The 113,706-nt window shown below is 67.8% G+C and carries 101 protein-coding genes, 1 tRNA gene and 1 pseudogene (2 of these 103 running past the window's edge); 38 read left to right on the top strand and 65 right to left on the bottom strand.

Features of this window, described 5'->3' with window-relative positions; genetic code table 11:
- From AC099J_RS18865 to AC099J_RS18775, 19 genes and pseudogenes are all read right to left on the bottom strand, one after another.
- On the bottom strand, positions 1–41 hold the start of the coding sequence (locus AC099J_RS18865) for a long-chain-fatty-acid--CoA ligase (protein ID WP_479616818.1). It extends 1,609 nt beyond the left edge of the window; only the first 41 of its 1,650 coding nucleotides appear in the window; its start codon is at positions 39–41; the stop codon falls past the left edge of the window.
- Positions 38–1,195, bottom strand: coding sequence for an acyl-CoA dehydrogenase family protein (locus AC099J_RS18860; RefSeq protein WP_479616817.1), 1,158 nt, complete (start codon positions 1,193–1,195; stop codon positions 38–40). The genes AC099J_RS18865 and AC099J_RS18860 overlap by 4 nt, the downstream gene beginning before the upstream one ends.
- 295 nt (positions 1,196–1,490) lie before the next feature.
- On the bottom strand, positions 1,491–1,910 hold the full coding sequence (locus AC099J_RS18855) for a MaoC family dehydratase (protein WP_479616816.1): 420 nt from the start codon (positions 1,908–1,910) through the stop codon (positions 1,491–1,493).
- An 11-nt stretch (positions 1,911–1,921) separates the two neighbouring features.
- Complete coding sequence (locus tag AC099J_RS18850) at positions 1,922–2,365, bottom strand: MaoC family dehydratase N-terminal domain-containing protein (protein WP_479616815.1); 444 nt, start codon at positions 2,363–2,365, stop codon at positions 1,922–1,924.
- Between the two features lie 15 nt (positions 2,366–2,380).
- A complete protein-coding gene (locus tag AC099J_RS18845; protein ID WP_479616814.1) occupies positions 2,381–3,565 on the bottom strand; it encodes a lipid-transfer protein in 1,185 nt (394 codons plus the stop codon).
- 271 nt (positions 3,566–3,836) lie between these two features.
- Positions 3,837–4,208 carry a response regulator gene (locus AC099J_RS18840; protein WP_479616813.1) on the bottom strand — a complete coding sequence of 124 codons (372 nt, stop codon included), beginning with the start codon at positions 4,206–4,208 and terminating at the stop codon, positions 3,837–3,839.
- 29 nt (positions 4,209–4,237) lie between these two features.
- Entirely contained in the window at positions 4,238–4,834 is a 597-nt protein-coding gene (locus tag AC099J_RS18835) for an outer membrane beta-barrel protein (RefSeq protein ID WP_479616812.1), read from the bottom strand.
- A 327-nt stretch (positions 4,835–5,161) separates the two neighbouring features.
- Positions 5,162–5,530 (bottom strand): annotated as a pseudogene (locus AC099J_RS18830) (Fur family transcriptional regulator); the annotation flags it as partial.
- A 23-nt stretch (positions 5,531–5,553) separates the two neighbouring features.
- Complete coding sequence (locus AC099J_RS18825; protein WP_479616811.1) at positions 5,554–6,111, bottom strand: DUF3299 domain-containing protein; 558 nt, start codon at positions 6,109–6,111, stop codon at positions 5,554–5,556.
- A gap of 14 nt (positions 6,112–6,125) precedes the next feature.
- Positions 6,126–7,385: an ABC transporter permease gene (locus AC099J_RS18820; protein WP_479616810.1), complete on the bottom strand. Its 1,260-nt coding sequence runs from the start codon at positions 7,383–7,385 to the stop codon at positions 6,126–6,128.
- Positions 7,382–8,134, bottom strand: a complete 753-nt coding sequence (locus AC099J_RS18815; protein WP_479616809.1) for an ABC transporter ATP-binding protein — start codon at positions 8,132–8,134, stop codon at positions 7,382–7,384. The genes AC099J_RS18820 and AC099J_RS18815 overlap by 4 nt, the downstream gene beginning before the upstream one ends.
- A 1-nt stretch (position 8,135) precedes the next feature.
- Positions 8,136–8,729 carry a ZrgA family zinc uptake protein gene (locus AC099J_RS18810; protein ID WP_479616808.1) on the bottom strand — a complete coding sequence of 198 codons (594 nt, stop codon included), beginning with the start codon at positions 8,727–8,729 and terminating at the stop codon, positions 8,136–8,138.
- A 60-nt stretch (positions 8,730–8,789) separates the two neighbouring features.
- Positions 8,790–9,836 carry a ZIP family metal transporter gene (locus tag AC099J_RS18805; protein ID WP_479616807.1) on the bottom strand — a complete coding sequence of 349 codons (1,047 nt, stop codon included), beginning with the start codon at positions 9,834–9,836 and terminating at the stop codon, positions 8,790–8,792.
- 182 nt (positions 9,837–10,018) lie between these two features.
- Positions 10,019–13,120 carry an HD domain-containing phosphohydrolase gene (locus AC099J_RS18800; RefSeq protein WP_479616806.1) on the bottom strand — a complete coding sequence of 1,034 codons (3,102 nt, stop codon included), beginning with the start codon at positions 13,118–13,120 and terminating at the stop codon, positions 10,019–10,021.
- A gap of 272 nt (positions 13,121–13,392) precedes the next feature.
- On the bottom strand, positions 13,393–14,022 hold the full coding sequence (locus tag AC099J_RS18795; RefSeq protein ID WP_479616805.1) for a glutathione S-transferase family protein: 630 nt from the start codon (positions 14,020–14,022) through the stop codon (positions 13,393–13,395).
- A 13-nt stretch (positions 14,023–14,035) separates the two neighbouring features.
- Positions 14,036–14,908, bottom strand: coding sequence for a glutathione-dependent disulfide-bond oxidoreductase (gene yghU / locus AC099J_RS18790; protein ID WP_479616804.1), 873 nt, complete (start codon positions 14,906–14,908; stop codon positions 14,036–14,038).
- 211 nt (positions 14,909–15,119) lie between these two features.
- Positions 15,120–15,482 carry an AtuA-related protein gene (locus tag AC099J_RS18785; protein WP_479616803.1) on the bottom strand — a complete coding sequence of 121 codons (363 nt, stop codon included), beginning with the start codon at positions 15,480–15,482 and terminating at the stop codon, positions 15,120–15,122.
- Between the two features lie 3 nt (positions 15,483–15,485).
- Positions 15,486–16,841: an acyclic terpene utilization AtuA family protein gene (locus AC099J_RS18780; RefSeq protein WP_479616802.1), complete on the bottom strand. Its 1,356-nt coding sequence runs from the start codon at positions 16,839–16,841 to the stop codon at positions 15,486–15,488.
- Positions 16,838–17,719, bottom strand: a complete 882-nt coding sequence (locus AC099J_RS18775) for an alpha/beta fold hydrolase (protein WP_479616801.1) — start codon at positions 17,717–17,719, stop codon at positions 16,838–16,840. Before AC099J_RS18775 ends, AC099J_RS18780 begins: the two co-directional genes overlap by 4 nt.
- A 73-nt stretch (positions 17,720–17,792) precedes the next feature.
- Here AC099J_RS18775 and AC099J_RS18770 point away from each other — a divergent pair, with 73 nt between their 5' ends.
- Positions 17,793–18,719 carry a LysR family transcriptional regulator gene (locus tag AC099J_RS18770; protein ID WP_479616800.1) on the top strand — a complete coding sequence of 309 codons (927 nt, stop codon included), beginning with the start codon at positions 17,793–17,795 and terminating at the stop codon, positions 18,717–18,719.
- Between the two features lie 30 nt (positions 18,720–18,749).
- On the opposite strand, the gene AC099J_RS18765 is transcribed toward AC099J_RS18770, so the two are convergent.
- The 5 genes from AC099J_RS18765 to AC099J_RS18745 all read right to left on the bottom strand — a co-directional run bounded on the left by AC099J_RS18765 (position 18,750) and on the right by AC099J_RS18745 (position 23,819).
- Positions 18,750–20,909, bottom strand: a complete 2,160-nt coding sequence (locus tag AC099J_RS18765) for a xanthine dehydrogenase family protein molybdopterin-binding subunit (protein ID WP_479616799.1) — start codon at positions 20,907–20,909, stop codon at positions 18,750–18,752.
- Positions 20,906–21,382, bottom strand: a complete 477-nt coding sequence (locus AC099J_RS18760; RefSeq protein ID WP_479616798.1) for a (2Fe-2S)-binding protein — start codon at positions 21,380–21,382, stop codon at positions 20,906–20,908. Before AC099J_RS18760 ends, AC099J_RS18765 begins: the two co-directional genes overlap by 4 nt.
- A 66-nt stretch (positions 21,383–21,448) precedes the next feature.
- Positions 21,449–22,462, bottom strand: coding sequence for a Bug family tripartite tricarboxylate transporter substrate binding protein (locus tag AC099J_RS18755; RefSeq protein WP_479616797.1), 1,014 nt, complete (start codon positions 22,460–22,462; stop codon positions 21,449–21,451).
- A gap of 525 nt (positions 22,463–22,987) precedes the next feature.
- The gene (locus tag AC099J_RS18750; RefSeq protein ID WP_479616796.1) at positions 22,988–23,299 is read right to left on the bottom strand and encodes a type II toxin-antitoxin system RelE/ParE family toxin; all 312 of its coding nucleotides are present in this window, start codon (positions 23,297–23,299) and stop codon (positions 22,988–22,990) included.
- A 10-nt stretch (positions 23,300–23,309) separates the two neighbouring features.
- The gene (locus AC099J_RS18745) at positions 23,310–23,819 is read right to left on the bottom strand and encodes a YlcI/YnfO family protein (protein WP_479616848.1); all 510 of its coding nucleotides are present in this window, start codon (positions 23,817–23,819) and stop codon (positions 23,310–23,312) included.
- Between AC099J_RS18745 and AC099J_RS18740 the strand changes: the two genes are divergently transcribed.
- On the top strand, positions 23,818–24,033 hold the full coding sequence (locus tag AC099J_RS18740; protein ID WP_479616795.1) for a hypothetical protein: 216 nt from the start codon (positions 23,818–23,820) through the stop codon (positions 24,031–24,033). The genes AC099J_RS18745 and AC099J_RS18740 overlap by 2 nt on opposite strands.
- Positions 24,026–24,736, top strand: coding sequence for a hypothetical protein (locus AC099J_RS18735; RefSeq protein ID WP_479616794.1), 711 nt, complete (start codon positions 24,026–24,028; stop codon positions 24,734–24,736). Before AC099J_RS18740 ends, AC099J_RS18735 begins: the two co-directional genes overlap by 8 nt.
- 151 nt (positions 24,737–24,887) lie before the next feature.
- Here AC099J_RS18735 and urtE (AC099J_RS18730) read toward each other — a convergent pair whose 3' ends face one another.
- From urtE (AC099J_RS18730) to urtA (AC099J_RS18670), 13 genes are all read right to left on the bottom strand, one after another.
- Positions 24,888–25,580 (bottom strand): urea ABC transporter ATP-binding subunit UrtE, encoded by a 693-nt coding sequence (gene urtE / locus AC099J_RS18730; RefSeq protein WP_479616847.1) that lies wholly within the window; start codon positions 25,578–25,580, stop codon positions 24,888–24,890.
- A gap of 17 nt (positions 25,581–25,597) precedes the next feature.
- Positions 25,598–26,473, bottom strand: a complete 876-nt coding sequence (urtD, locus tag AC099J_RS18725; RefSeq protein WP_479616793.1) for an urea ABC transporter ATP-binding protein UrtD — start codon at positions 26,471–26,473, stop codon at positions 25,598–25,600.
- Positions 26,470–27,615, bottom strand: coding sequence for an urea ABC transporter permease subunit UrtC (gene urtC, locus AC099J_RS18720; RefSeq protein WP_479616846.1), 1,146 nt, complete (start codon positions 27,613–27,615; stop codon positions 26,470–26,472). Before urtC (AC099J_RS18720) ends, urtD (AC099J_RS18725) begins: the two co-directional genes overlap by 4 nt.
- Positions 27,616–27,683: 68 nt before the next feature.
- Positions 27,684–29,228: an urea ABC transporter permease subunit UrtB gene (gene urtB, locus AC099J_RS18715; protein WP_479616792.1), complete on the bottom strand. Its 1,545-nt coding sequence runs from the start codon at positions 29,226–29,228 to the stop codon at positions 27,684–27,686.
- 165 nt (positions 29,229–29,393) lie between these two features.
- Positions 29,394–30,662, bottom strand: coding sequence for an urea ABC transporter substrate-binding protein (gene urtA, locus AC099J_RS18710; protein ID WP_479616791.1), 1,269 nt, complete (start codon positions 30,660–30,662; stop codon positions 29,394–29,396).
- A 152-nt stretch (positions 30,663–30,814) separates the two neighbouring features.
- Positions 30,815–31,159: an FmdB family zinc ribbon protein gene (locus tag AC099J_RS18705; RefSeq protein WP_479616790.1), complete on the bottom strand. Its 345-nt coding sequence runs from the start codon at positions 31,157–31,159 to the stop codon at positions 30,815–30,817.
- A gap of 94 nt (positions 31,160–31,253) precedes the next feature.
- Positions 31,254–31,577 (bottom strand): hypothetical protein, encoded by a 324-nt coding sequence (locus AC099J_RS18700; protein ID WP_479616789.1) that lies wholly within the window; start codon positions 31,575–31,577, stop codon positions 31,254–31,256.
- A 958-nt stretch (positions 31,578–32,535) separates the two neighbouring features.
- Positions 32,536–33,765 carry a formamidase gene (gene fmdA / locus AC099J_RS18695; protein ID WP_479616788.1) on the bottom strand — a complete coding sequence of 410 codons (1,230 nt, stop codon included), beginning with the start codon at positions 33,763–33,765 and terminating at the stop codon, positions 32,536–32,538.
- Between the two features lie 25 nt (positions 33,766–33,790).
- A complete protein-coding gene (gene urtE, locus AC099J_RS18690) occupies positions 33,791–34,480 on the bottom strand; it encodes an urea ABC transporter ATP-binding subunit UrtE (protein ID WP_479616845.1) in 690 nt (229 codons plus the stop codon).
- A gap of 33 nt (positions 34,481–34,513) precedes the next feature.
- Positions 34,514–35,257 (bottom strand): urea ABC transporter ATP-binding protein UrtD, encoded by a 744-nt coding sequence (urtD, locus tag AC099J_RS18685; protein WP_479616787.1) that lies wholly within the window; start codon positions 35,255–35,257, stop codon positions 34,514–34,516.
- 18 nt (positions 35,258–35,275) lie between these two features.
- On the bottom strand, positions 35,276–36,496 hold the full coding sequence (gene urtC, locus AC099J_RS18680) for an urea ABC transporter permease subunit UrtC (RefSeq protein ID WP_479616786.1): 1,221 nt from the start codon (positions 36,494–36,496) through the stop codon (positions 35,276–35,278).
- 156 nt (positions 36,497–36,652) lie between these two features.
- Positions 36,653–37,567 (bottom strand): urea ABC transporter permease subunit UrtB, encoded by a 915-nt coding sequence (gene urtB, locus AC099J_RS18675; protein WP_479616785.1) that lies wholly within the window; start codon positions 37,565–37,567, stop codon positions 36,653–36,655.
- Between the two features lie 67 nt (positions 37,568–37,634).
- A complete protein-coding gene (urtA, locus tag AC099J_RS18670; RefSeq protein WP_479616784.1) occupies positions 37,635–38,888 on the bottom strand; it encodes an urea ABC transporter substrate-binding protein in 1,254 nt (417 codons plus the stop codon).
- 169 nt (positions 38,889–39,057) lie between these two features.
- On the opposite strand from urtA (AC099J_RS18670), the gene AC099J_RS18665 reads away from it, so the two are divergent.
- The 13 genes from AC099J_RS18665 (at position 39,058) to AC099J_RS18605 (ending at position 58,475) form a co-directional block, all read left to right on the top strand.
- Complete coding sequence (locus AC099J_RS18665; protein WP_479616783.1) at positions 39,058–40,095, top strand: aliphatic amidase; 1,038 nt, start codon at positions 39,058–39,060, stop codon at positions 40,093–40,095.
- 85 nt (positions 40,096–40,180) lie between these two features.
- The gene (locus AC099J_RS18660) at positions 40,181–41,032 is read left to right on the top strand and encodes an AAA family ATPase (RefSeq protein ID WP_479616782.1); all 852 of its coding nucleotides are present in this window, start codon (positions 40,181–40,183) and stop codon (positions 41,030–41,032) included.
- Positions 41,029–42,564: a nitric oxide reductase activation protein NorD gene (locus AC099J_RS18655; RefSeq protein ID WP_479616781.1), complete on the top strand. Its 1,536-nt coding sequence runs from the start codon at positions 41,029–41,031 to the stop codon at positions 42,562–42,564. The genes AC099J_RS18660 and AC099J_RS18655 overlap by 4 nt, the downstream gene beginning before the upstream one ends.
- 175 nt (positions 42,565–42,739) lie before the next feature.
- A complete protein-coding gene (locus AC099J_RS18650; protein ID WP_479616780.1) occupies positions 42,740–43,531 on the top strand; it encodes a TerC family protein in 792 nt (263 codons plus the stop codon).
- A gap of 35 nt (positions 43,532–43,566) precedes the next feature.
- Positions 43,567–43,794, top strand: a complete 228-nt coding sequence (locus AC099J_RS18645) for a hypothetical protein (protein ID WP_479616779.1) — start codon at positions 43,567–43,569, stop codon at positions 43,792–43,794.
- 12 nt (positions 43,795–43,806) lie between these two features.
- Entirely contained in the window at positions 43,807–47,199 is a 3,393-nt protein-coding gene (locus tag AC099J_RS18640) for a hybrid sensor histidine kinase/response regulator (RefSeq protein ID WP_479616778.1), read from the top strand.
- Positions 47,181–48,107 carry a response regulator gene (locus AC099J_RS18635; protein WP_479616777.1) on the top strand — a complete coding sequence of 309 codons (927 nt, stop codon included), beginning with the start codon at positions 47,181–47,183 and terminating at the stop codon, positions 48,105–48,107. The genes AC099J_RS18640 and AC099J_RS18635 overlap by 19 nt, the downstream gene beginning before the upstream one ends.
- 47 nt (positions 48,108–48,154) lie before the next feature.
- The gene (locus AC099J_RS18630; RefSeq protein ID WP_479616776.1) at positions 48,155–48,577 is read left to right on the top strand and encodes a hypothetical protein; all 423 of its coding nucleotides are present in this window, start codon (positions 48,155–48,157) and stop codon (positions 48,575–48,577) included.
- Positions 48,578–48,752: 175 nt separating this feature from the next.
- Entirely contained in the window at positions 48,753–49,250 is a 498-nt protein-coding gene (locus AC099J_RS18625) for a DUF6152 family protein (RefSeq protein ID WP_479616775.1), read from the top strand.
- Between the two features lie 74 nt (positions 49,251–49,324).
- On the top strand, positions 49,325–51,001 hold the full coding sequence (locus AC099J_RS18620; RefSeq protein WP_479616774.1) for a FecR family protein: 1,677 nt from the start codon (positions 49,325–49,327) through the stop codon (positions 50,999–51,001).
- Positions 50,998–53,877 (top strand): EAL domain-containing protein, encoded by a 2,880-nt coding sequence (locus tag AC099J_RS18615; RefSeq protein ID WP_479616773.1) that lies wholly within the window; start codon positions 50,998–51,000, stop codon positions 53,875–53,877. The genes AC099J_RS18620 and AC099J_RS18615 overlap by 4 nt, the downstream gene beginning before the upstream one ends.
- 195 nt (positions 53,878–54,072) lie before the next feature.
- Positions 54,073–57,441 carry an MHYT domain-containing protein gene (locus AC099J_RS18610; protein ID WP_479616772.1) on the top strand — a complete coding sequence of 1,123 codons (3,369 nt, stop codon included), beginning with the start codon at positions 54,073–54,075 and terminating at the stop codon, positions 57,439–57,441.
- On the top strand, positions 57,438–58,475 hold the full coding sequence (locus tag AC099J_RS18605; RefSeq protein WP_479616771.1) for an HD domain-containing phosphohydrolase: 1,038 nt from the start codon (positions 57,438–57,440) through the stop codon (positions 58,473–58,475). The genes AC099J_RS18610 and AC099J_RS18605 overlap by 4 nt, the downstream gene beginning before the upstream one ends.
- Here AC099J_RS18605 and AC099J_RS18600 read toward each other — a convergent pair.
- Together AC099J_RS18600 and AC099J_RS18595 are read right to left on the bottom strand one after the other, a co-directional pair.
- Entirely contained in the window at positions 58,444–59,886 is a 1,443-nt protein-coding gene (locus tag AC099J_RS18600) for a histidine kinase dimerization/phospho-acceptor domain-containing protein (protein ID WP_479616770.1), read from the bottom strand. The two genes, AC099J_RS18605 and AC099J_RS18600, sit on opposite strands and share 32 nt — an antisense overlap.
- A gap of 35 nt (positions 59,887–59,921) precedes the next feature.
- On the bottom strand, positions 59,922–60,596 hold the full coding sequence (locus AC099J_RS18595) for a response regulator transcription factor (RefSeq protein WP_479616769.1): 675 nt from the start codon (positions 60,594–60,596) through the stop codon (positions 59,922–59,924).
- A 145-nt stretch (positions 60,597–60,741) separates the two neighbouring features.
- Here AC099J_RS18595 and AC099J_RS18590 point away from each other — a divergent pair, with 145 nt between their 5' ends.
- Together AC099J_RS18590 and AC099J_RS18585 are read left to right on the top strand one after the other, a co-directional pair.
- A complete protein-coding gene (locus AC099J_RS18590; protein ID WP_479616768.1) occupies positions 60,742–61,530 on the top strand; it encodes a phosphatase PAP2 family protein in 789 nt (262 codons plus the stop codon).
- Entirely contained in the window at positions 61,527–63,215 is a 1,689-nt protein-coding gene (locus AC099J_RS18585) for a phosphoethanolamine transferase (protein WP_479616767.1), read from the top strand. Before AC099J_RS18590 ends, AC099J_RS18585 begins: the two co-directional genes overlap by 4 nt.
- A gap of 126 nt (positions 63,216–63,341) precedes the next feature.
- Here the strand turns inward: AC099J_RS18585 and AC099J_RS18580 are convergent, their stop codons facing one another.
- Positions 63,342–64,349, bottom strand: coding sequence for a response regulator (locus AC099J_RS18580; RefSeq protein WP_479616766.1), 1,008 nt, complete (start codon positions 64,347–64,349; stop codon positions 63,342–63,344).
- Positions 64,330–67,836 carry a hybrid sensor histidine kinase/response regulator gene (locus tag AC099J_RS18575; protein ID WP_479616765.1) on the bottom strand — a complete coding sequence of 1,169 codons (3,507 nt, stop codon included), beginning with the start codon at positions 67,834–67,836 and terminating at the stop codon, positions 64,330–64,332. The genes AC099J_RS18580 and AC099J_RS18575 overlap by 20 nt, the downstream gene beginning before the upstream one ends.
- Before the next feature lie 187 nt (positions 67,837–68,023).
- Here AC099J_RS18575 and AC099J_RS18570 point away from each other — a divergent pair, with 187 nt between their 5' ends.
- From AC099J_RS18570 to ureC, 4 genes are read left to right on the top strand one after another with little or no spacing between them, the layout of a single operon-like run.
- Entirely contained in the window at positions 68,024–68,326 is a 303-nt protein-coding gene (locus AC099J_RS18570) for an urease subunit gamma (protein WP_479616764.1), read from the top strand.
- A 40-nt stretch (positions 68,327–68,366) separates the two neighbouring features.
- Positions 68,367–68,963, top strand: a complete 597-nt coding sequence (locus AC099J_RS18565; protein WP_479616763.1) for a HupE/UreJ family protein — start codon at positions 68,367–68,369, stop codon at positions 68,961–68,963.
- Between the two features lie 9 nt (positions 68,964–68,972).
- A complete protein-coding gene (locus AC099J_RS18560; RefSeq protein ID WP_479616762.1) occupies positions 68,973–69,278 on the top strand; it encodes an urease subunit beta in 306 nt (101 codons plus the stop codon).
- A 1-nt stretch (position 69,279) separates the two neighbouring features.
- Entirely contained in the window at positions 69,280–70,998 is a 1,719-nt protein-coding gene (ureC, locus tag AC099J_RS18555; protein WP_479616761.1) for an urease subunit alpha, read from the top strand.
- 3 nt (positions 70,999–71,001) lie between these two features.
- Here the strand turns inward: ureC and AC099J_RS18550 are convergent, their stop codons facing one another.
- Both AC099J_RS18550 and AC099J_RS18545 read right to left on the bottom strand, forming a co-directional pair.
- Positions 71,002–71,403 carry a type II toxin-antitoxin system death-on-curing family toxin gene (locus AC099J_RS18550; protein WP_479616760.1) on the bottom strand — a complete coding sequence of 134 codons (402 nt, stop codon included), beginning with the start codon at positions 71,401–71,403 and terminating at the stop codon, positions 71,002–71,004.
- Entirely contained in the window at positions 71,400–71,624 is a 225-nt protein-coding gene (locus tag AC099J_RS18545; protein WP_479616759.1) for an AbrB/MazE/SpoVT family DNA-binding domain-containing protein, read from the bottom strand. The genes AC099J_RS18550 and AC099J_RS18545 overlap by 4 nt, the downstream gene beginning before the upstream one ends.
- A gap of 72 nt (positions 71,625–71,696) precedes the next feature.
- On the opposite strand from AC099J_RS18545, the gene ureE reads away from it, so the two are divergent.
- The 5 genes from ureE to AC099J_RS18520 all read left to right on the top strand — a co-directional run bounded on the left by ureE (position 71,697) and on the right by AC099J_RS18520 (position 74,684).
- A complete protein-coding gene (ureE, locus tag AC099J_RS18540; protein WP_479616844.1) occupies positions 71,697–72,266 on the top strand; it encodes an urease accessory protein UreE in 570 nt (189 codons plus the stop codon).
- 51 nt (positions 72,267–72,317) lie between these two features.
- Entirely contained in the window at positions 72,318–73,166 is an 849-nt protein-coding gene (locus tag AC099J_RS18535) for an SHOCT domain-containing protein (protein ID WP_479616758.1), read from the top strand.
- Complete coding sequence (locus AC099J_RS18530; protein WP_479616757.1) at positions 73,163–73,855, top strand: urease accessory protein UreF; 693 nt, start codon at positions 73,163–73,165, stop codon at positions 73,853–73,855. The genes AC099J_RS18535 and AC099J_RS18530 overlap by 4 nt, the downstream gene beginning before the upstream one ends.
- A gap of 18 nt (positions 73,856–73,873) precedes the next feature.
- A complete protein-coding gene (gene ureG / locus AC099J_RS18525) occupies positions 73,874–74,536 on the top strand; it encodes an urease accessory protein UreG (RefSeq protein WP_479616756.1) in 663 nt (220 codons plus the stop codon).
- A 60-nt stretch (positions 74,537–74,596) separates the two neighbouring features.
- Positions 74,597–74,684: transfer RNA gene (locus AC099J_RS18520), tRNA-Ser, on the top strand.
- 547 nt (positions 74,685–75,231) lie between these two features.
- Here AC099J_RS18520 and AC099J_RS18515 read toward each other — a convergent pair.
- Both AC099J_RS18515 and AC099J_RS18510 read right to left on the bottom strand, forming a co-directional pair.
- On the bottom strand, positions 75,232–75,615 hold the full coding sequence (locus tag AC099J_RS18515; protein WP_479616755.1) for a hypothetical protein: 384 nt from the start codon (positions 75,613–75,615) through the stop codon (positions 75,232–75,234).
- Positions 75,616–75,757: 142 nt separating this feature from the next.
- Positions 75,758–76,843 carry an alpha/beta fold hydrolase gene (locus tag AC099J_RS18510; protein ID WP_479616754.1) on the bottom strand — a complete coding sequence of 362 codons (1,086 nt, stop codon included), beginning with the start codon at positions 76,841–76,843 and terminating at the stop codon, positions 75,758–75,760.
- A gap of 225 nt (positions 76,844–77,068) precedes the next feature.
- On the opposite strand from AC099J_RS18510, the gene AC099J_RS18505 reads away from it, so the two are divergent.
- Positions 77,069–77,881: a transglutaminase-like domain-containing protein gene (locus AC099J_RS18505; protein WP_479616753.1), complete on the top strand. Its 813-nt coding sequence runs from the start codon at positions 77,069–77,071 to the stop codon at positions 77,879–77,881.
- On the opposite strand, the gene AC099J_RS18500 is transcribed toward AC099J_RS18505, so the two are convergent.
- From AC099J_RS18500 to purN, 4 genes are all read right to left on the bottom strand, one after another.
- On the bottom strand, positions 77,865–78,830 hold the full coding sequence (locus AC099J_RS18500) for a M14 family metallopeptidase (protein ID WP_479616752.1): 966 nt from the start codon (positions 78,828–78,830) through the stop codon (positions 77,865–77,867). The genes AC099J_RS18505 and AC099J_RS18500 overlap by 17 nt on opposite strands.
- Before the next feature lie 138 nt (positions 78,831–78,968).
- Entirely contained in the window at positions 78,969–80,183 is a 1,215-nt protein-coding gene (locus AC099J_RS18495; protein WP_479616751.1) for a DesA family fatty acid desaturase, read from the bottom strand.
- A gap of 123 nt (positions 80,184–80,306) precedes the next feature.
- A complete protein-coding gene (locus AC099J_RS18490) occupies positions 80,307–81,590 on the bottom strand; it encodes an RsmB/NOP family class I SAM-dependent RNA methyltransferase (protein WP_479616750.1) in 1,284 nt (427 codons plus the stop codon).
- Between the two features lie 19 nt (positions 81,591–81,609).
- Complete coding sequence (gene purN, locus AC099J_RS18485; protein WP_479616749.1) at positions 81,610–82,212, bottom strand: phosphoribosylglycinamide formyltransferase; 603 nt, start codon at positions 82,210–82,212, stop codon at positions 81,610–81,612.
- A gap of 121 nt (positions 82,213–82,333) precedes the next feature.
- Here purN and AC099J_RS18480 point away from each other — a divergent pair, with 121 nt between their 5' ends.
- Positions 82,334–83,512 (top strand): acyl-CoA dehydrogenase family protein, encoded by a 1,179-nt coding sequence (locus AC099J_RS18480; RefSeq protein ID WP_479616748.1) that lies wholly within the window; start codon positions 82,334–82,336, stop codon positions 83,510–83,512.
- 13 nt (positions 83,513–83,525) lie between these two features.
- Positions 83,526–84,641 carry an acyl-CoA dehydrogenase family protein gene (locus AC099J_RS18475; protein WP_479616747.1) on the top strand — a complete coding sequence of 372 codons (1,116 nt, stop codon included), beginning with the start codon at positions 83,526–83,528 and terminating at the stop codon, positions 84,639–84,641.
- Positions 84,642–84,804: 163 nt separating this feature from the next.
- Here AC099J_RS18475 and AC099J_RS18470 read toward each other — a convergent pair whose 3' ends face one another.
- Positions 84,805–85,680 (bottom strand): Npun_F0296 family exosortase-dependent surface protein, encoded by an 876-nt coding sequence (locus AC099J_RS18470; RefSeq protein WP_479616746.1) that lies wholly within the window; start codon positions 85,678–85,680, stop codon positions 84,805–84,807.
- A 164-nt stretch (positions 85,681–85,844) separates the two neighbouring features.
- Positions 85,845–86,402 (bottom strand): HNH endonuclease, encoded by a 558-nt coding sequence (locus tag AC099J_RS18465; RefSeq protein WP_479616745.1) that lies wholly within the window; start codon positions 86,400–86,402, stop codon positions 85,845–85,847.
- Between the two features lie 172 nt (positions 86,403–86,574).
- Between AC099J_RS18465 and AC099J_RS18460 the strand changes: the two genes are divergently transcribed.
- The 3 genes from AC099J_RS18460 to lspA all read left to right on the top strand — a co-directional run bounded on the left by AC099J_RS18460 (position 86,575) and on the right by lspA (position 91,056).
- Positions 86,575–87,621, top strand: a complete 1,047-nt coding sequence (locus AC099J_RS18460; protein ID WP_479616744.1) for a bifunctional riboflavin kinase/FAD synthetase — start codon at positions 86,575–86,577, stop codon at positions 87,619–87,621.
- A gap of 106 nt (positions 87,622–87,727) precedes the next feature.
- Positions 87,728–90,553 (top strand): isoleucine--tRNA ligase, encoded by a 2,826-nt coding sequence (gene ileS, locus AC099J_RS18455; RefSeq protein WP_479616743.1) that lies wholly within the window; start codon positions 87,728–87,730, stop codon positions 90,551–90,553.
- Positions 90,553–91,056, top strand: a complete 504-nt coding sequence (gene lspA, locus AC099J_RS18450) for a signal peptidase II (RefSeq protein WP_479616742.1) — start codon at positions 90,553–90,555, stop codon at positions 91,054–91,056. The genes ileS and lspA overlap by 1 nt, the downstream gene beginning before the upstream one ends.
- 77 nt (positions 91,057–91,133) lie before the next feature.
- Here lspA and AC099J_RS18445 read toward each other — a convergent pair whose 3' ends face one another.
- Positions 91,134–91,928, bottom strand: coding sequence for an NUDIX hydrolase (locus AC099J_RS18445; RefSeq protein WP_479616741.1), 795 nt, complete (start codon positions 91,926–91,928; stop codon positions 91,134–91,136).
- 68 nt (positions 91,929–91,996) lie between these two features.
- The gene (locus AC099J_RS18440) at positions 91,997–92,989 is read right to left on the bottom strand and encodes a quinone oxidoreductase family protein (RefSeq protein WP_479616740.1); all 993 of its coding nucleotides are present in this window, start codon (positions 92,987–92,989) and stop codon (positions 91,997–91,999) included.
- Between the two features lie 78 nt (positions 92,990–93,067).
- Between AC099J_RS18440 and AC099J_RS18435 the strand changes: the two genes are divergently transcribed.
- Positions 93,068–93,988, top strand: coding sequence for a DMT family transporter (locus tag AC099J_RS18435; RefSeq protein WP_479616739.1), 921 nt, complete (start codon positions 93,068–93,070; stop codon positions 93,986–93,988).
- A gap of 23 nt (positions 93,989–94,011) precedes the next feature.
- Here the strand turns inward: AC099J_RS18435 and AC099J_RS18430 are convergent, their stop codons facing one another.
- From AC099J_RS18430 to AC099J_RS18405, 6 genes are all read right to left on the bottom strand, one after another.
- On the bottom strand, positions 94,012–94,809 hold the full coding sequence (locus AC099J_RS18430) for an SDR family oxidoreductase (protein ID WP_479616738.1): 798 nt from the start codon (positions 94,807–94,809) through the stop codon (positions 94,012–94,014).
- A gap of 108 nt (positions 94,810–94,917) precedes the next feature.
- Positions 94,918–96,429, bottom strand: a complete 1,512-nt coding sequence (locus AC099J_RS18425; RefSeq protein ID WP_479616737.1) for a tripartite tricarboxylate transporter permease — start codon at positions 96,427–96,429, stop codon at positions 94,918–94,920.
- A 7-nt stretch (positions 96,430–96,436) separates the two neighbouring features.
- On the bottom strand, positions 96,437–96,925 hold the full coding sequence (locus AC099J_RS18420) for a tripartite tricarboxylate transporter TctB family protein (protein ID WP_479616736.1): 489 nt from the start codon (positions 96,923–96,925) through the stop codon (positions 96,437–96,439).
- A gap of 111 nt (positions 96,926–97,036) precedes the next feature.
- Entirely contained in the window at positions 97,037–98,809 is a 1,773-nt protein-coding gene (tfpB, locus tag AC099J_RS18415) for a type IV pilus assembly ATPase TfpB (RefSeq protein WP_479616735.1), read from the bottom strand.
- An 11-nt stretch (positions 98,810–98,820) separates the two neighbouring features.
- Positions 98,821–99,627 carry a class I SAM-dependent methyltransferase gene (locus AC099J_RS18410; protein WP_479616734.1) on the bottom strand — a complete coding sequence of 269 codons (807 nt, stop codon included), beginning with the start codon at positions 99,625–99,627 and terminating at the stop codon, positions 98,821–98,823.
- 46 nt (positions 99,628–99,673) lie between these two features.
- Positions 99,674–100,591, bottom strand: a complete 918-nt coding sequence (locus AC099J_RS18405) for a TatD family hydrolase (RefSeq protein WP_479616733.1) — start codon at positions 100,589–100,591, stop codon at positions 99,674–99,676.
- A gap of 110 nt (positions 100,592–100,701) precedes the next feature.
- Here AC099J_RS18405 and AC099J_RS18400 point away from each other — a divergent pair, with 110 nt between their 5' ends.
- From AC099J_RS18400 to AC099J_RS18385, 4 genes are read left to right on the top strand one after another with little or no spacing between them, the layout of a single operon-like run.
- Complete coding sequence (locus AC099J_RS18400; protein ID WP_479616732.1) at positions 100,702–101,625, top strand: S1C family serine protease; 924 nt, start codon at positions 100,702–100,704, stop codon at positions 101,623–101,625.
- Between the two features lie 31 nt (positions 101,626–101,656).
- Positions 101,657–102,661, top strand: a complete 1,005-nt coding sequence (locus AC099J_RS18395; RefSeq protein WP_479616731.1) for an AAA family ATPase — start codon at positions 101,657–101,659, stop codon at positions 102,659–102,661.
- Positions 102,642–103,607, top strand: coding sequence for a DUF58 domain-containing protein (locus AC099J_RS18390; RefSeq protein ID WP_479616730.1), 966 nt, complete (start codon positions 102,642–102,644; stop codon positions 103,605–103,607). The genes AC099J_RS18395 and AC099J_RS18390 overlap by 20 nt, the downstream gene beginning before the upstream one ends.
- 21 nt (positions 103,608–103,628) lie before the next feature.
- Positions 103,629–104,678, top strand: coding sequence for a VWA domain-containing protein (locus AC099J_RS18385; RefSeq protein WP_479616729.1), 1,050 nt, complete (start codon positions 103,629–103,631; stop codon positions 104,676–104,678).
- Here AC099J_RS18385 and AC099J_RS18380 read toward each other — a convergent pair.
- The 6 genes from AC099J_RS18380 to ugpE form a co-directional block, all read right to left on the bottom strand.
- Positions 104,662–105,384 (bottom strand): TVP38/TMEM64 family protein, encoded by a 723-nt coding sequence (locus AC099J_RS18380; RefSeq protein ID WP_479616728.1) that lies wholly within the window; start codon positions 105,382–105,384, stop codon positions 104,662–104,664. The genes AC099J_RS18385 and AC099J_RS18380 overlap by 17 nt on opposite strands.
- Entirely contained in the window at positions 105,381–109,241 is a 3,861-nt protein-coding gene (locus AC099J_RS18375) for a non-ribosomal peptide synthetase (protein WP_479616727.1), read from the bottom strand. The genes AC099J_RS18380 and AC099J_RS18375 overlap by 4 nt, the downstream gene beginning before the upstream one ends.
- Positions 109,229–111,028 (bottom strand): patatin-like phospholipase family protein, encoded by a 1,800-nt coding sequence (locus tag AC099J_RS18370; RefSeq protein ID WP_479616726.1) that lies wholly within the window; start codon positions 111,026–111,028, stop codon positions 109,229–109,231. The genes AC099J_RS18375 and AC099J_RS18370 overlap by 13 nt, the downstream gene beginning before the upstream one ends.
- A 176-nt stretch (positions 111,029–111,204) precedes the next feature.
- Positions 111,205–111,948 (bottom strand): glycerophosphodiester phosphodiesterase, encoded by a 744-nt coding sequence (gene ugpQ / locus AC099J_RS18365; protein WP_479616725.1) that lies wholly within the window; start codon positions 111,946–111,948, stop codon positions 111,205–111,207.
- 85 nt (positions 111,949–112,033) lie between these two features.
- Entirely contained in the window at positions 112,034–113,038 is a 1,005-nt protein-coding gene (locus AC099J_RS18360) for a sn-glycerol-3-phosphate import ATP-binding protein UgpC (RefSeq protein ID WP_479616724.1), read from the bottom strand.
- A 4-nt stretch (positions 113,039–113,042) separates the two neighbouring features.
- Positions 113,043–113,706, bottom strand: the 3' portion of a protein-coding gene (gene ugpE / locus AC099J_RS18355; RefSeq protein ID WP_479616723.1) for a sn-glycerol-3-phosphate ABC transporter permease UgpE. 185 nt of this gene lie beyond the right edge of the window; only the last 664 of its 849 coding nucleotides appear in the window; its start codon lies off the right edge, out of view — the gene reads right to left on this strand; the stop codon is at positions 113,043–113,045.

The raw sequence follows: 113,706 nt of genomic DNA, 5'->3' as shown, positions 1-113,706 counted from the left end.
GGCAGGCCCCTTGGCCAGTGGCGGTGCCAGGGATGGCTCATTGGTTCTCCATCGCGCGGGCAATGATCTCCTTCATCACCTCGTTGGCGCCGCCATAGATGCGCGAGACGCGCACGTCGGCGTACATGCGGGCGATCGGATATTCCTGCATGTAGCCGTAGCCGCCGTGCAGCTGCAGGCACTCGTCCACCACCTCGCAGGTGGTCTGGCTGATCCACCACTTGGCCATGGCGGCGGTGGGAATGTCCAGCTCGCCACGCGCCAGCCGGCCCACGCAATCGTCGACGAAGCTGCGCGCAATCGTCGCCTTCGTCTGGCATTCGGCCAGCTTGAAGCGCGTGTTCTGCAGCTTCAGCAGCGAGTCGCCGAAGATCTTGCGATCGCGCGTGTAGGCCAGCGTTTCGTCGACCGCGCGCTGCATGGTGGCCGCGCAGCCGATGGCCAGCACAAGACGCTCGCGCGGCAGCTGCAGCATGAGCTGTGCGAAGCCCTTGCCCTCCTCACCGCCGAGCAGGTTGGCCTGCGGCACGCGCATGTCGTCGAAGAACAGCTCGACCGTGTCCTGCCCCTGCTGGCCGATCTTCTCCAGTAGCCGGCCACGGCGAAAGCCGGGCAGGTCCTGCGTCTCGATGACGACCAGCGAGACACCCTTGGCCCGGGCCGTGGGGTCGGTCTTCACCGCAACGATGATGATGTCGGCCAGCAGCCCATTCGTGATGAAAGTCTTGGCGCCGTTGATCACGTAGTCGCTGCCGTCCTTGACTGCGCTCGTCGCGATGCGCTGCAGGTCGGTGCCGGCGCCGGGCTCGGTCATGGCGATGGCGGCGACGATCTCGCCCTGCGCCATGCGCGGCAGCCAGCGCTGCTTTTGCGCCTCGGTGCCGTAGGCCAGCAGGTAGTGCGCGACGATGCCGCTGTGCACGTTGATCGAGAAGCTGTTGACCAGTGCGCGCATCTGCTCTTCGCAGATCACGGCCTCGTGCAGAAAGCTGCCGCCACCGCCACCGTATTGCTCGGGGATGCCGGCGCACAGCAGGCCCAGCTCGCCGGCGCGACGCCAGATGGCGCGGTCGACGTGGCCCTGCTCTTGCCAGTGCTTGTGCTGTGGCACGCATTCGGTGTCGAAAAAGCGGCGAGCGGTATCGCGCACCATCTGCAGCTCGTCGTTCATCCAGGGGCGAGGCGCTTGGTTCATGGCAAGCACCTGCGCAAGATTGCGCTCATGCACAGGCCGCACCGGTCGGTGCCGCCGCCATTCGCGCTGTTGTCGATCCCCACTGCGCGGGGCCCCTCGCCAATTGCGCTCATGGACACCCTCCCCCGCACATCAGCACCTGGCCGCTGACGTAGTTCACGCTGTTGACGTTGACCTTGTAGCGCCCCCATTCCTTGGCCATGGCTTTGGTCAGCCCCATGGCCCGAGCCGGACACCAGGGCCACCTTGTCTTGCAGTTTGTGCGTCATGTCGTTGTCTCCTTCTTCAATCGGATTCAGGCCAGGGCGATGACGGCATCGCCCGCCAGCTTGGTCTGGCCATGCTGGTCGGTGGTGGACAGCTCCACGCGCACGCGGCGCTCGCCGTCCTGTTCGAACTTTTCGGTCACGCGGCCCGCGCAGCGCAGCTGGGCGTGCACCGGCGTGATGGCGACGAAGCGCACGCCGTATTCGCGCAGGGCCGTCTGCGGCACCCAGTTCGTCAGCAGCCGGCCCAGGTAGGCCATGGACAGCATGCCGTGCGCGAACACGTCGGCCTGGCCGGCGGCCTGCGCGAAATCGCTGTCCACGTGGATGGGGTTGTGGTCGCCGGATGCGCCGCAGTACAGCGCCAGCGTGAGGCGCGAAATCGGCTCGGTGGTGAAGGCCGGCAATGCGTCGCCGACGTTCAGTTGGTCGTAGGTGATCGTGGTCATGGCTTGTCTGTTCATCCGTTGCGCATCACGGTCACGCCCTGGAGATCGGCGACATGTTCGCCGTGCTGGTTCGTCACACGTGTCACGCGCACGACGAACTCCAGTGCGCCGCCCTTCTTGTCGTAGATGTCTTCGATGCGCTGCGCGAAGGTCAGCGTGTCGCCGACGTAGGCCATGCGGTGGTAGGTGAAGCGCTGCTCGCCGTGCAGCAGGCGCCGGTAGTCCAGCCCCAGCAGGTTGCGCAGCGCGGCCGGGTCGGGCGACTCCATTTCCAGGCAGAACAGGAAGGTGGGTGGCACCGGCAGCGCCGGGTGGCCGGCGTCGCGCGCGGCGGATTCGTCCAGATACACGGCGTCCGTCTGGCCCGTGGCCTTGGCGAAGAAGCGCAGGCGCGAGGCCTCCACCGCCACCGAGAAAGCCGGCTGCGTGTGGCCGATGTATTTCTTGTCGATCATGCTTGCCCCACCGAATCAAACGCGCTCGTACAGCGTGACGACGCAGGCGCCGCCCAGCCCCAGGTTGTGCTGCAGCGCCAGCCGCGCGCCTTCCACCTGGCGTTGGTCGGCTGTGCCGCGCAGCTGGTGCGTGAGCTCATAGCACTGCGCCAGGCCCGTGGCGCCCAGCGGGTGGCCCTTGGACAACAGGCCGCCCGAAGGGTTCGTCACCACCTTGCCGCCGTAGGTGTTGTCCCCATCGACGATGAACTTCTCGGCCGTGCCCTCGGGCGTCAACCCCAGGCCTTCGTAGGTGATGAGTTCGTTGGCCGTGAAGCAGTCGTGCAGCTCGACCACGTCCAGGTCGTCGGGGCCGACGCCGGCTGCCTCGTACACCTGCTTCGCAGCGGCCGCCGTCATGTCGTAGCCGACCACGCGGCGCATGTCGCCGCTGGCAAAGGTGCTGGGCGTGTCGGTGGTCATCGACTGCGCGGCGATGCGCACCTTGAGCGCGATGCCGTGCTTCTTGGCGAAGTCTTCCGAACACACGATGGCGGCGGCCGCGCCGCAGGTCGGCGGGCAGCACTGCAGCCGCGTGAGCGGGTCGAACACGGCCGGCGAGGCCATCACTTCCTCCAGTGTCACGGTGTCGCGGAACACCGCCAGCGGGTTGCGCGCGGCGTGCTGGCGCGCCTTGACCGAGATGCGGCCGAAGGTGTCGGCGCGGATGCCGTACTGCTGCATGTAGTCACGCCCGGCGCCGCCGAAAAACTGCGCCGCGCGCGGCTTGTCGGGCTCGAAACCCTGCAGCTCCTGCATGACCTCGGCGAAGCGCGCCATGGGCGAAGGGCGGTCGTCGTAGGCGCCCTTCAGTGCGCCCGGCACCATCTGCTCGAAGCCCAGCGCGATGGCGCATTCGGCGATGCCGCTTTCCACCGCCTGGCGCGCCAGGAACAACGCCGACGAGCCGCTGGAGCAGTTGTTGTTCAGGTTGAACACCGGGATGCCAGTGAGGCCCACGCGGTAGATGGCGGCCTGCCCGGCGGTGGAATCACCGTAGACGTAACTGACATAGGCCTGCTGCACGGCGTCGTAGGGCACGCCGGCGTCCTTGAGCGCCTGCTCGGCGGCGCGGGCGCCCATCACGGTGTAGAGCTCGCTCTTGCCCGGCTTGGTGAATGGGATCATGCCGACCCCGGCGATGTAGACGTTGCGCTGCATGTGCTGCCTCCTTTTGCCTGCCAAGATGGGTGGCACGCCCGAAGAAGGGAACGCCACGACGCTGGTGGGCAAGTCTAGGCAGGCAGGGCTCGCAGGGCGATGGCCCAACCGCTGCTACGCGTTGGCCCGAACGATCAAAAAAGAGGAGGGGGAGCGCTCGCGACAGCGTGGCGGCAGGGCTGATGCGCCGGGATGCAGCGGCCGGATGCCGCGCCGACCAGCGCCTGAGGTTCAGCGCCCGACTTCAGCGTCCGGGTGCAGCGGCTGCGGTTCAGCGGCCCGGCAGGGCCTGGGTGATGTCGTCCAGCAAGCTCTCCAGCGCGTCCAGCTCGAACGGCTTGGTCAGGGCCCGCACGTTGGGGCCCAGCGACGCCAGTTCGGCGCGCATGTCGTAGCCGGAGCAGAGCACCACCCACTGCTCGGGTTTCTCGGCGAGCACGCGGCGCGCCAGGTCGATGCCGCTGATGCCGGGCAGCCCGACATCGGTCAGCAGCACGTCGACGCTGCCGCGCGCCAGCGCGGCCAGCGCTTCCTCGCCGGTGGCGCAGGCGGTGATGTCGCGCTGCGGCGCTTCCAGCACCATGGTGATGGATTCGCGCAAATCCTCGTTGTCTTCGACATACAAGAGGCTGGTGGCGGTCATCGGGGCTCCAACGCGAGGTGTTTGCATGTTCAGAATTTGTACTTGAGGCCCACGCTGGTGGACCGGACCCAGGCGTTCTCGTCGCCTGCGAAATCGAAGCGGTGGCGCTGCCAGTCGAGCACGGCCGACCACTTGTCCGTGAACGCCCAATCGACACCCAGGCCGTAGGACGGGCCCCACCCGCTGGCGCGCCCGGTGGCGATGCCGCCGCCCGGCGGCCCATCGACACGCGTGCGGCCCCAGGTGGTGCCGACGCGGCCGAACACGCCCAGGCCCCAGCCGACCGGCGCGCGGCCCACCAGGCTCAGGTTGAAGCCCTCGGCCCGCGTGTCGCCACCGCCGCGCCCGGCCTCGCCCATGTTCACGTAGCCCATCTCGGCGCCCATGTAACGGTTGAACATGCCCCCGACATAGCCCTGACCGGCCATGCTGGGCTGGTTGCAGCCGCCGACGCCGCAGTCCAGCCGGTAGCGGGACGGGCCGAGGTTCACACCGGCATAGGGCTGCACTCCAGCCGGCATCCAGGCAGCACCGCGCAGCTCGTAGGACCCGCCCGTCTGTGCGAGCGCCGCGCTGCCCACCAGCGCCATGGCGCCAAGGCTTGACCACACGCGCAAGTTGTTCATACGAACCTCCTGAATGTCGACCGATTGCCCTTTACAGGATAGGCGACCACGAGCCATTGTGACCAGTGAGACGTCCGCCCATTGTGGGACAACGGCTGAAAAACGGGCGTATTCCTCACGGTGCCCTGACCGGCTGCGCGCAGGGGTGGACGCGCCGGCACCAGTCCTGCGCGCGGTGCTGTCCGCGCGTCAACGCCGGCGGGCGGCGGGCCCGCTGGCGGGGCTGGCGGGGCTGGCCGTGCGGGTCGTGCGAGTGGCACTGGTAGTGCGGATAGGCGCGGCCGTGCTGGCCGTGCGGGTCGCGCGGCTGGTGCCAGCCGGGCCGGCGGCCGAGCAGTCGCCGCAGCGCCCGTAGAGCGTCAGTTCATGGCGTTCCACCGTGAAGCCAGCCGGCGCCAGCTTGTGCATGTCGCCGGGGCAGGCATGCACGTCGAACACCCGCTGACAACTGTTGCAGCTGAAATGATGGTGGTGGTGGTGCCCGCCGGGCTCGAAGCGCGGTGCGGCGCCGGGCAGCTCGACGGTCTGCACCTCGCCAGCCTCGGCCAGCTGCTTGAGGTTGCGGTAGACCGTGGCGATGCCCAGGGCCGGCACCTCGGCCTGTGCGGCGGCGAGGATCTCGGTGGGCAACAGCGGCCGGCCGGCTTGTTCCAGAGCCTGGCGGATCGCGTCGCGTTGGCGGGAGCTGCGTTCCATGTCGCGGATCGAGCGCTGCCGGCCTATTTGTAGGGAACGACGCGTTCGATCTGCAGTGCGTAGCTGGCCACGCCCATGCCCGAGTCCGAACGCTCCACCAGCAGCCGGCCGCTGGCCCAGACCGCGTCCATGCTGCGCAGGCCCTTGATCGGCTTGGACGAGCGTGCATGCACGATCTGGTTGGACGGCGGCGGCGGCGTGTGGATGCAGGCGCCGAAATACGGCACCAGCAGGAACTCGCGGATGCCGTCCTTGCCCTCCTCCAGCGGCACCAGGTAGCCCGGCAGCTTCACCTGGCGGCCAGCCATCTCGGGCACGGTGGGCGCGTTGTCCCAGGCCTTGCGCAAGGCCTCCAGCATCTGCTGGGCGCGCGGGTCGGTGTCGCTGAGGCCGGCCAGCCCCTGGCCGCCCTCGCCCTGCGCGTTCTGCAGGTCCTTGGCCGGGTCCCAACCCTTGGGCACCAGCTGCATCCAGTCGATCTCCTGGAAGGTCTGCGCGGCCACCGGGCCGGCCGCAGCCAGGGCCAGCGCCATGCCCAGCCAGTGGCGGCGGGTCGAGAAATTCATCGGCTTGTTCGTCATGTCATTGCTCCACTTCATGTTCGTGGCGAGAGGCCATCGGCCAAGGATAGGCGGTACGCGCGCCAGCCGGGCAGCACGCTGGCCAACAGCCCCGCGCCCAGCAGGCCAGCCAGCAGCCACCATTGCAACGCGGTCGGCGCGGCCAGCTGCAGGCGCAGGCCCCAGGTCGACTGCAGCCAGGGCGCTGCGGCCAGGACGGCCAGCGCCAGCGCCGCCAGGCCCAGCGCCAGGCCGGCCAGCGTGACCCACAGGCCCTCCAGCGCCAGCAGCGCCAGCACATGCCAGGGGCTGGCGCCCACGGTGCGCAGCACGGCCAGCTCGCGCCGCCGCTCGTTCAGGCTGGCCAGCACCACGGCCATCAGGCCAGCCATGCTGACCAGCGCGACCAGGCCGGACATCAGCAGCAGCGCCTGCTCGCCGGGGCCGATCACGCGCCACAGCTCGTCCATGGCGACGCCGGGCAGGATGGCCATCACCGGCTCGGCCGCAAAGCCGTTGACCCAGCGCTGCACCGAGAACACGGCGGCCCGGCTCTTCAGCCCCACCAGCGCGGCGGTGACGGCGCGCGGCTGCAGCCGGGCCTCGTCCAGCGCCACCGGGGGGGCACCGGGCAGGCGCATGCCGCCGATCCAGTCGGCGTGCAGCGCCTCCATCGCCGGCAGGCCGATCAGCACGCTGCGGTCCAGCGGCGTGCCGGTGCGCGCCAGCACGCCGACGACGGTGAAGGGCTTGTCCGCATGGTCGGCCACCTGCAGCTCGCCCGTGCCATGCGCCAGCGTGATGCGCTCACCCGTTGCATAGCCCAGGCGCTCTGCGACCTCGGCGCCGACCACGGTGTCGAACAAAGCCTCGAACCCCCGGCCCTGCGCGAAACGCAGCGGCTCACGCTCGCCATGGCGAAAGTGCTCGAAGATGCCGGCGCTGGTGCCGATGACCGGGTGGCCGCGGTGCGAATCGCCCAGCGACAGCGGCACCACCCAGGCCACGGCGCTTTGCGATTGCAGCGCCTGCACCGTGCTCCAGCGGATGTTGTTGCTGGGCGTGCCGACGTGGAACACCGAATACAGCAGCAGCTGGATGGCGCCGGTGCGCGGGCCGACGATCAGGTCCGTGCCCGAAACGGCGGACGAGAAGCTGTCCTGCACATCGCTGCGGATGCGCTCCACGCCCAGCAGCATGAAGGTGGACAGCGCGATCGACAGCACCGTCAGGCCCAGCGTGAAGCGCCGGTTCCAGGCGCTCTGCAGCGCCAGGCTGATGAGAAAGGCCTTCATCCGGCGGCCCCGGCGTGCGCACGGTTCAGCGCGGGCAGCGCCAGCTGACGGCCAAAGCGCGCGGCGATGCGCCGGTCGTGGCTGACGAACACCAGCGCGCTGCGCGTCTCGTGGCAGGCGGCCAGCAGCAGGTCGACGAAGGCATTGCGCAGGTCTTCGTCCAGCGCCGAGGTGGGCTCGTCGGCGATGACCAGCGCCGGCGCGCCGATCAGCGCACGCGCTGCCGCCACGCGCTGCTGCTGGCCCACCGACAGCGTGCCCGGCGTGCGCCGCCACAGCGCAGGCGCCAGACCGACGGCAGCCAGCCAGCGTTCGGCCTCGGCCTGCGGCGAGCCACCGCGCGCACGGGCCGCGTCGCGCCGGCTGGCCGAGAAGCGGCAGGGCAGCAGCACGTTGTCGCGCACGCTCAGATAGGGCAGCAGGTTGAACTGCTGGAAGATGTAGCCCACGTGGTCCACGCGCCAGCGGTCGCGCGCGGCACGGCCCATGGCCTGCCAGTCGCGCCCGGCCAGGCGCACCTGGCCCTGGCGCGGCAGCAGCACGCCGGCCAGCAGCGCCAGCAGGCTGCTCTTGCCGCAGCCGCTGGGGCCGTGCAGAAAGACGGTCTCGCCAGCGGCGACGTCGAAGCCGGCGATGTCCAGCACGTCACCGGCACCACCGGGCCAGGCGAAGCGCAGGTCATGCACCGACAGGACGGCGTCACCGCTTTGAACGCAGGGGGCAGCGGACGAGGAACGGGGCTGTGTCATGTCAGCGCGACGCTGCATCCAGCGGCAACCGCGCCGCGCCGCGGCGCAGGCTGCGGGCGAGCTGGCCACGTGGCCCCGCGACCTGGGCGCGGACCGTCTGCACGCCCTTGAAGGCGTCGAACAACTTCACGTCGACGAAGCGCGCCGCATCCGCCCGCTCGCAATCGAAGCGGACGCTGACGGCCAGCTCGGCATGCTCGGAAGCCGGCGCATCCTTGGGCGCCGACGCCGCCGCCTGCGCGCTGGCGCCCAGGCCCAGAACGGCCGAGTCCAGCGTCACATCACCCAGCCGGCAACGGCCGGCAGGGTCGGGCACGAACAGCTTGTCGGCCGCCTTCATCTGCTCGACGAGGGCCGTGACGCGCCCGCGCTCGGCCACCGAACGCGGTGCGCGCTCGAAGCCGACCAGATCGTGCAGCGGCGCATCCAGCTGCAGCACGATGGTCTTGGCGTCAACGGCCACGTCCAGCGCCAACGCGCCATGCGCATGGGCATGCGTCTGCGCCTGCGCCTGGGCGGCGACGGCAGCGCATGCGCCCCACGCCAGCAAGGCCGTCGGTCTGCAGCAGCGGCGCACCGCTTCGGACAGGTTCATTCGATCGTTCCTCCATCAAGCCACGCGCCATCGGACACGCGGCGGGCTGTGTGGTTCCTGCTACTGCGGGGCCGAGGCGGGTGAACCGGGCAGTGCCGGGACGCGTGCAGGCCGTGCAGCACCATGGTCATGCCCCGCATGGTCGCCGTGGTCGGCGTCGTGCGCATGACCATCAACCGCATCCTGTGTGGCAATGGCCGGCCGGCCGTGCCCATGCGCGTGGTCATGCCCGCTGTGCACGACCTGGCTGACCAGCGTGACCACGGCGATGCCGACCACCAGCCAGCCGACCTGTATGGCCGTTTGCGTCTTCGTCATGCGGACTTGCAACTGCGGGATCAAATCGGCCAGCGCCACGTAGACAAAGCTGCTGGCGGCCGCCACCAGAAAATAGGGCAGCCAGTCCCCCACCTGATCCAGCAGCCACCAGCCGACGACGCCGCCCAGCGCCGTCACCAACCCGGCCAGCGACAGCTTGACCACCGCCGAGCGCGACGCGCCCTGCCCCGCCGCGTTCAGCACCACCAGATCGCCGATGTGGTGCGGCACCTCGTGCGCCAGCACGGATAGCGCCGCCACCACACCCAGCGCCGGGTCGGCCGCGAAGGCCGAGGCGATCACGATGCCGTCGCCGAAACAGTGCAGGCTGTCGCCGGCCAGCACCGCCCAGGCACCGCCGCGCTGGGGGTGCGCATGGCCATGGGCGTGGCTGTGGGCATTGGCATGGCCGTGCGCATGGCCATGGTGCGCATCGGCGTGGCCATGGCCGTCCGAATGCAGATGCGGGGGTGCGTGGATGGAGCCAACCGGCTCGTGCGCATGCTCGTGGCCGTGGTGCCACAGCTCCACCTTGTCGAGCAGGAAGAACACCACCAGCCCGCCCAGCAGAACGCTGAACAGCACGCTCGGCTTGGCGGTGCTCTCGAAGGCCTCGGGCAGCAAATGCATGAATGCCGTAGCCAACAGCGCGCCGGCCGCCAGGCTCAGCAGGTACCGCCCGCCGACCAGCACTTGCGAGCGGTTGGCCAGCCGCAGGACCAAAGCCGCCAGCCACACGCTGCCGACGCCGGCTACCAGCGTGGCGATGAGGATACCGATCAGGTCCATTGCGTCATCCAGAAAAAGAAGAAGGCGGCTCTGGGTGGGAGCCGCCTGATGCCTCTAATGATAACGCATGCTCAGTATCGAATTGGCTGGCATGCGGGGGCGATGCTAGCGGATGTCGGCAGCGCAAGGCGTGCGGGCTGACGGTCTGCGCATCGGTCTGCCCGAGAGGTCGGGGCCCAGCTTCAGCTCGCCGCCGTCGCCTCTGGTGCCGTGGCATACGGCCGCCACGGCGGGGACGGCCCCAGGTAGCCGCTGATCTCGACGTGGTCGATCAGCTCCGGGCTCAGGAAACGCTCGGCAAAGCGCAGGTAGACACCGGATGTCAGGAACAGGTCGAACACGTCCGGGTCGATGTGGCCGCGCCGCTTGAAGCCCCACAGGATCTCCACCGCCTCGGACAGGCTCTTGGACTTCTTGTACGGCCGGTCCGAGGCCGTCAGCGCCTCGAAGATGTCGGCCACGGCCATGATGCGCGCCGGCACCGACAGCTCGGCCGCGCCCAGCCCGCGCGGGTAGCCCTTGCCGGTCAGCGTCTCGTGGTGTGTGCCGGCGTACTCGGGCACGCGGCGCAGGTTGTCGGGGAAGGCCATGGCATCCAGCATCATGATGGTCTGCGTGATGTGCTCGTTGACCTTGTAGCGCTCCTCGGTCGTCAGCGTGCCGCGGCTGACGGACAGGTTGTGCAGCTCGCCATGGTTGTAGAGCAGTTCAGGCACGGGCATGTTGAAGCCGAAGCGCGGATCGTCGGCCGCACTCAGCGGCCGCGCCACGCGGTGCTGCGGCTTGTCGTCCAGCAGCTTCTCCAGCACCGGCGGCGGCTGGTGGGGCACCTCGCGCAGCACTGCCTGCGCGCCATGGCTCAGGCCCAGGCGGTCGTCGAAGTGGCGCGACCAGGTCTGCGCGCCGATGCTGCGCAGCCGCGCCACGTGCTCGGGCACCATGTATTCCGCCCCCAGGTTGCACTCGGCAACGAACGCGAAATCCTCCCGCAGCCGGGCGCGGCGCGCATCGCGTGCGGCCAGTGCCTCGGCGCGGTCCGCACCGTCCAGGCAGGCGCTCAGAAAGTCGATCTCGGCATCGCGCCACAGCACCTCGAAGCGGGTGCGGATCTCGTGGATGCGGTCGTAGATGGTCTCCAGCTTGGTGGCCTTGTCGACCACGTATTCGGGCGTGGTGACCTTGCCGCAGTCGTGCAGCCAGGCGCCGATGCGGAACTCGCGCCATTGTTCGGGCGTCTCGAAGCGGAAGTCGGCAAGAGGGCCTTCTGTCACGCGCGTGGCCTCCTCGGCCAGCATGAAGGCCAGCTCGGGCACGCGCGCGCAGTGGCCGCCGGTGTAGGGGCTCTTGGCATCGATGGCGCCGGCCAGCAGCTGCACCATGGAATCCACCAGGGCCGACTGCGACTGCACCAGCTGGTGGTTGTCCAGCGAGACGGCCGCCTGCGCCGCCAGAGCCGAGGCCAGGCGCACCGCCTCCTCGCTGAAGCCGGTGACCTTGCCGGTCACTGGGTCCAGCGCGTTCATCAGCTGCAGCACGCCGATGACCTCGCCCTCGCGCGGCGCCAGTGGCAGCGCCAGCATCGAGACCGTGCGGTAGCCCGAGCGCTGGTCGAAGCTGCGCGTGCCACTGAAGTCGAAGCGCGTGTCCGCATAGACATCGTCGATCACCACCGGCGTGTTGCGCAAAGCCACGAAGGCCGAGACGAAGTGCGCGTTCTCGCGCCCCTGGGCGTCCAACAGCGCGATCTCGGTGGCAGGCAGCGCATCGTCGCGCGTGCGCAGCGCAAAGCGCAGCGTGCGCTGCTCGGTCACGATGTACAGCGTGCCGGCTTCACACTGCGTCAACTGGCGTGCGCCCCAAAGGATCTGCTGCAACAGGCCCATGCGGTCGCGCTCGCGCGACATCGCCAGGCCGGCGCCGATCAGGTATTCCAGATGCGCACGCGAGTTCTCCAGCGCCTGCGTGCCCTCACGGATCGAATCCTTCATGACCGCGTGGGCGGCCCCCAGCGCATCGATCTCGCTCAGCCGCGAGTGCACGCGCGGCGTGGGGCTGAAATCGAGCGCGCGGATGCGCGCCGCATCGTCGGCCAGCGCGCGCAGGCCCGAGACGATGCGCCCCGTGCCGAGCAGCGCCAGCAACAGGGCCACCAGCAGCGCCACGGCGCCGAAGCTGGCCATGTCGTTGCGGGCCTCGCGCATCAGGCTGAGCGAGCCAGACAGCGGCGCATACGACAGCACCCGCCAGCGCTCGCCGGGCACCAGTTCCACGCTGGTCTGGGCCAACACCACAGGCTCGCCCGCCACGTCGGCAACCTCGATCTTGGTGAGGCCGCTGGGCCAGCCGGCCATGGCCAACAGGCCCACGTCGCCGCTCGCACTCAGTGCCACCAGGGGCTGGCCGCCCCAGGCCAGGCTTGCGCCCTCACCGGCCACGCCCGCCACCAGCTGGTTCTGCGGGTCGACCAGCGCCGTGACTGACAGCGGCGCCGCCACCAGGCCCCCGAACAGCCGGCCCAGATCGCCCAGCGCGATGTCGGCCGCCAGCACGCCCGTGCCGTCCGCCAGGTGGCGTGCCATGGTGATGCCCCGTGCCTGCGTCGGCCCCAGGGCCTGCGTGGTCGGCAGCAGGCCGGGCTGCGTCAGCACGATCGCGTCGCGCGCCAGGGCCGCCGCGTAGCCGGGGCCGGAGCGGGCGTCGAATGTGGCGTCGCCCTCACGCACACCCAACAGTTGGCCAACGCCACCCAGGAAGCGCCAGGACTCGCGGCGCGGCCCCCCGCCCGCAACTGGCGCGAGCGCGCGGCTGGCAAAGCGGGTGCCAGCCGGCGCCCCGAGTGCGGCCCGGGCGGCTTCGTCACCGCGCAGCGCCAGCACCTGGAAAAAGCGGCCATCGCGCAGGGTCATGTGCAGAGTGCGCAGATCGCTGATGACCTCCAGGGCCACGATCCAGCGGCGCTCCAGCAGGCCCTGCGCGTCGTCGCGTTCAGGGTCCACCAAGCCCATGCGGGCGGTGACCTCCACCACGTTGCGGGCGCGCAACACCAGCGCGGCCATCCGCTCGCCACCCTGGCGTACCTGCTGCACGGCGAGGGCACGCGCGCTCTCGTGCGCCATGGTCTCGAAGCGGTCGAAGGCGATGCGCATCAAGGCGACGGTCAGCACCACCATCACCACGACGAGCGCCAGCGCCAGCATCACCCGCAAGCTCCACCGGCCCCGCCAGACGGGCAGCGCGCGTAAGCCTGCGCCCGCGGTGGGGCGGGCTTGCGCGGGCGCAGGCATGGGCGGGATAGTCTCAGTCGGAGTCAAAGAGGCAACGTAGATCGTCCGGGATCCAACTCAATACTCAAAGTCATTTGTTTCGCAAGCGAACAGGCGCCCAGCCGATGCGCTACCGATGCAGCTAATGCCATGCCTTGAAGCGCGGCATTTGATCTCAAAAGCTCGCTATGTAAATAGTTACAGCCCATTATTCACAATGCGGAAACGGTCACCTACAACATTTGATGTACCGCCCCGATTGCTTGTGCCCCTGAGCGGGCGCCCACGCAGCCCTACGCCATCGAAGGGCGCTGCGCCATGTCGGCACGCCAGCGCAGCAGGTGCGGGTGGGCATCGCCTGGCTTGCACTTGACGACACGCGCGAAGTCCACCGCCACCACGGCCGTGATGTCGGCCACGCTGAAGGCATCGCCCGCCACGCAGGCGCTGGTGGCCAGCCGCGCGTCCAGCATCGTGAAGAACTGCTGCACCCGCAGCAGACCACGTTCTGCCAGTGCGGGGATCTGCGGATAGTCCAGCGGCCCGGGCAGCGCCCGGTTGGCCATGGCGGGCGCGCTGTTGCGCAGCGCCTCGGCCACCGCCATCAGGCCTTCGAATTCGACGCGCCAGTTCCAGCTGGCGACCGCCGCCTTCTCTGTGGGCGTGCGCCCCAGCAACGGCGGCTCGGGAAAGCGCGCCTCCACCCAGGCGATGATGGCCGCGTTGTCCGTCAGCACCGCGCCGTCGTCGCCCTGCAGCACGGGCACGGTGCACTGCGGGTTGAGGCGGCGAAAGGCCTCGCCGAGCTGCTCGCCGGCGCGCAGATCGACCTGCACCGTGGTGTGGTCCACACCCTTTTCGGCCAGCAGGATGCGGGCGCGGCGCGGGCTGGGTGCAGTGGCGCAGTCGTACAGCGTGATCATGGGAGTGCTTTTTTCAGGAAGGGTCGACGCGGTCTTGGGTGCGGGTCTCGAAATCGCTGGCCGCATGCCGCTCGGGCAGTTGGCTGGCGGGCTGGCCCCAGGTGCGGTTGACCATGCGCCCGCGTTGCGCGGCCGGGCGTTCGGCGATGGCGTCCGTCCAGCGCAGCACGTTCGTGTACGTCTGCACCTGCAGGAACTCGCCAGCCTCGTACAGCTGGCCCTTGGCCATGGCGCCATACCAGGGCCAGACCGCCATGTCGGCGATGGTGTAGTCGTCACCCGCCAGGTAGGCGCTCTCGGCCAGGCGCCGGTCCAGCACGTCGAGCTGGCGCTTGGCCTCCATCGCGTAGCGGTCGATGGCGTATTCGATCTTGGTCGGCGCGTAGGCGTAGAAATGCCCGAAGCCCCCGCCCAGAAACGGCGCGCTGCCCATCTGCCAGAACAGCCAGGACAGGCACTCGGCACGCGCCGCACCGCCACTGGGCAGGAAGGCGCCGAACTTCTCGGCCAGGTGCATCAGGATCGCGCCGGACTCGAACACACGCACCGGCGTGGCGCCGCTGCGGTCCCACAGCGCGGGGATCTTGGAATTGGGGTTGGCCGCCACGAAGCCGCTGCCGAACTGTTCGCCCTCGTTGATCTTGATGAGCCAGGCGTCGTACTCGGCGCCCTGGTGGCCCAGCGCGAGCAGCTCCTCCAGCATGACCGTGACCTTGACACCGTTCGGCGTGGCGAGGGAATACAGCTGCAGCGGATGCTGGCCGACCGGCAGGTCCTTCTCGTGCGTGGCGCCGGCAATGGGCCGGTTGATGTTGGCGAAGCGGCCGCCGTTCTCCTTGTTCCAGGTCCAGACGGTGGGCGGGGTGTAGGGGGTCGGGTCGGGCATGGGGTCTCCGGGGGTGGGGGCGGTGTGGACTATACGGATGCGTTCCACAGCGCGCTGCGCTCACCCCCGGCCGGCCGGCGGCGTGGGCCGGCCCGCATGCGCCCCTCAGGTCGCGAAGGACCTGCGCAGAGCACCACACGCCGCGGTCGCCGCCAGCCTGGCCGGGTACGACGAAGTCGGGCCGCCCAGCAGTCCACGCCTGCCCCCCCTCTCACGCCATGGGCAAAAGATGCTGTCCGTGCAGCTTCGACGCAAGTGCCTCGGGCACCTCGATCTCAAACCCCAGCACAGCTGCCGACAAAGCCTTGCCGTAGTTGTCCAGGCAGAGGCTGCGCGACACGCCGCCGCCCAGCGCCCCGTGGCAGACGAAGTTGAAGGCGCCGATGTTGGCGGCCTCGTAGCGGATCACCTCGCCGCTGATCACGCCGTTGTAGTGGCGCTTGAACCGCTCGGCGGTGAGCTGTTCTTTCAGCAGCGGGTAGAACTCTGGCTCGAACGCGAACACGGCGATGTTGGACGTGTCGCCCTTGTCGCCCGACCGCGCGTGGGCGACATGCTGGAGCTTGACCTTCATGTTTCAACTTTCGAAGTAGGTGACAGAAGCAGGCACTGCCTCGCGTGGCACCAGTGACGACCACACGCCGATTACCTCGCGCGTCCTGTCTGCATGTGGAACGCGCTTGCCGGTGTGGGCGATACCGGAGACCGCCATCCCATCGACTTCCCGGCCCACCTTGGTGGCCTGCTCCCGCGTTGCGGTACGTGCCGCGACGCGCACGGCGATCTCATAAGGCTCCGGTGCATCCGAGGGCGTGGCCGCCCCGTGGATCGCGTTGAGGCCGAGGAAGTCGATGCGGATGTCGTCCGCTTCGAGGCCGACAATGCGAAAGCGCTCTAGCAGGATCTTCCTGGCCAACTCGGCCCTGCGCAAGGCGCCGGGCCCTGCGTAGAAGAACATGTCCTCGCCGATGAAGCCTTCGGTGCAGCCGATCGACACCTTCAATGTCGGCGTCCGCGGCTTGCCCGAAATGCCGCTGACGCGCACCCGGTCAGGCCCGACCTGCTCCAGCCGCGCGGTGGTGAAGTCCACCACCACGTCCGGTGTCAGGTAGTTGGCGGGGTCGTGCACTTCGTACAGCATCTGCTCCTTGACCGTGCGCAGACTGATCTCGCCACCGGTGTCGCTCAACTTGGTGAGCACCGTGCTGCCATCTGGCTCGACCTCTGCGATGGGAAAGCCGAAGTTCCAAGGCTCCGGCACGTCCTTGAAGCCCGGGTCGCTGAAGTAACCGCCAGTCACCTGCGCGCCGCACTCCAGCAGGTGGCCGATGCCGATGCCCTGCCCCAGCTTCGTCCAGTCCTGCGGCTGCCAGCCGAACTCATGCATCATCGGCGCCATGAACAGCGAGGGGTCGGCCATTCGCCCGGTGACGACGATCTGCGCGCCCTGCGCCAGGGCTTGCACGATGGGCTCTGCGCCGAGATAGGCCTCCGCCGAGATCAGGTTCTGGGCAAGACTGGATGTCGGCAGCCCGCTCTCCAGGATCTTGTCGGTGAGGCCCAGCACGCGGTCGGTGATCAGGCTGCCATTCACTGAAGCGACTTTCACCCCTTTGTGGCCGAACTTCTGCAGCCAGTACACGATGCGACGGGCCGCCGCGTCCGGGTTGATCCAGCCCTGGTTGCTGATGATGCGCGTGCCGTTGCCGATGCACGCAGGCAGCACCGCCTGCATGCGGTCGTCCAGGTAGGTGTCATACCCCTCGAACGACGGATCGCGCCGAGCGCGTACCTGCGCCGCCGACACCGTGGCTTCGGCCATGGTCTCGAAGCAAAGGTAGTCGAGCTTGCCCCGTTCGGCACTGTGCCTGGCAGGCTCCACGCGATCGCCCCACCATGCGGAGCCAGCGCCGATGCGGATGGTCTTGGTCATGGGTGGCTCCTGGTGGCGGTTCCCTTCACGCGCCCGAGGAACGCTTCTAGCACCGTCCAGAACGCGTCGGGAGACTCCGCCCAGGGATAGTGGCCGCAGCCCGAAAGAACCGCGAACTGGCTACCGGCCACCCGGTCCGCATTGCGCTTGACAGACGCCGCATGGCCGGTGGTGTCCACCTCACCAGCGACGAACAGCGACGGGACGCGGATGGACGCCAGAATGCTGACGACCTCTTCCTCGGTGTTGGCGCGCACCGCATGCAGCGAACCCTTGACGGCATGGGCAGGCGTCGCAGCGCCGACGCGCTTGACCAGATCCACATCAGGGCCGGACGAGCCCGGCCCCATCATGGCGGACACCACTTCCAGGTTTTTTCGCTGGACTTCGGCAGGGTCGGTCGCCTCGCTGTCGCGCAGCTTGTAGAAGTTCTCTTTCTGCTCTGGCGTCTGGTTGGCCAGATAGCCGATCGAGCACGAGATGGCGAAGCCGTCGATGAGGCCCGGCACCAACTGCATGAGGCGCAGCGCGATCTGCCCGCCCATGCTGTGCCCAAAGACAACATTGCGCTTCGTTCCGGTCGTCGCGATCAGCCGCGCGCACACAGCCGCTGCGTTGGCGATGCTGAAGTCGGGCTCCATCGGGCTCACGCCATAGCCCGGCGCATCCCAGGCCACGACACGGTAGCCGGCGCGCACCAGCCTGCTGGTCAGCGGCTGCCAGTATTCCTTGCCGCCATACGTGCCGTGCAACAGATAGACCGTCGTGTCGGACGAACCGCTGACACAGTAGTCGGGGGATCTTGATTTCCACATGCGTGTTTCCTGACTTTTGGATGGAGGCTGCCGCGTCTGCAAAGGCTTGCCGACGCGGTGCACTCCGGGCTGAGACAGTTGAGTTGACACGATGCTTTGCCGGCAGTCCAATATCTGTTTCAAGCAAGTTGATCACGTGTCGGCATCAATCGCGAGGCTTCCGAATCTCACGCATTTGCGGTACTTCCTGGCGGTTGGCGAGAGCCTGAATTTCCGCGAAGCATCGCAACGGCTGCACGTTGCGCAACCCGCCATCACGCGGGCCATCCAGTTGCTCGAGGCCGAGCTCGGGTACCGGTTGTTCGAGCGCACCACCCGCCGTGTGTCGTTCACACCAGCGGGGCAACATCTGTTCGGTGAAGCCAAGGCGGCTTTTGTCCAGCTGGCGGCGGCGGTTCGCGATGCGCGTCAGTTCGAACTGGGCACCGTGGGGGAGCTGACCATCGGCTATGCAGGCATCGCCTCGGTCTGCGCATCGTCAATGGCGGCACAGTTTCGCGACATGGTGCCCGACGCCCGCGTCGTGATGTACATGCGCACCTCCGAAGAGTGCTCCGCGTTGCTGGCGGCGGGGCAGCTGGACGTCGCCTTCATGCTCACGGCGGCTTGCCATGGCGCATTGCGGCACCGCGTGGTGCGGCGTGATCGGTTCGTCGTGCTGATGGCCAAGAGCCACCCGCTGTCACGGCGACGCGCGCTGAGCCTGGACGCACTGTCCGAGCAACCTTTTGTCGTGGGAGGGCAGACCCGGCTCAAGATCTTTGCTGCGCTGATCGACGATGTATGCCGCAGCGCGGGGTTTCTTCCCAAGGTCGTTGAAGAAGCCAATGACACGGCCTTGTTGATGCAGCTGGTGGTGCTGGGAAGGGGCATCACGCTGTACGGCTCCGAGATCGTTGCAAGCCTTCCCCCGGGCTTGGCAGCCGTACCACTGCTCGACGAGAACGCCGGGTTCGACCTCAGCGTCGCCTGGTCTGCTCGGCGCGAGACGCCGCTCGTGTCGAAGTTCGTGGAACTTGTGGGCAGGCTTGCAAGCGACGAGGAATCTCTGCCTGCGCCTTGAGCTCAGAGCGGCCTCTTCAGCGCAGCGAAATCACCCAGCCAGTTCGGCGAGCCGCTCGAACGTGATCGGCATCGCGCGCGCCCGCAGGCCGGTGGCATGCGCGATGGCGTTGCCGATGGCAGCGGCGATGGGGCCGATGGTGCACTCGCCCACCCCCAGCGGCGGATCGCTGGCGTCGCCGACGAAGCGCACCTGCAACTGCGGTACTTCGTCGAAGTTCAGGATGGGGTAGCTTTCCCAGTCGCGAGAGCTGATGCCGCTTGCGTTCCACGTGACCGCCTCTTTCATCGTGCAGCTGATCGCCTGCAGGATGCCGCCCTCGATCTGGTTCAGAGCGCCGTCCGGGTTGACCGCGAGGCCGCAGTCCACTGCGGCGGTTACCTTGACGACGCGCAGCTGGTGGGTGATCTCCACTTCAACGACGGCAGCGAAATACGCCCCCCGGTTCTTGTAGCGCCCGAACGCAAGACCCCAGCCCCAGTCCCCGGTACCCGGCCGTTCGGGCTGCCACGCAGCATCCACGGCGACGGCCTGCAGCACCCGCCGTGCCCGCCGGTCCGCCGTGTTGGCAAGGCGCAGTTGCAGTGGGTCGATGCTGCGGGCAACGGCCAATTCGTCCAGCATCGATTCGATGGCAAACACATTGGCGTGCGCGCCCAGGCTGCGGAAGGCAGATGTGCGCAGCGGCGGCGATGTGACGAACCGGTAGCCGATGTGGCAGTTCTCAAAGTCGTAGAACGGCACGCTGTTGCGCGTGCCGCCGCCTCCCGCCGGCTCCAGGGGCACATCCAGCACCGGACCGGGCGGAAATGGGCGCGCCAGCTGGCTTGCGGCAAGCAGGTTCACGCCCTCACCTCCCCAGCCGGGCCGGGCCAAATGTGTTGCGCTGGTGGTTGCCTGGCGCCAGTACAGAACGCGGCCGTCGGCATCCGCAGCGGCCTCGATGTCCACCGCCATGGCCGTGGAGACAGGGGCCCGGGCGAGCTCATCGGCGCGGTCCCAACACAGCCGCACAGGCTTGCCCGCAACGCGCGCAATCAGCGCTGCCTCCAGGGCCACATCATCGGCGCCGTTGTGGCCGTAGCAGCCGGCGCCGTGGCCATGGACCACGGTGATCGACTCCTTGGGCAGGCCCAGCGCAGTGGCCAGCGCGCCGCGCAGCGGATACACCCCCTGGCTGTGCGTGTGCACCACGAGCCCGTTGCCCTGCGGCACCGCCACGGCGCAGCAGGTGCCGATGGACGCATGCGCGATGTACGGACGCAGATAGCGGGCGGTGAGGACGCCGGGCGGGACGGGAGCCGTGTTGCCGACCCCTTGCACGGTGCTGTCTGTTGTCGCGAGCGATCGCAAGTGCTCATCCAGCGATTCCGCCACGGGCAGCGGATGGCCGGGCGACCACTCCAGGAAGCGGGCTGCTTGTTCCTGCGCGCGCACCGCGTCGTATTCGCGCTCGGCGCAGACCGCCACGAAACTGCCATCGACCACGACCTTGCACACGCCCGCGAGTCGTTCGATGCTGGCGAGATCCGCATGCAGCAAAACTGCCCCTGCACTCGGAGGGCGAACGACGCGCGCATGGACCATTCCGGGCAGGCGAAGGTCGTGCACAAAGCCGGCGCCCCGCAATTTGCGTTCCAGGTCCAACCGGGGCAATACGTGGCCGACCCAACGTGCAGCCGGCATTGCGAGCGCCGGCAAGCCGATGTAGTCGAGGTCAAGGTCGACCGTAGAACACAGATCGGCATAGCTCAGCCCATCAGCTGGCTGGCCGAGCCCAAACGCGCCTTGCTGCATCTGAACTCCTTCGGGTGGCACGCCAAGCCGGGCTGCTGCGGCATGGGCGAACAGCGTGCGGATCTCGGTGCACACCAGGCGAAGAGCCGCGCCGCCGACCTGGACGGAGAGACTGCCTGCTGTCCATGACTCGTCAGGCGTTTGCCCGGTGTGGCCAGAAGAGATGCGCAGGGTGTCCGGATGCACACCGAGCGCTTCAGCTGCAATCTGCAAGAGCGCCGTGACGATGCCTTGGCCAAGCTCAACCTTGCCGGTGCGTACCTCGATGCTGCCGTCAGGATGCACCGCAAACCAGCGCAAGAGTCGCCGGTTGTCCACCAGGCTGACGGGCAGAGCCGCCGGGGGCAAGGGCTTGTCCGATAGGGCATGGCGACCTGGGGCCTCGGTGGTCATGGCAGCTCCAGAAACTCTTGCGCCGCAGCCAGGATGCGCACGTGCGTTCCGCACCGGCACAGGTGGCGCTCCGCAAGTTTGGCTCGCAGGTGCTGGGGCGTGCAATGCGGGTTGTGGGCTTTCAGTGCCACCAGCGTCATGAGGATGCCGGGGATGCAGTAGCCGCACTGGATCGCGCCGTGCCGTGCGAACGCTTCCTGCACGGCATGGAGCGGGCCCGGTGCAGGTGCCAGCCCCTCCAGCGTGGTGACGTCGCGCTGCTCAACAGACCACAGCGGCGTCTGGCAGGACTGCGCTGCCCGGCCACCAACGTGCACTGTGCACGCCCCACACCGGCCGGCGCCGCAGCCAAACTTGGGCGAGTCCAGGCCGCACTCGTCGCGCAGCACGTACAGCAGCGGCGTCATGGGACCAGCAACAACCTGGTGCAGCCTCCCGTTCACACGCAGATCAAACGGCTTCGGGTCTGTCATGGCGCTTGGTCCTGGTCCCTATCGATCGCCCTGCATGGGCACATTTGTTCGGCACTCGGTTCTCGGTTACGACCCGACATCCATCTTGATCCCAAGCTGTGGCAACAGCTTGCGGTAGCGCTCGATCTCGGACACGTACTCGACAGCAAAATCCTGGGGGCTCGTCGTGACGATCTCGTTGCCGGAAATCTTCACGTAGGCCAGATAGTCCGGGTGCTTCGTCGCCTGGACGATCTGCCGGTGGATGCGGTTCGCGGTGTCCGCAGACATACCGCGTGGACCGAGCATCCCTGTCCACGCCGGCACGTCTGCCTTGATCCCCATCTCCGCAAAGGTGGGGGCGTCCGGCGCCTCGACGAGGCGTTTGCGGTTGGAGACGACAAGCACTTTCACTTGTCCGGCTTTGATGAGGGGCAACGCCACCGAAGTCCCCAACCAAGTGAATGCGACGTGCCCGCCAATCACGTCCGGCATGGGCGAGGCGCGGTAGGGCGCGTGAACGAACTCGGCGTGAACTTCACGCGCGAAGAGTTCGCCAAGAATGTGGCTGGTCTGGCCGTTGCCCAGGGACGCATAGCTGATGGTCCGTGGCTTGTCCTGGGCCGCCCTGATCAGATCCTGCACCGTGCGGTACGGCGAGTTCGCCCCCACCAGCAAGCCTAGCCCCGGTGACAGGGTCATCTTGGAGATCGGCGTGAAGTCATGGACCGGATCGAAGCTCAGCTTGGGATAGATGGCTGCACCCGATGTGTGACTGGCCGTCATGTACAACAGGACCGATCCGTCCGGCTTGGCCTTTGCCACTTCGGCCGCGCCGATCATGCCGCCGGCACCGGGCCTGTTGTCCACCACATAGTTGCGGCCAGTGGTCTTCTTCAGCGCCTCTGCGAACACGCGCGTGTGTGCCTCGACGGGGTTGCCCGCCGGAAACGGCACCACAATGCGTACCGTGTCCCCGGCTTCCTGCGCGCGTGAGGCCCGCATGCCAAACAGCGGTACGGCCGCCGCAGCGCCAACGGCCCTCAGAATCGCGCGGCGCCGTATCGCGTGATTGCCGCAAGAATTTGTCTCAACTGCCATGCCTGTCTCCTGGTCAACTGTGGATCGAACTGTCGTTCCGAACCGGCGTCTTGCTCAAGACCACCGTCCTGCGAAAAGAACCGCCATCAGAACCAGTCGCCTCGCTAGTAGACAGGGTGGCCGCTGGATCGTCCAATACAGCTTTTGCGCGGATTGATCACGCAGCAGCATCAATCCTGAAGGCAGCGTGAAGCCGCGCCGATGCGTGGGTCGGAGGGAGCGCCAGGAAGCCGTTGGACCGACTCCCAGTCGAGGCCGTCTGGACGATGGGCTCGGTCTATGCGCAGGGCAAGGCCAAGCAACTGTAGGCAGTGCACAGCCTGCTGGACGGGGTGGCCTTCGCGTTCGAGATCCGCGACGCCGTGGCTGCAGCGATGGCAGACGCCGAGCAGGCCAGCTACGACTTCTGGCGTCATGGCACCGCCCGACTTCCCGGCCAGCAGGCTCCGCACGCCGATGGCTCCGCGCTGACAGCGCCCACCTTGATGGCGACCGAAAGGGGCGCGAAGCTCGGCCGTCAAGCGCTCAGTGATCGTCGTCCTCGCGCTGGTGGCGAATGGCCGAGACAACCACAAGACTGTCGCTCTCGATGTGGAAGAGTGCCACGTAACCCAGGGCGCCAAAGGGAACGACCAGTTCCCGCTCCAGCGGATCCTCCGAGGCCACGCGGCAGGTGAAGGGGTTGCGTTGGAGAACGCAAAACTCCTCCTGGACGGCGTCCATGGCCCTGGCGGGCAGATCGAGGTCGCCGTGCTGCAGCACCAGGTCGATCAGAAAGTCCTCAAGGCGCTGCAGGTCAGCCAGTGCCTCGGCCGTCAGACGGACAACGTAGCTCACGGCAGGCAGCTCACAGCGGCTTCTGCTTGGTGCGCACGTCTTTCTTGAGGGCCGCTACCCGTCCGTTCAGCCGATCCCGCATGGCATGCATCGCATCGTCAGCGGCGTACAGCTCGCCCGTCTTTCGGGCTGTGGCCAGGGACGCACGGCCGCGGGCGATGAACTCTTGCTGCGCCTTGCGCCGACGTGCCGCGTCCAGGGTGGCTTTCTCGACGAACTGCGTGAGTGATTCGCCCTCGTGCAGCACGCTTTCGATCTGCGCGCGCACCGAAGGCGTGACCCGCACAGGGGGAAGGTGAGCGGTTTTCATGAGGCTCATCGTATTGCATTTGCTATGCAACTGCTGGTTCGAAACGACGAACCTGCGCAACACACGGCCGATGCCTCGATGGCTTGGGCTAGGGGCCGGCGTGTCAGGCGACCGAGGGCGACAGCGCCGATGGTGAAGCAGATGGACGAAGGGATCGCGCGGCACCTGCAGCGCAAGCTGCGCCTTCACGGCGACGTTTGACAAGCGCATGCGCAAGCTGGCGGGTGTGCGGTTGCCTTGCGCCGCGGAGACCAAGACCTGCCCGCGGTTCCCAATTCATGAGGCAACCATGCGCGTGGCTGCCGGCAGCCTGGGCAACCGACCGATGAGCCCGCAGGTGACTATGCACTGGCGGATTCTGATGGGCGGCAATCGGCACGAGACGGTCTCGCCAAAGGTGGCCAAAATTCAGCACGATGCTTGAGGACTACTTCTCCCTCCAACTGACGTTCGCGTCGCACTACGCTGGCGAAGCGATGGTGCCATTCGAGCTGGCTGTTGCGCGTTGCACGAACCTGCGCCGCAGACTGAATCTTTGGGGTCCGACGGGTGCCACGCGTTGGGACGCTTTTCTCTCTCAGATGCGCAAACTCGCAAACGATCCTTCCGCACTGCTCTGGACGTGCTGTGAATTTCATGAAAGCCGTCCCCACCCCGTCCCAGCTCGGTCGTTCGGATGCTTCTCCTACGAATCGCCAAATGCTGCAGGTGTCTTGCGTGTGCACTTCATACCACCGGAGGGCATCAGTGCAAGTCCCTTGGCGGCCGCAAGCATGCACACGAGAGCGGATGAACTCCGAGAGATGTTCTCGCACATTCGTCGCACCGAGCAACACGCCGAATCTGTGTTCGGCGTTTCCTGGCTTTACAACCTTGATGCGTACAAACGGTTGTTTCCCAGCGCGTACGTTGCGGCGATCAAGCCACCTTGGTTCCCGTTGCACTTGAACGGCAGCTCTACATGGGGCCAAGTGCTCAACTGGCGGCAGGACGTCAAGCCGACGATGAAGGGTGACTTGCTGCGCCGACTAAATCTCATGAAAGCAGAGGCGCCCTGGGAAGTCTTCCCTGTCCAAGCTTTGGCGGCCACCTGCGAGGTCCGGGCGTTCTACGAACTGCTCGCCTGACTTCCGAATGTCGGCCTTGGGCGCAAAGCCGGCGGGCAGGCTTGCGGCCTGCTCCGCTTTGCTTCGCTGACCCACTACCGCCGCCGCCACGCAGTCTCAGACGCTGGTGCGCAGCAGTGACCGAGAGGATGGCCAGTGCCCCCCCCGACCCTCAAATCGCCACCAGCTGCCGAATCCCCTCCTCCTGCATCTCGCTCCCCGGCCCGCGCGCGATGAACACGCCGCGCTCCATCACCAGGTATTCATCGGCCAGCTCTTCGGCGAAGTCGTAGTACTGCTCTACCAGCAGAATCGCCATGTCGCCCCGGTCCGCCAGCATCCGGATCACGCGGCCGATGTCCTTGATGATGCTGGGCTGGATGCCTTCGGTCGGCTCGTCCAGAATCAAAATCTTGGGCTTGGGCGCCAGCGCGCGGGCGATCGCCAGTTGCTGCTGTTGCCCGCCCGACAGGTCGCCACCACGCCGGTGCAGCATCTGCTTCAACACCGGAAACAGGTCGAACAGTTCGGCCGGAATCGGCGTGCTGCCGCTCTTGTAGGCCAGGCCCATGCGCAGGTTTTCTTCGACCGTCAGGCGCGCGAAGATCTCGCGGCCCTGGGGAACGTAACCCATGCCGGAGCGGGCCCGCTCATAGGGCGTGGTGCGTTCGATGGACTTGCCGTCGAACTCGATGCTGCCGGTCTTGATCGGCACCAGCCCCATCAGCGATTTCAGCAACGTGGTCTTGCCCACACCGTTGCGGCCCAGCAGCACGGTGACCTTGCCCAGCGCGGCCTGCAGGCTCACATCGCGCAGGATGTGCGAGCCGCCGTAGTACTGGTTGACGTTCTTGACGTTCAGGATGCTCATGTCGTTGGTCCTCAGCGCCCCAAATAGACTTCGATCACGCGTTCGTCCGCCTGCACTTCATCGAGCGTGCCCTGCGCCAGCACCGAGCCGTCGCACAGCACGGTGACGATCTCCGAGATGGTGCGGATGAAGCTCATGTCGTGCTCCACGACCATCAGCGAATGCTTGCCTTTGAGCGTCAGGAACAGCTCGGCCGTGCGCGCGGTTTCTTCGTCCGTCATGCCGGCCACGGGCTCGTCGAGCAGCAGCAGCTTCGGGTCCTGCATCAGCAGCATGCCGATCTCCAGCCACTGCTTCTGGCCGTGGCTGAGGTTGCCCGACAAGCGCCCCACGCTGTCGGCCAGGTGGATGGTGTGCAGGATCTCGGCCAGCCGGTCGCTCTGGCGCGAATCGAGCTTGAACAGCATGGACGACTTCACGCCCTTGTCGGTGGCCAGCGCCAGCTCGAGGTTTTCAAACACCGTGAGATGCTCGAACACGGTGGGTTTTTGAAACTTGCGGCCGATGCCCAGCTGGGCGATCTCGGGCTCGTTGTGACGCAGCAAGTCGATGGTGCTGCCGAAGAACACCGTGCCTTTGTCGGGCCGCGTCTTGCCGGTGATGATGTCCATCATCGTGGTCTTGCCGGCGCCGTTGGGGCCGATGATGCAGCGCAGCTCGCCGGGGGCGATGTCCAGGCTCAGCCCGTTGATGGCCTTGAAGCCGTCGAAGGAGCGGTGCACGTCCTCCAGGTACAGGATGCGGCCGTGCGTCACGTCCACCTCGCCCGGCGTGGCAATGCGCGAGAAGCCGGCCTCACGCCCGCCCGATTCGGTCTGGCCCGTCACGGGCGCCGCAGCGGTGCGCGCCCACCGTTTGGCGCCCTCTTCCATCAGGTCCGGCGTCATGCGCGCTCCTCCGCCCGGCCGCGTGCCGCGATCTTGCGCACCAGGCCCACCACGCCATGCGGCAGGTACAAGGTCACGCCGATGAAGATGGCCCCGAGGAAGTACAGCCAGTACTCGGGGAAGGCCACCGTGAACCAGCTCTTGGCGCCGTTCACGAGAAAGGCGCCGACGATGGGGCCGATCAAGGTGGCGCGCCCGCCAACAGCCGCCCAGATGGCGATCTCGATGGAGTTGGGCGGGCTCATCTCGCCCGGGTTGATGATGCCCACCTGCGGCACATACAGGGCGCCGGCCACGCCACACATCATGGCCGAGATGGTCCAGATGGTGAGCTTGTAGACCACCGGGTTGTAGCCCGAGAACATGACGCGTGTCTCCGCATCGCGGATGGCCTGCAGCACTCTGCCGAACTTGCTCTGCACCAGCCAGCGCGCGAACAGAAAGAAGCCCAGCAGCGTGAGCCCGGTGATGACGAAGAGCGTCATGCGCATCTGCTGCGTGGCGATCGGGATGTCAAGAATGCGCTTGAAATCCGTGAAGCCGTTGTTGCCGCCGAAGCCCGTCTCGTTGCGAAAGAACAGCAGCATGGCCGCGAAGGTCATCGCCTGCGTGATGATGGAAAAGTACACGCCCTTGATGCGCGAGCGAAACGCGAAGTAGCCGAACACGAAGGCCAGCAGCCCCGGCACCGCCACCACCAGAATCATCTGGGCGATGAATGAGCCGCTGAAGGTCCAGTGCCATGGCAGCTCCTTCCAGTCCAGAAAGACCATGAAGTCGGGCAGCTCGCTCTTGTAGTTGCCCTCCAGGCCAATCTGGCGCATGAGGTACATGCCCATCATGTAGCCGCCCAGCGCGAAGAACAGGCCGTGCCCGAGCGACAGGATGCCGGTGTAGCCCCAGATCAGGTCCATCGCCAGCGCGGCAATCGCGTAGCACATGATCTTGCCGACCAGCGCGACGGCGTAGTCGCTCATGTGGAACATGCTGCCGGGCGCGGCGACCAAATTCATCAGCGGCGCCAGCGCGCAGATGGCGATCAGCGCCACCAGAAAGCCGGCCCAGCCCTTGCCGCTGAGCAGCGGCGCGCGGCCCGGCAGCGTCACGCGCTCGGCGGGCAGGCTGGTCGCTGCGGAGACCATGACGCCGGCCTCGGCCGCCATCGAGCGTTCGATGGTCGTGGTGGGGGTGAGAGTGGGAGTGGTCATGTTCATGCCTCCGCGCTGCGGCCCTTCATCGCGAAGATGCCCTGCGGCCGCTTCTGGATGAAGACAATGATCAACACGAGCACCGCGATCTTGGCCAGCACGGCGCCGGCCCAGCCTTCGAACAACTTGTTCAGGATGCCCAGGCCCATGGCCGCGTAGACGGTGCCGGCCAGCTGGCCTACGCCGCCGACCACGACGACCATGAACGCATCGACGATGTAGCTCTGCCCCAGGTCTGGCCCCACGTTGCCGACCTGGCTCAGCGCGCAACCGGCCAGCCCAGCCACGCCCGAGCCCAGCGCGAACGCATAGGTGTCGATGCGCGCCGTGTTCACGCCCATGCAGGAGGCAATCGGCCGGTTCTGCGTGACGCCACGCACGAACAGGCCCAGCCGCGTCTTGCCGATCAGAAACGCCATGCCGCCCAGCACCAGCGCGGCGAACAGAATGATGAGCACGCGGTTCCAGGGCAGCATGAGGTTGGGCAACAACTCGATGCCGCCGCTCATCCACGAAGGGTTTTCCACGCCCACGTTCTGCGCGCCGAACAGCGTGCGCACCAGCTGCATCAGCATCAGGCTGATGCCCCAGGTGGCCAGCAGTGTTTCCAGCGGGCGGCCGTAGAGGAAGCGGATCACGCTGCGCTCCAGCGCCGCGCCGACCAGGGCCGCAGCCATGAACGACACCGGGATCGCGGCGACCAGGTACCAGTCGAAGGCACCCGGCAGGTACTGCTGGAACAAGCCCTGCATCACATAGGTGGCGTAGGCGCCGATCATCATCAGCTCGCCATGGGCCATGTTGATCACGCCCATCAGCCCATAGGTGATGGCCAGGCCCAGCGCCACCAGCAGCAGGATGCTGCCCAGGCTGATGCCGGTGAACGCCTGGCCCAGGCGCTCGCCCCAGACGAGGCCTTCGTCGATGCTCTTGATCGACGCTTCGATCTGCTTCTTGACAGCCGCGTCCTGCTCTTCGGCAAGGCGCTCGTTCAGCAGCAGCTTGGTGTCGGGCGTCTTGTTGTCGGCCAGCGCCTTGGCCGCGGCCAGGCGCTTGGCCGGGTCTTCGCTGCCCAAGAGCGAGGCCGAACGAGCCAGCTCCAGCTTGGCCTTGATCGCGGCGCTCTTCTCGATCGCCAGCGCCTTCTCGATCAGCGGCAGGCGCGCCTCTGACGGCGCCTTCAGCAGCGCGTCCACGGCGCCCGCGCGCACCGTGTCGTCGGGGTTGACGATCTGCAAGGCGGCCAGCGCGACGTCGAGCTCGCTGCGCATCAGGTTGTTGTTGATGACGTCTTCGGCGTCCTCGGGCACCTTCACCTCAGCGCCGGTGACGGGGTCAAACCCCTTGTCGTCCTTGATGACGATGGCCTTGTCCGCTGTCGTCTTGACCGCGTCGTCCGACAGTGCTTGCAAAAAGGCCGATGTCTTCTCGTCGGGCTGTTCCACGGCGGCGGTGACGGCCTTGGTGATGGCCTCGATGCGGGTCTCGGCCTCGCCGGCCGCCATCGCGTGGGCCTCGCCGTCCGTCAGTGCATGGGCGGGCAGCATGACCGCCCCCCACAGCGCCCACCCGGCGCACAGCATTCTTGTCCAGCGTCGCAATGGAACCTCCCTGAATCTCATCATGAAAGAAGGGGCGCCTGGGCGCGCCGCGAGGACTTGTTCGGCGTCGTCCCTGGGCCCCTTCTCGTGCCTGCCCGGTGCGGGCAGTGCTCACATCTTCTCGGGCTCGTCCTTCTTCTTGTCGTTGCCTTCGATGTAGGGGCTCCAGGGCTTGGCCTTCACGGGGCCGGGCGTCTTCCACACCACGTTGAACTGGCCGTCGGCCTTGATCTCGCCGATGAACACCGACTTGTGCAGGTGGTGGTTCTTCTCGTCCATCTTCGAGACGATGCCCGACGGTGCCTTGAAGGTCTGGCCCGCCATGGCGGCGATCACCTTGTCCACGTCCGTGCTCTTGGCCTTCTCGACGGCCTGCTTCCACATGTAGACGCCGATGTAGGTCGCCTCCATCGGGTCGTTGGTCAGCGGCTTGTCCTTGTGGCCGGCGATGCCCTTGGCCTTGGCGTAGTCGCCCCACTTCTTGATGAAGGCGGTGTTCTCGGGGTTCTTGATCGACTGGAAGTAGTTCCACGCGGCCAGGTGCCCGACCAGCGGCTTGGTGTCCACACCGCGCAGCTCTTCCTCACCCACGGAGAAGGCGACGACCGGCACGTCCTTGGCCTTCAGGCCAGCGTTGCCCAGTTCTTTGTAGAACGGCACGTTGGAATCGCCATTGATGGTGGAGACCACCGCCGTCTTGCCGCCGGCCGAGAACTTCTTGACGTCCGCGACGATGGTTTGGTAATCGCTGTGGCCGAACGGGGTGTACTTCTCGTCGATGTCCTTGTCGGCCACGCCCTTGCTCTTCAAGTAGGCGCGCAGGATCTTGTTGGTGGTGCGGGGGTACACGTAGTCGGTGCCCAGCAGCACCCAGCGCTTGGCGCCGCCGCCGGCCTTGCTCATCAGGTAATCCACTGCGGGGATGGCTTGCTGATTCGGCGCGGCACCGGTGTAGAACACGTTCTTGGACAGCTCTTCACCCTCGTACTGCACGGGGTAGAACAACAGGCCGTTCATCTCTTCGACCACCGGCAGCACCGACTTGCGCGAGACGGACGTCCAGCAGCCGAACATCACCGCCACCTTGTCCTGGCCCAGCAGCTGCTTGGTCTTCTCGGCGAACAGCGGCCAGTTGGAGGCCGGGTCGACCACCACGGGCTCGAGCTTCTTGCCCAGCACGCCGCCCTTGGCGTTGATCTCGTCGATGGCCATCAGCACCGTGTCCTTGAGCACGGTCTCGGAAATGGCCATGGTGCCGGACAGGCTGTGCAGCACGCCGACCTTGATGGTGCCGCCCGATTGGGCATGCACAGGCAAGCCCGCGAAGCCGGCCAGAGCGACGGCTGCAGTGACAGCCTTCAGGGTGAATCTACGTTGCATGGTGCTGGATCTCCGGATCGGTGGATGGGAAGTTGTCGTACGTTCCGCAGGCAGCAGGCCATGCGTAACAGACAGTCACGATCCTAGGGATGACCCGGGGTCCGGCATATACGCCGGGTGGCGTACGGCGCAGCCCATGCGCCGTCGCGAGATCAGTGGCTGATCATCCAGGGCCGTTTCGTTGGGAACGCCTTGGCACCGTTGGGCGCCGTCACCGTGGACGAGCGCTTGGCGCCGGGGCTGCAGCAACCACAGCCCGCCGGGTGCCGCATGCGCTGGTAGTCGCGCGAGCTCTTGGGCTCGTGCCGGGCGCGTTCGTTGACGTCCATGGCGCGCCGCGTGTCACCGGCCAGCAGTGCCAGCCGCGGCGCGCTGGTGAACACGCGTTGCGAAGCGGTGCCGCAGTCCGGGCAGGCGGCCGGTTCGTTGCGCTGGGTCAGCGTGCGGAAAGCGTCGAAGCCGCCGCAGCTGGGGCAGTCGTAGTCGTAGGTGGGCATCGGCAGGTCCGCTCTGTTGGAAGGTTCAGGCCATTCTGCGCAGGGCGGCCGCGCAGGGCACTACGTCAAATAACGTAGGCGGGGGCAGCCAGTTTCAGCCTTGCCAGACGCCGAAGCCATGCGCACGCAACCGGATGCCCAACTCCACCTCCATCTCGCGCGCGGCCTGGTAGGGCATGGGGTTGTAGCGCGCATACAGCGCAGGCAGCAGGCGCTCGCCATACAGCATCACGAAGCGGTTGGCCTGGATGCCGGCCTTGTGCTTGTCGAAGCGGATGTCGGGGTCCAGTCCGGTCATGCCGACGTAGACGAAGGGCTGGCCCAGTTGGTAATCGGGATTCGCACGGCGGAAGCGCGCGCTGTTCCACACCTGGTCGGCGAGCTGAACGACGTAGACGTGGTGGTGGGCGCGCGGCATGGATGCATCATGCCGCGAGCCGATCCTTGGGCTGACGTGCAGCGATGGTTGTCGCCGCTGCGTCCTGATTGGCTCCTGGTCCAACTTGTTCAATGCTGTGCCGCCGGTTCGATGCAGTGCGTCGGTTCGATGCGGTGCGTGGGTGGGCCGCCCGGCATGGGGCACCCCCAGGGCCGGCCCGGCTCAGCGCCCCTCGCCCAGGGGCTCGGGGTCCCCTGCGGTGCTCGCGGCATGGGCGCATTGCACAACTCGCACCACTCACTGCGTTCGTTCACCTCGAACAGGTGCAATGAGTCAGTTCACGAAGCGTGCTGCGCCGCCGCCCATGCCACTGCGCTCCTCGGCGCATCTGCAGGGCCGGCCCTGGGGGCACCCCATGCCGGGCTCGGTGCGGCTGACTCCGATATGCGGTGCTTGCTGGCAGGCCGTCGAGAAATCCATGCCGGGCTCCGTGCGGCTGATACCGGTGCGCAGTGCTTGAGGGCAGTCCGTCGAGCAGGCCTACTGATAGCCCGGAGAGCGAGCACGCGTCACGCGAGCCTGTCCCCCAGCAGCGCATCGGCCAACCGACGACGTAGCCTGGCCGGGGGTGACCGCCGTGGCCAACCTGTGGACGCGCCGAGGAGCGCAGGACTGCGGGCGGCGGCGCAGCACGCCTCGTGAACTGACTCATTGCACCTGTTCGAGGTGAACGAACGCAGTGAGTGGTGCGAGTTGTGCAATGCGCCCGCAGGCCGAGCACCGCAGGTTGCCCGAGCCCCTGGGCGAGGGACGCGTCCACCGGGCGGCCATGGCGGGCACCCCAGGCCGGGCGGCCCCCATGAGCCGGGCTCGCACCCCAGGCCGGGCGGCCCCCATGAGCCGGGCTCGCACCCCAACCGGGCGCGCACCCAACGCCGCAAGCGCCCCCATCCAAGACGCACCCCCGAAAGCCCGCAAAGCCCCCGAAAGCCAACCCTCAGACCAGATCCGGCGACAGCGGCATCTGCACCGACCCATCAATGAACTTCGTCGGCCCCGCCGCACTCGGGTTGATGTCGAACTCGAAGATCTGCGTCGGCAGCCACAGCGTGGCGCAGGCGTTGGGCACGTCCACCACCCCGCTGATGTGACCCTGCACGGGCGCAGTGCCCAGGATCGAATAGGCCTGCGCGCCCGAGTAGCCGAACTTCTTCAAATACTCGATGGCGTTCAAACACGCCTGGCGGTAGGCCACGTTCACGTCCAGGTAGTACTGCTTGCCGCTCTCGTCGACGCTGATGCCCTCGAAGATCACGTAGTCGTTGTAGGTCGGCACGATGGGGCTGGGCTTGAAGATCGGGTTCTTGATGCCGTACATCGCCATGCCGCCTGGAATGATGCTGACCTTCATGTGCACCCAGCCGGCCATCTCGATCGCGCCGCAAAAAGTGATCTCGCCATCGCCCTGGCTGAAGTGCAGGTCGCCCACCGACAGGCCCGCGCCGTCCACATACACCGGGAAGAAGATCTTGGAGCCGCGCGACAGATCCTTGATGTCGCAGTTGCCGCCATGCTCGCGCGGCGGCACGGTGCGCGCGCCCGTGACCGCCGCCTTGGCCTTGGCGTCGCCCGTCAGCTTGCCCATGTGGGCCGTGGCGACAAACGGCGGGTTGGCCAGGCCGCTGGTGGCCGGGTCGGAATCGATCAACGCTTGCTCGCGCGTGTTCCAGGTCTCCAGCATCTTCGGGTCGGGCAGGCAACCGATCAGGCCGGGGTGGATGAGGCCCGCGTACTTCACGCCCGGCACATGGCGTGAGGTGGTGAACATGCCGTGAAAGTCCCAGATCGACTTCTGCGCGAGCGGGAAGTGCTCGGTCAGAAAGCCGCCGCCGTTCTTCTTGCTGAAGAAGCCGTTGAAGCCCCACAGGCTGTCTTGCTTGGCGCCGATGTCCAGCAGCTCCACCACCAGCAGGTCGCCCGGCTTGGCGCCCTTCACGCCCACCGGGCCGCTCAGGTAGTGGACGGTCGTGAGATCGATGTCGCGCACGTCGTCGGCGCTGTCGTTGTTCTGGATGAAGCCACCCGTCCAGTCGTAGGTCTCCAGCACAAAGTCGTCGCCCGGGTTGACCCAGCAGGCCATGGGGATGTCGGGGTGCCAGCGGTTGTGCACGTTCTCGTTGCTGGGGGCCGGCTGGTTCAGGTCGACCTTGATCAGGGTTTCGGGCATCTCTGTTGCTCCTGGTTGTGAAAATCTAGACGGAGAGGTAGCGCTTGATGTGGGCGAGGTCGGTCTTCTCGCGCTCGGTCTCGTGCACGAGCCGGCCGCCCTCGATCACGAACAGCCGATCGGCCACGTCCATCGCAAAGCTCAGCACCTGCTCGGACACGACGATGGTGATGCCCTTCATGCGGCGGATCTCGTTCAGCGCCTTGGCGATGTCCTTGATGATGGAAGGCTGGATGCCTTCGGTCGGCTCGTCGAGCAGCAGCACCTTGGGGTTGGTGACGAGCGCGCGCGCAATGGCGAGTTGTTGCTGCTGGCCGCCCGACAGGTTGCCTCCCTTGCGCGCGCGCATGTCGAACAGCACAGGGAACAGCGCGTAGATCTCGTCCGGCACGCGCAGGCTGGGGCTGCTCTGCAGGCCGGTCTGGATGTTCTCTTCCACCGTCAGCGTGGGGAAGATCATGCGGCCCTGCGGCACATAGGCGATGCCCTTGGCGACGCGGCGAAAGCTCTCGTCCTTCGACACGTCCTGCCCCCCGACCGAGACCGTACCGCTCTTGAGCGGCAGGATGCCCATGAGGCTCTTGAACAGCGTGGTCTTGCCCATGCCGTTGCGGCCCATGATGGCGACCGTCTCGTTGGCGTGGCCAACAAACGAGATGCCGTGCAGCGCCTCGCTCTGGCCGTAGGCGACGTGGATGTCGTCGACCTTCAGGATGACATTGCTCATCTTGCGTTCCTTCGCGTCGCGTCAGTGGCCGAGATACACATCGATGACTTTGGGGTCGGCCTGCACCTGGTCCATCGGCCCTTCGGCGAGGATCTTTCCCTGGTGCATGACGGTGACCTTGTGCGCGATCTGGGCGACGAAATCCATGTCGTGTTCGATCACGATGACCGCGCGGTTGTCGCTGATGCGCTTGAGCAGCTCGGCCGTCAGCTCGCGCTCGCGCGAACTCATGCCGGCAATCGGCTCGTCGAGCATCAAGAGCTCGGGCTCCTGCATCAGCAGCATGCCGATCTCCAGCCACTGCTTCTGGCCGTGGCTCAGCAGGCCAGCCTCGGTGCCCAGCTTGTCGGCCAGGAAGATGTCTTCGGCGACGGCCTGCACGGCGGCCTTGATCTTGTCGGTGCACTGGAAGGCCAGCGCGCCGAACACCGAGCGGCCCGACGGGTACGACACCTCCAGGTTCTGGAACACCGTGAGGTTCTCGTAGATCGACGGCGTCTGGAACTTGCGGCCGATGCCTAGGCGCACGCGCTTGTGCTCGGGCATGCCGGTCAGTTCGGTGTTGTTGAACTTGATGCTGCCTGTGCTGGCCTTGGTCTTGCCGCAGATCAGATCGAGCAGCGTGGTCTTGCCGGCGCCATTGGGGCCGATGATCACGCGCAGCTCGTTCTTGTCCACATACAGGGTCAGCGTGTCGATGGCCTTGAAGCCGTCGAACGAGACGGTGAGGTCTTCCACGGCCAGGGCGAAGTCGGTGTTGCTCATTCAGATGCTCCCGGTGTTTCAGGCGCGCTGGCCGTGCAGGTCGGGGTCGGGCACTGCGGGGCCGCTGCCGGGCGCGGAGGCAGGGGCTGGTGCAACGGCAGCAGCCGCGTGCGGTGCAGACTTCGCTGCGGCCAGCTGCTCGCCATAGGCCTTGCGGGCCGCGCCACGCTCGCGCCACCAGGGGCGGATCTTGTCTTCCCACAGCCCGGCCAGCCCCATCGGGAAGGCCATCGTCACGCCGATGAACAACGCCGCCATCAGGAACAGCCACAGGTCCGGAAAGCTCTCGGAGAACAGCGTCTTGCCGGCGTTGACCAGCAGCGCGCCGTACACCGCGCCGACCAGGCTCATGCGCCCGCCGACGGCCGCGTAGATCACCATCTCGATGGAAGGCACGATGCCCACCAGCGTGGGTGACATGAAGCCCACCTGCAGCGTGAACAGTGCGCCGCCGATGCCCGACAACCCGGCGGCCAGGCAGAACGTGAACACCTTGAAGTTGGCCACGTCGTAGCCCGAGAAGCGCACGCGGTCTTCCTTGTCGCGCATGGCCAGAAGCAGCGTGCCGAGCTTGCTGGTCTGGATCCAGCGGCACAAGAGGATGCTGGCGATCAACAGCGCCACGCAGACGAAGTAGAGGATGACCTTGGCGCTGTCGGTGCGCGTGTCCCATCCGCCCAGCGTCTTCAGATCGGTCATGCCGTTCACGCCGCCGGTATAACCCTGCTGGCCGACGATCAGCACCGTGAGGATCAGCGCCACGGCCTGCGTGATGATGGCGAAGTAGACGCCGCCCACGCGCCGCTTGAACATCGCAAAGCTGATCAGCCAGGCCAGCGCCATGGGTACGGCCACCACGAGGATCAAGGTGAGCGGCAGGCTCTTGAATGGCAGCCACATCAGCGGCAGCTCGGTGATCTGGTTCCAGTCCATGAAGTCCGGAATGCCGGGCGTGGACTGGATCTTGGTGGTCTCCGGGTCCGAGGCTTCGAGCTTCAGGAACATGGCCATCGCGTAGCCGCCCAGGCCGAAGAACACGCCCTGCCCCAGGCTCAGCACACCGCCGTAGCCCCAGACCATGACCAGGCCGACGGCGACGAAGGCGTAAGTCAAGTATTTGCCGACCAGGTTCAGCCGGAACAGATCCAGCGACAGCGGCAGCACGACCGCGAGGAACACAGCCAGCAGCAGCACGCTGCCGAGCTGGTAGCGGTGGATCAGGGCTTTGATGGTGTCCATCTGTTGCTTCCAGTTCAAATCAAACGCACGACTTGGGCCGCACAACGGCACCAGGCCAGGAACACCGCGGAACCGGCTCTGCCGGGCCGCTGGTGTTGCTCCCTTGAGGGAGGATTCGGCTACACGCAGTGAGCAAGAAACGAGGGGGAGTCATGTTCAGCGTCTGACCTTGGAGGCGAACAAGCCTTGCGGCCGCATCATCAAAATCAACACGATGAGCGACAGCGTCAGTACCTTGGCCATCGATCCGGTCATGAAGAACTCGGTGATCGACTGCGTCTGCGCAATGCCGAAGGCCGAGACCACGGTGCCCAGCAGGCTGGCCGCGCCGCCGAAGGTGACGACCAGGAACGCATCGACGATGTAGAGCTGGCCCGAGGTCGGCCCGGTCGATCCGATGGTGGTGAAGGCCGCGCCCGCCACGCCGGCGATGCCGCAGCCGATGGCAAACGTCAGCCGGTCGGTCCGCATGGTGTCGATGCCGGTGGCGTTGGCCATCACCCGGTTGCTCACGGTGGCACGCACGCGCAGGCCCCAGCGGCTCTTGTGCATGGCCAGCAGCACGCCGCCGGTGGCCAGCGCCGTGAGCACCAGCACGAACATGCCGTTGATCGGAATGTCCACGCCCTCGATGGGTGCCCAGGCTCCCATCAGCCAGTCCGGCAGCGTGGGGCTGACCTCCTTGGGGCCGATGAAGGTGCGAAAGCACTGCTGCAGGCCCAGGCTCACGCCCCAGGTGGCTAGCAGCGTGTCCAGCGGCCGCTTGTACAGATGGCGGATCAACGCCCATTCCATGATCCAGCCGAAGAAAAAGGCGACGAAGAACGCCAGCACGATGGCGATCGGAAAGTACACGCCGATGGCGCCGGGCCAGTGGCTCTCGGTGATCGTCGAGGCCATGTAGATGGTGTAGGCACCGATGGCCATGAACTCGCCATGCGCCATGTTGATGACGCCCATCTGGCCGAAGATGATGGCCAGGCCCAGCCCCATCAGCAGGAGCACGGCGAACAGCGACAGGCCCGCGAAGCCCTGCATCAGGCCGATGTTGAACATGTCGGAAAGGGTCATGGCGTGGTCGCTCCCAGGTGGTGTCCGAACGCGCCCTCTCCCATGCCGGGAGAGGGCCAGGCCGTGCTTACTGGTAGCCCTTGGGGAACGGATCGGGCTTGATCAGTTCAGAAGATTCCGCGACCACCCTGAAGCTCGCGTCCTTCTGCCCCTGGCCGATGCGCGCCTTGCTCCACAGGTGGTGGTTGGCGTCCAGCTTCACATAGCCTTCGGGTGCGGTCTTGAGCTCGATGCCGGGCGATGCGGCGACGACCTTGTCGACGTCGAAGCTGCCGGCCTTCTCGACCGCGGCCTTCCACAGCCAGGGGCCGAGGTAGCCGGCCTGCGTCACGTCGCCGATCACCGCGTCTTTGCCGTACTTGGCCTTGAAGGCGGCGACGAACTTCTTGTTGTTCTCGTTCTCCAGCGACTGGAAATACTTCATCGACGAGTAGAAGCCGGCAAAATTCTCACCGCCCACGCCGGTCATCTCGTCCTCGGTCACCGACAGCGTCAAGAGGAACTGCTTGTCGCCCGTGATGCCGGCCGCCTTCAGCTGCTTGTAGAACGCCACGTTGGAACCACCGACCACGGCCGCGAAGATGCAGTCGGGCTTGGCCAGCTTGATCTTGTTGATCAGCGAGTTGAAGTTGGTGTGGCCCAGGGGGTAGTACTCCTCGCCCTTGACCGAGCCGAGCTTGCCCACCGTCTCGATGTGCTTGCGCGCGATCTTCATCGAGGTGCGCGGCCAGATGTAGTCGGAGCCGACTAGGAAGAAAGTCTTGGCCTTCTTCTCCTTGGCGCTCCAGTCCAGGCTCCAGATGATCTGCTGCGTGGCTTCCTGGCCGGTGTAGATGACGTTCTTGCTCTGCTCCAGGCCTTCGTAGAAGGTGGGGTAGTACAAGAGGCCGTTCTCTTTCTCGAACACCGGCAGCACGGCCTTGCGCGAGGCGCTGGTCCAGCAGCCGAAGACGCAGGCGGTCTTGTCGTTGACCAGCAGCTTCTTGCTCTTCTCGGCGAAGGTGGGCCAGTCGGACGCGCCGTCTTCCTTGATGACCTTGATCTTGCGGCCCAGGATGCCGCCCATGGCGTTGATCTCGTCGATGGCCAGCTGCTCGGCCTGGATCGAGCCGGTCTCCGAGATCGCCATCGTGCCGCTGGCGGAGTGGAGTTGGCCGACCGTGACTTCGGTATCGGTCACGGCCAGCTTGGTGGTGTTCACCTTGGCCGTGGGGAACTGCTGCGCCAGCGCGGCAGCCGACAGGCCGGCGAACGGCGACATGGCAGCCATCTGCAACATGCGCCGGCGCAGGACGGACTCGGGGCGGGGATCTGCGGACATGGACACTCCTATGGGTTGAACCGTTCGCGGCACCGGGTTTGGTGTGCTGCGGTGCAACGAAAGGTATCCCCGACCCTGCGCAGGACGAATACGTCATTCAACGTAGTGCGCTGCGCACAACGCAGGCGAACACTGGTGGCCCGTCATCCACCACACCAGGAGTTCACCGATGCGCCACGGCGACATATCGAGCAGCAAGGACGGCGTCGGCGTGGCCGTCGTCAACTACAAGATGCCGCGTCTGCACACCAAGGCGGAAGTGCTGGCCAACGCGCGCAACATCGCCGAGATGCTGATCGGCATGAAGCGCGGCCTGCCGGGCATGGACCTGGTGGTGTTCCCCGAATACTCCACGCACGGCATCATGTACGACGCCAAGGAGATGTATGAGACGGCCGCCACGGTGCCGGGCGAAGAGACCGAGATCTTCGCCGCCGCCTGCCGGCAGGCCAAGGTGTGGGGCGTGTTCTCGCTGACCGGCGAGCGCCATGAAGACCACCCGAACAAGGCGCCCTACAACACGCTGATCCTCATGAACGACCAGGGCGAGATCGTGCAGAAGTACCGCAAGATCATGCCCTGGGTGCCGGTGGAAGGCTGGTACCCGGGCGACTGCACCTACGTGAGCGACGGCCCCAAGGGCTTGAAGATCAGCCTCATCATCTGCGACGACGGCAACTACCCCGAGATCTGGCGCGACTGCGCGATGAAGGGCGCCGAACTCATCGTGCGCTGCCAGGGCTACATGTACCCGGCCAAGGAGCAGCAGGTGCTGGTCGCCAAGGCCATGGCGTTCATGAACAACGTCTACGTGGCGGTGGCCAATGCGACCGGCTTCGACGGCGTGTATTCGTACTTCGGCCACTCGGCGCTGATCGGCTTCGACGGGCGCACGCTGGGCGAGTGCGGGGAGGAGGAGATGGGCATCAACTACGCGGAGTTTTCGATGCACCTGATCCGCGATGCGCGCAAGAACGGGCAGTCGCAGAACCACCTCTACAAGTTGCTGCACCGCGGCTACACCGGCAAGATCAACTCGGGCGAAGACATGCATGGCGTGGCGGCCTGCCCGTATGGCTTCTATGCCGACTGGATCAAGGACCCGGAGGGCACGCGCAAGCGTGTGGAGGCGTTCACGCGCGGCACGCCGGGCACGCCCGAGTGCCCGATCGAGGGCATTCCGAACCAGCTGCCGGAGCATCGGTGAGCGCCGCGCCGGGCCGCCCCAAGCAAGCTCGCGCCCCCTCGGGGGGCAGCGAACCTCGCGCAGCGGGGAGCGTGGGGGTGCACCGGTGAGCGCCCTGGCGCGGGCGGTGGACAGCCCGGCTGCCGCCCCGCTGGCCGCCCCTTCGTCCGACCCGCTGGCTGCATGGCGCATCACCCGCACGCCCTACTACCGGCCTGTGGGCGACGAGGTCGCGCAGTTCCACGCGGCCCACGCCCTGCGACTGCCCATGCTGCTGAAGGGCCCGGCTGGCTGCGGCAAGACGCGCTTCGTCGAGCACATGGCGCACCAGCTCGACCTGCCGCTGGTGACGGTGGCCTGCCACGAAGACATGACGGCCGGCGACCTGCTGGGCCGCTGGCTGATCGACGCCGACGGCACACGCTGGCAGGACGGGCCGCTGACGCTAGCGGCGCGCCACGGCGCGCTGTGCTACCTGGACGAGCTGATCGAGGCGCGCCCCGATGCGCTGACTGTGTTGCACCCGCTGGCCGACACGCGCCGCGTGTTGCCGCTGGAGCGCAACGGCGAACTGCTGGCGGCGCACGCGCGCTTTCAGCTGGTGGTCTCGTACAACCCGCAGCCGGGGCGCGACCTGCGGCCGGCCACGCGGCAGCGATTCGTCGCCCTGGCGTTCGAGGCGCCGCCGCCTGCTGTCGAGGTCGCCATCGTGGTCCACGAATCAGGCCTGGCGACGGAGCCCGCGATGCGCCTGGTCGGCCTGGCCGAGCGCACGCGCGCACTGGACGCCGAGGCGGTCGAAGCCCTGTCTACCCGCATGCTGGTGCGCACGGCGCAGCTGATGGCGCAGGGGCTGGAGCCGCGCTGGGCCTGCGAGCTGGCGCTGGTGCAGGCATGGTCCGATGCACCCGAGCGCGTGCAGGCGCTGCGCGCGTTGGTGGACGCGTTGTATCCATGACGTTGGACGCGCTGCGGCTGTTGCTGCAGGCGCTCGCGCAGCGCGCTGTCGCGCTGGCCGAGGTGGCTGGCCTGGTGCAGCCCGTGCTGTCCCCTACGCAACTGCTGCTGCCGCAAGACGGCGCGGCCGCGCTGCACCGCGCCGCCACGGCCCATGCGGCAGCCCACCTGCTGCACTCGCGCGCGGGGGCCGATGCGCGGGGCCGCAAGCCACTGGCGCTGGCCGTGCTGTCTGCCGTGGAAGACGCGCGCGTGGAACGCCTGCTGATCGCCGGCCTACCCGGTGTGCGCCGCTGGTTCCTGCCCTTTCTGCCCGCCACGGCGCACAGCGGCCTGGGCTTTGCCGCGTTGATGGCCCGGCTCGACCGCGCGCTGGCCGACCCACAAGCGCACGACAGCCACCATTGGGTGCAGCGCGCGCAGCAGGGCTTCTGGGCGCTGCCGGCCGATGCACCGCCCGCCGAGTTCACGCAGCTGGCCCTGGTGCTGGCCAACATGCTGGGCCAGATGCGCGTGCCGTTCGACACACAGTACCGGCCGCACACCGCGTACCGCGACGACCACAGCTACCTTTGGGACCATGCGCGCAGTGCCGAGGCTGACCCTCTGCCTGTGCCAGCCGGCGCATCGGTCCAGACGGCCAGCAGCCGCACCTACACCGATGCGCAAGCCGCTGGCAACACAGGCGCAGGCGCCGATGCCGAAGCAGTCGTCGTGCTACGCGAACGCCACTACGGCGAATGGCATGACAAGCTGGGCCTGTGGCGCCCGGCCTGGTGCCGCGTGCAGGAACGCAGCCTGGCGCGTCGCAACCCGGTGCCCACCCCACGCCCGCGCCGCCTGCCACTGGCGGCAGAGGGCGAACTGCTGGACCTGTCGGCGGCCGTCACCGCGCTGGCAGACCGCCGCCGGGGCCACATGTGGGATGGGCATGTGTTTCGCCGCACGGCCCCGCCCATGCGCGCCAGCGTGCTGCTGCTGCTCGACCTGTCGCACTCCACGCTGGCGCCGTGGCGGGGCGGCCCGCAGACCGTGCAGGCCGCGCAGCAGCAGGCCGCCCTGTCGCTGGCGCGCCAGCTCGCGGCCCAGGGCGCACGCGTGGCCGTGCACGGCTTCGCCTCCAACGGCCGCGCCGAGGTGGCCTACTGGCGCGCGGTCGACTTCGGCATGGTGTGCGACGCAGCAGCCATTGCCTCGTTGCCGGTGCGCCATTCCACGCGCCTGGGCGCCGCGCTGCGCCACGCGCAGACACTTCTGGCCGAGGAAGCAGGACCGCGCCGCAGCCTGGTGCTGCTGAGCGATGGGGAGCCTTGGGACATCGATGTGTTCGAAGCGGAGCACCTGCTGCACGATGCGCGCCGGGCGGTGGATGCACTGCGCGGCGCTGGCATGCGTGCGCACTGCCTGGCCCTCGATGCCACTGCTTTGGAGTCCGCGCGTTCCGTCTTTGGCAGCACGGGTCTGCGCTTACTCCAGGCCTTCGAACCGTTGACCCGCAGCCTGGCGGCGGTTTGCCGCGCAGCCATCGGCTGAGGGGGCGCATCGGGCTGTTCGGACCACTGACCACTGCGAGGCGCGCGCGCAGACAACAGGGCGCGCGCCTGCTTGCGCCGGGTGATGAATCCCGCAGCGGCATCATGGCTATTGGGGCTGATCGCCGTGGCGCGCTGCATCATGCGCGCCTAAATCAAACGGGGGAAGGTACGTCATGGAAAGTTTGCAGGCCCTTTTTTCGGAGCCCGCTGCCTGGGCCGCGCTCGCAGCCCTGGTGGTCATGGAGATCGTGCTCGGCATCGACAACCTGATCTTCATCTCCATCCTGTCGAACAAGCTTCCGGAATCCCAGCGCAAGCGCGCGCGCCAGATTGGCATCGGCCTGGCGCTCGGCATGCGGCTGCTGCTGCTGTCGATGATTGCGTTTCTGGTCGGGCTCACGGCGCCTGTCTTCGACCTAGGCTGGACCGGCCCCCTCGGCGCCAACGGCGAGCCCACGTTCGAGACCCAGTTCTCCTGGCGCGACCTGATCCTGATCGTCGGTGGCCTGTTCCTGATCTGGAAAGCCACCAAGGAAATCCACCACAACGTCGACCCAGCGCCGACCGGCGACGTGTTCGATACCGGCACGACCGCGAAGATTGGGTTCTCCTCGGTGATCGTCCAGATCATCCTGCTGGACATGGTGTTCTCGGTGGACTCCATCCTGACGGCAGTGGGCATGACGGACAACTTGGCGGTCATGGTGATCGCCGTGATCATCTCCGTCATCGTCATGCTGGTGGCCGCTGAGCCACTGGCCAATTTCATCAACCGCAACCCGACGGTGGTGATGCTGGCGCTCGGCTTCCTGCTGATGATCGGCGCGGTGCTGATCGCCGATGGCTTCGGCGTGTATGTGCCCAAGGGCTACATCTACGCGGCGATGGCGTTCTCGATGGTGGTGGAGATTCTGAACATGCTGTCGCGCCGCGGCAAGCAGCGGGCCACTGAAAAGGCGACCTGACGCAGGCAGAGCGCGACGCGCTCGTCGCCAACCTGATGGCGGCCCGCCGCGCGGTTGCGGCAGCGTTGCGGGCGGCGGACCCTGCGGCCGAACAGGCGGCGCGCCGGGATGTCGATGCCGCCAAGCGCGGGCTCGGCGAACGTGGGCCGGTGTGGTGGACCGACGGCGCGCCGGACCTCAACCGGCATTTGGTCACCAACACGCCGTACGCGGCGTGGCACGGCGCCACGGTGCCCGCGGCCGGGGGTACGTTTATTGCATGAGTTCCCACCTTCATGCACACCACCGAGGCCCCCTCCCCCGCGCCTGCCCAGAAGATCTTCCGCATCCGCCGGGAGTACAACGCCTGGGTCGCCAACGAGACGATGGAGGATTTCTCGCTGCGGTTCACACCGCGGGCGCGGCGCCACTGGTCTGAATTTCGCGTCGCCAACACAGCGCTGGGAGCCGTCTCCTTCCTCGCACTGGAGGCCATTGGCGCCGCCATGGCGCTCAACTACGGCTTTGCCAACGCGCTGTGGGCCATCGTGCTGGTGGGCGCCATCACCTTCCTCACCGCGCTGCCGATCAGCTATTACGCGGCGCGCTACGCCGTCGACATGGACCTGCTCACGCGCGGCGCCGGCTTCGGCTACCTCGGCTCGACCATCACCTCCCTGATCTACGCGAGCTTCACCTTCATCTTCTTCGCGCTGGAGGCGGCCATCATGGCCTCGGCGCTGCAGCTGTACTTCACCAGCTGGTCGATCACGGCCTGCTACCTGCTGTCGTCTCTCGTCGTGATTCCGCTGGTGATGTATGGCATCACCTTCATCAGCCGGCTGCAGTCGTGGACGCAACCCGTCTGGCTGGCGCTGCTGGTGCTGCCGTTCATCGCCATCCTGGTCAAGAGCCCGGGCATCTTCGCGCAGCTGCCGGGGCTGTCGGGCTACACCTCGGGCGAGAGCACGTTCTCCTGGCTGATGTTCGGCTCGGCCGCCACCATGGCGTTCGCGCTGGTGGTGCAGGTCGGCGAGCAGGTGGACTTCCTGCGCTTTCTGCCCGAGAAGACAGCGCAGAACCGCTGGCGCTGGTGGGGCGCGGTGCTGGCCGCCGGGCCGGGCTGGATCGTGCCGGGCATGCTCAAGATGCTGGGCGGCGTGCTGCTGGCCTACCTGGTGCTGCAGATCGAGCTGCCGCTGGACAAGGCGCTCGACCCCACGCAGATGTACCTGGCCGCCTACGGCCTGCTGTTCAGCGACCCGGCGTGGGCGGTGGCCATCACCGTGGTGTTCGTCGTGATCTCGCAGATCAAGATCAACGTGACGAACGCCTACGCCGGCTCGCTGGCATGGTCGAACTTCTTCGCGCGGCTCACGCACAGCCACCCGGGGCGCGTGGTGTGGCTGGTGTTCAACGTGCTGATCGCCATCCTGCTGCTGACGCTGGGCGTGTTCCGCGCGCTCGAAGAAGTGCTGGGCCTGTACGCCAACATCGCCATCGCCTGGGTCGGCGCGCTGGTGGCCGATCTGGTCATCAACAAGCCGCTCGGCCTGTCGCCCAAGGGCATCGAGTTCCAGCGCGCGCATCTGTACGACATCAATCCCGTGGGCGTGGGCGCCACGCTGCTGGCCGGTGCCGTGGGCGTGGCCAGCTATGCCGGTGCGCTGGGGCCGGCGGCGCGCGCCTTCTCGCCGCTGCTGGCGCTGGGCACGGCGCTCGTGGCCGCGCCACTGCTGGCCTGGGCGACACGCGGGCGCTGGTACATCGCGCGGCCGCGTGCGGCGCTGTGGCAGCCGGGCGAGAGCGTGGCCTGCTCGGTCTGCGAGAACCATTTCGAATCGGAAGACATGTCGTTCTGCCCGGCCTATGGCGCGGCCATCTGTTCGCTGTGCTGCACGCTGGAATCGCGCTGCCACGACCGCTGCAAGACCCGGTCCAGCGCGGCCGAGCAGACGCAGGACCTGCTGCGCCGGCTGCTACCTGCCGCGATGGCCCGGGCCATCAACTTTCGGCTGACGCACTACCTCGTGGTGCTGGCCTCGCTGGTGCTGCTGCTGACCACCGTGATGGGGCTGGTCTACTACCAGGACGCGGTGGCGGCCGGGCTGGACGAGGCCGCGCGCGCCGCCATGTTCAGCGGCTTCCAGAAGGTCTACACGCTGGCGTTGTTGCTGCTGGCCGTGGGCGCCTGGTGGGTGGTGCTGGGCGTGGAGAGCCGGCAGGTGGCGCAGGACGAATCGAACCACCAGAACCAGCTGCTGCTGCGCGAGATCGACGCGCACGAGCGCACCGACGCCGCGCTGCAAAAGGCCAAGGAGGTGGCCGAGGCCGCCAACCTGGCCAAGACGCGCTTTGTCACCGGCATGAGCCACGAATTCCGCACGCCGCTCAACAGCATCCTCGGCTATTCGCAGGTGCTGCTGCGCACCGCCGACAGCGAGGCCGTGCGCGGCCCGGTGGCCACCATCCAGCGCAGCGGCCAGCATCTGGCCAGCCTGATCGACGGCATGCTGGACCTGGCCCGTATCGAGGCCGGCCGCATGCGCATCGAGACCTCGGCCATCTCGCTGCGCGATTTTCTGGACGACCTGGTCAAGATGGTCGAGCCGCAGGCCCATGCGAAGGGGCTGGACTTCGTGCTGGAACTTCCCACGCGGGCCCTGCCCTCCTACGTGCAGGCCGATGCCAAGCGGCTGCGCCAGATCCTGCTCAACCTGCTGAGCAATGCCATGAAGTTCACCGCCACCGGCCGCGTGGTGCTGCGGGTGTCGCACCGCATGGAGGTGGCGCGCTTCGAGATCGAAGACACCGGCGCGGGCATCGCCCCGCACGATCTGGAGCGCATCTTTCTGCCGTTCGAGCGCGGCAGCTCGGGCCGCCTGGCGCACGAGCCCGGCACCGGCCTGGGCCTGGCCATCACGCGGCTGTTGACCGACCTAATGGGTGGCGAGCTGTCGGTCGAGAGCACAGTCGGGCGCGGCAGCTGCTTTCGGCTGCGGTTGTACATGCGCGAGCTGACCGCTATCGACCACCACCAGGTGGACAACCACCGCCGCGTGATCGGCTACCGCGGTGAGCGCAAGCGCCTGCTGCTGGTGGACGACCAGCCCGAGCAGCGCCAGCTGATGGCCGCCATCCTGATCCCGCTGGGTTTTGCCACGCAGGAGGCGGCCAGCGGGCCGGAGTGCCTGCAGGCCGTGGCAGCGCACGCGCCCGACATGGTGCTGCTGGACGTGAACATGGGCGAGATGGATGGCTGGATGGCCTGCCGCGCGCTGCGCCAGGCCGGCCATGCCGCGTTGCCGGTGGTGATGGTGTCGGCCAACGTCTTCCATGCGCCCGAGCAGCTGGACGGCAGCGGCTGCAACGGCTTCGTGACCAAGCCGGTGGCCGAGTCCGAATTGCTGGGCCAGCTGGAGCGCCTGCTGCAGCTCGAATGGATCCACGAGGAGCCGCCCGCCCCGGTGCCACGCGAGGCCGCCGAAGCGCTGGCCCATACACTGCCCCACGAGGCCACGGCCGAGCTGATCTGGCTCGCACGCATCGGCGACGTGGGCTCGCTCAAGCGCGGCATCGCGCGCATCGCCGCTGCGGACGCGGCCACCCAACGTGAATGCGACTACCTGCGACAACTGGTCGAGCGGGTCGATCTGGAGAGTCTTTTGCGATGGTTGCAACGGGAATGACGGCGGCGCTGCCACCACAGCAGCGCCTGGTCGTGCAGGTGGTCGACGACGCGCCGGACGCGTTGGGCTTCCTCGTCGACGCACTGGAGGCGGCCGGCTACGGCGTGCTGGTCGCGCGCAGTGGCGAGGCCGCCTTGCAGACGCTGGAATGGGTCACGCCGGACGCAATCCTTCTGGACGCGCTGATGCCCGGGCTGGACGGCTTTGAGACCTGCCGGCGCATCAAGGCCCTGCCCGAGCGCGCCCACGTGCCCATCATCTTCATGACGGCGCTGTCGGAGACGACGCACATCGTGGCCGGCTTCGAGGCCGGCGGGGTGGACTACGTTGTCAAGCCGCTGAAGATCGACGAGGTGCTGGCGCGGCTGGCCACGCATGTGCGCAACGCGCGCGTGTCGCGCCTGGCACGCGAGGCGGTGGACGTGGGCGGCCAGGGCGTGCTACTGCTGGACCACCAGTGCCGCATCGCCTGGCGCTCGCCGCGCGCGGCCGAGTGGCTGCGCCGCTTCACCGGCCGGCCGGCCGAGCAGTGGCCGGCCTTTCTCGACCCGTTGGTGGCGCCACTGCGCGCGGCCGGCGGCGGCGCCGCCCTGCTGGGCACGCAGGGGGGCGAAGACCTGCACCTGCAGTGGATCGGCGCGGCCGGCATGGGCGAGGCGATGGCGCTGCTGCAGGTGCGCGCGCAGGCCAGCTCGCGGCTGCGCGAGGCTGAGCTGACGCCGCGCGAGATCGAGGTGCTTTCTTGGCTGGCAAAGGGCAAGACGAACCGCGACATCGGCGAGATCCTGGGCCTGTCGCCACGCACCGTGAACAAGCACCTGGAGCATGCCTACGCCAAGCTGGGGGTGGAGACACGCGCCTCGGCCGCCGCGTTGATGACACGCGAAGGTGCACGGCCGGAAGGTTGATCAGGGCATTCGCACGCCCTGCCGATGCCGGTGCGAAGATGCCGCGCATGGACGCTTTTGCCCCGCTGGCCAGCCACCCCTGGGCCTACCCGGCCCTGGAGGTGGTGCACATCGTCGGCATCGCGCTGCTGCTGGGCAACCTGGTGGCGCTGGAATGCCGCGTCTTCGGCGCCGCTGCCGCGCTGGCGCCTGAAGTGCTGGCCCGGCTGTCGCTCACGCTGGCGGCCGCCGGCTTTGGGCTGATCGCCACCAGCGGCCTGCTGATGTTCGCCACGCAGCCAGCAGAGTTGCTGGCCAACCGCATCTTCGTCATCAAGATGGGCCTTTTGATGCTGGCCGGCTGCAATGCGGCGTGGTTCCACGGCCGCGATTCGCTGCGCCGGCTGGACGGGCTGGCCAAGGTGCAGATGGCGCTGTCCACCCTGGTGTGGCTGGCCGTCGTGGCCTGCGGCCGCTGGATCGCTTACTGAATGAAATGAAACACCCCCAGTCTGCGCGCTGCGCGCTCCGCCAAACCCCCTGTGCTGCGCGAGGGGGGGCGCACCCAACGGCCTCGCAGAGCCAGTACCGCGGGTGCCCTGGCATGGCCTGCTCCGCGGCCATCGGGGTTGCCGGACCATCCCACCCACCACCAGGAGAACTGCCATGCACCTGACCCGCCGCCACTTCACGGCACTCGCCGCTTACGGCACTGTGGGCACCTTGGGCACGCTGGGCGCCCGCCCCGCGCTGGCCCACCACGGCTGGAGCAGCTTCGACCAGGACCGGCCGGTCTACCTGGAGGGCCAGGTCGTCACCAGCCGCTGGCGCAACCCCCACGCCGAACTGGTGCTGGAGGTGCCGCCCGATCTGGCGTTGCCGGCCGACTTGAAGCAGCGCCCGCTTCCAGCCCAATCCGCCGGCATCGACGGCGCCGCGCTGCTGGCCAAGGCTGCAGTGCCCACCCGCAAGGACCGGCGCTGGGAGATCGAGCTGGCGCCATTGACCCGCATGCAGGCCTGGCAGGTGGCCGAGATCAAAGCCGGTGCGCGCATTGCTGTCGTGGGCTTCACCTTCAAGGGTGAACAGGGCGACGCCGTGCTGCGGGTGGAATACCTGTTCGCCGACGGCAAAGCCTACGGACTGCGCTCCAGCCCCGCCTGACGGTAGCTGCGGGTGGGGGAGGAGCGGGTATCGCCTCCTAGAATTGTTGCCACAACCCCCCATGATCAGCACCCATGCGCCTGCGATCTCCCCTCGTCCACACCGTGTCGTGGTGGATGTTGTTCGCACTGGCCCTGTGGTGCTTGCCGGCCCGCGCGGCGGAGTTCGTCTACACCGTCCAGCCAGGCGACCACCTGTGGAACATCTCCCAGCGCTACCTGCGCTCGCCGGCCCTGGCGCAGCCGCTGCTCGAGCTGAACGGCATTGCCGACGAACGCCGGATGCTGCCCGGCACCCGCGTGCGCATCCCCGAGCGCTGGCTGCGGCTGGAGACCGCCGGCGTGCGCCTGCTGGCGTTCAGCGGCGATGTCAGCGTGCTGCCCGAGGGCTCAGGCGCCCGCGCCCCGGTGCTGGGTGAGATGCTGCAGCCCCCGCTGCGCCTGCGAACCGGCAGCGCCGCCAGTGCCAGCCTGCAGTTCGCCGACGGTTCGCGCGTGCTGCTGCTGCAGGATTCCGAGCTTGGCCTGCGCCAGGCCGCCACCAGGCAGCTGGACCGGGCCGGCGCCGTGACGCTGGACTTGCTGCGCGGTGGCATGGAAAACGAAGTGACACCGCGCCCTCCGAAAGGCAGCCGCTTCGAGATCCACACGCCGGCTGCCATCGCGGGCGTGCGCGGCACGCGCTTTCGGGTGCACACCTGGTATGAGGACGGCGCGCCGCGCGCGCGCAGCGAGGTGCTGGAGGGCACCGTCCACTTCGGCAACGCCAGCGGCGCAGTGCTGGCCCAGGCAGCCCAGGGCAGCGTGGCCGGCCGCGGCCAGGCGCCCACTGCGCCCGTGGCGCTGCTGCCGGCGCCCGACCTGACCGGCCTGCCGGAGGTTGCCGAGCGGTTGCCGCTGGACCTGGCGTTCGCGCCGCTGGCAGGTGCTGCCGGCTACCGCAGCCAGATCGCGCCGGATGCCGCCTTCCAGGTCACGCTGTCCGACCAGACCAGCCCAAGCCCCCGCGTGCGTGGCCTGGCGCTGCCCGACGGCCGCTATGTGCTGCGCGTGCGCGGCGTCGACGCCCAGGGGTTGGAAGGCCGCTCGGCGCAGCGCGAGCTGCAGGTGCACACCCAGCCGGTGCCGCCGCTGCAGATCGAGCCCGCGCCCGGCAGCATCACATCGCGCGCACGGCCCGCGTTCCGCTGGACGGTGCTGGCCCGTTCCAGTGGCTACCGGCTGCAAGTGCGCACTGCCGGCGACGACCGACTGCTGGTGGACCGCCAGGTGGACGCCAGCGGCCAGGCCGCACCCGATCAGGACCTGCCGCCCGGCGTCTACCAGTGGCGCGTGGCCACCCTGGACGCCGATGCCCGGCAAGGACCCTTCAGTGACGCTCAGGGCTTTCGGGTGGTCGCGCCCGGCCCGCAGGCGCAGGCCGTGACTGGCACGCCCGGCCAGCCGCTGGGGGCACCGGGCGCCCTGACGCTGCGTTGGAGCCCGCCTGCCGGCGTTGCCGGCTACCGCGTGCAGCTGGCGGGCGAGGCCGGCTTCGAGGCGCCCCTGCGCGAGACGCAGACCGCCCAGCCCGAATGGACGCTGCAGGGCCTGGCGCCCGGCGCCTACGAGGTCCGCGTGCAGGCGCTGGAGGCCGACGGCACCGCGTTGCCCTGGGGCGAGGCACAGAGCTTTCGCGTGCCAGAACCGCCCCCGCCGCCGCCTTCACCGGCGCTGTGGCTGCTGCCGCTGCTGCCCCTGCTGCTGCTATGACCGCGCTGCCCAGTTCGCCGGTGCGCGACTGGCAGGTCTGGCCCGCACGGCTATGGCGCTGGTGTGCCCGTGCGCCGTGGTGGTGGGCTGGCCTGGTGACCGCGCTGGTGCTCGGCGCGACCAACCTTGCAGGCATGCACCGGCTGAACCTGCTGGCCTACGACCTGCTGTTGCCCAACGCGCACCCCTCGCCACAGGCGCCGTTGGTGATCGCCATCGACGACCGCAGCCTGGCCCAGTTGGGCAGCTGGCCGTGGCCGCGCGCGCTGCACGCCCGCCTGGTCGACCGGCTGACCGACGCTGGCGCCAGCAGCATCGGCTTTGCCGTGCTCTTCGCCGAACCCGACCGGGCCAACCCGGAGAGCGACGCCGCCCTGGCCGCCGCCATGACCCGCCACGGCCGGGTGGCACTGGCCGTGTCACCGGCCCGCCAGCCGGACGGCAGCATCGCCAGCGCGCCACTGCTGCCGGCGCTGGCCCACCAGCCGGCGCACCTCTGGCTCGGCCACATCGACGTCGAGATCGACCTGGATGGCCGCACGCGCAGCCTGTTCCTGCATGCCGGATTGCACCAGCCCGACCTGCCGGCCCTGGCACTGGCCGTGCACCAGCTGGCCCAGCCGGGCGCAGGCGGCAGCGGCGGCGCCATGCCGGCGTCGGGCAGCGCGCTTGCCCGCTCGGGCGGCTGGATGCGCCGCGACGAAGTGTTTCCGCCGCGCGTGGCGTTGCAGGACGCCATGCCCTTCATCGATGCGCTCGACCACCCGGCGCTGGCCGATCGCGTGCGCGGGCGCAGCGTGTTCATCGGCGTGACCGCCAGCGGCCTGGGCGGCTACCTGGCCACGCCGCTGGCGCCTGCCGCGCACATGCCGCTGCCGGCGCTGACGCTGCACGCGATGGCCTTCGATGCCTTGCAGTCCCAGCGGCTGATCACCCCGGCGCCGCCCTGGATCGCGCTGCTGTTCGCGATGGCCACCATCAGCAGCCTGGCGCTGTGGCCACGCCAGGACGGTCGCGACCCGACGTTGGTGCGCGTGATGCTGGCCGCCGCGCTGCTGGCCACGCCGGTGCTCGTCAGCGGCGTGCTGCTGCAGCTGGGCCGCGTGTGGCTGCCGCCGGCGCTGAGCCTGGTGGCGCTGGCGGTGGCCCTGGCGTTCTGGGAGGCCGGCAAGCTGCGCGCCATCAACCGCAAGCTGCAGCGTTCGCGCCAGCACGCCCAGGCTGCGCTGCAGGCGATCGACGAGGCGGTGATGACTGTGGAAGGCCCGTGCCATACCGTGCGCTTTGCCAACCCGACAGCGCTGCTGCAGGCCTCGCCCCACCCCCTGGCGGGCGCGTCAGTACACGAGGCCTACCCGCTGGACGCCGCCAGCCATGAGCAGTTGCGCATCGCCATCACCACCAGCATGGCCCAGGCGCACAGCGTGCACCTGCGCGAGCTGCTGCGGCTGGATACACCGGAAGACCCGCGCGTGCTGCGGGCCACCGTGAACCCGCTGCGCAGCCCCACCGGCGGCGTCGACGGCGCGGTGCTGGTGTTTACCGACGTGACGGGCGCGCTGGCCGCCGCCCAGGAGCGCGAGCACGCCGCCACGCACGACGCGTTGACCGGCCTGCCCAACCGCCTGATGCTGCAAGAGCGCCTGCAGCTGACGCTGTCGCGCGTGCAGCGCCAGGGCAGCACGGCGGCCATCCTGTTCGTGGACCTGGACCGCTTCAAGCACATCAACGACACCCTGGGCCACCATACCGGCGACGAAGTGCTCAAGGTGCTGGCGCGCCGGCTGCGCGACCTGTGCCGCGACACCGACACCGTGGCGCGCTGGGGCGGTGACGAGTTCGCGCTGATCCTGGAGGATGTGGCCGGCCCCGAGGGCGCGGCGCAGGCGGCGGCCAAGATCGTCGATGCGCTGTCCTGGGACATTGCACTGGGGCCCGAATTCAACCACCGCCGCCTGCCCAGCGCGGGCAGCGTGGGCGTGGTCATCGTGCCGCGCGATGGCACGCAGATCGACGAGCTGCTGTCCAAGGCCGACATGGCCATGTACCGCGCCAAGGCCCAGCCCAAGGCCAGCTTCCACATCTGGGCGGCCGACATCAACGCCCGCATGCACGACCGCCTGGCCATGGAGGTGGAGCTGCGGCAGAGCCTGCGCGCCAACCAGCTGGTGCTGCACTACCAGCCGCAGTACACGCTGGGCGAGCGGCGGCTGGTGGGCATGGAGGCGCTGATGCGCTGGGAGCGCAGGCCGGGCGAGCTGCTGCAGCCGGTGGACTTCATCCACGTGGCCGAGGAGTCGGGCCTGATCCTGGACATCGGCGCCTGGGCCGTGCTGCAGGCCGCGCGCCAGGTCGCCGCCTGGCTGCAGGCCGGGCTGCCGCCCACGCCGGTGTCCGTGAACGTGTCGGGCCGCCAGTGCATGAACGGTGACCTGGTGCAGGTGGTGCGCAGGGCGCTGCACGAGACGCGCATCCCGTCGCACCTGCTGCGCCTGGAGATCACCGAATCCACGGCGATGGCCGAGGGCGACCATGTGATCGGCCTGCTGCACGAGATCCGGGCCCTGGGCGTGGCCCTGTCGCTGGACGACTTCGGCACCGGCTACTCCTCGCTGGCCTACCTGCGGCACTGCCCGATCGACGAGATCAAGATCGACGGCTCGTTCGTGCGCGCCTTGCCCGACAGCCGCGACGACGCCGCCATCGTGCATGCCACCATCGCGCTGGCCCACGGCCTGGGGCTGCAGGTCGTGGCCGAAGGCGTGGAGACCCAGGCGCAGATCGCGTTCCTGACCGAATGCGGATGCAACGCGGCCCAGGGCTTCCTGTACGGCCAGCCCGAGCCGGCCGATCGGGCCACACGACGGCTGGGGTAAGCACGCCTGCGCGCGGGGCCGCAGCGCCCCCGTCAAGGGCGCGCACCCTGTCAGGCCCGCCAAACCCGTCACACCACTGCGACAACCGGCGCGCGCAAGCCGCAATCTGTGCGGTGCTGCACATAGGGAATTCGCGCAACCAGCGACCATGTCCAAAGAAGAATCTGCTTAGGAATAATCCTAGTTGCCCATTTGATGGACGAAAAGACGCTGTACGCAGGCCTGGGGCGCTGGTTCCTGCTGCAGGAGCCTGCGCCCTCGCAGCTCGTGGCCGGTGCCTACAACCCCTGGTTGGTCACGCTCTCGCTGGTGGTGGCGATGGCCGCCTCCAGCGTGGCGCTGCAACTGGCCGGCGAGGCGCGCCGTGCGCCGGCCGGCCTGAACCGGCAGGTGGCGCTGGGCACCGGGGCCATTTCGCTGGCAGCCGGTGTCTGGGCGATGCACTTCATCGGCATGGTGGCGTTCCAGCTGTGCGCCGATGTCGACTACGACCCCGGCATCACCCTGCTCTCGGTCGTGCCCAGCCTGGCGGCCTCGGCGGTGGCATTGCACATGCTGGCGCGCCCGCAGATCACCAACGGCCAGCTGGCGCTGGGCGGTGTGCTGGTGGGCGCGGGCATCGGCGCCATGCACTACGGCGGCATGCTGGCCATGCAGACGGCACCGCAGCTGATGTTCGACCTCTGGTGGTTCATCGCCTCGATCGGCGTGGCCATGGGGCTGGCCGTGCTGGCGCTGTGGATCCGGTTCGGGCTGGAGGGGCACGCACGACTGGGCCAGCGCTTCACACGCGCGCTGGCCGGTGTGGTGATGGGGCTGGCGGTCGCCGGCATGCACTACACCGGCATGGCGGCGGCAAGGTTCATGGGCGAGACCGACCCGGCCTTCGACCCGGCGCAGGACTCGCACCTGGTGCTGGCGCTGTGCATCGCCGTGGTCGCCGTGGTGATCGGCGCGGCGGCCGTCACCGTGCAGGCCGTGCTGCGCCACTACCGGCTGGCGCAGAAGCTCAAGGGCAGCCAGGCGCAATACCGCGCGCTGATCGACAACATGCCCGGCGTGGCGTTTCGCAGCGAGGCCCGCGCGCAGGCGCGCATGTTGTTCGTCAGCGACCGCATCGAGACGCTGACCGGCTGGGCGGCCACCGCGTTCACCGAGGGCCGGCTGCGCCACGACGACCTGGTGCTGCCCGCTGACCGCCCGCACGTGGCCGATGCCATGGCGCAGGCGCTGGCGCGCGACCAGCCCTACGCGGTGGAATACCGCATCCGCCAGCGCGGCGGCGCCGAGCGCTGGATCAGCGAGACCGCGCGCGGCGTGCGCAACGCCCACGGTGAACTGCAGTGGGTGGACGGCGTGATGCTGGACGTGACCGAGGCCCGGCTGCGCAATGCCGAGTTCGAAACCGTGGCGACGGCGCTGGACGGCGCACTCGCGGTGTTGGAGGTGGCACCGGACGGCCGCATCCTGCGGGCCAACGACAACTACCTGGCCATGGTCGGCTACGCGCGTGGCGAACTGGTCGGCCAGCCGCTGCGCAGCGTGCTGCCGCCCGAGTTGATCGCCAGTGGCGAGTACGAACGCAACTTCGCCGCGCTGCGCCGTGGCGAGATCGTGGCAGGCGAGTTCCGGCTGCTGGGCAAGGCCGGCCGCGCCGGTGGGCGCGAGATCTGGGTGCAGGGCAGCTACAACCCGGTGTTCGACACGCGCGGCCGACTGGTCAAGGTGATGGCCTTCGAGACCGACGTCACGCTGCGCAAGACCATGGAGCGCGAACTGCGCCAGGCCAAGGCGCGGGCCGAGCAGGCGGCCGCAGCGCGCAGCTCGTTCCTGGCCAACATGAGCCACGAGATCCGCACGCCGATGAACGCCATCCTGGGCTTCATCGACGTGCTGCTGGTCACCGCGCTGGCCCCCACGCAGCGGCGCCACCTGGAGACAGTGCGCAACGCAGCGCAGTCGCTGCTGGGACTGCTGAACGCCATCCTGGACACGGCCAAGCTGGAGAAGGGCGCGGTCGAGCTGGAGGTGCAGGACTTCTCGCTGCGCGTGCTGTGCGAGCAAGTGGCCGCCGCGATGCGCCTGTCGGCCCAGAAGAAAGACCTGGAGCTGGTGTTGGACTACCCGGCCGCACAGGCCGAGTTCTACCGGGGCGATGCGCTGCGCATCCAGCAGGTGCTGGTGAACCTGGTTGGCAACGCGATCAAGTTCACCGCACAGGGCGGCGTCACGATCGAGGTGCGGCAGCGCGCATCCTCGACCGTGATCGCCATCGTCGACACCGGCATCGGCATTGCGCCCGACCGCGTCGAGCGCATCTTCGACGCCTTCGCGCAGGCCGACGCCACCATCACGCGCCAGTTCGGCGGCACGGGCCTGGGCACCACGATCGCACGCCAGCTGACCGAACTGATGGGCGGTCGCATCGCGGTGCACAGCCAGGTCGGTGCCGGCAGCCGCTTCGAGGTGCACCTGCCGCTGGCGCACGGCCAGGCGCCGCAGCAGGTGCACGACGCCCCCGCCATATGGCTGCCGCCGTTGGACATCCTCGTCGCCGACGATGTGCCGCAGAACATCGAGCTGCTGGAGCTGCTGCTGCAGGCCGAGGGCCACCGGGTGCACAGCGCGCGCAACGGCCACGAGGCCATGGACCTGCTGCGCGAGAACCGGTTCGACGCCGTACTCATGGACATGCACATGCCGCAGATGGACGGTCTGGACGCCACGCGCGCCCTGCGCGCGCTGGAGCGTGAGCAGGGCCGCACGCCGACCCCGGTGATCGCGCTGACCGCCAGCGTGCAGGCAGCCGACCGCCGCGCCGCGTTGAAGTCCGGCATGGACGGCTTTGCCACCAAGCCGGTGGTGCCGGCCCTGCTGTTCGCGGAGATCGCCCGCGCACTGGGCATGCAGTCGGCCATTGCCACCGTGCCCGGCCTGCTGACCGCCGCAGTGATGCAGGCGCCGCCCAGCCAGACCATCGACTGGCTGCAGGGCCTCGCGCTATGGCAGACGCCGGAGCGGTTGCGCGCGGCGATCGGCAACTTCCTGGCGGCGCAGGGCGAGACGGCGCGCGTGCTGCACGAGTGCCTGGCGCAGGAAGACCACCTCGCGCTGGGCGCGTTGGCGCACCGGATCTCGGGCGCGGCCGGCAACCTGGCCCTGGCCAGCCTGCACCTGGCGGCCCAGGCGCTGGAACGCGCCGCCCGCGCCCGCAACACCTGCGCCGCACGGCCCGCCGTGCAGGCCGTGGTGGCGCAGCTGAAGGCCGTGGCCGAGGCCTTGCCGCTGGGCAGCGGCAGCACCGCGCACGGGCCGCTGACCGGCCCCACCCGATCCGCATGGCTGGACCACGGCAGCGTGCACGCCGACCTGGACGTCCTGCAGCGCGCGCTGTCGCGCCATGCGCTGGACGAGGACGCCCTGCAGCAGCTCAGCGAGGCACTGCCGCCCGATGCCGTCCAACCCCTGCTGGACGCGATCGACAACTTCGACTTCCAGCGCGCCATCGCGTGTGTCGGCGCACTGCGCGACAGCCTCGAAGCGCCCACACCGCACGGCACATGATCTCGCTCTCAGCCCCCGCCGACCGCCGCCCCAAGCTGCTGCTCGTGGACGACGAACCCACCAACCTGCAGGTGCTGCGCGGCATCCTGCAGGCCGACTTCCGACTGCTGTACGCACGCGATGGCGCCACGGCGCTGAAGCTGGCCCGCACCGACCGGCCGGACCTGCTGCTGCTGGACGTGATGATGCCGGGCATGAGCGGCCACGCCGTGTGCCAGGCGCTGAAGGCGGACCCGGCGACGGCCGGTATTCCGGTCATCTTCGTCACCACGCTCACCGATGCCGGCGACGAGGCGCACGGCTTCGACGTGGGCGCGGTGGACTACATCACCAAGCCGGTCAGCCCACCGGTGGTGCGCGCGCGTGTGCGCACCCATCTGTCTCTGGTGCGGATGGACGAGTTGAAGGACTCGCGGCTGGAGATCGTGCAGCGGCTGGGCCGCGCAGCCGAGTACAAGGACAACGAGACCGGCCAGCATGTGCTGCGCATGAGCCACTACGCCCAGGCGTTGTCGCTGGCGGTGGGCTTCGATGCGCGCGACGCCGAAGACCTGCTGCACGCCGCGCCGATGCACGACGTCGGCAAGATCGGCATTCCGGACCACATCCTGCGCAAGCCGCAGAGCCTGACGCCGGCGGAGTGGACGGTGATGCGCACGCACGCCAGCATCGGCGCCGACATCATCGGCCAGCACGGCGTCGGTGTGCTGGGCATGGCTGGTCGGATCGCGTTGCGGCACCACGAAAAGTGGAACGGCAAGGGCTACCCGGACGGCCTGGCCGGGGCGGCCATTCCGCTGGAGGCGCGCATCGTCGCCATCGCCGACGTCTTCGATGCGCTGACCAGCGTGCGGCCCTACAAGACGGCCTGGTCGGTCGAGGATGCGGTGGCGCTGCTGCGGCGCGAGAGCGGCGAGCATTTCGACCCGCAGCTGACCGAACCGTTCATCGGCATCCTGCCGCGCGTGATGGAGATCCGCCAGCGCTTTGCGGACGAGCCGGTCACGGATGCAACCGACGCGCCAGCGCACTGAGCCTCGCCCGGCCGCCTGAAGCGCCGCGCACCGAAGGCGAAGCCGAAGGGTCGTCTTCAGCCTGGCCCGGCACCTCCGGGGCGGCCTTCGGAAAGCCCACCCGCCAGCAGCGCGTGAAGCCCGCCGGCGGCGGCGCATCGTCGAAGCGGGCGCCGTGCACGGCGGCGATCTTGCGCACCACGCGCAGGCCCAGGCCCAGACCGCCGATGGCGCGGCGCGGCGCGGCCGGTGGGTGCGGCCGGTGGTCGCCGTCGTCACAGACTTGCAGCGTGCGTGACTGAATGTCCACCTGCACCTCCACCAGCGTGCCGGGCGGCGTATGGTGCAGCGCGTTTTCGATCAGGTTGCGCAGCAGCAGCTCCAGCAGCAGCGGGTGGCCGCGCAAGGGCAGCGGTGCGTCGGCCCGCAGCGAGAGCTCATGGCCGGTCTCGAGCGCGGCCGGCACGAAGCCGGCCACCACCTGGCGCGCCAGCTCGCCCAGCTCCAGTGCCACCACCACCTCGCTCCACTCGGCACGGCTGGCACGCGCCAGCGCCAGCACCTCGTCCAGTACCTGGGCGGCCCGGCCGGTGTCGCGCGTCAGCTGCTCCAGCAGCGCGGCGCGCTCGTCGACACTGTCGGTGTCGCGCAGGCCACGCGTCTGCAGCACGATGGAGGCCAGCGGCGTGCGCAGCTCGTGCGCCATCTCGTTGGCCAGTTCGCGCTCGCTCGCAAGGGCCGCCTGGTAGCGCTGCGCCAGCAGGTTGATGGAGGCCACCACGGCCTGGAATTCCCGCTCCGGGTGGGCGTTGCGCAGCGGCGCGGGCTGGTGGATGTCCAGCGCGTCCACGTCGTCGGACAGCACGTACAGCGGCCGCAGTCCACGTCGGATCGCCAGGCCCAGCAGCAATGCCACCACCGGCAACAGCCAGATGCCCGGCCCGGCCACGTGCAGCGCGATGTCGTTGGCCAGGGCGTCTCGCTCGGCCAGGTTCAGCAGCACCATGACCTTGCGCTCGCGGGCCGCGCTGTCCCAACGGGCGAAGCCGCGCCACGCCTCGACCGGCTGGCCGAGCTGCAGCGTGGCGAAACCTTCGTCCGGCGTGAACGGCGGCAGCGGTGCCTCGCCGGTGCGCGCCAGCACCTGGCCTTGCGCATCCCACACCAACACGCTGAGCGACTGCTGGTAGTGGTGGCTCTTGAGCAAGGGCTGTCCCGACAGCTGCGCTGCCGGTGTCCGCTCGCGGAACTGCCAGCCGCCCTGCGCCAGCAGCAGCGAGGCGACGCCCGCCAGTTGGCCATCGGTCAGTTCATCCGCCTCATGTTGGCCGGCCATGTAGCCCAGCGCGATGAAGCTGGCCCACACCAGCACCAGCGCGCTGAGCGACCAGGCCAACAGCTGGCGCAGCAGGGAACGACGCAACGTCTTCATGTCAAGTTTCCACACAGACTGGGGCGTGTTCCATTTCACTCGGGCGCGAAATAGCCAACGCCGCGGACCGTGCGGATCACGCCCTCGCCCAGCTTCTTGCGCAGGTGGTGTACGTGCACCTCGATGGCGTTGCTGTCCAGCGCCTCGTTCCAGTTATAGAGCTTGGCCTCGATCTGCGCGCGTGACAGCACCCGCGGGCGCACCTCCAACAAGGCTAGCAGCACGCCGAACTCGCGTGCCGACAGATCGACCGCCACGCCGCCCTGTTGCACGGTGCGCGTCGCCGGATCGAGGGCCAGCGCGCCGCAGTGCAGCTGCGGCTGCGCCCGGCCGGCCGCGCGGCGACGCAGGGCGCGCATGCGGGCGGCCAACTCGTCGGGGTCGAAGGGCTTGGTCAGGTAGTCGTCGGCGCCGAGGTCCAGCCCCACGATGCGCGAGGCGATCTGGTCGCGTGCCGTCATGATCAACACCGGCGTGTCGCGCCCGCTGGCGCACGCGGCAGCCCCCTGGCGCAGCCGGCGCAGCAGCGTGCTGCCATCGCCATCGCGCAGGCCCAGGTCGAGCAGCACCATCTCGAACGGCTCGGCGCTGAGCGCGGCCCATCCGTGCGCCACGCTGTCGCACACATCCACCGCCCAGCCCAGCCGGCCAAGGTGCGCCCGCAGGCCCTGGGCGATGCCCTCGTCGTCTTCCACCACCAGTACGCGCATCTCAGCGCCTCCCGGCCGCCCGAAGGCGTTGAAGCGCGCACCCGGGGGGTAGCGATACGCGAAGCGATGAACGTGGGGGATGCATACGCCGATTCTGCGCACCAGTGTTAAGCAGAACTTAAGGGCGACGCGGGACAGTGCGCCCATGCACACACCTTCTCCCTCTGGCGCACGGGCTGCGCGGTGGCTGGCGCTGGCCCTGCTGCCGCTCGTGGCCTGGGACCTGTCGGGCGCCGACCTGGCGCTGGGCCGCCTGTCCGGCGGCCCCGCAGGCTTTGCGCTGCACGATGACTGGCTGCTGACCACGGTGATGCACCGGGGCGGGCGCACTGCCGGTTGGGCACTGGCTTTGGCGCTGGTGCTGGCGCTCTGGTGGCCCGTCGGACCCTTGCGCCGGCTGGCGTGGCGCAGACGGCTGCAACTGGCGGTGACGCCGATGGCGATCACCGCCGCGATCGGCGTGGTGAAGGCCACCAGCGGCACCGATTGCCACTGGCACCTGGCCGACTTCGGTGGCGTGGCCGCCTACCGCTCGCACTGGGTGGACCTGTTCCATGGCCGAGGCGGCGGGCACTGTTTCCCGGCCGGCCATGCCGGCGCTGGCTTTGCCTTCGTGGGCGGCTTCTGGGCCTGGCACGACACCGCGCCCAGACTGGCGCGCCAATGGCTGGGCGTGGCCCTGGCGGCCGGGCTTGCGCTGGGTGTCGGCCAGCAACTGCGTGGCGCCCACTTCATGAGCCACACGCTGTGGTCGGGCTGGATCGCGTGCGCCGTGGCCATGGGGTTGGACGCGCTGTGGCGGCGGCTGGCGCCGGCGCCGGTTGTCATGGGGCCGGCCGCCAACACGGCATGCGCCGTGGCGGGCGCATCGGGCGCCTCGCCTGGCCATGTGCAGCGCATCGCTGCGCAAGCGCCGACGGGGGGTGAGCGATGAGCGCCGTCTGGTCCACCCCGCCGCAGGCCGCCGCAGCGCCGCAAGCGGCAGCGCCCACGCGATGGAGCCACCTGGCGCAGTCGCCAACCGTGATGCTGGTGCTGTGCAGCGTCTGGATGGCCGGCCCCTGCAACCCGGCGCTGTGGCGCGCGCTGCGTGCGATGTCCATCCTGCAGGCGCCGGGTGGGCGCATGTTCGCCCTGGCGCTGGGCGTGTGCGTCGCCGCCATCCTGGTGCTGGTCGGCAGCCTGCTGCTGTGGCGCTGGAGCTTCAAGCCGGCGTTGATCGCGCTGCTGCTGGTCGCTGCGGCCGGCTGCCACTTCATGTGGCGCTACGGCATTGCCATCGACGCCGCCATGCTGACCAATGTGCTGCAGACCGATGTGCATGAGGCGGGCGACCTGCTGTCGTGGTCGTTCGCGCTGACGCTGGGCGGCCTGGGCGTCTTGCCGGCAGCACTGGTCTGGCGCAGGCCGTTGCGCTATGGCCGCTGGCCGCAGCGCGCCGGGCGCAACCTGGCGCTGGCCGCTGTGGCGCTGGCGGTGCTGGCCACCACGCTGCTGGTCAGCTACCAGCCGCTGGCCGCGAACTGGCGCAACCACAAGTCGCTGCGCTATCTGGTCAACCCGCTGAACACGGTCTACGCGGCCGGCGCCCTGGCGGCCCAGCCGCTGCGCCGCCCGCCCGGGCCGCTGCAGACCATCGGTCTGGACGGGCATCTGGCCCCCGCCACGGCACGCCCGCCGCTGCTGATGCTGGTGCTGGGCGAGACCGGCCGCAGCGGCAACTTCGGGCTGAACGGCTATGCCCGCGACACCACGCCCGCACTGGCGCGCGAGGGGGTGGCCAGCTTCCACAACGCCTGGTCCTGCGGCACCAGCACGGCCGCCTCGGTGCCGTGCATGTTCTCGCACCTGGGACGCACGGCGTTCGAAGCGCGCAGCGGCGAATACGAGAACCTGCTGGACGTGCTGCAGCATGCCGGCCTGGCTGTGCTGTGGCTGGACAACCAATCCGGCTGCAAAGGCGTGTGCGCCCGCGTGCCCAGCGTCGAGACGGCGCGGCTGGCCGACCCGCAGCTGTGCCGCGGCGGCCAGTGCCTGGACGGCATCCTCCTGAAAGACCTGGACGTGCGCATCGCCGCGCTGCCGGCAGAGCGCCGCGCGCGCGGCGTGGTGCTGGTGCTGCACCCGATGGGCAGCCACGGCCCGGCCTATGCCGAGCGCTCGCCGACTGCGGCCAAGCGCTTCCAGCCCGAATGCACGGGCAACGACCTGCAGCAGTGTTCGCGCGAGGCGATCGTCAACGCCTACGACAACTCCATCGTCTACACCGACCAGGTGCTGGCCGGCGCCATCGGCTGGTTGAAAGCGCAGGCAGCCACCTACGACCCGGCCATGCTCTACGTGGCCGACCACGGCGAATCCCTGGGTGAGAACAACCTGTACCTGCACGGCCTGCCCTACGCCATCGCGCCGGACACGCAAAAGCACGTGCCCTGGATCACCTGGCTGTCGCCCGGCTTCGAGAGGCACAGTGGGGTGGCCATGGAGTGCGTGCGCGCACGCGCCGAGGTGCGCGTGACGCACGACCACCTGTTCCATTCGATGCTCGGCCTGGCGGGGGTGCAGACCTCGCTCTACCAGCGCGGGATGGATGCGTATGCGGGGTGCCGGGCGGGCTGAGGCGCGCGGCGAACGACATGCGTCGTCAGCGTCACGCCGCAGCGCGGGCCGACCTGGCGGAGGCGCAGGCGGGGGCGCGCAGACGCGGGTACATGGGGGCCATGCCCCGCGCGGACCGAGGCCGCGTCAGCCCTGGAACTGCGGGTGCAGCTGCCGCACGCGCTGCATGGCGATCGACGCGGCTGCCGTACGCGTCTCCACGCCCATCTTCACGTAGACGCGCTCCAGGTGCTTCTTCACCGTGGCCGGGCTGGCGCCCAGGATGTCGCCGATGTCGCGGTTGGTCTTGCCCTTGACAAGCCAGTAGAGCACCTCGGCCTCGCGCGCGGTCAGGCGGAACGACAGGCTCATGGCGTCGATGACGGCGGCGTCTGATTCCTCGCGCATGACGATCAGCCAGTCGCCGCCGCCCTCGTGGTCGCCGGTCTGCTGGTGCAGCCGGCAGGTGAGGCGGCGCGCGCCCTGCTCCAGCGCCAGCGGCGGCGGCTCGATCTGGCGTTCTGCATCGGCCACATGCAGGCGCAGCCAGTCCAGCACCGGCGCGGGCAACATGTTGGCAGTGCCGGGCGCCGGCTCGCCGCAGTAGCGCTGCAGCAGCTCGCGCGCCAACGCGGTCTGCCACATCAGGCGGCCATCGGACACCCGCACGGTGATGCTGGCGTAGCCGAATGCGTCCAGCGCGTTGCGTGCCTGGCCGGCCTGCTGGGCCTGCTGGCGTGCCGCGCGCGCGCCCTGCAGGTGCACGCCCATGCGGGCCAGCACTTCCTTGGGCTTGATGGGCTTGGTCACATAGTCGACGCCCCCAGATTCCAGCGCCGCGACCAGGTGCTCGGACTCGGTCAGGCCGGTCATGAAGATGATGGGGATGTGCGCCGTGGCGGGCTGCGCCTTGAGCCGGCGCGCGACCTCGAAGCCGTTGATGCCCGGCATCATCGCGTCCAGCAGCACGATGTCGGGCCGGGCCTGGGCGGCACGCTGCAGGGCCATCTCGCCGCCGGTGGCGACCAACACGGTGTAGCCCGATTCGTCCAACGCATCGTGCAGCACCGAGAGGTTGTCGGGCACGTCGTCGACGATCAGCACCACGTCGCTGTTGGCGCGGTCCAGCGTCTGGTCAAGCGAGTCGGCGTGCATCGTGCAGGATTTTGCCCATGGCTTCGAACTGGAATTGTCGCGACAGGCCACGCATCTGCGCGACGAAGGCGGCGCACTGCGGCTGGTCGCGCGCGATGGCGTCCAGGATGTTGGCGATGCCGCGCACGAAGCCCAGGTCGATGGCGCTTTGCAGGGCATTCAGGGCCGGCGGCTCGGGGTAGACCAGCGTCGCGGGCAGCGGCGCGTAGGGTGCGGCCGGTGCTGCTGGCTGCTCGACCCAGGTCAGCGACAGTTGCCGGCCCAGCCAGTCCAGCAGCTCGGACAGCCGCACCGGCTTGACCATGAAGTCTTCGGGCCGGATGCCGACATCGTTCTCCAGCCCCTTGTCGAACGCGTTGGCCGAGACGATGGCCACCTGCGGGGGCGTGGGCAGCAGCGCGCGCAGGCGGCGCACGGTCTCCCAGCCGTCGATGCCGGGCATGGCCAGGTCCATCAGGATGGCATCGGGCCGGTAGCCGGCGACCAACAGGTCCAGGCAGTCATGGCCGCTGGCGGCGGTGCGCAACTCGAAGCCCAGCGGTTCCAGCAGATGCACCAGCAGTTCGCGGTCGGCCTCTTCGTTGTCGACCACCAGGATGCGGCGGCGCTGGCCCGCGTAGCCACGGCGCGGCGGCGCGGGGGCGGGCTTGGCAGCAGGCCGGCCGGGCGCGCCATGCAGCTCGGGCAGGAACAGCCGCACCTTGAACACCGAGCCCTGACCGGGCGTGCTGCTGGCAGTCAACTCGCCGCCCATCAGGTCGGTCAACATCTTGGCAATCGTCAGGCCCAGGCCGGCACCCGGCGCGGCCGGGCCGGGCGAGCTGACATGGGCCGCGCGCTCGAACGGCTCGAAGATGCGCGCAAGCTCGTCCGGCGCGATGCCGGGGCCGGTGTCCTCGATCTCGACCACGGCCATTTCGCGCTGGTAACGTACACGGAAGCGCACCTGGCCCGTGGCCGTGAACTTGATGGCGTTGCCCAGCAGGTTGATGAGGATCTGGCGCAACCGCTTCTCGTCGGCGCGCACCACCTCGGGCAGCGCGCCCTCGGCTTCGAAGTGAAAGGCCAGGCCCTTGTCCTGCGCCTGCAGCTCGAACAGCGCGGCCACCTCGTGCACGGTGTCGGCAAACGCCATGGGCTTCATGGTCAGCGTGAGCTTGCCGGACTCGATGCGGGCAATGTCCAATGTGCCGTCGATGAGCTGCAGCAGGTGTTCGCCGCCACGCCGGATCACGTGCACCGCGTGCTTGCGGTGCGGCGGCACGGCCTGGTCTTCGCCCATCAGCTGCGCATAGCCCAGGATGCTGTTGAGGGGCGTGCGCAGCTCGTGGCTGATGGCACTGATGTAGCGGCTCTTGGCCTGGTTCGCCTGGTCGGCCTGCTGGCGCGCGCGCTCGGCCACCAGCCGGGCCTGCTGCAGCGCGGCATCGGTCTGGCGGTGCGACTCGATCTCGCGCATCAGCAGGTGCGTCTGGCGGTTCGATTCCTCCTGCGCCACCTGACGGCTCTTGTGCGCCAGCACGAACCACCAGGCGACGATGCCGGCGATCAGCAGCAGCGCCATGTAGGCCTTGACGAAGCCCGAGCGCAGAGCCTCTTCGGCCAGGCGCAGCGCGCCGTCTTCCACCGTGGTCGTCTCCTGGCTGTAGAGCAGGCCGAACACCGTCGCAAGTGTGGGCACGACGACCAGCATCAGCAGGATGAAGTGGCCCAGGCCCGTGTCCAGATACGGCCAGATGCGGCGCGGCAGCAGCCAGCGCAAGGCCGACGACCACTGCCAGGACAGCGAGGCGCGGGGCTTGCAGAGGTCGCCGCAGCGGGCGTCCAGCGTGCAGCAGAGCGAGCAGATGGGCCCCTGGTAGGCCGGGCAGTGGGCCATGTCCGGGCCTTCGTATTCGCGCTCGCAGATCACGCAGTACTGCGCGCTGGCACGGGCAGCGGCGGGCTGCACCGCATCGAGAGCCGCGAGCGATGAAGTGCCGTGGCCTGCGTGCGGCTCTGACGTCCGGGCGATGTAGTAGCGGCCCTTGGTCACCCAGGCCAGGAACGGCGACGCCACCAAGGCCGTGCCCATCGCGATGACGGCCGAGAACGCCTGCGCCATCGGCCCGAACGCGCCCAGGTAGGCCGTGATCGACAGCACCGAGGCCAGCGCCATGGCGCCCACGCCCACCGGGTTGATGTCGTACAGGTGCGCTCGCTTGAACTCGATGCCCGGCGGCGACAGGCCCAGCGGCTTGTTGATGACCAGATCGGCCACCACGGCCATGATCCAGGCGATCGCCAGGTTGGAGTACAGGCCCAGCACCTCGCCCAGCGCCTGGAACACGTTCATCTCCATCAGCATGAAGGCGATCAGCGTGTTGAACACCACCCACACCACGCGGCCGGGGTGGCTGTGCGTGACGCGCGAGAAGAAGTTGGACCAGGCCAGCGAGCCGGCGTAGGCGTTGGTGACATTGATCTTCAGCTGCGAGATCACCACGAACACGGCCGTGGCCGCCACCGCCCAGCCGTAGTGCGGGAACACGTATTCATAGGCCGCCAGGTACATCTGGTTCGGGTCCACCGCGCGGTCGATCGGCACCATGTGGCTGATGGCCAGGTAGGCCAGCAAGGCGCCGCCCAGCATCTTGACGACGCCCAGCACCACCCAGCCCGGCCCGCCGGCCAGCACGCCGAACCACCACTTGCGCCGGTTGGCCGCCGTCTGCACCGGCATGAAGCGCAGGTAGTCGGCCTGCTCGCCCATTTGCGTGATCAGCGCGATGCCCACCGTCAAGGCCGCACCAAACAAGGTCACATCGAAACCCGGTGCTTTGGATTTCTCACCGACATAGTGCACGACGCCCGAGAACGCACCAGGATCGCGCATGACCACGTAGACGAAAGGCACGATCAGCATGACCAGCCACACCGGCTGCGTCCACACCTGCAGCCGGCTGATGGCGGCGACGCCGTGCGTGACCAGCGGAATGACGACCACCGCGCAAATGAGGTAGCCCCAGGTCGGCGGGATGCCCAGCGCCAGTTCCAGCGCGTAGGCCATGACGGCGGCCTCCAGCGCAAAGAAGATGAAGGTGAAGCTGGCGTAGATCAGCGAGGTCAGCGTGGAGCCGATGTAGCCGAAGCCCGCGCCGCGCGTGAGCAGATCCATGTCGAGCCCGTAGCGCGCCGCGTAGACGCTGATGGGCAGGCCGGCCAGGAAGATGATGAGCCCGGTGGCCAGGATGGCCCAGAACGCATTGACGAACCCGTACTGCACCAGCAGCGTGGCGCCGACAGCTTCGAGAATCAGGAACGAGGCGGCCCCGAAGGCGGTGTTGGCCACGCGCCATTCGGACCATTTGCGCGCGCGCTGCGGCGTGAAGCGCAGGGCGTAGTCCTCCATCGTCTCGCGCGCCACCCAGTCGTTGTAATCGCGCCGGACCTTGACGATGCGTTGCGGCGCGGCGTCCAGCGCGGCACGGTGCGCGGCAGACGGCATGGGGGCCAGCGCGGTATCGATCTCGGCAGGAACTTGCGGTGGATGCACCCGCAGGCAGCGCAGCTTTCATGCCATGCGCTGCGCCTGGCGCACGGAACCGGCACGCTGCGTGCTAGCGAAGATCAAATTGACTCCGCGTGTTCGGCCGGCCTTTGCGGCCGCACGCGCCAACTGAGCGAAGCGAACAATGGAATTGACTCCGCGTGAGAAAGACAAGCTGCTGATCTTCACGGCTGCGCTGCTGGCAGAACGCCGCAAGGCGCGCGGCCTCAAGCTGAACTACCCTGAGGCCATCGCGCTGATCAGCGCCGCCGTGATGGAGGGCGCGCGCGACGGCAAGACCGTGGCGCAGCTGATGAGTGAAGGCCGCGAGGTGCTGACGCGGGCCGACGTGATGGACGGCATCGCCGAGATGATTCCGGACATCCAGGTCGAGGCCACCTTCCCCGATGGCACCAAGCTGGTCACCGTGCACCAGCCGATCGTCTGACCACCCTAAATCTCGTTGACCCCCTGATGGAGACTGTTTGATGCGCATCCGCCCTGCTCTTGCGATCTTGCTGCTGGCCGCGCCGATGGCGGCCCTGGCCCATGTCGGCGCCGATGGTGGCGCGCACACCCACATCGGCTTCGGCGACGGCCTGGCCCACCCCTTCACGGGGCTGGACCACCTGGCCGCCATGCTGGCCGTGGGCGTGTGGAGCGCGTTGACGACGCGCCAGCCGCGCGACATGGCGGTGGCGCCGGCGGCGTTCGCGGCCATGTTGCTGGCCGGGGCGCTGGCAGGCTTGGCAGGGGTCGGCCTGCCAGCCGTCGAGCCGATGATCGCGGCCTCGCTCCTGGTGCTCGGGCTGTTGACGCTGGCGCGGCTGCGGCTGCCCACGCCGGTCGCGGCAGTGCTGGTCGGCGCGTTTGCCGTGTTCCACGGCGTGGCGCACGGTGTGGAACTGGCCGGCGATACGGGGGGCGCTACGGCACTGGCCGGGATGGTGCTGGCCACGGGGCTGCTGCACGCTGCGGGCCTGGCGTCCGGTTGGGCACTGCGCACGCGCACCAGCTGGGGGCCGCGCCTCGCAGGCGCAGCGCTCGCCGTGTTCGGCGCGACGATGCTCGCCCAAGTCCTGTAGGCGCCCACCATGACCCCAGGCGAACTGCTCGTCGACGACGGCGACCTTGAACTGAACCCCGGCCGGCGCACCCTCACGTTGGTCGTGCAGAACACGGCGGACCGGCCGATCCAGGTCGGCTCGCACTACCACTTTGCCGAGACCAACGGCGCGCTGGGATTCGACCGCGAGGCCGCACGCGGCATGCGGCTGAACATCGCGTCCGGCACAGCGGTGCGCTTCGAGCCGGGCCAGCAGCGCACGGTCGAGCTGGTCGATTTCGCCGGCGACCGCGTGGTCTACGGCTTTCGCGGACTCGTACAAGGAAAGCTCTGACATGGCCACCATTGGACGACGTGCCTACGCCGAGATCTTCGGCCCCACGGTGGGCGACCGCGTGCGGCTGGCCGACACGGATCTGCTGATCGAGGTCGAACAGGACCACACCCTGCGCGCTGGCGGCTACGGAGAAGAGGTCAAGTTCGGCGGCGGCAAGACGATCCGCGACGGCATGGCGCAGAGCCAGCGCACTCGCGCTGCCGGCGCCGTGGACACGGTGCTGACGAACGCGCTGATCCTGGACCACTGGGGCATCGTGAAGGCCGACATCGGCCTGAAGGACGGGCGCATCGCCGCCATCGGCAAGGCCGGCAACCCGGACGTGCAAAGCGGCGTGGACATCGTGATCGGCCCGGGCACCGAGGTCATCAGTTGCGAGGGCAATATCGTCACGGCCGGCGGTATCGACAGCCACATCCACTTCATCTGCCCGCAGCAGATCGAGGAAGCGATGGCCTCGGGCATCACGACCATGCTGGGCGGTGGCACCGGGCCGGCGACGGGCACATTCGCCACCACCTGCACGCCCGGCCCGTGGCACATCGAGCGCATGCTGCAGGCGGCCGACGCGTTCCCGATGAACCTTGGCTTTCTGGGCAAGGGCAACACGAGCCAGCCCGAGGCGCTGCACGAGCAGGTCGAGGCCGGCGTGATCGGCCTCAAACTGCACGAAGACTGGGGCACGACGCCAGCGGCCATCAGCAACTGCCTGGACGTGGCGGACGCGACGGACACGCAGGTGGCCATCCACTCGGACACGCTGAACGAGTCGGGCTTTGTGGAGGACACGATCGCCGCGACCAAGGGCCGGTCGCTGTGCGCGTTCCACACCGAGGGTGCGGGCGGCGGCCATGCCCCCGACATCCTGCGCGTCGTGGGCGAGGCGAACTTCCTGCCGTCGTCGACCAACCCGACGATGCCCTACACCGTCAACACGCTGGACGAGCACGTGGACATGCTGATGGTGTGCCACCACCTGGACGCGGGCATCGCCGAAGACTTGGCCTTTGCCGAGTCACGCATCCGCAAGGAGACGATCGCGGCCGAGGACATCCTGCACGACATCGGCGCGATCAGCATGTTCAGCTCGGACAGCCAGGCCATGGGCCGCGTGGGCGAGGTGGTCATGCGCTGCTGGCAGACCGCGCACAAGATGAAGCAGCAGCGCGGCACCTTGGCCGAAGACAGCACGCGCAACGACAACTTTCGCGCCAAACGCTACATCGCCAAGTACACGATCAACCCGGCCATTGCGCACGGCATCAGCCACGAGGTGGGCAGCCTGGAAGTGGGCAAGTGGGCCGACATCGTGGTGTGGAAGCCGGCCTTCTTCGGCGTCAAGCCGTTCACGATCATCAAGGGCGGCAGCATCGCGATGGCGGCGATGGGCGACCCGAGCGCGTCGATCCCCACACCGCAGCCGGTGCACTACCGGCCGATGTTTGGCGCGTACGGCGGTGCGCTGTCGCGGGGCTCGCTGACCTTCGTGTCGCAGGCGGGTCTGCAGGCGGGCATCGGCGAGCGCTTTGGCCTGCGCAAGACGCTGAGCGCGGTGAAGAACATCCGCAGCGTGCGCAAGCAGCACATGGTGCACAACGGCGCGCTGCCGAAGATGGAGATCGACCCGCAGACCTACGCGGTGCGTGCCGATGGGGTGCTGCTGACCTGCGCGCCAGCGACGGTGTTGCCGATGGCGCAGCGGTATTTTTTGTTCTGAGCTTCAGCCGTGCGGATGAAGATGGCTGCGGATCCAATCGGCGAAGTGCGATTCTTCAAGGTCACCTGCTGCCAGCTTCAGCATGGTCAGCACGCAGTCTCCGTCGTCCGCCGAGAGCGAGAAGCCCTGGAGTTCCAGGAAAAGTTCGACGGCGACGAAGGCCGTGCGCTTGTTGCCATCGACGAAAGGATGGTTGCGCGCAATGCCAAACCCATAGCTCGCAGCCAGCGCTGCGGCATCCGGCTGTCCGTAGTGGGCAAGCTGGCGGGGGCGCGCCAAAGCCGATTCCAACAAACCGACATCGCGTGTTCCGGCGCCGCCGCCGTGTTCGGCCAGTTGCTCCTCGTGGACGGCGACAAGAACCTCGGGCAGCAGCCAGGTCCACGGGTCGTTGGCAGCCGTCATTTCGCCAGCTCACGCAGCACACTACGCCGTCGCTTCATGACCACGCGCGCCGCTGTCATCTGCGCCTCGAATGCAGGATCATGCGGGCGCAAGGCAATGCCGTTTTCCAGATCCGTCACGTACACCGAGTCCCCCTTTTCAAGCTTCATCCGTGCCAGCATTTCCTTGGGCAGGATCACACCCACAGAATTGCCGATTTGTGTCAGTTTGATGGCGGTCATGCAAGCTCCTGGTGACGCAACGTTATAACGAACGTTATATTAGCAACCCTCATGCCCACCGACAAGCTCCTCATGCTCACCGCCAGCAAACTCATGCCCCAGGGCCAAGGCCTCGCCCCGGTTCTGCTCAGGCGCGCCGCCACCATCGAACTCGATTGGGACGTGCGCCAGAAGAGCCGCTTCGACGCGACCGACTCGCAGGGCCGGGAGCTCGGCGTGTTCCTGCCACGCGGCACGCTGGTGCGCGGTGGTGACGTGCTGGTGGCCGAAGACGGCTCGCTGGTGCGCGTGCTGGCCGCGCCGCAGCCGGTGCTGGTGATCACGCACTGCGGCGCGCACGGCACACCGTTCGACCTGGTGCGCGCGGCCTACCACCTGGGCAACCGGCACGTGCCGATCGAGCTCAAGCCGGACCATTTGAAGATCGAGCCCGACCATGTGCTGGCCGGCATGCTGCGCGCCATGCACCTGATCGTGCGCGAGGACCAGTTGGCGTTCGAGCCCGAAGGCGGCGCTTATGGCGCGCAGGCCCCGGGGCACGGCGGCGGCCACCACCACGCCCATGACCACGGTCACGAACACGATCACGCGCACGACCATGACGACGGTCATGGTCATGACCACGGTCATCACGCACACTGATCCGCCCTGACAGAATTTGTCCCCTCACTTCCACGTTTCGCGAGCGACACCATGCCCCAACTATCCCCAGCCGGCCAGCAGGTCATCGACGAGATTGCCCGCCGGCATGGCATCAGCACCGGTGCAGCGATGAGCATGCTGGACGCCGTCATCCGCGGCAACGGCAGCATGGCGCAGTTCAGTCACCCCGAGTTCTCTGGCTCCGGCCAGTGGATGCGCGGCGGCATGACCATGGTCTCGGACATGTTCAACGGCCACCTGAAGGGGCGTGTCGATGCGCTGTGCTTCGAGCTGTCCAACCTGGTCGCCAGCCAGCCTGATCTCGTGCGCACCGGCAGCTTCCAATCGCAGAGCCAGAACGGACAGGAGCAGTTCAGCGGCGGCGGTGGCAGGTCGTCCGGCTCGTCGTTCGGCGAGTCGAGCCTGTTCGTGCCACCGCCACCGGATTGGTGGGGCACCGACCTGCGCTGGCCCGACAGCACGGGCAGCCAGAACGGCGTGCGCTACGCCTGTTTCGCACAGGCGCAGCGCCTGGCGATCGAGGTCAACGGCACGGTCACCATCTACGACACGCTGGACCACCAGATCGGCGGCTTCTCGCAGCAGCAGTCGTACGGCGGCACGTTGAGCTTCAACAGCCAGTACGGCTTGATCGATGTCGCCAGCCTGCCGGTGATCTCCGTCAACGGCCAGCCTGTCTACGCACCGCCAGCTGCCCCCCCGACGTTTGCGCCTGCGCCGGCGTTCGCACCGGCCCCCTCATACGCACCAGCGCCCGCCAACATGCCGTCGATGGATGTGCTGGCGATGATTGAAAAGCTGGCTGACCTGCGCGCCAAGGGCGTGCTGGACGAAGCGGAATTCCAAGCCAAGAAGGCCGATCTGTTGGGCCGCCTTTGACGACTGGCGGCAACGCGGCCCCGTCGGCGTCCACCTTGCTGGGGTTGATCTGGCTGGCTTCTCCGGCACTGCCGATCGGCGGATTCAGCTATTCCGAGGGCCTGGAATCGGCCATCGATGCCGGCCACGCGGGCAATGCCCAAAGCGCGGGTGACTGGCTGGTCGACCAGTTGCATCTGTCGCTGGCACGCAGCGATCTGGCCGTGGTGGCGGCCGCGATGCAGGCCTGGGCCGATGGCGACCATGCCGCGCTGCAGATGCTGGACCAATGGCTGCGCAGCACGCGCGAGTCGGCCGAGTTTCTGCTGCAGACGGAGCAGATGGGCCGCTCGCTGCTGGAGTGGCTCAAACTCCACCACGCCGACGCGGCGCAGGCCTTTGGCGGGCTGACGCCCTGCTACCCCGTCGCCTACGCCTTCGCTGCGTTGCGGACCGGGGCCAGCACGCGCGACGCCTGCCTGGCCTTCGCGTTCGGCTGGGCCGAGAACATGGTGGCGGCTGCCGTCAAGGCGGTGCCATTGGGCCAGAGCGACGGCCAGCGCATGCTGGGCCGGCTCGCGCAGGCGATCCCGGTGGCTGTCGACCGCGCGCTTGCGCTGCCGGCCGATGCGCGCCAAGCCTTCGCACCGATGCTGGCCATCCTGTCTTCGCGCCACGAGACCCAGTACTCGCGGCTGTTCCGTTCTTGAATCGTCCGAGGTCCACCCATGTCTGCCCTGCACCACATCGCCCGCCGCACCAAAAAACTTCCGCCGCTTCGCGTGGGCATCGGCGGCCCGGTCGGCTCGGGCAAGACCACGCTGCTGGAGATGCTGTGCAAGGCGATGCGCGAACGCTGGGATCTGGTGGCCATCACCAACGACATCTACACCAAGGAAGACCAGCGCATCCTGACCGTGAGTGGCGCGCTGCCGGCCGAGCGCATCATGGGCGTGGAGACAGGCGGCTGCCCGCACACGGCCATCCGTGAAGACGCCTCGATCAATCTGGAAGCGATCGACCGCATGCTGGAAGACTTTCCCGATGCCGACGTGGTGTTCGTGGAGAGCGGCGGCGACAACCTGGCCGCCACCTTCAGCCCGGAGCTGTCGGACCTGACGATCTACGTGATCGACGTGGCGGCCGGCGAGAAGATCCCGCGCAAGGGCGGGCCGGGCATCACCAAGAGCGATCTGTTCGTGATCAACAAGACCGACCTGGCGCCCTATGTGGGCGCCGATCTGGGCGTGATGGAGGCCGACACGCGCCGCATGCGCACCAACGCGCGGGGTGAACTCAAGCCGTTTGTGATGACGAACCTGAAGACCAACGCCGGGCTGGACGAGGTGGTGCGCTTCATCGAGCAGCGCGGGATGCTGCAGGCGGCGTGAGACAGCGCGCGCCGGGCTGCAGCTTGTGCCCGGCGCCGACGACTAGAATCCGCGGCTTCAGGAAGCTTGGCAGAGTGGTCGATTGCACCGGTCTTGAAAACCGGCAACCCGCAAGGGTTCCAGGGTTCGAATCCCTGAGCTTCCGCCAAGACATGGCCAGCAGCGCCGCCAGTACCAGTGCCAAGCTGGCCGGCTCGTCGACCAGATGGATTTCCCCGACGAAATCGAAGCGCGACAAGGCGCTGGTCCGCGAGAAGAAGCGCCCCGCCCCGGTGAAATGCGCAAATCCGTCGGCTCCCAGGAAGCGGCCGCTGCCGCCACTGAAGTCGACGTCACCGAACAGCTCCAGGAGCGCCGGGTCGCCTGTCGGCACCAGTTGCACGGTGAAGTTGCCGAACAACTCCGAGCCGTCGTCGGCCACGAAGCGGTTCTGCCCCGCGCCCTGGCCGGTGCCCAGGTTGGCCACGTCCGCAGAAAAGTAGCGCAAGCTGCCCAGCGTGCCGCCACCGCTCGCGACAGTCTGGATCTGCACCACCGGGCCGGTCGGATCGATCAGGCCGACGATGTCGGAATGGCCTTCGACCTGGGCGCTGAACAGAACGGGCGCCGACCAGGCCGCCGCGCTCTGCACCAGCGCTGTGGCCACGGCCAACATCCGCAGAAGATTGAACACGGTGTGCATGGCGCTCTCCCGTTCAGGCTGCGCGCAACATCGACGCCGTGCGCATCGTGCGCAGCGCAGTCCACGTCCACGCGGCGGCTGCCAGGTCGATCACACCGAAGACCAGCAGGGGCGGCGGCGCCAGGTCGAAGGCCACCAGCGCACCCAGCCATACGATCACCGAGGCCCGCAGCCAGACCGATGCACGCATGAACGACAGCAGTTCAGCGCGCGCACCCACCAGGTAGTAGATGCCCAAAAAGCCCACCAGCATGCCGGACACACGGCCCCAGGCATCGGCGGGCGCGGGCAGGCCCAGAGGGCCCAGGAGCAGCGCGGGCACCAGCAGCAGCAGGCTGCCGGCGCCGATCAGGTACAGGCCAAAGACATGGAGAGAACGGGCGGCGGGGGTCATCATGGTGGACTCGCAATCAGTGCAGTGGAGGTGCATCCATTGCAGCCGATGCGGCGGCGGCCCAACAGCCCAGCGGGCAAGGCGAATGTCCCTGGCGCTGCCCCGCAGGACCTTTCATGCGGGACAGGCGTCCCCGTCGCGCAGGTTAGAAGCCGAGTTCGCGTGCGCGCACCACGGCGTGCGTGCGGCCATCGACGCCGAGCCGTCGGTACAGGCGCGACAGCTGGTTGCGCACGGTCTTGTCGGCCAGCCCGAGATGGGCGCCGATCTGCAGGTTGTCCAGCCCCTGCGCGACCAAGGCCAGCAGTTCGCGCTCGCGTGCAGTGAAGGCGCCCTCGGTGGCCGGTGGCCGCTGGAGCACGAAATCGGTCACCGCTTCGCAAAAGCGTTCGAAGGCTGGTTCGCCAGGGAGCGGCACGTGGTTGCGCGTGCGCAGGGCCTCGAACCGCGCGCCCGGTATGGCAGCAGCCAGGTCGCGGCCCAGTTCCACCTTGACCATGGCGTCACGCTCGCCGTGCAACACCAGTGTGGGGCACTGCAACAGGGGGAGCAGCGGCCGCACGTCGAGCTGCGCACGCGCGCGGAAGATGGCTGCGGCGCGGCGCCCATCGCACGAGCGGCGCTGTTGCTCGTTCATGGCCTCGCGCTGCTCTGGCGTGGCGTCGGGAATCAACGACGCCGAAAAGAACTGTTGCACGGCGGAATCGGGCTTGCCCCAGCCGTGCTGCATCAGGGTGGCGACGGCCTCGAAGTAAGCCAGGCTGTCGGCCGATACCGCGCGATGGTGCAGCCCATGGGTGTAACCGCCCAGCAGCACCAGGTGCGACACGCGCTGCGGGTGGCGCGCGGCATAGGCCACAGCGGTCGCCGCACCGCCCGAGATGCCCAGCAACGCCACACGAGGTTCGGCACTGGCCGCGACGACGACCTCCAATTCTTCAACGGAGGCGGCCAGGTCCAACGGCGTGTCATCGCCTGCGGAAAGGCCGCAACCGCGCTCGTCGTAGCAGACCAGTCGCAGCTCGCGCCCCAGCCGTCCCAGCCAAGGCTGAAAGATGGGCGATACGGCGTCGTATTCGACATGCGTCATCCAGTGCGCTGCTCGCACCAGTGTGGGCACCGTGCGCTCCACCCGCCCGCTGCGCGACCAGGCGATGCGTGCACCGGAGGACACGTGCGTGAAGCGAATTTCCTGGCGCAGGGCGCGCGTGGACGGGATGGACAGGGCCATGAGGCCGAACTGTAGTGGAGCGCGGGCGCGTGCGGCACATCTGGACGCCAGGGCCAGCGGCGCCGCTGCGGCACGCCGGCTGGCCGTCAACGCTCATGGATGCCGAGGCCGGCGTCCTCGCCTACGGGCACGCGGGGGCCGGTTTGGCCCCGAGGGCACGAAGCTTGCGTACCATGTCCGCATGTTCGCACTCAAAACCCAACCGTCCGACCTCGCGTCGTCGCCATGCTGATCCGGATCGGCTATGACATCGCGCTGAACGTCGCAGCACCCACCGCGCTCATCTACATGCTGCAAGTGCACCCGTCGCGCGCCGGAGATCTTGTTGCGCCTGAAAACATCACCGTCAGCCCGGGCTTGTGGACCGACTACTACCAAGATACGTATGGCAACCAGTGTGCCCGTGTCCACGTGCCGGTGGGCGTGACCGAGGTGCGACTGCGCAACGAAGCCGTCATCCGTGACAGCGGGCTGCCCGACGAATACGCTCCCTACGCGTACGAGCATGCTCCGGCCAACCTGCCGGTGTCGACGCTGCTGTTCTTGCTGCCCAGCAGGTACTGCGATTTCGATGCTGATTTGCTGGCGATGGCCTGGAGCCGGTTTGGCTCGACGCCCCAGGGCTGGCAACGCGTGCAGGCGATCTGCGATTTCGTGCACGGGCATCTGCGCTTCGACTATGGCGGCGCGCGGTCGACGCGCACGGCCACCGACGGGTTCCGCGAACAGACGGGCGTGTGCCGGGACTTTGCCCACCTGGCCATCTCGCTGTGCCGTTGCATGAACATTCCGGCCCGCTACGTGACAGGCTATCTGGGCGACATCGGCATTCCGCCGGTGCCCTATCCCATGGACTTCAGCGCCTGGTTCGAGGTGTACCTGGGTGACCGTTGGTACACCTTCGACGCCCGGCACAACACACCGCGCATCGGTCGCGTGCCGATCGCGCATGGGCGGGACGCAGCTGACGTGCCAATCACCATGGTGTTCGGCAACAACTCCTTGGCTCGCTTCGAGGTCGTCACCGAGGAGGCGTAGCCACCGGCCGGGTGAGCAGGTCGCGATCGCTGTCGATCGCGAAGTAAAACCACTCGGTGCCGGGCTCGGCCTGTGCGTTCGGAAAGACGATGTAGCCGTCCTGTGGAGCCAACACGGCTTGTCCATTGGCGCGCGCCGCCACCTGCTGGCCACGCCGTACCGCATCGAACGTTGCCCACTCCCGCACGAACAGGTCTTCGGGCGCCGTGCGGTCGGTCACCGACACAAGGCGCAGCAATTGCGGTGAGGCCGGTGCAGTCGGCGCGCCTGCTGTCAAGCCCAGATGCCGCATGGCCGCGAGGATGGCTTGATACGCAACTTCCGGCGCGGCTGGGTCGCGGTGCTGGCCACATTCCAGAGTGACGGCGTAGCCCCCTTTGCTGCGCATGTACTCGTTGGTGCCCCAACCGAAGGCAAGCGCCTCATCCGTTGCTTCCTGGCCCCGCTGCGCGATGCTCGCGGCGTAGATGTCCAGCCAGCCCTCGACCACCCGCGAGGTACCGAGTTGCCAGGCCAACTGGCCTTCGTCGAAAGCACGGAGAAACGGTTCCAGCGGCCCGTCGTTGTCGCGCGGGCCGATCATGGCGAAGGCGTCGCCCTCACTCTGGAACGAGTGCAGGTCCAACAGCACATCGTGCGCCGAGAGCAGCGGGCACAGAGCATTGGTGAGGCGCGCTTCGTGGTCCAGCGGCTGGGCGACCGGGCGAAACGAACGGTTCAGATTGCGCTCACCCTCTCGCCGCCCCAACCGGCGCGCCAGTGGGTTGGCGACGGGCACAAGTGTCAGTTGGCCGCACACCAGTTCCATGGCGCCGTCGTCCATCTCCCGGACGATGCGCGCAATGGCCGCGGTGCCGCAGGTCTCGTCCCCATGTACACCGCCCAGCACGATCAAACGCGGCCCTGCCTGCGCTGCGGCGAAAGCGTGGACACGCAGCACGCCAGTCATCGCGAGCCGACGGCCTGCGCCAAAGAGTGTGACATCACGGCCATCGCAAACTCCAGTTCAGCGACCTGCAAACAAAACACCCCGCACGGGGCGGGGTGTTCATGGTGCACCCCGGTTCTCACCGGGAATGCAAGTGGCTCAAGCGTGCGCGGCGCGCAAGCGGACTGAAAAGTCCTTCAACGCAGCGATTCCACTGCTTTCAGCGCGGTGACACCACGCCTGCAGGTCCGCCGTCAGTTGCTCGCGCGACAGAGAAGTGCTCAGCCACATTTGACGCAGCTCTTCACGCATGGTGACCATCTTGTCCAGCACGGGGTGCGCCGCACGGGCCTGCGCCAACTTCGGCTGGGCCGACGCGGGCACGCGCTCGTCATCGCGGTGGAGCCAGCGGCGGGCCGCTTGCAGCGCGGTCGTGTCGGCCTGACGAGCCTTCAGCGTGGCGATTTCTTCGCGGCAGGCGCGCTTCAACTCGCCAGCGTAACGGGCCATGACTTCATAACGATTGGCGATCAGCGCTTCGAGCGTCTTCTCATCGGCCACAGGCTTGATCGCACCCAGCTGCAGCTTGGGCGGCGTCTTCTTGACCTTGGCCAGACCCATCTTCTGCATGATGGTGATGTAGACCCAACCGATGTCAAATTCATACGGCTTCACCGAGAACTTGGCCGACGTCGGGTAGGTGTGATGGTTGTTGTGCAACTCCTCACCACCGATCAGGATGCCCCACGGGGAGATGTTCGTGCTCGCATCCGGAGCCTCGAAATTGCGGTAGCCCCAGTAGTGGCCGATGCCGTTGATGATGCCGGCCGCCGTCACCGGGATCCAGATCATCTGCACAGCCCAAACGGCCAGGCCGGCAGCGCCGAACAGCGCGAGGTTCAAGATCAGCATCAGGCCAACGCCCTGCCAGCTGAAGCGCGAATAGAGGTTGCGCTCGATCCAGTCGTCCGGACAGCCGAGGCTGAACTTGGCGACCGTTTCCTTGTTCTTGGTCTCAGCGCGATACAGCTCGGCACCTGTCCAGAACACCGTCTTGATGCCGTGGGCGTGCGGGCTGTGCGGATCTTCGGCGGTCTCGCACTTGGCGTGGTGCTTGCGATGCACCGCTACCCATTCCTTGGTCACCTGACCCGTACCCAGCCAAAGCCAAAAACGGAAAAAATGCGCCGGCAGTGGATGCAGATCCATGGCCCGGTGAGCCTGGTGACGGTGCAGGTACACCGTGACACTGACAATCGTAATATGCGTGGTGACCAGCGCATACAAGACGATCTGCCACCACGACAGATTCCAAAGCCCATTGGCGAGCCAGTCCACCGCAGCGTTCAAGACGGCCCAATCCGGTAGCAACATATAAAAATCAGCTCCTTCTCCGTTAGCCTGATGAGGGCGCGTAACACAGACGCGTGCGCAGGCGAAACACCCTATTGTAGGTTGGGGTGGTGTTTGAGCCTATTGCGCGGAAACAACCTTTTGCTATTTCTGCCTTTGCCAGACTGCGGCGAAGAAGCCATCGGTGGCATGCAGGTGTGGCCACAAACGCAGGAAATTGCGCCCGGCATCCGGCCCAGCGCATAGGTTCCCGACCCGCTGAGGGTCCCCCACTTTGAGCTGGTCGAGCACGTCTGCCACAGCCAGCGGCTGGAAGTCGGCGTGGGCGGCCGTGAACGCTTGCGCGACCTGCTCGTTCTCTTGCGCCAGCAGACTGCAGGTCGCGTAGACGAGGCGGCCGCCGGGTTTGACCATCCGCGCAGCACTTTGCAGTACCGCAGCCTGTGTGGCCGCCACGCCGTCCACGCTGGCCTGCGTCTGGCGCCATTTGAGGTCGGGGTGGCGGCGCAGGGTGCCGGTTCCTGAGCATGGAGCATCCACCAACACGCGGTCCATCTTGCCTGCCAGGCGCTTGACGCGGTCGTCCCGCTCATGCGCGATGGCGGCTGGGTGGACATTGGACAGGCCACTTCGGCCCAAGCGAGGCTTCAGCGCGTCCAAGCGGTGTGCGGAGGTATCGAACGCGTACAGGCGCCCAGTGTTGCGCATCGTCGCGCCGATCGCGAGCGTCTTGCCCCCGGCGCCGGCACAGAAGTCGGTGACCATTTCGCCGCGCCGGGCGTCCAGCAGCAGCGCGAGCAGTTGCGAACCCTCGTCTTGTACTTCGATGGCGCCGCGACTGAACGCATCGAGACGGGCCAACGAGGGCTTGCCCGTCACACGCAAACCCCAGGGCGAGTACGGAGTGTCGACACTCGCCACACCCGCCGCCGCCAGCTCCTCCCGCACGTCCTGGCGTTTGGCGCTCAGGATGTTGACCCGCAAGTCGAGCGAACCCGGCTGCATCAAGCTCTCGGCCAACGGCCAGAATGATGCGCCGAGCTCCTGCTTGAGGGGCTGGGCCAGCCACTCTGGCAGATTGTGGCGGTGACGCTCCATCAGATCGTCCTGCGCGACCGCGTCGCAACCGTCAAGCCACTGACGCTCCTGCGCCGACAAGGCGCCATCCAAAAAATCACGGGGAGCACTGAACCCCAGAATGGCCATCCGGCGCGGCTTCGGCCCGCTTCCGGAAGAGGCGAAGTGATCGAACAGCAGTTTGCGGCGCAGCACCGCGTACAGCGTCTCCGACAGAGTCGCGCGCTCGCGCGGACCGAGCTGTCGGTGCTCACGAAAAAAGCGAGCGGCGACGGCATCGGCCGGATGCTCGAAAGTCAATGCCTGGCCGACCAATTCGGAGCACGCGTCGAGCAAAGCGCCTGGATGCATGGGAGTTCCTTCTCGTCGGTCAGGCTGGAGCCGGCTGGCACAACAGGCGCTCAATGGCGCGCGGATAGAGCAAGTGCTCCTGAGAGAGCACACGCTGACCCAGCGAGCGCTCGCTGTCATTCGGAAGGACCGGAACCACCACCTGATCGAGGATCGGTCCGTGGTCGAGGGCTTCAGTCACCCGGTGGACGGTTGCGCCGGCCACGCTGCAGCCGGCCTCGATCGCACGTCTGTGCGTATGCAGCCCGGGGAAGGCAGGCAACAGAGAAGGATGGATATTGACCATCCGTCCCGCATACCTCGCGACAAACACCGGGGTCAGGATGCGCATGAACCCCGCCAGGACCAGCAGGTCAGGCGCGTGACGGTCCACCGCCTCGGCCAGCGCAGCGTCAAACGATGCGCGCGGATCGGGTGCTTCACGGAATGCGCGATGGTCGACAGCATCGGTTGCCACCCCCAGTGCGCGTGCACGGTCCAGACCAGCACAGTCCGATCGGCTGGCAATGACGGCTGCGATGCGCGCACCCAGCCGGCCTGCCCAGTCGCGCTCGCGCGAGGCGCGCACGATGGCGGCCATATTGGAGCCGCCCCCGGAAATCAAGATCACAACGTTCTTCATGGAGCGCGGCATTATCCCCAGCTGCCAACAGCGGGCCCTTTGCAGCTGCCGGCGGATCGATCGTGCTACAAACACGATCCGCTGCCTGGGTAGGCGGCATTCCATGCATTGAGGAGACACCATGGATCTGGCCTTCACTGCCGAAGAGCAGAAGTTCCGGGAGGATGTGCGCGCCTGGGTGCGCGACCACCTGCCGCAAGAAATCGCGCACAAGGTGCACAACGCGCTGCATCTGACGCGTGACGATATGCAGCGCTGGGCAAAGATTCTGGGCAGCAAGGGCTGGCTGGGTTATGGCTGGCCCCAACAGTTCGGCGGCCCAGGCTGGAACGCGGTCCAGAAGCATCTGTTCGAAGAAGAGTGCGCGCTCGCCGGCGCACCGCGGATCGTCCCCTTCGGCCCGGTCATGGTGGCGCCGGTCATCATGGCCTTCGGCAATGCCGAGCAACATCAACGCTTCCTGCCCGGCATCGCCAGCGGCGAGGTGTGGTGGAGCCAGGGCTACAGCGAGCCGGGTTCGGGTTCCGATCTGGCCTCGGTCAAGACGCGGGCCGAGCGCCGTGGCGACAAGTTCATCGTCAACGGCCAGAAGACCTGGACAACCTTAGGCCAGTATGGCGAGTGGATCTTCTGCCTCGTCCGCACCAGCAACGAAGGCAAGCCACAGACCGGCATCAGCTTCCTGCTGATCGACATGAAAAGCCCCGGCGTCAGCGTGCGCCCCATCATCATGCTGGACGGCGGTCACGAGGTGAACGAGGTGTTCTTCGACGACGTCGAAGTGCCAGCCGAGAACCTGATTGGCGAGGAAAACAAGGGCTGGACCTACGCCAAACATCTGCTCAGCCACGAACGCACCAACATCGCCGACGTCAACCGCGCCAAGCGTGAGTTGGAACGGCTCAAACGCATTGCCAAGGCGGAGGGCGTCTATGAGGACGCCCGCTTCCGGGACGAGATCGCCAAGCTGGAGGTGGACGTGGTGGCGCTGGAAATGATGGTGCTGCGCGTGCTGTCCGCTGAGAAATCCGGCAAGAACTCGCTGGACGTGGCAGGCCTGCTGAAAATTCGCGGCAGCGAAATGCAACAGCGTTATTCCGAACTCATGATGCTCGCGGCAGGCCCCTACAGCCTGCCCTTCATCCTCGAAGCCATGGAAGCCGGCTGGCAAGGCGACCATGTCGGCGCGGCGCACTGTGCCCCGCTGGCCGCGACGTACTTCAATATGCGCAAGACCACGATCTATGGCGGATCGAACGAAGTGCAGCGGAACATCGTGGCCCAGACGGTTTTGGGTTAAGCAGGAGACGAGCATGGATTTCGATTTCAGCGACGAGCAGGAACAACTGCGTGACGCCGTCCGCAAGTGGGTGGACAAGGGTTACGGCTTCGAGCACCGCCGCGCGGTGGTCAAGGCGGGCGGCTTTTCACGCGAGGCCTATGAAGAGCTGGCCGGTCTGGGCCTGACCGGCCTGTATGTGTCAGAAGAGCATGGCGGCATGGGCTTGGGCCCGGTGGAAGCCATGGTGGCCATGGAAGAACTGGGCCGCGGCATCGTGCTGGAGCCGCTGGGACAGACCCTGGTCAGCAGTGGTGTGCTGGCCCACTACGCCGACGCCGCCTTGCACGGCGCCTGGCTGCCACGCATCGCGTCAGGCGAAGCGCTGGTGGTGCTCGCCTGCCAGGAGCGTGCTGCGCGCTACCGGCTCGACGTCTGCTCCACAACCGCCACCAGGAAGGGCGATGGCTGGTCCCTGACCGGCCGAAAAAGCCTCGTGCCTGCAGGCGACCTTGCCGACGCTTTGCTGGTGCCCGCAACGATCGACGGCAAGATCGCCCTCTTCCTGGTTGAACGCACTGCGGCCGGTGTGAATGCCAGCGGCTACATCACCCAAGACGGGTCGCGCGCGGCGGAAGTCGCCTTGGACGGATGCGCCGCGTCGCTCATCACCATCGACGGCTTGGCCGCACTGGAGCACGCAGTCGATACCGGCATAGCCGCGCTGTGCGCCGAAGCCGTCGGCACCATGGACAAAACGGTGCAGATCACCGCTGACTACATGAACACGCGCAAGCAGTTTGGAGTGACGATCAGCAGCTTCCAGGCGCTGCGCCACCGCATCGCGGACATGAAGATGCAGCTCGAACTGGCGCGGTCCATGAGCTACTACGCATCGCTGAAACTCAATGCACCTGCCGACGAGCGCCGCCGGGCCATGGCGCGTGCCAAGTACCAGCTTGGCTCGTCCATGCGTTTTGTGGGCCAGAACTCCGTCCAGCTGCACGGTGGCATCGGCGTCACCGAAGAATATGTGGGCAGCCACTACTTCAAACGGCTGACGCAGATGGAGATGCAATTCGGCGATTCGTTGCACCACCTGGGCGAGGTGTCGGACCGGATGCAGGACAAGGCTGGCGTGTTCGCCTAGAGCGGCGCGGGCTCTGCAACCAAAAAAGGGACGTACATCACGTCCCTTTTTCGTTGGAGGCCCAGCGCATAGTCCCGAGCGCCAATGAAAAACGCCAGCCAGCATTTCTGCTGGCTGGCGTCACGCCGAAGCGGCTTGCGCTTGCGGCGAGGCTAGACCTGGATCAGGCAGCCTTGTTCTTGCGGCGACGCGACAGGCCCAGAGCGGCCAAGCCGGCACCCAGCAGAGCCAGGGAAGCGGGCTCCGGCACATCGCGGCTGTTACGGCCCACGACGATGTTGTCCACTTCAACGGCGATACCGGTGGTCACGAACTGGAACGAGCGGAAGCCGTCTTCAGGAGCGAAGTCGATGTTCACGTACACGTTGGTGTCGGGATCGGTCTGGTTGCCGGACGTACCACCCAGCAGCGCCAGAATCGAGGCACCAGTCACGACAGCAACAGGAGTGCCCGTCGCGTCGGTGGAAGAGTAGAAGTACAGGTCGTTGTACGTATCGATCGAACCGTAGTAGATGCCGAAGTAGTCGATGAAGTCACCGGGTGCCAGCAGGGTCGCGTAGCTGACCGTCACCGAACCGCTGGTACCGTTGCCTGGCTGGGGAGAAACGCCGTAGCAAGACGTGTCACCCAGAGGAGCTGCGGACTGATTGGGGATGGTGCCTTGCAGAACGGCGAAGCCGCCACCAGTCACGGTGGGGTTCAATGCGCTGTACGAATTGAACGAGCAACCAGCATTGCGAATGTCGATCTGGCCTGCGACATCAGTCGTCAGCGGGGCACCCAGGGGCGTCACGCCATCCGCCAGGACCATCTGCGTCGCCACATCGAAAGTCTCGATGAGGTAGCCAGAATCAGTACGCAGCTGGCCAGAGCCGTTGTACATGCCGGCCGTCAGGCGTGCGCTGGTCAGACCGGAGGTGTCGTTCTGGCCGTTGGTATTCGGATTGACACCGCCGAACGAGATCACGGGCGCCGCAAAAGCGGGAGCGGCCAGAACAGCTGCCGCAGCTACTGCGATGCTCAAGAGGGATTTTTGCATATGCACTCCTTGGAGATGTGGAGGGTTGGGGGGATTCCCAAGCAATAAAGCAATTTGAGGGCCAACTAGAAAATCGGCAGCGAAATCAAACGTTTGCTCGGTCCGCGAACTTCTGCACACACTCATTCGTCAAAATAATCGACACATGTGGAGAGCTTCACAGCTCAGGCCAGCAAGCGTGACGACCGGGGCACATGCGCCATGAGGAACTCCATCTGGTCCGCGAGGATGCGCCGGTTGCGCAGGATGAAGTCCTCCCACAGGCTGGGCACATAGGGCGCATATAACAAAGGCATGCGCGCCTGCTCGGGCGTGCGGTTGCTCTTGCGGTGGTTGCAGGCCCGGCACGCCGTCACAACGTTCATCCAGTGGTCCTGTCCTCTTTGCGCCAGCGGCACGATGTGTTCCCGCGTCAGGTCTTCCAGCGGCGCCTGGCAACCGCAATATGCGCAGACATTGCGGTCGCGCACGAACAGTTTGCTGTTCGTGAGGCTGGGCTTGAGCCGGAAAGGATTGATGTTGGGTACGCCCTTGGTGCCGATGATGCTGCTGATCGCGATGACCGACTGACGCCCCGTCACGGCGTTGGTGCCGCCGCGGAAAACGGCCACCTCGGCGCCGGACTCCCAGCGCACCTCCTCGGCGGCATAGTGCAACACCGCCTGCTCGAGTGAAATCCACGACTGGGGCAAGCCCTGCCCCGATAGCTTCAAAACCTTCAAGACACGCCTCCTGCTCGGTCGATGACCACAAACATGATTGCAAACGTCTCAGCATCGGGCCGCTCACCACTCGCATGGTGCGGCGCGTCACAATATACAGGGTTCCGTTGTGCAGTACGTGACGATGGCACGTCCAGCGCGCCTTTGACGCTATCAAAAAGATAACAACTCTATGAAGATCTTCCGCGGCTTTCACTACGGCGCCCTGGCGTCCGGCTGCGCACTGACCATTGGCAACTTCGACGGCGTGCACCGCGGCCACCAGGCGATGCTGGCGCTGTTGCGCAGCGAGGCCCAGCACCGTGGCGTGCCAAGTTGCGTGATGACGTTCGAGCCGCATCCGCGCGACTATTTCGCCCAGGCCACCGGTCGCAAGGAAATTGCCCCAGCACGGATCGGCACGTTGCGCGACAAATTGACCGAACTGGCCTGCTGCGGCGTGGACCAGACCGTCGTGCTGCCATTTCGGGCTGCGCTGGCCACGCAAAGCGCCGAGTCCTTCATTCAGGACGTGCTGGTCGGCGGGCTTGGCGTGCGCTATGTGCTGGTGGGCGATGACTTTCGATTTGGCGCCAGGCGCTGCGGCGACTACGCGATGCTGGCCACGGCCGGCAGAGCCCAGGGCTTCGATGTGGCGCGCATGAACAGTTACGAGGTCATGCTGCCGCAGGCAGTGGCCGAGGGAGACGCGCGCCCCAGCCTGCGCGTCAGCAGCTCCGCCGTGCGCGAAGCGTTGGGCCAGGGCCGCATGGACGACGCCGCGTGGCTGCTCGGCCGCCCCTACAGCGTGAGCGGGCATGTCGTGCGCGGGCGCCGGCTGGGCCGCGAACTGGGCTTTCGCACCATCAACCTGCGCTTCTCGCACTGGAAGCCCGCAGCGTCGGGCATCTTCGTTGTCCATGTGCATGGCCTGGGCGACGTGCCGCTGGCAGGTGTCGCCAATCTGGGCGTGCGCCCGTCGCTGGACCCTCAGGACATCAACGGCGGCCGCGTGCTGCTGGAAACCCACTGCCTGGACTGGCCCGCGCACCTGGGGCCAGAGGGGGGCTACGGTAAGATCGTCCGCGTGGAATTGCTGCACAAACTGCACGACGAACTGAAGTACGACGGCCTTGATGCCCTGAAAGCCGGCATCGCCAAGGACTGCGGCGACGCGCGTGCGTGGCTTGCAGCCGGCCACGCGCAGACGCGCCGGCAGACGACGCGCGACCGAATTTAGCGGGCGGTTTCGCCCACCGCATCGCGCGCCCCTGCGGCCACAGCCGGGGGCACACCCCAATTCACACGATCTGCGGCGCCGTCCAAGTCGACGCCCTGCCCCCACCATGACCGACAAGACCGACTACCGCAGCACCCTGAACCTGCCCGACACCCCGTTCCCGATGCGTGGCGACTTGACCAAACGCGAACCGGGCTGGGTCAAGGAATGGAACGAGCAAGGCCTGTACAAGCGCCTGCGCGCAGCCCGCGCCGGGGCGCCCAAATTCATCCTGCACGACGGCCCGCCGTACGCCAACGGCCAGATCCACATGGGCCACGCGGTCAACAAGATCCTGAAGGACATGATCGTCAAGGCGCGCCAGCTCGAAGGCCTGGACGCGCAGTACGTGCCCGGCTGGGATTGCCACGGCCTACCGATCGAGAACGCGATCGAGAAGAAGCACGGCCGCAACCTGAGCCGTGACGACATGCAGGCCAAGAGCCGCGCCTTCGCCACCGAGCAAATCGTCCAGCAGAGGAGCGATTTCCAGCGCCTGGGCGTGCTGGGCGAATGGGACCACCCGTACAAGACGATGGACTTTACCAACGAGGCCGGCGAGTTGCGCGCGTTCAAGCGCGTGATCGAGCGCGGCTTCGTCTATCGGGGGCTGAAGCCCGTGTACTGGTGCTTCGATTGCGGCTCCTCGCTGGCGGAGTTCGAGATCGAGTATGCCGACAAGAAGTCGCAAACGCTGGATGTGGCCTTCAAGGCGCATGACCCCGCCGCACTGGCCGCCGCTTTCGGCTTGCCAGCACTGGCGAAGGATGCCTTCGCGGTGATCTGGACCACGACCGCCTGGACCATCCCGGCCAACCAGGCCATCAACTTGAACCCGGCGCTGGACTACGCGCTCGTCGACACCGAACGCGGGCTGCTGGTGCTGGCCGCCTCGCTGGTGGAGATGTGCATGACGCGCTACGCGCTGGACGGCAAGGTGCTGGCCACTGTTAAAGGCGCGAATCTCGGCGGTCTGGAGTTCGAACACCCGCTGTACGACGTGGACGCCGGCTACCGCCGCCTCTCGCCGGTGTACCTGGCCGACTACGCCACGGCCGACGACGGCACGGGCCTCGTGCACTCGTCGCCGGCTTACGGCGTGGAGGATTACAACTCCTGCATTGCGCACGGCGTGCGGACGGATGAGGTCCTGAACCCCGTGCAGGGCAACGGCAGCTACGCGGCTGACTTCCCGCTGTTTGGTGGCCTCAACATCTGGAAGGCCGTGCCGGTCGTCCTCGACGCGCTGCGCAGCGCCGGCCGTCTGTTGACCACGGAGACCATCACGCACAGCTACCCCCACTGCTGGCGCCACAAGACCCCGGTGATCTACCGCGCGGCCGCCCAGTGGTTCATCCGCATGGACGAAGGCGTGGGCGTGTTCACCAAGGACAAGGCCCCGCAGACGCTGCGCCAGACGGCGCTGGCCGCCATCGAGCAGACCAGCTTCTACCCCGAGAACGGCAAGGCCCGGCTGCACGACATGATCGCCAACCGGCCCGACTGGTGCATCTCGCGCCAGCGCAGCTGGGGCGTGCCGATCCCCTTCTTCCTGCACAAGGATTCGGGCGAACTGCACCCGCGCACCATGGAGATCCTGGACCAGGCGGCCGCCATCGTCGAGCAAGGCGGCATCGAAGCGTGGAGCCGCGTGACGGCCGAAGAGATCCTGGGCGCCGAAGACGCGCCGCTCTACACCAAAAGCACCGACATCCTGGAGGTCTGGTTCGATTCCGGCTCCACCTTCTGGCATGTGCTGCGCGGCACGCACGCGCCGGGCTTCCACGCGGAAGGCCCCGAGGCCGACCTGTACCTGGAAGGCCACGACCAGCACCGCGGCTGGTTCCACAGTTCGCTGCTGATCGCTTGCGCGCTCGAAGGCCGCGCGCCCTATCGCGGCCTGCTCACGCACGGCTTCACGGTCGACAGCCAGGGCCGCAAGATGAGCAAGTCGCTGGGCAACGGCATCGACCCGCAGGAGGTCAACAAGAAGCTGGGCGCCGAGATCATTCGCCTGTGGGTGGCGGCCAGCGACTATTCGGGCGACATCGCCGGCGACGACAAGATCCTGGCACGCGTGGTGGACGCGTACCGTCGCATCCGCAACACGCTGCGCTTCCTGCTCGCCAACACCAGCGACTTCGACGCGGCCAAAGACTCTGTGCCCGCCGCGCAGATGCTGGAGATCGACCGCTACGCACTGGCCCGTGCCGCGCAATTCCAGGCCGAGATCCTGGCGCACTACAAGGTGTACGAATTTCACCCGGTCGTGGCCAAGCTGCAGGTCTATTGCTCCGAAGACCTGGGCGCGTTTTATCTGGACATCCTGAAGGACCGGCTCTACACCACCGCGCCCGGCTCGCTGGCCCGGCGCAGCGCGCAGACTGCGCTGTGGCAGATCACGCAGGCCATGCTGCGCTGGATGGCGCCGTTCCTGAGCTTCACGGCCGAAGAGGCCTGGAAGCTGGTCGGCACGTCCGAGTCCATCTTCCTTGAGACTTACAGCCAACTGCCGGCGGCCGACGACGCCTTGCTGGCCAAGTGGTCACGCATCCGCGCCGTGCGCGAACTGGTGAACAAGCAGATCGAGACGGTGCGCAGCGAAGGCCGGCTGGGCTCTTCGCTGCAGGCCAACGTGGCCGTGTCCGTGGAGCCAGACGATCACGCGCTCTTGGCCAGTCTGGGCGACGACCTGCGCTTTGCCTTGATCACATCGGCCGCCCTGCTGTCCATCGGCACGCCGACGGTAGAAGTGACGCCTGCCACCGCACCCAAGTGCGGGCGCTGCTGGCACTACCGCGACGACGTGGGTGCCGACGCTGCGCACCCCACGCTGTGCGGCCGCTGCACCAGCAACCTGTTCGGCGCCGGCGAAACGCGGAGCTTTGCCTGATGGCCGGCAAACGCACCTTCGGCAGCGCGCCAGCCCGTTGGTGGCCCTGGCTGGGCCTGGCGCTCGTGCTGTTCATCGCCGACCAGCTGACCAAGCAGTGGATCCTGGCCCGCTACCAGCTGGGCGACGCCACGGTGATCACCAGCTTCTTCAACCTCGTGCGCGCCCACAACACCGGCGCGGCCTTCTCGTTCCTGGCCGGCGCCTCCGGCTGGCAGCGCTGGTTCTTCACGGGCATCGGCGTCGCGGCGGCCATCTTCATCATCTGGATGCTGCGCGCCCATGCGGGGCAGCGGCTGTTCTCGTTCGCGCTGGCCTGCATCCTGGGCGGCGCGGTCGGCAACGTGGTGGACCGCCTGCAGCACGGCTACGTGGTCGACTTCCTGGACTTCCACTGGGCGGGCTGGCATTTCCCTGCGTTCAACGTGGCCGATGCGGCCATCAGCGTGGGCGCCGTGCTGCTGATCCTGGACGAGCTGCGGCGCGTGCGCAGCGCCCGGTAGGGCCACGGATTCGGAAGGCACGCCGGCCCAGGGCCGCATTCGCGAATCCAAGCTCGGCGATCTGGGCTGGAACAGACCTACAGGCCCAGGGCCTGCACCAGCACCAGCGCCGCCTCGTCGGTGAACATGCCCTGCTGCAGCCGCACCACCACATCGCGCGGTGCCACGCAATCGAACTGCGCGACCTCGCCGTCCTGGTTCACCGGCGCCATGCCCTCGGGCAGCGTGCAGCGACTCCAGCAGATGGCCTCCACCACGTAGCCGTGGCGCGTGCCATCGTGGGTCGGCCGCTGCAGGTGCACCCAACCGCCAGTCTGCACGTCCTGCAATGCCTCCAGGCGCAAGCCGGCCTCCTCCCACGTCTCACGTTCCAGCGCCGTCTCCAGCGTGTCGGCGGCCGACACCATGCCGCCCATCAACGTGTCCCAGAGTCCGGGGTCATTGGCCTTCGTCAGTGCGCGCTGCTGCAGCCAGACGTTGCCGCGCGTGTCGAAGCCGACCAGGTGGACGGCCCGTGTGGCGATGCCCAGAACGCGGACGACTGCCCGCTCTACGCTGGCCAGGGGCACGCCGTCGCCATCGCAGACCGCCAGCCGCTCGTCACGCCAGACATGCGCCATGCCTGCGGCACGCAGCGCCAGCGCCAGCCGGTGCAGACCATCGCCGAGATCGCCGCGCACCGTCCAGCCGCCGCCTTCGCGACACAGCAGCCGGGACCCGTCGACTGTCTTGAGACACGGCAGCGCCGGCAGCAGTGCGGCATCGACCGAGCCGATCGTGCGACCGTCCCACCGCAGGGTCTCACGCGGCGCCGCCGGTGGCTGCACGGCACGCGCCAGCAGCGCGGCGCGCCAGTGGGGATCAAGCGCCATGTCGCGCGCGCGTCCACCGCCAGCCCCGGCTTCGCAGTGCGCCAGCGGGGCGCAGTCCGGTCCGGCGGTCACAGCGTCAGGATGGTGCAGCCGGTGGTCTTGCGCGCCTCCAGGTCACGGTGCGCCTGCTGTACCTGGTCAAGCGGGTAACGCTGGTCGATGCGGATCTTCACGTCGCCGCGGATGACCACGTCGAACAGGTCGTCCGCCATGGCCTGCGTGCTCTCGCGCGTGGCGATGTGCGTGAACAGCGTGGCGCGCGTCACGTACAGAGAGCCTTTGGCGCCCAGGACGCCCGGGGCAAACGGCGGCACCGGCCCGGACGCATTGCCGAAGCTGGCCATCAGCCCCAGCGGCTGCAGACAGTCCAGCGACTTCTCAAACGTGTCCTTGCCGATCGAGTCGTACACCACCTTGACGCCCTTGCCGCCGGTGATCTCCTTGACACGCGCCACGAAGTCCTCGCGCTTGTAGTCGATGGCGTGGGCTGCGCCATGCTCCAGCGCCAGCCTGCATTTTTCGGGGGAGCCTGCGGTGCCGATCAGCTGCAACCCCATGGCCCGCGCCCACTGGCAAGCGATCAGGCCCACGCCGCCCGCAGCGGCATGGAACAAGACATAGTCGCCTGCGGCCAGGCCGCCCTGGGGCTGGGTCTTCTTCAGCAGGTACTGGGCCGTCAGCCCCTTGAGCATCATGGCCGCGCCGGTCTCGAAATCGATCGCGTCCGGCAGCTTGCAAACCGTCTTGGCTGGCATCACCCGCAGCTCGCTGTAGCTGCCCGGCGGCTGGCTGGCGTAGGCAGCACGGTCGCCCACGCGCAGGTGCTGCACCCCCTCGCCCACTGCTTCGACCACACCGGCCGCCTCCATGCCGAGCTGCAGCGGCATGGCGAATGGGTACAGGCCCGTGCGCTGGTACACGTCGATGAAGTTCAGCCCGATGGCCTTGTGACGAATGCGGATCTCGCCAGGGCCCGGGTCACCGACCTGCACCTCGACCAGTTGCATCTCCTCGGGTCCACCGTGGCGCTCGATGCGGATGGCCTTGCTTGTCGTCGTCATGTCGTCCTCTCGTTGGTCTATCGAAGCCGCGCATGCTGCCACGAATCGAGCAGGCGGGTGCGTTGGTACATTCGTTCCATGTCGCCACGCCTGACCTTCTCGACCATTGCCATGCTCACCGCCCCGCCCTTGCTCTGGGCCAGCAACGCCATCGTGGGCCGACTGGTCACCGGCATGGTGCCGCCGGTGATGCTGAACTTCCTGCGCTGGGTGGTGGTGTTTGCCTTGCTGGTGCCGCTGGCACGCAGCATCTTCCGGCCCGGCAGCGGGCTGTGGACGCACCGCTGGCGCCTGACAGTACTGGGCGTGCTCAGTGTTGGCTGCTACAACGCCCTGCAGTACCTCGCACTGCAGACCTCGACCCCGATCAACGTGACGCTGGTGGGCTCCAGCATGCCGGTGTGGATGTTGGCGATCGGGCTGATGTTCGGCGCGCGCGTCACCCCACGCCAATGGCTGGGCGCGGCGCTGTCCATCGTCGGCGTGCTGGTGGTGCTCAGCCGTGGCGACGCGCGGCAATTGCTGCACCTGCAGCTGGTGCCGGGCGACCTGTACATGCTGGTGGCCACCGTCGCGTGGTCGGTCTACAGCTGGCTGCTGACGCGCCCGGGGTACCCCGAGGGCCTGCGCAGCCACTGGGCCAGCTTCCTGCTGGCCCAGGTGGTGTTCGGCGTGCTGTCGGCTGGCCTCTTCGCCGGGGGCGAGGCGCTGCTGACGGACGCCGTGCCCATCGCGTGGGGCTGGCCGCTGGCCGCAACCTTGCTGTACCTGGCCGTGGGCCCCTCGCTGCTGGCCTACCTGTGCTGGGGCGCCGGCGTGCGGCGGGTGGGGCCAAGCACGGCGGGCTTTTTCGCGAACCTCACGCCGCTATTTGCGGTGCTGCTGTCCAGCGTCGTATTGCGTGAGCCGCCACACCTCTACCACGCGCTGGCGTTCGCGCTGATCGCCGGCGGCATCGTCGTGTCTTCGCGGAGAAGTGAGCCGCGCACGACAGCCTGAGGCGGCCTGCGCGCTCAGTGCGCTCAGTGCGTGCCGGGGTAGGCGCCGCCGTCGGTCAGGATGTTCTGGCCGGTGACGTAGCTGGCCTGCTGGCTGCACAGGAAGGCGCAGACGGCGCCGAACTCCTCCGGCGTGCCCAGGCGCCGCGCGGGTACGCTCTGCTTGCGCGCCTCGATCACTGCATCCACCGACTTCCCGGTCTTTTTGGCAGCACCTTCCAGCGTGGCGCGGATGCGGTCGGTGTCGAACACACCCGGCAGCAGGTTGTTGATGGTGACGTTGGCCGACGCCAGCTGGGTGGTGCGCGCCACGCCCGCGACAAAGCCCGTCAGGCCGCTGCGCGCGCCGTTGGACAGGCCCAGGATGTCGATCGGTGCCTTCACCGAGCTGGAGGTGATGTTGACGATACGGCCGAAGCCCCGCGCCGCCATGCCGTCCACGGCGCCCTTGATCAACTCGATCGGCGTCAGCATGTTGGCGTCCAGCGCCTTGATCCACGCGTCGCGGTCCCAGTCGCGGAAATCACCCGGCGGCGGGCCGCCCGCGTTGGTGACGATGATGTCGAACTCCTTGCGCACCGCGAACACGGCGGCACGGCCCTCGGGCGTGGTGATGTCGGCCGCCACGCTCAGCACCTGCGCCGCCTGCGGGCGCGCGGGCTCGGCCAGCAACTGTTCTGTGGCCGCCTGCAGCGCTGGCGCACCGCGCGCTACGATCAGCACGTTGACGCCTTCGCGCACCAGGCCCAACGCACAGCCGAAACCCAGCCCCTTGCTGGCGCCGCACACCAATGCCCACTTGCCTGCGATACCCAAATCCATGAGGTGTTCCTTGCGTTGTTCGGTCGATGCGCGGGGATGATACGTGAGCAGCGCAAACGCAAAAACGGCGCCCGAGGGCGCCGTTTTTCTGGTGCGGAATTGGCCGCCTCAATCTTCCACGAACACGTCTTCGCGCTTGTGCTTCACGGCTGGCAAGAGCACGATGATCACCAGAAGCAGTGCAACCGCCAACAGGCCGGCCGAGATCGGACGCGTGACGAACACGCTCCAGTCGCCGCGCGACAGCAACAGTGCGCGGCGCAGGTTCTCCTCCATCATCGGCCCCAGGATGAAGCCCAACAGCAAGGGCGCCGGCTCGCAGTTGAGCTTGAGGAAGATGTAGCCGATCACACCGAACAACGCCACCATCCAGATGTCCCAGGTGTTGTTGTTGGTCGAGTACACCCCTACCGCGCAGAACAGCACGATGGACGGGAACAGCCAGCGGTACGGGATCGTCAGGAACTTGATCCAGATGCCGATCAGCGGCAGGTTCAAGATGATCAGCATGGCGTTGCCGATCCACATCGAGGCAATCAGGCCCCAGAACAGTTCGGGATTGCTGGTCATGACCTGCGGACCCGGCTGGATGTTGTGGATGGTCATGGCACCGACCATCAGCGCCATCACGGCGTTGGGCGGGATGCCCAGCGTCAGCAGTGGGATGAACGAGGTCTGCGCGCCGGCGTTGTTGGCTGACTCGGGGCCTGCCACGCCGCGGATGTTGCCCTTGCCGAACGGAATCTCACCCGGCTTGAGCTTGATCTTCTTCTCGATGGTGTAGGCCGCGAAGGCCGACAGCAGCGCGCCGCCGCCCGGCAGAATGCCCAGCGCCGAACCCAGGGCCGTGCCGCGCAACATGGCAGGCGCCATGTGCTTCCAGTCTTCCTTGGTCGGGAACAAGCCATGCACCTCGGCGGTGAAGACCTCGCGCTCTTCCGCCGACTTGGACAGGTTCATGATGATTTCGCCGTAACCGAACACACCCATGGCGATCACGATGAAGCCGATGCCGTCGGTCAGTTCCGGGATGTCGAAGCTGAAGCGCGCCACACCGGAATTCACGTCGGTACCGACCAGGCCGAGCAGCAGACCCAGCACGATCATGCCGATGGCCTTGAGCAGCGAGCCCGAGGCCAGCACCACGGCGCCGATCAGACCCAGCACCATCAGCGAGAAGTACTCGGCAGGGCCGAACTTGAAGGCCACTTCGGTCAGAGGCGGCGCAAACGCCGCCAGGATCAACGTGCCAACGCAACCGGCGAAGAATGAGCCGAGGCCAGCCGCCGCCAGCGCGGGGCCCGCCCGCCCCTGGCGCGCCATCTGGTAGCCCTCGATCACGGTCACGACGGAAGATGATTCGCCCGGCAGGTTGACCAGAATGGCGGTGGTCGACCCACCGTACTGCGAGCCGTAGTAGATGCCGGCCAGCATGATCAGCGCGGCAATCGGCGGCAGCGCGTATGTGGCCGGCAGCAGCATGGCAATGGTGGCCACGGGGCCGATGCCTGGCAGCACGCCGATCAGGGTGCCGAGCAGACAGCCAATGAAGGCATACAACAGGTTCTGCAGCGTGAACGCTGCGCCAAACCCAAGCGCGAGGTTGTCGAGTAGTTCCATGAGTGACTCAGCCGGTGATGAAGGAAGGCCAGACCTGGAACTGCAGCTTCAGCATCCAGACGAACGCTACGTAGCTGCCTATGGCCAAGATGGTGGCGAGAATCAGCACTTCCTTGAAACGGAAGTTGTCGCCAGCCAGGCTGGCGATGAAGGTCAGCGCGTAAATGGCAGCAATCAGGCCCATGGCCGGAACGCCCAGGTTGGGCAACCCGCCCAGCAAGATGCCGAACATGATGTTGGAGCCGATGATGAAGCCCAGAGGCCTCCAGGCGAACTTGCCGATCTTCTCGCCGTCCCTGGTTTCCACCACCAGGGACGAGAAGGTGATGCCCAGCCCGATCACCGCCATCAGGATGCCGAGCATCAACGGGAAATAGCCTGGGCCCATGCGGGCGCCGGTGCCAACCGTATAGGTCGTCGCCCCCCAGGCGAATGCGATGCCGACACCGGTAAACATCAGCCCGGAGAAAAAGTCTTTCTGACTTTTGATTTTCACAAGATTGCCTCCTCAGAAAAAGGTGGCGCGATTGTGAAGTCATTCACTGGCGCTTCAGATGTGGATTCCACCTACACGCTGCGTTCGGCGTGTATTCGATCGGACGCAGCGCTACTCCAGCGGTGGTGTGGCGCTGAGCACTTCTGCCATGGTCGTCAGACCCTCTGCCACGCGCAACGCGCCGGCCAGGCGCAACGGCCGCATGCCGTCCAGGAGCGCCTGCTTGCGCAGCCCGGCACCGCTGCCCTGCTGGTGCAGCTTGTCCTTGAACGCCTCGCTGACGGTGAGCAGTTCATACAAGCCCATGCGGCCCAAGAACCCGGTCATGCGGCAGTCCACGCAGCCCACCGGCTTGTACGGTGTGCAGGCGCCGTTGATGCGCCAGGGCTGGATCAACTGGTTCAGCGCCTCGCGAGAGAGTTCGTCGTCCGGCACGCGGCAATGGCGGCACAGCGTGCGCACCAGACGCTGCGCCAGCACGCCGAGCACGGTGGCGTTCAGCAGGTACGCGGGCACGCCCAACTCCATCAGGCGGGTCAACGCCGAGGGCGCGTCGTTGGTGTGCAATGTGGAGAAGACCAGATGCCCAGTCAGCGCCGACTGGATCGCCATGTCGGCCGTCTGCAGGTCGCGTATCTCGCCGACCATGATCACGTCCGGGTCCTGCCGCATCAGCGCGCGCAGGCCTTCGGCGAAATTGAAATCGAGCTGCGGCTGCACCTGCGTCTGGTTGAAGGCCGGCTCGATCATCTCGATCGGGTCTTCGATGGTGCTGACGTTCAGCTCTTCCGTCGCCACACGCTTGAGCGTCGAATACAGCGTGGTGGTCTTGCCCGAGCCGGTCGGCCCGGTGACCAAGATGACACCGTGCGGACGCTTGACCAGCGCCTCCCAGCGGCCGGCATCGTGTGCCGAGAAGCCCAGCGCGTCCAGATCCTTCACCGCCGTGTCGGGATCGAAGATGCGCATGACCATCTTCTCGCCGAAGGCCGTGGGCAAGGTGGACAGTCGCATCTCGACTTCGTCGCCACGCGGGTTGCGCGTCTTGATGCGGCCGTCCTGCGGGCGCCGGCGCTCCACCACGTCCATGCGGCCCAGCAGCTTGACGCGCGCCACCATGGCGTTCATGACACCCATGGGCATCTGGTAGACCGGATGCAGCAGGCCGTCGATGCGAAAGCGGATCACGCCCTGGTCGCGCCGCGGCTCCAGGTGGATGTCACTGGCGCGCTGGTTGAAAGCGTACTGCCACAGCCAGTCGACCACCTGCACCACGCCCTGGTCGTTGGCGTCCAGCTGCTTGTTGTTCTTGCCCAGCTCGACCAGTTGCTCGAAGCTGGCCGCCGCCGCACCGCCGCCCGCCTTCTGCGCGGCCTTGACCGACTTGGCCAGCGAGAAGAACTCGGCCGTGTAGCGGTGGATGTCCAGCGGGTTGGCTACCACGCGGCGCACGCTGCGCCGCGCCTGGCGCTCGACCTCGGCCACCCAGTCGGTGACGAAGGGCTCAGCCGTGGCCACCACCACCTCGCTGGTGCCGACCTGCAGCGGCAACACCTTGTGGCGCTCTGCGTAGACCGCGCTCATGGTGTCGGCCACCTTGCCCACGTCCACCTTGAGCGGGTCGATGCGCAGGTAGGCCAGACCAGCGCGGCCGGCCAGCCATTCGGCCAGCATCTCCATGTCCAGCGGCTTGCCGTCACGCGCGCGCAGCATCGCCACACTGGCCAGCCGCACCAGCGCGGGCTGGGCACTTTCGGCCTGCGAACAACGCGCCACCGTGCGCTGGAATTCCTCGCTGGAGATGACGCCGTCCTCGGCCAGCCAATCGACCAGCAGCCGCCAGGTGACCGGGCCGACGTAGGTGGTGCGCGCTGCGGTCGCCATGGTGCAGTCCTTCAGTCGACTACGGGGTGGAACACCCGCAGCCACTTGCCGGCATCCAACCCCCAGCGGGCCTTGATCGCCGCAGCGCTGGCCAAGAGGTCGGCGCGGGCCGGCCGCGTGGGCTCGCGCTGGGCCAGCACCACGGTGTTGCCCTCGCGCGTCGGCCGGAACGCCCACACGGCCTGCGCACCGAACGCCGCGCCGATGCGCGCCACGCTCGTCTCGTAGCTGGACGAACGGCCGAACAGGTTCACCGTCATTGCGCCGTCGTCGGTCAACAGACGCCGGCAGTCGGCATAGAAGTCAGCGCTGTCGAGGACCGGCGAGGCCGCCTCGTGGTCATACAGGTCCACCTGCAGCGCGTCCACCGTGCCATGCAGGCTGCCGTCCAGCACCGCCAGACTGGCATCGGCCAGCCGCACCTGCAGCCGCGCGTCGTCCGGCGGTAACTTGAACCAGCCACGGCAAGCCGCGATCACCTGCGGGTTGAGCTCGATGGCCGTGGTGCGCATGCGCAGCTTCTTGTAGCAGTACTTGGTCAGCGTGCCGGCGCCCAGGCCCAGCTGCATGGCGTGGCGTTTGGCCACGCTCTCGGGCGCAACGAAGAGCAGCCAGGCCATCATGCGGCGCACGTACTCGAGCTCGATCTCGAACGGCGTATCGATCAGCATCGAACCCTGGACCCACTCGGTCCCCAGGTGCAGGGTGCGCACCTCGCCATCGTCGGCAAAGTGCACTTCCGGCAATGCGGCCCGTTCGACGGACCGGGGCCGCCGGCCTGGCTTGTGTCTGGCGTCGCTCGCTGCTTTCTCCAACATCGCTCCCGTTCCGATCAGGCCACCGCGGCCAGCGGCGATTGTGGCGTCAAAGGCTGCCCAGCAATCCGCGCAGCCGAGGCAGCGCGTCCAGCGCATTGCGCGAGGTGGCAGTCTGGACCTCGTCCTCTTGCAGATTGCGCAGCTGCGCCAGCACCGCACCGATGCGCGGCAGCTCGGCCGGCGTGTTCAGCCCTTGCGGCTGGCCGGCGGTGCGGTCGGCCTGCTTCACATAGAGCCACTGAGGCGGGATGTCAGGCGCGTCCGTCTCCACGACGATGGCCTGCAGCGGCAGCTCTGCCGCCAGCGCGCGCAGTTGCCGCGCGGCGTCGAACGTCATGGCGCCGCCAAAGCCCAGCTTCAGGCCCTGCGCCAGCACTGCGTCGGCCTGTTGCCGGCTGCCGTTGAAGGCGTGCGCGATGCCCAGCCAGGGGCGCTCGCCGCCCTGTGGCGAGGCCAGCGCGCGCAGATGCTTGAGCACCTGGTCGACGCTGCGCCGCGTGTGCACGATCACCGGCAGGCCGTGACGCCGGGCCAGCTGCAGCTGCGTGCGGAAGAAGTGGATCTGGCGCGCCAGCATGGCCGGCTCGTTTAAGGCTGGCACAAAGAAGTCCAGCCCGATTTCGCCCACCGCCACGAGCCGCGGGTCGTCCGCGTGTCGCGTGAGCGCCTCGTCCAGGCGCTGCAGATCACCGTCGTCGGCACGCGGCACCAGCAGCGGGTGGATGCCCAGCGCATAGGCGTCGCCGGTGCGATGCGCCAGAGCGCGCACGGTCTCAAAATCGAACACGCCGACCGCCGGCAGCACACACAGGGCCACGCCGCGCTCGGCGGCCAGCGTCCGCGCCTCGATCGCCCGGACATGCGCCGCCCCAAACTCGGGCGCATCCAAGTGGCAATGGGTGTCGATCCAGGGCATTGCACCACTGTAGCGCGCGCCCTGCGTGGGCCCGCGCGGCGCTGCCATCAGCACTATTCCAGCCCGCAAGCGAAGGAACCCTAAGGCGGGTGCAGGCTCCGATGAACCGTGGTACCGTGACCTAGTAGACAGACAAACTCACATCATAGGGTGACCCGATGCGACGACCGGCTCTGTACAGCAGTGCGAAGCGTGTGCCCGCGCAAGGGGTGCAGGCTGCTGCGCCGGCCTCTCTGTCTGACGATGCATCGGCCGACGGCACGCCGACGACCGGTACCGCGCCAGGTCGCGCCCGCCTCTCACTGCGCAACCCTCGATTGCTGTGGAGTTGCATCGCCCTGATGGCCGCAGCATTGCTGGTCACCGGCACGCTCGCCACCCGCCCCGCCCAACGCACGCTGACGCAAAAGGACATCGACGCCGCCGTCCTGCGCACGCTGGAGACCAACCTGCTGCCCTCGGCCGCCTCCAAGGCCTACGCCGCGATCGCACCGTCGGTGGTACGGGTGATGGGCTTCGTCAAGGACAAGAGCGGCAAGGAAGAAGAGAACGGCGTGGGCACCGGCGTCGTCATCGTCGACAAGGGCGTCATCCTCACCAACCTGCACGTGGTCGCCGGGGCCGAGACCATCAAGGTCACCTTCTCCGACGGCCTGGAGACCACCGCCTCCGTCACCGGCATGCAGCCCGAGAACGATCTGGCCGTGCTGCAGGCCCACAAGATCCCGGACGACATGATCGCCGCCACCATGCGTTCCACGGCCGATCTGATGCCCGGCGACGAAGTGCTGGCGGTCGGCTTTCCGTTCGGCATCGGTCCATCGGCCTCGGCCGGCGTCGTCTCCGGGCTCAAGCGCGAATTCCGCTCGCCCGAAGGCAAGCAGCCGCTGACCAACCTGATCCAGTTCGACGCGGCCGCCAACCCCGGCAATTCGGGCGGCCCGCTGGTCACCATGGACGGCCAGGTCGTGGGCATCGTCACCGCCATCCTGAACCCGTCGCAGCAGCGCACCTTCATTGGCATCGGTTTTGCGGTGCCGATCGAGAACGCGGCTTCTGCCGTCGGCCTGCATCCGTTCTGAACCCGAGTCCACCGCCGCAAAGGATCCCCGCATGACCGACAGCACCGGCACCGCCGACACCGCGCAACTGATGGAGCAGATCCTCTACGAGGTCAAGCGGGTGGTGGTCGGGCAGGACCGCTTCCTCGAACGCGTCATGGTGGCCATGCTGGCCCAGGGCCATCTGCTGGTCGAGGGCGTGCCGGGCTTGGCCAAGACGCTGACCGTCAAGACGCTGGCCGAGACGGTGCACGGCCAGTTCAAGCGCATCCAGTTCACGCCCGACCTGGTGCCGGCGGACCTGGTCGGCACGCGCATCTACAACCAGAAGACCAGCGACTTCAGCACCGCGCTGGGCCCGGTTTTCACCAACCTGCTGCTGGCCGATGAGATCAACCGCGCGCCGGCCAAGGTGCAGAGCGCGCTGCTGGAGGTGATGCAGGAGCGCCAGGTCACGATCGCCGGCGAGACGCACCGCGTGCCCTCCCCCTTCCTGGTGATGGCCACGCAGAACCCGATCGAGACCGAGGGCACCTACCCGCTGCCCGAGGCGCAGGTCGACCGCTTCATGATGAAGGTGCTGGTCGACTACCCGACCGACGAAGAAGAGTTCGTGATCGTGCAGCGCGTCATCGGCCCGCCGGTCCAGGTGGCCCGTGTCGCCACCACCGAGCAGCTGGCGGCTTTGCAAAAGGAATGCCGGCGCGTGTATGTGGACCCGTCCTTGATCCAGTACGCCGTCAGGCTCGTCTCGGCCACACGCAACCCGGCCCAGCATGGGCTGAAGGATCTGGCCCGCTTCATCACCTTCGGCGCCAGCCCGCGCGCCACCATCAACCTGACCGAAGGCGCGCGCGCGCTGGCCATGCTGCGCGGGCGCAGCTACGCGCTGCCCGAGGACATGACGGCGCTGGTGCCCGATGTGTTGCGCCACCGCCTGGCGCTGTCGTACGAGGCGCTGTCCGAAGGCATGGCGGCCGATGCCGTGGTCGCCAAGATCATGGCCAAGATCCCGCCGCCGCCGAAGCCGCTGGAACATGAAAAGCTCGCCGCCTGAGCCCACCGCCACGCCACTGGCCAGCGCCGAGCAATCGTTGCGGCGCCTGGAATGGACGGTCTTGCGCCGGCTCGATGGCCTGCTGCAAGGCGACTACCGCACGCTGATGCGCGGCACCGGCATGGACCTGGCCGACCTGCGCGAATACCAGCACCACGACGATGTGCGCCACATCGACTGGAACGTGACGGCGCGCCAGCAGCAGCCGTATGTGCGCGTGTTCACCGAAGACCGCGAGATGGCCGCCTGGTTCCTCCTCGATCTGTCGCCCTCGGTCGACTTCGGCTCCGGTGAGCAGCGCAAGCGCGAGGTGTCGGCCGGTTTCGTCGCCGTGCTGGCGCGGCTGCTGACGCGCCATGGCAACCGCGTGGGCGCCATGCTGTATGGCGCCGGAGTCGACGAAGTTCTGCCCCCGCGCAGCAGCCGCATGCATGTGTTGCGGCTGGTGCACCTGATGCAGCAACGCCCTTTGGCGCCCGACCAGCCGGGCAACGTCACGCGCCTGGCCGATCTCCTGCAGTCCGCCGGCAACTTCGTGCGGCGGCGCGGCACCGTGTTCGTGGTGTCGGACTTCATCAGCGAGCCCGGTTGGGAAAAGCCGCTCGGCATGTTGGCGCAACGGCACGAAGTGGTGGCGGTGCGCCTGCTCGACCCGATGGAGCTGGAACTGCCCGACCTCGGCCTGATCCCGATCCGCGACGCCGAAACCGGCGAGCAGCTGATGGTCGACACCTCGGACGCCGGCTTTCGCAAGCGCTTCGCGCGCATCGCCGCCCAGCGCGAGGCCGAACTGCGTGAGTCGCTGACGCGCGCCGGGGTCGACACGCTGGAGCTGTCGACCGACGACGACCTGGTGGACGCCATCCGACGCTTCACCGACCTGCGCAAGCGCCGCAGCCGGCTGTCAGCCGGCGGCAGCCTGCCGGCCCATCTCCGCGCCGCCTGACCGGCGCGGACAGGAGCCCCCATGAACTTTCTCTGGCCCGAATTCCTTTGGCTGCTGCTTGCGGCGCCGCTGCTGGTGCTGCTGTATGTGTGGCTGCTCAAGCGCAAGAAGAAGACCGCGCTGCGCTATGCCAGCCTGTCCATCGTGCGCGAGGCCATGGGCGCCAGCCAGAGCGTCAAGCGCCATGTGCCGCCGCTCTTGTTCCTGCTGGCGCTGTGCACGCTGATCGTCGCGGCGGCGCGGCCGATGGCGGTGATCAGCCTGCCCTCGACACAGGAGACCATCATCCTGGCGATGGACGTGTCGGGCAGCATGCGCGCCACCGACGTGCAGCCGAACCGGCTGATCGCCGCGCAGAACGCCGCCAAGGCGTTCATCGCCGAGCTGCCGCGCAACGTGCGGGTGGGCATCGTCGCCTTCGCCGGCACCGCCCAGGTGGTGCAGCCCGCCACGCTCAGCCGCGAAGACCTGGTGATCGCCATCGACAAGTTCCAGCTGCAGCGCGCCACCGCCATCGGCAGCGCCATCGTGGTGTCCCTGGCCGAGCTGTTCCCCGATGCCGGCATCGATGTCGGCGCCCTGACCTATGGGCGTGACCGGCCGCGTGGCCAGGCCCTGGGCAAAGGCGGGCAGGACAAGGAGGCCAAGCCCGAATTCGTGCCGGTGGCGCCGGGCTCCTACACGTCGGCGGCCATCATCTTGCTGACCGATGGCCAGCGCACCACCGGCGTGGACACACTGGAAGCCGCCAAGATGGCGGCCGACCGGGGCGTGCGCGTCTACACCGTGGGCGTGGGCACGGTGGACGGTGAGACCATCGGCTTCGAAGGTTGGTCCATGCGCGTGCGGTTGGACGAGGAGACGTTGAAGGCCGTTGCCACGCGTACCCAGGCGGAGTACTTCTATGCGGGTACCGCCGAGAACCTGCGCAAGGTCTACCAGACGCTCAGCTCGCGGCTCACCGTGGTCAAGAAGGAAACTGAAATTTCCTCGCTGCTGGCGCTCGCCGGCGCCGTGCTGGCGCTGCTGTCGGCCGGCCTGTCGCTGGCCTGGTTCAACCGGATCTTGTAGCGCTGCCCGGCCCCGTGCGTTGCGCCTCGACATGGCGCACCCAGCGCTTGGCCGCCCAGCCTGCGGCCACCAGCAGCAGCACCGTGCCGCCGAGCAAAGCGTAGGCCAGCGGCCCCGGTGTGCGCAGCGCGGCCACGATCTGTTCGATGAAAAAGGCCATCACCAGCGTGCCAGGCGCCATGCCGATGGCCGTGCCGAGCAGCATCTGGCGCAGGCTGATGTGCGATGCGCCAGCCACCATGTTGATGATGGCAAACGGCGCTACCGGCACCACCCGCACTGCGATGACGGCCAACAGGCCATGGTGGGCCAGGCGCTCGCTGATGGCGTTGACACGCGGCCCGCCCAGCCGCTGCACCACCTCGCGCCCCAACATCCGGCCCAGGCCGTGGCTGGCGACTGCGCCGAGCAGCGCGCCCAGCATGCAGTAGAAGAAGCCTGTCCAGCCGCCGAAGGCGACCAGCGTCACCAGACTCAGAAATGTCAACGGCACGGCCAACGTGACGGCCAGCGTGAAGCCGACCACCGTGGCCGCCGGCCCGAACGACTGGCCGAGTTGTTGCAGGCTGCTGACGATCCGCTCCACGTTCAGCCACTCGCGCATCGGCGACCAGGTCCACGCGGCGGTCAGCGCCAGCAGGCCCAGCAGCGCCAGCACCAGGCCGGCCAGGCGCCAGCGCAGGGAGGGGGGTGGCCTTTCCTTCATGGCGCAGGCGGCATGGCCTGCGCCAGCGCGGCGGCCAGCGCGCCGACGTGCTGGCCGTCGAACACGGTGCCGTGCATGCCGAGCACCTGCACCTCCTGCAGCCGCGCGCCCATCAGCTGGCGCCAGGGGCGAAACATCCAGCGGTCCCAATAGCTCAGCCCGGAGGAGCGCACCAGCAGCGTGGGGCTGTCGATCGCAGCCGGCCGGTAGCCCCGCAGCGCCAGCACCTGCGCCACCAGGCCGGGGTCGTTGAACATGGCGCCCAGCCGGCGCCCGTTCATGCTCAGCTCCTGGATGTGCAGGTGCCGCACCATCCAGCCCAGCGCGCGCCAGGCACCGATGCCGCCCAGCCAGGAATTGGGGTAGGTCGTGTCCAAGAGGATCAGGCCGCGCACCTGCCAGCCACGCTGCTGCAGCAGGCGCGCCGTCTCCAGCGCCGCCATGCCGGCCACCGAGAAGCCGGCCACGTAGCCCGCCTCAGGCTGCTGGCGCTGGATCTCATCGGCATACAGCGCGGCCAGTTCGCCGATGGATTTGATGCGCCGGTCCAGCGGCGGCTGCAGCATGCTCATGTTGCTGGCGCCGCCCATGGCGCGGGCCAGGCTCTGGAAGCGCAACAGGTCGCCATGGCCCGACGCCGCCAGGTACAGCGGCACCGCGCTGGTCTGCGTGCCCAGCCGCACCATCAGGCCCGGGGTGCCGCTGCGCTGCTGCAGCGCCACGGCCAGGGCTTCGACGGTCGGGTGCTCGGTGATCAGGTACAGCGGCACACGGCGGCCCAGCATTCGCTCCAGCCCGCTCATCATGTTCACGGCGGCCAGCGAGTCGCCGCCCAGATCGAAGAAGTTGTCGTGCACGCCCAGGCTCGGCACGCCCAGCACGTCCTTCCACAGCTGCAGCAGATCACGCTCGGTCTGGTTCACCGGCGTGCGCGTGGGCATCGCCACGGCCGCGACCGGCTCGGGCAGCCGGGCGTAGTCGATCTTGCCGGTGGCGCTCTCGGGCAGCTTGGTGAGCACGCTGATGCCGGTGGGCAGCATGTAGTCCGGCAGCCGGGCGCGCAGCTGCGCGTGGAGTTGCTCGGCGCTCTGTCCGCTCGCGCCCACCCAGGCGTGGATGCCCGGCTTGCCACGCAGCTCGCACAGCTGGGCGGCCGCCTGCGTCACGCCGTCGATGGCGAGCAGTGCCGATTCGATCTCGCCCAGCTCGATGCGGTAGCCACGCAGCTTGACCTGGCGGTCCAGCCGGCCGATGAAGTGCAGGTTGCCGTCATTGCCCAGCCAGCCGCGGTCGCCGGTGCGGTACATGCGCCCACCCGGCCGGAAAGGGTCGGGCAGAAAGGCCACGGCGTCCAGGTCGGGCCGGTTCAGGTAGCCGCGCGCGACGCCTTCGCCGCCGATGAAAATCTCGCCGCCGACACCCAGCGGCAGCGCCCGCAGCGCCGGGTCCAGCACGTAGATGCGGGTGTCGTCCACCGGCCGGCCGATCGGCAGCGCCGTGTGGTGACGGTGGGTCTCGCATTCCCATGCGGTTGCGAAGATGGTGGCCTCGGTCGGGCCGTAGACGTTGAACAGCCGCGCGCCGGTCAGCGTGCGAAAGCGGCTGGCCAGCTCGGGCGCCAGCACCTCGCCACCGCAGCAGGCCACGCGCAGCTTCAGCCCGGGCCGGCCGGCCGCCGCGTCCAGGAAGCGGCCCAGCGTGGACGGCACGAAGGCCATGAAGGTGACGCCATGGCGCACGGCGAAATCGGCCAGCGATTCGGGCAGCAGCCGGCCTGGCGGCGGCAGCGCGATGCTGGCGCCATGCACCAGCGGCAAGAGCAGCTCGATCAGCGAGGGGTCGAAGGTGGCCTGCGTGCCCTGGCCGGAGCGGTCCGTCCAGTCCACCGCGTAGGCGCGCGACAACCACAGCAGCCGGCGCGACAACATGCCGTGCTCGATCATCACGCCCTTGGGCCTGCCGGTCGAACCCGAGGTGAAGATCACATAGGCCAGGTCTGCCGGTGCGGCATGCGCGGGCGCGGCGTCCGCAACGCTGACGTCGAACACCTCTTCGGGCAGCGGCGCCACCATCAGCGGTGCCGCGTGCAGGCCCTGCAGCCGTTCGGCCAGCCGGGGCTGCATCACCACGGTGCAGGCCCCGCTCTCGCGCATGATGGCCTGCAGCCGTGCCAGCGGCGCGTCGACGTCCAGCGGCAGGAAGGCGGCGCCGGCCTTGGCGATGGCCAGCAGCGTCACGACCATCTCGGGCGAGCGCTCCAGCGCCATCGCGACCACGCGGTCGCGCCCGGCCCCTTGCGCCACCAGCGCGCGGGCCAGCCGGTTGGCGTGCCGGTCCAGCGCCAGATAGTCCATGCTGCCGCCGTCCCACACCAGGGCGGTGGCTTCGGGCCGCAACGTCACCTGCCGGTCGAACAGGTGCACGAAGGTGGGCGCCGCCTCGTGGCAGGCCACATCCTTGTGCTGGCCGGCGGTGACGTGCCAGACCTCCTCCGGCGGCAGCAGGGCCACGCTGTCGACCACCGCATCGGCGGGCGCGTCCATGATCGATTCGACCAGGTGCCACAGGCGCCGGCCGAGCAGGTCGACCTCGCCAGCGGCGAAGCAGGCGGCGCTGGCCTCCAACGCCAGCTCCACGTCCTGCTCGGGATGGAATTCACACACCGTCACGCCCAGCGGAAAGCGCGCCACGCCGGAGAACAGCTGGCGCGACTCGACCAGCTGCGCCTGGCCGAATGCGACGGCGTAGTCCTGCCGCTCGAACGACAGCAGCACGTCGAACAGTCCGTCACGGTTGGCGCGCATCATCTGCAGGTCGCGGCCCATCTCGGAGAGCGGGTAGCGCGGGTGGCGCAGCGCCGCCCGCATGGCCGAGCCGACATGCGCCAGGAGTTGGGGCAGCGGCATCTCCGGCGCGATCTCGATGCGGATCGGCACCACGCCGACGAACATGCCCAGCGTGTCGGTGTAGCGGCGCCCGCCGCGGTTCAGGCTGGGCACGCCGACGACCACCTCGCGCCTCTCGCCGATGCGCGCGAAGTACAGCACCAGCGCAGCCAGCACCAGGTTGAAAGCGGTCTGGTTCTGCTCGGTCGCGTAGCGGCGCAGCCGCTCGTAGTCGGCGCGCGGCACGCGGTAGAAGGCCAGCGCCGCCGGGGGCAGCGCATCGGGCCGCGCCAGGCTGTAGCGGCGCTCGATCAACGGCGTCGGCAGCGTCGGGATGCGTTCGCGCCAGTAGCGCGCGTCGCGCTCGAACCCGGGCGAGTCGCGGTAGGCGTTGGACTCCTCGATGAACGCGTGGTAGGCCGGCACATTCACCACACTGGGCGCCTCGCCGCGCAGCAGCGCGTTGTGGATCTCGGCCCAGCGCCGCATCACCTGCGAGGTGCCCCAGCCGTCCATCACCAGGTGGTGGAACTGGATGGTCAGCCCGTGCAGCGTGTCCGAGGCGCGCAGCAGGGCAAAGCGCCAGGGCGAGCGGCCGTCCAGCGCGAAGGGCTCGGTCATGCGCTGTTGCCACCAGATGCGCATGGCGGCCTTGGGATCTTCGTCCCCACTGCAATCGACAACCTCCAGCGCCGGCTCTTCGGTGGGGGCCAGCAGGCGCTGGCTGCCGTCGGCCAGCGGCGCCAGGCGCAGCGCCTCGTTCTCGGCCACGAGGCGCGCCAGCGCGCGGCGGAATACCGACAGGTCCAACGGCCCCACCAGAAACGCACCGCCGCCGATGTTCAGGTGCGCACTGCCCGGCCAGGCCCGCTGGTCGAGCCAGACTTCGCGCTGGCTCAGCGAGAGCGCCAGGCCCTGCTCGGTGGCAACGCTTGCGGTCGGCCCGGTGGCAGTGGTTGCTAGCGCTTCCATGTGGCGATCTTCTCGACGGCGTAGCGGTAGCCGCGCTCCACGATGGCAGGCGCGCTCTTGTGTTCCATCATGGAGAAATCCGCGACGGGCGGCTCCAGGTAGTGATCGGCCTCGGCGATGGTGGCGGCGCGCTGGTTAAGGCCGCCGATGTGGCCTGCGCGGTACAGGATCTCGGTGATGCCCGGCGTCGTGCGCGAACGCGTCAGCAGGCCCTTGGCCGCCGAGCGGCGCGACAGCCGCTGCAGCGACGGGTCCACGCCCAGCTCGTCCTGCACATCCACGTCGATGGCGATGATGGTGCCGTTGCCGCGGCGCTTTTCCAGCGGCGTGCCCAGGCGCATGCGCATGGCGCCGACCGGCACGTTCTCCAGAATGGCGCCGTCCACCAGCAGGTCGCCCTTGTACAGCACGGGCGGGAACAGTCCCGCAGGCGAGTTGCTGGCCAGCACGGCGCGCCACAGCGGGCCGCAGTCCTGCACCGTGGTGTGCCCCTTGGTCAGGTTGCACGCGGCCGCGAAGAAAGGCCGCCACAGGCTGTCCACGGCGATGTCGCCGAACATGCGCTGCAGATCGCGCTCCACGCGCCGGCCCGACACCAGCGAGATCAGCGGCAGCGTCAGCCGCTCACCGCCGGCTGCAAAGGCCTGGGTGTCGCGCATGATCGCGTCCAGCGGCCGGTCGCAGGCGTATTGCGCGCCCACCAGTGCGCCCATGCTGTTGCCGCCGACCATGTCGATCGGGATGCCGGCCTCGTGCAGTGCCCGCAGCACACCCAGGTGCGCGTAGCCGCGCGCGCCACCACCGCCTAGCACGACACCGACCGCAGTGCCGGTGAGGAACCGGCCCAGCCGCGCGAAATCGCCTGCGTGCCCGGCGCGCATCGGATAGACCCGCTCGCACGAACGCCCCTGCAGCCAACGCTGGACCTGGTGCGGCGTGGAGGCGTAGGCATCGTGCATGACGACCAGGTGCTTGCGCTTCATCGCAAAGCCCGGCTCGCCCATGAGGCGCTGCTCCAGCTCGCCGACGGCCATCGATTCACCCGCTTCGGCCACGAAGATCACTTGGTCGGCCTGGCGAAAGCAGCGCCGCGTCCACGGCGAGGCGTGCGGCTCGGCTTCATAGACCAGGTAGTCGAACTGCTCTTCGCGCTCGTCGCTGCGCAAAAAGGCTTCATCGTCGCCCCCGTCGTGCTGGCTGTCGGGCGCCTCGGTGCCCGGCGGCAAGTGCTGGACTTTGCCCATGCCGGCCAGCGCAGCTGCCAGCCCGCGAGCGGCCTCGGTGGCGCGCGCGCCGATGTGCAGCGGCACCACGACGAACGACAGGGCGTAGTGCCGCTGGGCGATTTGCGCGCCGTGGCGCAGGTGGTTGTAGATCGCCTGCGAGAACACGCGGTTCACGGCGAGGGGCTGGCGCGCCAGCAGGCTCTCGAAATTGGCGCTGTGCAGCACCGCCAGCGTCGAATCCCGCACGGCCGTCACATCCGCCGTGCGCGGCTGCTGCAGGATCATGCCGGTCTCGCCGACCCCCTCGCCCGCGCTGATCTCGTTGTAGAGCAGCAGGCTGCCGTCGGCATTGGTTCGCGACACGCGCAGCCGGCCGCTGAGCACGAAGAACATGCTGTCGGACGGGTCGCCCTCGCGCAGCACCAGGCGGCCACCGCGCACATCCTGAAGTTCCAGAACGTCGGCCAGGTCGTTCAAAACGGCGTCGTCGAGCTGGCCGAACACCCGGCTGTCGCGCAGGACCTGGACGGCACGAGCTCGAAACTTCGCTGCAACGACCATGCGGCACACATCCTTCTGAACCAGAGACCGGGGACGCACCGCATCGACGATGCAGGCGGCGCACAGCCCTGGCCAGAGCGTCACACCCGTTCTTCGAACATAACAAATGCTAGCGTTCTTTAGCGCCAAATACTGCGCAAGAAAAGACCGTCAATCCGCCCTTTTGCGGACGCCGGTCAGGGGCCGGGGGCGAATAGGTCGACGCGGTCGGTGATCTGGCCGTCCGTGCGCAGCGCGCGCAGGTGCGCGCTGTCGGCTGGCTCGTTGACGGTGTAGCTGAGCGTGCGCAGGCCCTGGGCGGCGACCTGCGCCACCACCTGCGGGGTCCATAGCCGGTGCTGGCAGACGACGGCGGCGCATTGCAAGGACAAGGCGGCCTCCAGCCAGCCGTCCCACAAACTGTCGAGCAGCAAGCCGCGTGGCAACGCCGGCCGGGTGTCGCGTGCCGCCACCAGCGCGTCACGCTGGAACGAAGTGAGCAGCGGCGGCACCGGCGCATCGGCCCACAGCAACGCCGCGCGGTCTGCCACCTGGGCGCCGGTCTCGGCCTCCTTGCCGGGCGTCGGCTTGATCTCGATGTTCAGCGCATGACCGTTCGCCTGGCAAAACCGCGCCACGCCATCGAGCGTGGCCAGCGGCTCGCCTGCGTAGCGCGGCGAATGCCAGCTGCCGGCGTCCAGCCGGGCCAGCTCGGCCCAGGGCCGCTCGCCAGCGATGCCTGTCGCGTTGGTGGTGCGCTCCAGCGTGGCATCGTGCAGCAGGAAGGGCACGCCGTCGGCGCTGAGCTTCACGTCGCACTCGAACATGCGGTAACCGTACGACGCGCCCAGGCGGAAGGCGGCCAGCGTGTTCTCGGGCGCCAGCTTGCCAGCACCGCGGTGGGCCACCCAGGTGGGATACGGCCAAGGGGGGGCGGTCATTTCAGTGGGCGCCCGGCCGCCCGAAGCCACTGTGCGCCCGCTTGAGGGCAGCGATACGCGAAGCGATGAGCGTGGGGGCTTCATGTCAAAGCCGCTTGCCGGTAGCGGCGTCGAACCAGTGCAGCCGCTCGGGCGACGCGGCCATGTGCACGGTGTCGCCGACCTTGGGCGCGGGCTTGCCTTCGTCCAGGCGCATGATGAGTTGCTCATCGGCGATGCGGCCGTAGATCAGGCGTTCCGCACCCAGCAGCTCGACCTGCTCGACCTGCACGGCCCAGCCGGAATCATCCAGCACCAGGTGCTCGGGCCGGATGCCGAGAATCTTGCCTTCGTGCACGCCTGGTGCGTGCTTGAGCAGGTTCATCGGCGGCGAGCCGATGAAGCTAGCGACAAAGGTGGTGGCAGGCCGGTGGTAGACCTCTTCGGGCGTGCCGAACTGGTCCATCACGCCGGCGTTCATGACGATGATGCGCTGCGCCAGCGTCATGGCCTCGACCTGGTCGTGCGTGACGAACAGCGAGGTGGTGCCCAACTCGCGGTGCAGTTTCTGGATCTCCAGCCGGGTCTGCGCGCGCAGCTTGGCGTCCAGGTTGGACAGCGGCTCGTCGAACAGGAACACCTGCGGCTGGCGCACGATGGCGCGGCCCATGGCCACGCGCTGGCGCTGGCCGCCCGACAGCTCGCGCGGCTTGCGCTCCAAGAGGTGGCCGAGTTCGAGGATCTTGGCCGCCTTGTCCACACGCGTGCGGATCTCGTCCTTCGGCACGCCCTGGATGCGCAACCCGTAGGCCATGTTGTCGAAGTTGCTCATGTGCGGGTAGAGCGCGTAGTTCTGGAACACCATGGCGATGTCGCGCTGCGCCGGCTCCAGGTCGTTCACCACACGCGCGCCGATGGAGATCTCGCCGCCGCTGATCTCCTCCAGCCCGGCGACCATGCGCAGCAACGTGGACTTGCCGCAGCCCGAGGGGCCGACGATGACGACGAACTCGCCGTCGGGAATTTCGGCGCTGACGCCGTGGATCACCTGGTTGGCCTTGGGGCCCTTGCCATAGCGCTTGACGACGTTGCGAAGAGAGAGAGACGCCATGTTTTTATTTCTCGGTATCGACCAGGCCCTTGACGAACCATTTCTGCATCAGCATCACCACCAGCGCCGGCGGCAGCATGGCGAGCAAGGCCGTGGCCATGATGATGTTCCAGTCGTTGGCCGCCTCGCCGCCGGCCAGCATGCGCTTGATGCCGATGACCACCGGGTACATGTCTTCGGACGTGGTCATGAGCAGCGGCCAGAGGTATTGGTTCCAGCCGTAGATGAACTGGATCACGAACAGCGCCGCGATCGAGGTCTTGGACAGCGGCACCAGCACATCGATGAAAAAGCGCATGGGGCCAGCGCCGTCGACCCGGGCGGCCTCGACCAGTTCGTCCGGCACGGTCAGGAAGAACTGCCGGAACAGGAACGTGGCCGTGGCCGAGGCGATCAGCGGCAGCGTCAGGCCGGCATAGGTGTTGAGCAGGTTCAGGTCCGCCACCACTTTGTAGGTCGGCAGGATGCGCACCTCCACCGGCAACATCAGCGTCACGAAGATGGCCCAGAAGCACAGCATCTTGAACGGGAAGCGGAAGTAGACGATGGCGAACGCCGACAACAGCGAGATGGCGATCTTGCCGATGCTGATCACCATGGCCGAGACGAAGCTGACCCACATCATGCGGGCCACGGAAGTGTTGAAGCCCTGCCGGCTCTCACCGAAC

The organism is Rhodoferax sp. RT4P68, assembly GCF_056521305.1.
This window is presented reverse-complemented; position numbering and strand designations above follow the sequence as displayed.

What these genes read in the sequence shown, in the direction of transcription:
- AC099J_RS18655 (WP_479616781.1), top strand. Translation starts at nt 41,029, where the DNA reads ATGACGTTGGACGCGCTGCGGCTGTTGCTGCAGGCGCTCGCGCAGCGC.
- AC099J_RS18410 (WP_479616734.1), bottom strand. Translation starts at nt 99,627, where the DNA reads ATGTTGGAGAAAGCAGCGAGCGACGCCAGACACAAGCCAGGCCGGCGG.
- AC099J_RS18500 (WP_479616752.1), bottom strand. Translation starts at nt 78,830, where the DNA reads ATGACTGGCGTGCTGCGTGTCCACGCTTTCGCCGCAGCGCAGGCAGGG.
- AC099J_RS18645 (WP_479616779.1), top strand. Translation starts at nt 43,567, where the DNA reads ATGGCGGCCCGCCGCGCGGTTGCGGCAGCGTTGCGGGCGGCGGACCCT.
- AC099J_RS18590 (WP_479616768.1), top strand. Translation starts at nt 60,742, where the DNA reads ATGCACACACCTTCTCCCTCTGGCGCACGGGCTGCGCGGTGGCTGGCG.
- urtA (WP_479616784.1), bottom strand. Translation starts at nt 38,888, where the DNA reads ATGTCCGCAGATCCCCGCCCCGAGTCCGTCCTGCGCCGGCGCATGTTG.
- AC099J_RS18585 (WP_479616767.1), top strand. Translation starts at nt 61,527, where the DNA reads ATGAGCGCCGTCTGGTCCACCCCGCCGCAGGCCGCCGCAGCGCCGCAA.
- AC099J_RS18430 (WP_479616738.1), bottom strand. Translation starts at nt 94,809, where the DNA reads ATGGATTTGGGTATCGCAGGCAAGTGGGCATTGGTGTGCGGCGCCAGC.
- yghU (WP_479616804.1), bottom strand. Translation starts at nt 14,908, where the DNA reads ATGCCCGACCCGACCCCCTACACCCCGCCCACCGTCTGGACCTGGAAC.
- AC099J_RS18440 (WP_479616740.1), bottom strand. Translation starts at nt 92,989, where the DNA reads ATGACGACGACAAGCAAGGCCATCCGCATCGAGCGCCACGGTGGACCC.
- urtD (WP_479616793.1), bottom strand. Translation starts at nt 26,473, where the DNA reads ATGACGCCGGACCTGATGGAAGAGGGCGCCAAACGGTGGGCGCGCACC.
- AC099J_RS18615 (WP_479616773.1), top strand. Translation starts at nt 50,998, where the DNA reads ATGACCGCGCTGCCCAGTTCGCCGGTGCGCGACTGGCAGGTCTGGCCC.
- urtC (WP_479616846.1), bottom strand. Translation starts at nt 27,615, where the DNA reads ATGGTCTCCGCAGCGACCAGCCTGCCCGCCGAGCGCGTGACGCTGCCG.
- ureE (WP_479616844.1), top strand. Translation starts at nt 71,697, where the DNA reads ATGCTCACCGCCAGCAAACTCATGCCCCAGGGCCAAGGCCTCGCCCCG.
- AC099J_RS18510 (WP_479616754.1), bottom strand. Translation starts at nt 76,843, where the DNA reads ATGGCCCTGTCCATCCCGTCCACGCGCGCCCTGCGCCAGGAAATTCGC.
- AC099J_RS18635 (WP_479616777.1), top strand. Translation starts at nt 47,181, where the DNA reads ATGGTTGCAACGGGAATGACGGCGGCGCTGCCACCACAGCAGCGCCTG.
- ureG (WP_479616756.1), top strand. Translation starts at nt 73,874, where the DNA reads ATGTCTGCCCTGCACCACATCGCCCGCCGCACCAAAAAACTTCCGCCG.
- AC099J_RS18480 (WP_479616748.1), top strand. Translation starts at nt 82,334, where the DNA reads ATGGATCTGGCCTTCACTGCCGAAGAGCAGAAGTTCCGGGAGGATGTG.
- AC099J_RS18600 (WP_479616770.1), bottom strand. Translation starts at nt 59,886, where the DNA reads ATGAAGACGTTGCGTCGTTCCCTGCTGCGCCAGCTGTTGGCCTGGTCG.
- AC099J_RS18595 (WP_479616769.1), bottom strand. Translation starts at nt 60,596, where the DNA reads ATGCGCGTACTGGTGGTGGAAGACGACGAGGGCATCGCCCAGGGCCTG.
- AC099J_RS18820 (WP_479616810.1), bottom strand. Translation starts at nt 7,385, where the DNA reads ATGAAGGCCTTTCTCATCAGCCTGGCGCTGCAGAGCGCCTGGAACCGG.
- AC099J_RS18640 (WP_479616778.1), top strand. Translation starts at nt 43,807, where the DNA reads ATGCACACCACCGAGGCCCCCTCCCCCGCGCCTGCCCAGAAGATCTTC.
- AC099J_RS18560 (WP_479616762.1), top strand. Translation starts at nt 68,973, where the DNA reads ATGACCCCAGGCGAACTGCTCGTCGACGACGGCGACCTTGAACTGAAC.
- AC099J_RS18505 (WP_479616753.1), top strand. Translation starts at nt 77,069, where the DNA reads ATGCTGATCCGGATCGGCTATGACATCGCGCTGAACGTCGCAGCACCC.
- AC099J_RS18380 (WP_479616728.1), bottom strand. Translation starts at nt 105,384, where the DNA reads ATGAAGGAAAGGCCACCCCCCTCCCTGCGCTGGCGCCTGGCCGGCCTG.
- AC099J_RS18765 (WP_479616799.1), bottom strand. Translation starts at nt 20,909, where the DNA reads ATGACCACCGAGGCCCCAGGTCGCCATGCCCTATCGGACAAGCCCTTG.
- AC099J_RS18665 (WP_479616783.1), top strand. Translation starts at nt 39,058, where the DNA reads ATGCGCCACGGCGACATATCGAGCAGCAAGGACGGCGTCGGCGTGGCC.
- AC099J_RS18400 (WP_479616732.1), top strand. Translation starts at nt 100,702, where the DNA reads ATGCGACGACCGGCTCTGTACAGCAGTGCGAAGCGTGTGCCCGCGCAA.
- AC099J_RS18470 (WP_479616746.1), bottom strand. Translation starts at nt 85,680, where the DNA reads ATGCAAAAATCCCTCTTGAGCATCGCAGTAGCTGCGGCAGCTGTTCTG.
- AC099J_RS18740 (WP_479616795.1), top strand. Translation starts at nt 23,818, where the DNA reads ATGCGCAAGCTGGCGGGTGTGCGGTTGCCTTGCGCCGCGGAGACCAAG.
- AC099J_RS18610 (WP_479616772.1), top strand. Translation starts at nt 54,073, where the DNA reads ATGGACGAAAAGACGCTGTACGCAGGCCTGGGGCGCTGGTTCCTGCTG.
- ureC (WP_479616761.1), top strand. Translation starts at nt 69,280, where the DNA reads ATGGCCACCATTGGACGACGTGCCTACGCCGAGATCTTCGGCCCCACG.
- AC099J_RS18755 (WP_479616797.1), bottom strand. Translation starts at nt 22,462, where the DNA reads ATGGCAGTTGAGACAAATTCTTGCGGCAATCACGCGATACGGCGCCGC.
- AC099J_RS18405 (WP_479616733.1), bottom strand. Translation starts at nt 100,591, where the DNA reads ATGGCAGCGCCGCGCGGGCCCACGCAGGGCGCGCGCTACAGTGGTGCA.
- AC099J_RS18835 (WP_479616812.1), bottom strand. Translation starts at nt 4,834, where the DNA reads ATGAACAACTTGCGCGTGTGGTCAAGCCTTGGCGCCATGGCGCTGGTG.
- AC099J_RS18565 (WP_479616763.1), top strand. Translation starts at nt 68,367, where the DNA reads ATGCGCATCCGCCCTGCTCTTGCGATCTTGCTGCTGGCCGCGCCGATG.
- AC099J_RS18705 (WP_479616790.1), bottom strand. Translation starts at nt 31,159, where the DNA reads ATGCCCACCTACGACTACGACTGCCCCAGCTGCGGCGGCTTCGACGCT.
- AC099J_RS18800 (WP_479616806.1), bottom strand. Translation starts at nt 13,120, where the DNA reads ATGCCTGCGCCCGCGCAAGCCCGCCCCACCGCGGGCGCAGGCTTACGC.
- AC099J_RS18575 (WP_479616765.1), bottom strand. Translation starts at nt 67,836, where the DNA reads ATGCCGTCTGCCGCGCACCGTGCCGCGCTGGACGCCGCGCCGCAACGC.
- AC099J_RS18360 (WP_479616724.1), bottom strand. Translation starts at nt 113,038, where the DNA reads ATGGCGTCTCTCTCTCTTCGCAACGTCGTCAAGCGCTATGGCAAGGGC.
- AC099J_RS18815 (WP_479616809.1), bottom strand. Translation starts at nt 8,134, where the DNA reads ATGACACAGCCCCGTTCCTCGTCCGCTGCCCCCTGCGTTCAAAGCGGT.
- AC099J_RS18620 (WP_479616774.1), top strand. Translation starts at nt 49,325, where the DNA reads ATGCGCCTGCGATCTCCCCTCGTCCACACCGTGTCGTGGTGGATGTTG.
- AC099J_RS18370 (WP_479616726.1), bottom strand. Translation starts at nt 111,028, where the DNA reads ATGGTCGTTGCAGCGAAGTTTCGAGCTCGTGCCGTCCAGGTCCTGCGC.
- AC099J_RS18490 (WP_479616750.1), bottom strand. Translation starts at nt 81,590, where the DNA reads ATGCATCCAGGCGCTTTGCTCGACGCGTGCTCCGAATTGGTCGGCCAG.
- urtB (WP_479616792.1), bottom strand. Translation starts at nt 29,228, where the DNA reads ATGCTGCCCGCCCATGCACTGACGGACGGCGAGGCCCACGCGATGGCG.
- AC099J_RS18780 (WP_479616802.1), bottom strand. Translation starts at nt 16,841, where the DNA reads ATGACCAAGACCATCCGCATCGGCGCTGGCTCCGCATGGTGGGGCGAT.
- urtA (WP_479616791.1), bottom strand. Translation starts at nt 30,662, where the DNA reads ATGCAACGTAGATTCACCCTGAAGGCTGTCACTGCAGCCGTCGCTCTG.
- AC099J_RS18650 (WP_479616780.1), top strand. Translation starts at nt 42,740, where the DNA reads ATGGAAAGTTTGCAGGCCCTTTTTTCGGAGCCCGCTGCCTGGGCCGCG.
- AC099J_RS18760 (WP_479616798.1), bottom strand. Translation starts at nt 21,382, where the DNA reads ATGACAGACCCGAAGCCGTTTGATCTGCGTGTGAACGGGAGGCTGCAC.
- AC099J_RS18535 (WP_479616758.1), top strand. Translation starts at nt 72,318, where the DNA reads ATGCCCCAACTATCCCCAGCCGGCCAGCAGGTCATCGACGAGATTGCC.
- AC099J_RS18840 (WP_479616813.1), bottom strand. Translation starts at nt 4,208, where the DNA reads ATGACCGCCACCAGCCTCTTGTATGTCGAAGACAACGAGGATTTGCGC.
- purN (WP_479616749.1), bottom strand. Translation starts at nt 82,212, where the DNA reads ATGAAGAACGTTGTGATCTTGATTTCCGGGGGCGGCTCCAATATGGCC.
- AC099J_RS18805 (WP_479616807.1), bottom strand. Translation starts at nt 9,836, where the DNA reads ATGGACCTGATCGGTATCCTCATCGCCACGCTGGTAGCCGGCGTCGGC.
- AC099J_RS18850 (WP_479616815.1), bottom strand. Translation starts at nt 2,365, where the DNA reads ATGATCGACAAGAAATACATCGGCCACACGCAGCCGGCTTTCTCGGTG.
- AC099J_RS18570 (WP_479616764.1), top strand. Translation starts at nt 68,024, where the DNA reads ATGGAATTGACTCCGCGTGAGAAAGACAAGCTGCTGATCTTCACGGCT.
- AC099J_RS18605 (WP_479616771.1), top strand. Translation starts at nt 57,438, where the DNA reads ATGATCTCGCTCTCAGCCCCCGCCGACCGCCGCCCCAAGCTGCTGCTC.
- AC099J_RS18785 (WP_479616803.1), bottom strand. Translation starts at nt 15,482, where the DNA reads ATGAAGGTCAAGCTCCAGCATGTCGCCCACGCGCGGTCGGGCGACAAG.
- AC099J_RS18580 (WP_479616766.1), bottom strand. Translation starts at nt 64,349, where the DNA reads ATGCACGCCGACTCGCTTGACCAGACGCTGGACCGCGCCAACAGCGAC.
- AC099J_RS18630 (WP_479616776.1), top strand. Translation starts at nt 48,155, where the DNA reads ATGGACGCTTTTGCCCCGCTGGCCAGCCACCCCTGGGCCTACCCGGCC.
- AC099J_RS18515 (WP_479616755.1), bottom strand. Translation starts at nt 75,615, where the DNA reads ATGATGACCCCCGCCGCCCGTTCTCTCCATGTCTTTGGCCTGTACCTG.
- AC099J_RS18395 (WP_479616731.1), top strand. Translation starts at nt 101,657, where the DNA reads ATGACCGACAGCACCGGCACCGCCGACACCGCGCAACTGATGGAGCAG.
- AC099J_RS18375 (WP_479616727.1), bottom strand. Translation starts at nt 109,241, where the DNA reads ATGGAAGCGCTAGCAACCACTGCCACCGGGCCGACCGCAAGCGTTGCC.
- AC099J_RS18550 (WP_479616760.1), bottom strand. Translation starts at nt 71,403, where the DNA reads ATGACGGCTGCCAACGACCCGTGGACCTGGCTGCTGCCCGAGGTTCTT.
- AC099J_RS18855 (WP_479616816.1), bottom strand. Translation starts at nt 1,910, where the DNA reads ATGACCACGATCACCTACGACCAACTGAACGTCGGCGACGCATTGCCG.
- AC099J_RS18435 (WP_479616739.1), top strand. Translation starts at nt 93,068, where the DNA reads ATGTCGCCACGCCTGACCTTCTCGACCATTGCCATGCTCACCGCCCCG.
- AC099J_RS18700 (WP_479616789.1), bottom strand. Translation starts at nt 31,577, where the DNA reads ATGCCGCGCGCCCACCACCACGTCTACGTCGTTCAGCTCGCCGACCAG.
- AC099J_RS18795 (WP_479616805.1), bottom strand. Translation starts at nt 14,022, where the DNA reads ATGATCACGCTGTACGACTGCGCCACTGCACCCAGCCCGCGCCGCGCC.
- AC099J_RS18425 (WP_479616737.1), bottom strand. Translation starts at nt 96,429, where the DNA reads ATGGAACTACTCGACAACCTCGCGCTTGGGTTTGGCGCAGCGTTCACG.
- AC099J_RS18625 (WP_479616775.1), top strand. Translation starts at nt 48,753, where the DNA reads ATGCACCTGACCCGCCGCCACTTCACGGCACTCGCCGCTTACGGCACT.
- AC099J_RS18810 (WP_479616808.1), bottom strand. Translation starts at nt 8,729, where the DNA reads ATGAACCTGTCCGAAGCGGTGCGCCGCTGCTGCAGACCGACGGCCTTG.
- AC099J_RS18860 (WP_479616817.1), bottom strand. Translation starts at nt 1,195, where the DNA reads ATGAACCAAGCGCCTCGCCCCTGGATGAACGACGAGCTGCAGATGGTG.
- AC099J_RS18385 (WP_479616729.1), top strand. Translation starts at nt 103,629, where the DNA reads ATGAACTTTCTCTGGCCCGAATTCCTTTGGCTGCTGCTTGCGGCGCCG.
- AC099J_RS18495 (WP_479616751.1), bottom strand. Translation starts at nt 80,183, where the DNA reads ATGTTGCTACCGGATTGGGCCGTCTTGAACGCTGCGGTGGACTGGCTC.
- AC099J_RS18825 (WP_479616811.1), bottom strand. Translation starts at nt 6,111, where the DNA reads ATGACGAACAAGCCGATGAATTTCTCGACCCGCCGCCACTGGCTGGGC.
- urtD (WP_479616787.1), bottom strand. Translation starts at nt 35,257, where the DNA reads ATGAGCAACACCGACTTCGCCCTGGCCGTGGAAGACCTCACCGTCTCG.
- AC099J_RS18475 (WP_479616747.1), top strand. Translation starts at nt 83,526, where the DNA reads ATGGATTTCGATTTCAGCGACGAGCAGGAACAACTGCGTGACGCCGTC.
- tfpB (WP_479616735.1), bottom strand. Translation starts at nt 98,809, where the DNA reads ATGGCGACCGCAGCGCGCACCACCTACGTCGGCCCGGTCACCTGGCGG.
- AC099J_RS18745 (WP_479616848.1), bottom strand. Translation starts at nt 23,819, where the DNA reads ATGCGCTTGTCAAACGTCGCCGTGAAGGCGCAGCTTGCGCTGCAGGTG.
- lspA (WP_479616742.1), top strand. Translation starts at nt 90,553, where the DNA reads ATGGCCGGCAAACGCACCTTCGGCAGCGCGCCAGCCCGTTGGTGGCCC.
- urtC (WP_479616786.1), bottom strand. Translation starts at nt 36,496, where the DNA reads ATGGACACCATCAAAGCCCTGATCCACCGCTACCAGCTCGGCAGCGTG.
- AC099J_RS18845 (WP_479616814.1), bottom strand. Translation starts at nt 3,565, where the DNA reads ATGCAGCGCAACGTCTACATCGCCGGGGTCGGCATGATCCCATTCACC.
- ileS (WP_479616743.1), top strand. Translation starts at nt 87,728, where the DNA reads ATGACCGACAAGACCGACTACCGCAGCACCCTGAACCTGCCCGACACC.
- ugpQ (WP_479616725.1), bottom strand. Translation starts at nt 111,948, where the DNA reads ATGACCGCCCCCCCTTGGCCGTATCCCACCTGGGTGGCCCACCGCGGT.
- AC099J_RS18545 (WP_479616759.1), bottom strand. Translation starts at nt 71,624, where the DNA reads ATGACCGCCATCAAACTGACACAAATCGGCAATTCTGTGGGTGTGATC.
- fmdA (WP_479616788.1), bottom strand. Translation starts at nt 33,765, where the DNA reads ATGCCCGAAACCCTGATCAAGGTCGACCTGAACCAGCCGGCCCCCAGC.
- urtB (WP_479616785.1), bottom strand. Translation starts at nt 37,567, where the DNA reads ATGACCCTTTCCGACATGTTCAACATCGGCCTGATGCAGGGCTTCGCG.
- AC099J_RS18735 (WP_479616794.1), top strand. Translation starts at nt 24,026, where the DNA reads ATGCTTGAGGACTACTTCTCCCTCCAACTGACGTTCGCGTCGCACTAC.
- AC099J_RS18460 (WP_479616744.1), top strand. Translation starts at nt 86,575, where the DNA reads ATGAAGATCTTCCGCGGCTTTCACTACGGCGCCCTGGCGTCCGGCTGC.
- AC099J_RS18445 (WP_479616741.1), bottom strand. Translation starts at nt 91,928, where the DNA reads ATGGCGCTTGATCCCCACTGGCGCGCCGCGCTGCTGGCGCGTGCCGTG.
- AC099J_RS18390 (WP_479616730.1), top strand. Translation starts at nt 102,642, where the DNA reads ATGAAAAGCTCGCCGCCTGAGCCCACCGCCACGCCACTGGCCAGCGCC.